At 48.0% G+C, this 115343-nt stretch carries 95 protein-coding genes, 4 pseudogenes and 1 riboswitch (2 of these 100 only partly in view); of the genes and pseudogenes, 59 read left to right on the plus strand and 40 right to left on the minus strand.

The genetic code is table 11. The features are described 5' to 3' along the window. From GCU45_RS26025 to GCU45_RS26070, 10 genes are all read right to left on the minus strand, one after another. Nucleotides 1-298, minus strand: partial view of a response regulator gene (locus GCU45_RS26025; protein WP_152401612.1) — the beginning only. The gene continues 1196 nt to the left of window position 1, outside the view; 298 of the gene's 1494 nt are visible here — the first part of the coding sequence; its start codon is at nt 296-298; its stop codon lies beyond the left edge, outside the window. Between the two features lie 30 nt (nt 299-328). Beyond that, on the minus strand, nt 329-2137 hold the full coding sequence (locus tag GCU45_RS26030; protein ID WP_152401614.1) for a cache domain-containing sensor histidine kinase: 1809 nt from the start codon (nt 2135-2137) through the stop codon (nt 329-331). Between the two features lie 31 nt (nt 2138-2168). Further along, nucleotides 2169-3002 (minus strand): carbohydrate ABC transporter permease, encoded by an 834-nt coding sequence (locus GCU45_RS26035; protein ID WP_152401615.1) that lies wholly within the window; start codon nt 3000-3002, stop codon nt 2169-2171. After that, nucleotides 3002-3895, minus strand: a complete 894-nt coding sequence (locus GCU45_RS26040; RefSeq protein ID WP_076169143.1) for a carbohydrate ABC transporter permease — start codon at nt 3893-3895, stop codon at nt 3002-3004. Before GCU45_RS26040 ends, GCU45_RS26035 begins: the two co-directional genes overlap by 1 nt. 115 nt (nt 3896-4010) lie before the next feature. Beyond that, nucleotides 4011-5333: an ABC transporter substrate-binding protein gene (locus tag GCU45_RS26045; RefSeq protein ID WP_076169141.1), complete on the minus strand. Its 1323-nt coding sequence runs from the start codon at nt 5331-5333 to the stop codon at nt 4011-4013. 603 nt (nt 5334-5936) lie between these two features. Beyond that, nucleotides 5937-8450: a glycoside hydrolase family 38 N-terminal domain-containing protein gene (locus GCU45_RS26050; RefSeq protein ID WP_152401617.1), complete on the minus strand. Its 2514-nt coding sequence runs from the start codon at nt 8448-8450 to the stop codon at nt 5937-5939. A gap of 72 nt (nt 8451-8522) precedes the next feature. Continuing rightward, nucleotides 8523-9488 carry an ROK family protein gene (locus tag GCU45_RS26055; protein WP_152401618.1) on the minus strand — a complete coding sequence of 322 codons (966 nt, stop codon included), beginning with the start codon at nt 9486-9488 and terminating at the stop codon, nt 8523-8525. Then, complete coding sequence (locus GCU45_RS26060) at nt 9485-11371, minus strand: class I mannose-6-phosphate isomerase (protein ID WP_152401620.1); 1887 nt, start codon at nt 11369-11371, stop codon at nt 9485-9487. Before GCU45_RS26060 ends, GCU45_RS26055 begins: the two co-directional genes overlap by 4 nt. Nucleotides 11372-11464: 93 nt before the next feature. Next, nucleotides 11465-12397: an AraC family transcriptional regulator gene (locus GCU45_RS26065; protein ID WP_152401622.1), complete on the minus strand. Its 933-nt coding sequence runs from the start codon at nt 12395-12397 to the stop codon at nt 11465-11467. 76 nt (nt 12398-12473) lie between these two features. Next, nucleotides 12474-13346 carry an AraC family transcriptional regulator gene (locus GCU45_RS26070; RefSeq protein ID WP_152401623.1) on the minus strand — a complete coding sequence of 291 codons (873 nt, stop codon included), beginning with the start codon at nt 13344-13346 and terminating at the stop codon, nt 12474-12476. Between the two features lie 292 nt (nt 13347-13638). Here GCU45_RS26070 and GCU45_RS26075 point away from each other — a divergent pair, with 292 nt between their 5' ends. Then, complete coding sequence (locus tag GCU45_RS26075; protein WP_152401625.1) at nt 13639-16359, plus strand: alpha-L-rhamnosidase; 2721 nt, start codon at nt 13639-13641, stop codon at nt 16357-16359. A 303-nt stretch (nt 16360-16662) separates the two neighbouring features. Here GCU45_RS26075 and GCU45_RS26080 read toward each other — a convergent pair whose 3' ends face one another. The 4 genes from GCU45_RS26080 to GCU45_RS26095 all read right to left on the minus strand — a co-directional run bounded on the left by GCU45_RS26080 (nt 16663) and on the right by GCU45_RS26095 (nt 20901). After that, nucleotides 16663-17832, minus strand: coding sequence for an MFS transporter (locus tag GCU45_RS26080; RefSeq protein ID WP_152401627.1), 1170 nt, complete (start codon nt 17830-17832; stop codon nt 16663-16665). Between the two features lie 254 nt (nt 17833-18086). Further along, nucleotides 18087-18572, minus strand: a complete 486-nt coding sequence (locus GCU45_RS26085) for a DUF1572 family protein (RefSeq protein ID WP_152401629.1) — start codon at nt 18570-18572, stop codon at nt 18087-18089. A 158-nt stretch (nt 18573-18730) separates the two neighbouring features. Further along, nucleotides 18731-19630 (minus strand): LysR family transcriptional regulator, encoded by a 900-nt coding sequence (locus GCU45_RS26090; RefSeq protein WP_145947264.1) that lies wholly within the window; start codon nt 19628-19630, stop codon nt 18731-18733. A 269-nt stretch (nt 19631-19899) separates the two neighbouring features. Beyond that, the gene (locus GCU45_RS26095) at nt 19900-20901 is read right to left on the minus strand and encodes a ketoacyl-ACP synthase III (protein ID WP_152401631.1); all 1002 of its coding nucleotides are present in this window, start codon (nt 20899-20901) and stop codon (nt 19900-19902) included. An 839-nt stretch (nt 20902-21740) separates the two neighbouring features. Between GCU45_RS26095 and GCU45_RS26100 the strand changes: the two genes are divergently transcribed. The 3 genes from GCU45_RS26100 to GCU45_RS26110 all read left to right on the plus strand — a co-directional run bounded on the left by GCU45_RS26100 (nt 21741) and on the right by GCU45_RS26110 (nt 24625). Beyond that, nucleotides 21741-22592, plus strand: a complete 852-nt coding sequence (locus GCU45_RS26100; RefSeq protein WP_152401632.1) for an aldo/keto reductase — start codon at nt 21741-21743, stop codon at nt 22590-22592. A 72-nt stretch (nt 22593-22664) separates the two neighbouring features. Continuing rightward, on the plus strand, nt 22665-23405 hold the full coding sequence (locus GCU45_RS26105) for an SDR family oxidoreductase (RefSeq protein WP_152401634.1): 741 nt from the start codon (nt 22665-22667) through the stop codon (nt 23403-23405). Between the two features lie 26 nt (nt 23406-23431). Next, the gene (locus GCU45_RS26110) at nt 23432-24625 is read left to right on the plus strand and encodes a sugar efflux transporter (protein ID WP_152401636.1); all 1194 of its coding nucleotides are present in this window, start codon (nt 23432-23434) and stop codon (nt 24623-24625) included. A 153-nt stretch (nt 24626-24778) separates the two neighbouring features. Here the strand turns inward: GCU45_RS26110 and GCU45_RS26115 are convergent, their stop codons facing one another. Beyond that, on the minus strand, nt 24779-25696 hold the full coding sequence (locus GCU45_RS26115) for an AraC family transcriptional regulator (protein WP_152401638.1): 918 nt from the start codon (nt 25694-25696) through the stop codon (nt 24779-24781). A 203-nt stretch (nt 25697-25899) separates the two neighbouring features. Between GCU45_RS26115 and GCU45_RS26120 the strand changes: the two genes are divergently transcribed. The 7 genes from GCU45_RS26120 (at nt 25900) to GCU45_RS26160 (ending at nt 32567) form a co-directional block, all read left to right on the plus strand. Then, entirely contained in the window at nt 25900-26196 is a 297-nt protein-coding gene (locus GCU45_RS26120) for an aldo/keto reductase (RefSeq protein WP_341874528.1), read from the plus strand. A gap of 217 nt (nt 26197-26413) precedes the next feature. After that, the gene (locus GCU45_RS26130) at nt 26414-26734 is read left to right on the plus strand and encodes a carboxymuconolactone decarboxylase family protein (RefSeq protein ID WP_152401640.1); all 321 of its coding nucleotides are present in this window, start codon (nt 26414-26416) and stop codon (nt 26732-26734) included. 177 nt (nt 26735-26911) lie between these two features. Then, the gene (locus tag GCU45_RS26140; protein ID WP_152401642.1) at nt 26912-27913 is read left to right on the plus strand and encodes an aldo/keto reductase; all 1002 of its coding nucleotides are present in this window, start codon (nt 26912-26914) and stop codon (nt 27911-27913) included. A 48-nt stretch (nt 27914-27961) separates the two neighbouring features. Further along, nucleotides 27962-28942, plus strand: coding sequence for an aldo/keto reductase (locus GCU45_RS26145; protein WP_152401644.1), 981 nt, complete (start codon nt 27962-27964; stop codon nt 28940-28942). A 1178-nt stretch (nt 28943-30120) separates the two neighbouring features. After that, entirely contained in the window at nt 30121-30696 is a 576-nt protein-coding gene (locus GCU45_RS26150) for a TetR/AcrR family transcriptional regulator (RefSeq protein ID WP_152401646.1), read from the plus strand. Between the two features lie 79 nt (nt 30697-30775). Next, entirely contained in the window at nt 30776-31456 is a 681-nt protein-coding gene (locus tag GCU45_RS26155) for a DUF998 domain-containing protein (protein ID WP_152401648.1), read from the plus strand. Between the two features lie 160 nt (nt 31457-31616). Beyond that, the gene (locus tag GCU45_RS26160) at nt 31617-32567 is read left to right on the plus strand and encodes an alpha/beta hydrolase (protein ID WP_152401650.1); all 951 of its coding nucleotides are present in this window, start codon (nt 31617-31619) and stop codon (nt 32565-32567) included. 767 nt (nt 32568-33334) lie between these two features. Here GCU45_RS26160 and GCU45_RS26165 read toward each other — a convergent pair. Continuing rightward, entirely contained in the window at nt 33335-33547 is a 213-nt protein-coding gene (locus GCU45_RS26165; protein ID WP_152401652.1) for a hypothetical protein, read from the minus strand. Nucleotides 33548-34112: 565 nt separating this feature from the next. Here GCU45_RS26165 and GCU45_RS26170 point away from each other — a divergent pair. From GCU45_RS26170 to GCU45_RS26180, 3 genes are all read left to right on the plus strand, one after another. Next, nucleotides 34113-36200, plus strand: a complete 2088-nt coding sequence (locus GCU45_RS26170; protein ID WP_167527228.1) for a DNRLRE domain-containing protein — start codon at nt 34113-34115, stop codon at nt 36198-36200. Further along, nucleotides 36194-36811, plus strand: a complete 618-nt coding sequence (locus GCU45_RS26175) for an RHS repeat protein (protein ID WP_152401657.1) — start codon at nt 36194-36196, stop codon at nt 36809-36811. The genes GCU45_RS26170 and GCU45_RS26175 overlap by 7 nt, the downstream gene beginning before the upstream one ends. A 241-nt stretch (nt 36812-37052) precedes the next feature. Then, nucleotides 37053-37790: a HEAT repeat domain-containing protein gene (locus GCU45_RS26180; protein ID WP_167527229.1), complete on the plus strand. Its 738-nt coding sequence runs from the start codon at nt 37053-37055 to the stop codon at nt 37788-37790. 1647 nt (nt 37791-39437) lie between these two features. Here GCU45_RS26180 and GCU45_RS26185 read toward each other — a convergent pair. Continuing rightward, on the minus strand, nt 39438-39725 hold the full coding sequence (locus GCU45_RS26185) for a hypothetical protein (protein ID WP_152401660.1): 288 nt from the start codon (nt 39723-39725) through the stop codon (nt 39438-39440). A gap of 200 nt (nt 39726-39925) precedes the next feature. On the opposite strand from GCU45_RS26185, the gene GCU45_RS26190 reads away from it, so the two are divergent. From GCU45_RS26190 to GCU45_RS26220, 7 genes are all read left to right on the plus strand, one after another. Then, a complete protein-coding gene (locus tag GCU45_RS26190; protein WP_152401662.1) occupies nt 39926-41734 on the plus strand; it encodes a cache domain-containing sensor histidine kinase in 1809 nt (602 codons plus the stop codon). Between the two features lie 3 nt (nt 41735-41737). Further along, nucleotides 41738-43369: a response regulator gene (locus GCU45_RS26195; protein WP_152401665.1), complete on the plus strand. Its 1632-nt coding sequence runs from the start codon at nt 41738-41740 to the stop codon at nt 43367-43369. Nucleotides 43370-43541: 172 nt separating this feature from the next. After that, on the plus strand, nt 43542-44930 hold the full coding sequence (locus tag GCU45_RS26200) for an ABC transporter substrate-binding protein (RefSeq protein WP_152401666.1): 1389 nt from the start codon (nt 43542-43544) through the stop codon (nt 44928-44930). A gap of 106 nt (nt 44931-45036) precedes the next feature. Further along, the gene (locus tag GCU45_RS26205) at nt 45037-45939 is read left to right on the plus strand and encodes a carbohydrate ABC transporter permease (protein ID WP_068783497.1); all 903 of its coding nucleotides are present in this window, start codon (nt 45037-45039) and stop codon (nt 45937-45939) included. A 14-nt stretch (nt 45940-45953) separates the two neighbouring features. Then, the gene (locus tag GCU45_RS26210; protein WP_152401668.1) at nt 45954-46790 is read left to right on the plus strand and encodes a carbohydrate ABC transporter permease; all 837 of its coding nucleotides are present in this window, start codon (nt 45954-45956) and stop codon (nt 46788-46790) included. 56 nt (nt 46791-46846) lie between these two features. Next, nucleotides 46847-47857: a glycoside hydrolase family 130 protein gene (locus GCU45_RS26215; RefSeq protein ID WP_144023517.1), complete on the plus strand. Its 1011-nt coding sequence runs from the start codon at nt 46847-46849 to the stop codon at nt 47855-47857. A gap of 383 nt (nt 47858-48240) precedes the next feature. After that, nucleotides 48241-50199, plus strand: a complete 1959-nt coding sequence (locus GCU45_RS26220) for a carbohydrate-binding protein (protein WP_152401670.1) — start codon at nt 48241-48243, stop codon at nt 50197-50199. 161 nt (nt 50200-50360) lie between these two features. Here the strand turns inward: GCU45_RS26220 and GCU45_RS26225 are convergent. Then, nucleotides 50361-50637: pseudogene (locus tag GCU45_RS26225) on the minus strand (DUF711 family protein); the annotation flags it as partial. A gap of 333 nt (nt 50638-50970) precedes the next feature. Here GCU45_RS26225 and GCU45_RS26230 point away from each other — a divergent pair. Together GCU45_RS26230 and GCU45_RS34600 are read left to right on the plus strand one after the other, a co-directional pair. Next, nucleotides 50971-51303, plus strand: a complete 333-nt coding sequence (locus GCU45_RS26230) for an HAD family hydrolase (RefSeq protein WP_152401672.1) — start codon at nt 50971-50973, stop codon at nt 51301-51303. Between the two features lie 75 nt (nt 51304-51378). After that, nucleotides 51379-51555: pseudogene (locus GCU45_RS34600) on the plus strand (IS3 family transposase); the annotation flags it as partial. Between the two features lie 49 nt (nt 51556-51604). Here GCU45_RS34600 and GCU45_RS26240 read toward each other — a convergent pair. Further along, complete coding sequence (locus GCU45_RS26240; RefSeq protein ID WP_152401674.1) at nt 51605-52534, minus strand: ketopantoate reductase family protein; 930 nt, start codon at nt 52532-52534, stop codon at nt 51605-51607. 150 nt (nt 52535-52684) lie between these two features. Here GCU45_RS26240 and GCU45_RS26245 point away from each other — a divergent pair, with 150 nt between their 5' ends. Together GCU45_RS26245 and GCU45_RS26250 are read left to right on the plus strand one after the other, a co-directional pair. Then, nucleotides 52685-53254: a TetR/AcrR family transcriptional regulator gene (locus tag GCU45_RS26245; protein ID WP_152401676.1), complete on the plus strand. Its 570-nt coding sequence runs from the start codon at nt 52685-52687 to the stop codon at nt 53252-53254. A 38-nt stretch (nt 53255-53292) separates the two neighbouring features. Then, the gene (locus tag GCU45_RS26250; RefSeq protein WP_152401678.1) at nt 53293-53481 is read left to right on the plus strand and encodes a hypothetical protein; all 189 of its coding nucleotides are present in this window, start codon (nt 53293-53295) and stop codon (nt 53479-53481) included. 111 nt (nt 53482-53592) lie between these two features. Here GCU45_RS26250 and GCU45_RS26255 read toward each other — a convergent pair whose 3' ends face one another. Then, on the minus strand, nt 53593-54132 hold the full coding sequence (locus GCU45_RS26255) for a methylated-DNA--[protein]-cysteine S-methyltransferase (protein WP_152401680.1): 540 nt from the start codon (nt 54130-54132) through the stop codon (nt 53593-53595). Between the two features lie 334 nt (nt 54133-54466). Here GCU45_RS26255 and GCU45_RS34605 point away from each other — a divergent pair, with 334 nt between their 5' ends. The 13 genes and pseudogenes from GCU45_RS34605 (at nt 54467) to GCU45_RS26315 (ending at nt 64518) form a co-directional block, all read left to right on the plus strand. Continuing rightward, on the plus strand, nt 54467-54760 hold the full coding sequence (locus tag GCU45_RS34605; protein WP_208837073.1) for a TetR/AcrR family transcriptional regulator: 294 nt from the start codon (nt 54467-54469) through the stop codon (nt 54758-54760). Next, complete coding sequence (locus GCU45_RS34610) at nt 54751-54975, plus strand: hypothetical protein (protein WP_425281231.1); 225 nt, start codon at nt 54751-54753, stop codon at nt 54973-54975. The genes GCU45_RS34605 and GCU45_RS34610 overlap by 10 nt, the downstream gene beginning before the upstream one ends. Before the next feature lie 103 nt (nt 54976-55078). After that, nucleotides 55079-55711, plus strand: coding sequence for an NAD(P)-dependent oxidoreductase (locus tag GCU45_RS26265; RefSeq protein WP_152401682.1), 633 nt, complete (start codon nt 55079-55081; stop codon nt 55709-55711). Between the two features lie 68 nt (nt 55712-55779). Then, complete coding sequence (locus GCU45_RS26270; protein WP_152401684.1) at nt 55780-56688, plus strand: oxidoreductase; 909 nt, start codon at nt 55780-55782, stop codon at nt 56686-56688. A gap of 375 nt (nt 56689-57063) precedes the next feature. Beyond that, the gene (locus tag GCU45_RS26275; protein WP_425281307.1) at nt 57064-57339 is read left to right on the plus strand and encodes an ArsR/SmtB family transcription factor; all 276 of its coding nucleotides are present in this window, start codon (nt 57064-57066) and stop codon (nt 57337-57339) included. Between the two features lie 74 nt (nt 57340-57413). Further along, a complete protein-coding gene (locus GCU45_RS26280; RefSeq protein ID WP_152401686.1) occupies nt 57414-58595 on the plus strand; it encodes an MFS transporter in 1182 nt (393 codons plus the stop codon). A 15-nt stretch (nt 58596-58610) separates the two neighbouring features. Next, nucleotides 58611-59942 (plus strand): ISL3 family transposase, encoded by a 1332-nt coding sequence (locus tag GCU45_RS26285; protein ID WP_152403342.1) that lies wholly within the window; start codon nt 58611-58613, stop codon nt 59940-59942. Nucleotides 59943-59966: 24 nt separating this feature from the next. Beyond that, nucleotides 59967-60377, plus strand: a pseudogene (locus GCU45_RS26290) (isocitrate lyase/phosphoenolpyruvate mutase family protein); the annotation flags it as partial. A gap of 171 nt (nt 60378-60548) precedes the next feature. Beyond that, nucleotides 60549-61031 carry a GNAT family N-acetyltransferase gene (locus GCU45_RS26295; RefSeq protein WP_152401687.1) on the plus strand — a complete coding sequence of 161 codons (483 nt, stop codon included), beginning with the start codon at nt 60549-60551 and terminating at the stop codon, nt 61029-61031. A gap of 181 nt (nt 61032-61212) precedes the next feature. Beyond that, complete coding sequence (locus GCU45_RS26300; RefSeq protein ID WP_152401689.1) at nt 61213-61980, plus strand: isocitrate lyase/PEP mutase family protein; 768 nt, start codon at nt 61213-61215, stop codon at nt 61978-61980. Between the two features lie 20 nt (nt 61981-62000). Beyond that, nucleotides 62001-62438: a PaaI family thioesterase gene (locus GCU45_RS26305; protein WP_152401691.1), complete on the plus strand. Its 438-nt coding sequence runs from the start codon at nt 62001-62003 to the stop codon at nt 62436-62438. Between the two features lie 427 nt (nt 62439-62865). Beyond that, nucleotides 62866-63432 (plus strand): YdhK family protein, encoded by a 567-nt coding sequence (locus tag GCU45_RS26310; protein ID WP_244364276.1) that lies wholly within the window; start codon nt 62866-62868, stop codon nt 63430-63432. 480 nt (nt 63433-63912) lie between these two features. Beyond that, a riboswitch (cyclic di-AMP (ydaO/yuaA leader) is annotated at nt 63913-64043 on the plus strand. Nucleotides 64044-64047: 4 nt separating this feature from the next. Further along, the gene (locus GCU45_RS26315) at nt 64048-64518 is read left to right on the plus strand and encodes a C40 family peptidase (RefSeq protein WP_152401693.1); all 471 of its coding nucleotides are present in this window, start codon (nt 64048-64050) and stop codon (nt 64516-64518) included. Between the two features lie 70 nt (nt 64519-64588). On the opposite strand, the gene GCU45_RS26320 is transcribed toward GCU45_RS26315, so the two are convergent. Beyond that, nucleotides 64589-66112, minus strand: coding sequence for a multicopper oxidase family protein (locus GCU45_RS26320; protein ID WP_152401694.1), 1524 nt, complete (start codon nt 66110-66112; stop codon nt 64589-64591). Nucleotides 66113-66271: 159 nt separating this feature from the next. Here GCU45_RS26320 and GCU45_RS26325 point away from each other — a divergent pair, with 159 nt between their 5' ends. The 8 genes from GCU45_RS26325 (at nt 66272) to GCU45_RS26360 (ending at nt 73895) form a co-directional block, all read left to right on the plus strand. Next, the gene (locus GCU45_RS26325) at nt 66272-66472 is read left to right on the plus strand and encodes a copper ion binding protein (RefSeq protein ID WP_076169045.1); all 201 of its coding nucleotides are present in this window, start codon (nt 66272-66274) and stop codon (nt 66470-66472) included. A gap of 214 nt (nt 66473-66686) precedes the next feature. Next, on the plus strand, nt 66687-67379 hold the full coding sequence (locus GCU45_RS26330) for a response regulator transcription factor (RefSeq protein ID WP_152401697.1): 693 nt from the start codon (nt 66687-66689) through the stop codon (nt 67377-67379). After that, entirely contained in the window at nt 67376-68455 is a 1080-nt protein-coding gene (locus tag GCU45_RS26335) for a sensor histidine kinase (RefSeq protein ID WP_152401699.1), read from the plus strand. The genes GCU45_RS26330 and GCU45_RS26335 overlap by 4 nt, the downstream gene beginning before the upstream one ends. A 231-nt stretch (nt 68456-68686) precedes the next feature. Then, nucleotides 68687-70132 carry an MFS transporter gene (locus GCU45_RS26340; protein WP_152401701.1) on the plus strand — a complete coding sequence of 482 codons (1446 nt, stop codon included), beginning with the start codon at nt 68687-68689 and terminating at the stop codon, nt 70130-70132. A gap of 209 nt (nt 70133-70341) precedes the next feature. Continuing rightward, complete coding sequence (locus tag GCU45_RS26345; protein WP_076169039.1) at nt 70342-70692, plus strand: metal-sensitive transcriptional regulator; 351 nt, start codon at nt 70342-70344, stop codon at nt 70690-70692. 245 nt (nt 70693-70937) lie between these two features. Beyond that, the gene (locus tag GCU45_RS26350; protein ID WP_152401703.1) at nt 70938-73373 is read left to right on the plus strand and encodes a heavy metal translocating P-type ATPase; all 2436 of its coding nucleotides are present in this window, start codon (nt 70938-70940) and stop codon (nt 73371-73373) included. 55 nt (nt 73374-73428) lie between these two features. Further along, nucleotides 73429-73632, plus strand: coding sequence for a heavy-metal-associated domain-containing protein (locus GCU45_RS26355; RefSeq protein WP_152401705.1), 204 nt, complete (start codon nt 73429-73431; stop codon nt 73630-73632). 23 nt (nt 73633-73655) lie between these two features. Next, nucleotides 73656-73895, plus strand: coding sequence for a glutaredoxin family protein (locus tag GCU45_RS26360; RefSeq protein WP_145949412.1), 240 nt, complete (start codon nt 73656-73658; stop codon nt 73893-73895). A gap of 285 nt (nt 73896-74180) precedes the next feature. Here the strand turns inward: GCU45_RS26360 and ilvB are convergent, their stop codons facing one another. The 8 genes from ilvB to GCU45_RS26400 all read right to left on the minus strand — a co-directional run bounded on the left by ilvB (nt 74181) and on the right by GCU45_RS26400 (nt 84840). Continuing rightward, the gene (ilvB, locus tag GCU45_RS26365; protein WP_152401706.1) at nt 74181-75887 is read right to left on the minus strand and encodes a biosynthetic-type acetolactate synthase large subunit; all 1707 of its coding nucleotides are present in this window, start codon (nt 75885-75887) and stop codon (nt 74181-74183) included. A gap of 1040 nt (nt 75888-76927) precedes the next feature. Beyond that, entirely contained in the window at nt 76928-77320 is a 393-nt protein-coding gene (locus tag GCU45_RS26370) for a carboxymuconolactone decarboxylase family protein (RefSeq protein ID WP_152401708.1), read from the minus strand. 19 nt (nt 77321-77339) lie between these two features. Beyond that, nucleotides 77340-78986 carry a thiamine pyrophosphate-binding protein gene (locus tag GCU45_RS26375; protein ID WP_152401710.1) on the minus strand — a complete coding sequence of 549 codons (1647 nt, stop codon included), beginning with the start codon at nt 78984-78986 and terminating at the stop codon, nt 77340-77342. A 4-nt stretch (nt 78987-78990) separates the two neighbouring features. Beyond that, nucleotides 78991-81237, minus strand: a complete 2247-nt coding sequence (locus GCU45_RS26380) for an EAL domain-containing protein (RefSeq protein WP_152401712.1) — start codon at nt 81235-81237, stop codon at nt 78991-78993. A gap of 182 nt (nt 81238-81419) precedes the next feature. Then, nucleotides 81420-82517, minus strand: a complete 1098-nt coding sequence (locus GCU45_RS26385; RefSeq protein ID WP_152401714.1) for an AI-2E family transporter — start codon at nt 82515-82517, stop codon at nt 81420-81422. A gap of 311 nt (nt 82518-82828) precedes the next feature. Further along, on the minus strand, nt 82829-83344 hold the full coding sequence (locus tag GCU45_RS26390) for an SRPBCC domain-containing protein (RefSeq protein WP_152401716.1): 516 nt from the start codon (nt 83342-83344) through the stop codon (nt 82829-82831). A gap of 28 nt (nt 83345-83372) precedes the next feature. Then, the gene (locus tag GCU45_RS26395; RefSeq protein ID WP_152401718.1) at nt 83373-83723 is read right to left on the minus strand and encodes an ArsR/SmtB family transcription factor; all 351 of its coding nucleotides are present in this window, start codon (nt 83721-83723) and stop codon (nt 83373-83375) included. Between the two features lie 244 nt (nt 83724-83967). Further along, on the minus strand, nt 83968-84840 hold the full coding sequence (locus tag GCU45_RS26400) for an AraC family transcriptional regulator (RefSeq protein ID WP_152401720.1): 873 nt from the start codon (nt 84838-84840) through the stop codon (nt 83968-83970). A 208-nt stretch (nt 84841-85048) separates the two neighbouring features. On the opposite strand from GCU45_RS26400, the gene GCU45_RS26405 reads away from it, so the two are divergent. Then, nucleotides 85049-86515 carry a glycoside hydrolase family 31 protein gene (locus GCU45_RS26405; protein ID WP_244364278.1) on the plus strand — a complete coding sequence of 489 codons (1467 nt, stop codon included), beginning with the start codon at nt 85049-85051 and terminating at the stop codon, nt 86513-86515. Nucleotides 86516-86596: 81 nt separating this feature from the next. On the opposite strand, the gene GCU45_RS26410 is transcribed toward GCU45_RS26405, so the two are convergent. Next, a complete protein-coding gene (locus GCU45_RS26410) occupies nt 86597-87451 on the minus strand; it encodes an AraC family transcriptional regulator (protein ID WP_089546283.1) in 855 nt (284 codons plus the stop codon). A gap of 122 nt (nt 87452-87573) precedes the next feature. On the opposite strand from GCU45_RS26410, the pseudogene GCU45_RS26415 reads away from it, so the two are divergent. Next, nucleotides 87574-87717, plus strand: a pseudogene (locus tag GCU45_RS26415) (beta-galactosidase); the annotation flags it as partial. 155 nt (nt 87718-87872) lie between these two features. Next, the gene (locus tag GCU45_RS26420) at nt 87873-88940 is read left to right on the plus strand and encodes a glycoside hydrolase family 88/105 protein (protein WP_152401724.1); all 1068 of its coding nucleotides are present in this window, start codon (nt 87873-87875) and stop codon (nt 88938-88940) included. A 438-nt stretch (nt 88941-89378) separates the two neighbouring features. On the opposite strand, the gene blaOXA is transcribed toward GCU45_RS26420, so the two are convergent. Then, complete coding sequence (gene blaOXA / locus GCU45_RS26425; protein WP_152401725.1) at nt 89379-90179, minus strand: class D beta-lactamase; 801 nt, start codon at nt 90177-90179, stop codon at nt 89379-89381. Between the two features lie 139 nt (nt 90180-90318). Here blaOXA and GCU45_RS26430 point away from each other — a divergent pair, with 139 nt between their 5' ends. From GCU45_RS26430 to GCU45_RS26450, 5 genes are all read left to right on the plus strand, one after another. After that, entirely contained in the window at nt 90319-91689 is a 1371-nt protein-coding gene (locus tag GCU45_RS26430; RefSeq protein ID WP_152401727.1) for an aminotransferase-like domain-containing protein, read from the plus strand. A 320-nt stretch (nt 91690-92009) separates the two neighbouring features. Continuing rightward, entirely contained in the window at nt 92010-95474 is a 3465-nt protein-coding gene (locus tag GCU45_RS26435; RefSeq protein WP_152401729.1) for a DUF5722 domain-containing protein, read from the plus strand. A gap of 398 nt (nt 95475-95872) precedes the next feature. Beyond that, nucleotides 95873-96937, plus strand: coding sequence for a hypothetical protein (locus GCU45_RS26440; protein WP_152401732.1), 1065 nt, complete (start codon nt 95873-95875; stop codon nt 96935-96937). Beyond that, nucleotides 96921-97580 (plus strand): hypothetical protein, encoded by a 660-nt coding sequence (locus GCU45_RS26445; protein ID WP_152401734.1) that lies wholly within the window; start codon nt 96921-96923, stop codon nt 97578-97580. The genes GCU45_RS26440 and GCU45_RS26445 overlap by 17 nt, the downstream gene beginning before the upstream one ends. A 56-nt stretch (nt 97581-97636) precedes the next feature. Beyond that, nucleotides 97637-100036, plus strand: coding sequence for an alpha-L-rhamnosidase-related protein (locus GCU45_RS26450; protein ID WP_152401736.1), 2400 nt, complete (start codon nt 97637-97639; stop codon nt 100034-100036). A gap of 134 nt (nt 100037-100170) precedes the next feature. Here the strand turns inward: GCU45_RS26450 and GCU45_RS26455 are convergent, their stop codons facing one another. Next, the gene (locus GCU45_RS26455) at nt 100171-100548 is read right to left on the minus strand and encodes a VOC family protein (protein ID WP_152401738.1); all 378 of its coding nucleotides are present in this window, start codon (nt 100546-100548) and stop codon (nt 100171-100173) included. An 87-nt stretch (nt 100549-100635) separates the two neighbouring features. Next, complete coding sequence (locus tag GCU45_RS26460) at nt 100636-101451, minus strand: helix-turn-helix transcriptional regulator (RefSeq protein WP_167527230.1); 816 nt, start codon at nt 101449-101451, stop codon at nt 100636-100638. Between the two features lie 355 nt (nt 101452-101806). On the opposite strand from GCU45_RS26460, the gene GCU45_RS26465 reads away from it, so the two are divergent. Continuing rightward, nucleotides 101807-102931 carry a GntR family transcriptional regulator gene (locus tag GCU45_RS26465; protein ID WP_152401742.1) on the plus strand — a complete coding sequence of 375 codons (1125 nt, stop codon included), beginning with the start codon at nt 101807-101809 and terminating at the stop codon, nt 102929-102931. A 225-nt stretch (nt 102932-103156) separates the two neighbouring features. Here GCU45_RS26465 and GCU45_RS26470 read toward each other — a convergent pair whose 3' ends face one another. The 3 genes from GCU45_RS26470 to GCU45_RS26480 all read right to left on the minus strand — a co-directional run bounded on the left by GCU45_RS26470 (nt 103157) and on the right by GCU45_RS26480 (nt 105930). Next, on the minus strand, nt 103157-103792 hold the full coding sequence (locus GCU45_RS26470; protein WP_152401744.1) for a DJ-1/PfpI family protein: 636 nt from the start codon (nt 103790-103792) through the stop codon (nt 103157-103159). 91 nt (nt 103793-103883) lie between these two features. Next, nucleotides 103884-105020 carry an epoxide hydrolase family protein gene (locus GCU45_RS26475; RefSeq protein ID WP_341874565.1) on the minus strand — a complete coding sequence of 379 codons (1137 nt, stop codon included), beginning with the start codon at nt 105018-105020 and terminating at the stop codon, nt 103884-103886. Between the two features lie 94 nt (nt 105021-105114). Further along, nucleotides 105115-105930, minus strand: coding sequence for a helix-turn-helix domain-containing protein (locus tag GCU45_RS26480; RefSeq protein ID WP_152401748.1), 816 nt, complete (start codon nt 105928-105930; stop codon nt 105115-105117). A 219-nt stretch (nt 105931-106149) separates the two neighbouring features. Here GCU45_RS26480 and GCU45_RS26485 point away from each other — a divergent pair, with 219 nt between their 5' ends. Beyond that, on the plus strand, nt 106150-106257 hold the full coding sequence (locus tag GCU45_RS26485) for an HTH domain-containing protein (RefSeq protein WP_152401750.1): 108 nt from the start codon (nt 106150-106152) through the stop codon (nt 106255-106257). A 158-nt stretch (nt 106258-106415) separates the two neighbouring features. Here the strand turns inward: GCU45_RS26485 and GCU45_RS26490 are convergent, their stop codons facing one another. Then, nucleotides 106416-106937 carry a DinB family protein gene (locus GCU45_RS26490; protein ID WP_152401752.1) on the minus strand — a complete coding sequence of 174 codons (522 nt, stop codon included), beginning with the start codon at nt 106935-106937 and terminating at the stop codon, nt 106416-106418. A gap of 422 nt (nt 106938-107359) precedes the next feature. Here GCU45_RS26490 and GCU45_RS26495 point away from each other — a divergent pair, with 422 nt between their 5' ends. From GCU45_RS26495 to GCU45_RS26505, 3 genes are all read left to right on the plus strand, one after another. Continuing rightward, nucleotides 107360-109030 (plus strand): ABC transporter substrate-binding protein, encoded by a 1671-nt coding sequence (locus tag GCU45_RS26495; RefSeq protein WP_244364280.1) that lies wholly within the window; start codon nt 107360-107362, stop codon nt 109028-109030. Nucleotides 109031-109138: 108 nt separating this feature from the next. Continuing rightward, entirely contained in the window at nt 109139-111052 is a 1914-nt protein-coding gene (locus GCU45_RS26500) for a DUF5711 family protein (protein WP_152401754.1), read from the plus strand. Between the two features lie 19 nt (nt 111053-111071). Continuing rightward, nucleotides 111072-111971 carry a carbohydrate ABC transporter permease gene (locus GCU45_RS26505; protein WP_145135403.1) on the plus strand — a complete coding sequence of 300 codons (900 nt, stop codon included), beginning with the start codon at nt 111072-111074 and terminating at the stop codon, nt 111969-111971. A 125-nt stretch (nt 111972-112096) separates the two neighbouring features. Here the strand turns inward: GCU45_RS26505 and GCU45_RS26510 are convergent, their stop codons facing one another. The 3 genes from GCU45_RS26510 to GCU45_RS26520 form a co-directional block, all read right to left on the minus strand. After that, complete coding sequence (locus tag GCU45_RS26510; RefSeq protein WP_152401756.1) at nt 112097-112573, minus strand: MarR family transcriptional regulator; 477 nt, start codon at nt 112571-112573, stop codon at nt 112097-112099. Between the two features lie 188 nt (nt 112574-112761). After that, nucleotides 112762-113811 (minus strand): flavin-containing monooxygenase, encoded by a 1050-nt coding sequence (locus GCU45_RS26515; RefSeq protein WP_152401758.1) that lies wholly within the window; start codon nt 113809-113811, stop codon nt 112762-112764. Nucleotides 113812-114040: 229 nt separating this feature from the next. Next, nucleotides 114041-115343, minus strand: partial view of a DUF4855 domain-containing protein gene (locus GCU45_RS26520; RefSeq protein ID WP_152401759.1) — the 3' portion only. 1352 nt of this gene lie beyond the right edge of the window; only the last 1303 of its 2655 coding nucleotides appear in the window; its start codon lies off the right edge, out of view; it ends in the stop codon at nt 114041-114043.

A 115343-nucleotide genomic window follows, 5' to 3' on the forward strand; every position in this document is an offset into this window, starting at 1 on the left:
CCGCGGAGGCGCGGATCGCTTCCCTGGCATAGTTAAATTCGGTGAAACCGCTCATCAGGATGGAACGGACGTGCGGGCGGGCAGCCTTCAGCTGCTTGATCAGGTCTAGACCGTCCACAATCGGCATCCGGATATCGGTAATGACCACGTCGACCTCCAGGCCGGGAAGACTGTCCAGTACATCCTTGCCGTCCGGAAACTGCCCGACCACACGGAAGAGGCCGCTTTCCTTTTCGATCATGCGCGACAGGCCTTCGCGAATCAGAACTTCATCGTCCACAATCAGAATTCGAAGCATATTTCTCTCCCGCCTTTGCTGTAATGATGTTTACTCTTGGTCTTCGTCGGGGAGTTCTTCCTTAATGCGCACAATGACCCGGGTTCCATGCCCGGGCTCACTCTCCACTTCAAGACCGCAGGAGCCGCCGTAATGCAGACGTACCCGCTCGGCCACATTATGCAGCCCGATGCCGAATGCACCGCCCGAGTCGCCGTGCTTCAGGCTGCGGTTCAGCTGCTGGACGGTATCCGCGTCCATGCCGACTCCATCATCGCCAATCACGAAGACAACGTGGTCCTGTTCGCGCGAAGCGGTGATGGTGATGGTGCCGAGTCCGGGCTTGCGCTCCAGCCCATGAAAGACCGAATTTTCCACAATTGGCTGGAACACCAGCTTGAGCACCGGCAGGCCAAGGTAGGGCTCAGGCACATCCATGATGAGCCGGAATTTGTCCGGGAAGCGGATGGCCAGCAGGTCGAAATAGTTGCGGACATGCTCCAGCTCCTGCCGAATGGTCACAGGGTCCCCGCTGCGGACGATGGAATACCTCATCTGGTTTCCCAGCAGGTAGGTCAGCTTGGCGACTCGCGGATCGTCGTTGCTCTCGGCCAGCATGCGGATGGACTCGAGCGTATTGTAAATAAAATGAGGGTTGATCTGGCTCTGCAGCGCCCTCATGTCGGCCGTCTGCTTGCGTTTTTCGGTCAGCTTGATTTCGGTGAGCAGGTCCTTGACCCGCAAAATCATCCGGTTGAAATGGCTGCCCAGCATGCCGATCTCATCATTGTATTTAGGCGAAATCCAGACGTCGAGGTTGCCGTGCTGAACTTTGCGCATCAGCCGAACCATGGATTTCAGCGGTTTGGTCAAGGCGTGGGAGAAGAATGTTGCGACGAACAGGGCGATCGCCAGCAGGATTAAGGTCGTAACCATCAGCGCCCGGCTGTTCTGCTGGACCTTGTACAAAATTTTGGACAGCGGAATCGTGACGGACGTCGTCCATCCGGTCTGATCCGACGTGTAGTAGACGGTCAGGTAACGGGTGCCGTGTATAGTCGATTCAAAATGGCCTTCCTTCTGACCCTTGGCCGCCGTCATCAGCGCGGTCAGCCGATCCTGAACCGAATTCGCATCATCGCTGGCGTACACCAGCTGTCCTTGCTCATCCATAATGAGCGAGCTGCCCTGGGTCACCCGGTCCATTGGCTCGACGATGCCTTGAAACAGGCGGATATCGATATCCAGGACGATGATGCCGAGATATTGGAGCGAGCTGGCCGAGTTAATGGTCCGCAGCACGCTGATGACATCCATCGTACTGCTGCCGTTGACCGTGATCGGATGGCGGCCTTCCAGAATCGGACGTGCTCCCCCAGCCTCGCTTAAGAGCTTCTTCCAGCCGGGAAGCTGATTTTCGGCCGACAGATCGTTAATGTTCCCGTTCTTGTCATAAAAAATATGATCATACCGGTCAACGAGGTAGACGGCCACGACGTCTTTTTTGGTATGGCTCAGATAGCTGAGAAACATGCCCATGCTCTCGTTCTTGTACCAGTCGGTGTGTTCCTGTCCGAGATAGTACTGCACATCCTTGTTATACAGGGGAAGCGCCGTGTAGCGCTTCAGGTCGTCCACGTACCGGTCGATCGTATCGGAGGCGTTGTCGGCCATCTGTCCCGCGTTGTTGGTGGCATTCTGCAGCACGGAATTGAACGTGGACCTTGCCGACAGGTAGCTGACATAAGTGATGGGCAGCGATAACAGAAAGACAAATACGAGAATCAGCTTTTTCTCCAATGACAGATTGGCCAGAAAGAGCCATCCCCTGCGTATGATGCGGCCGATTGCAGTACTCATAACCGATAGTCCACTCCCTGATGCTTGTCTCTTATTTAACCGCTCCGCTGGTTACTCCTTCAAAGATATAACGCTGCAGGAAAAAGTACAATATGACCGTAGGCAAAAGGATGACCAGAATCGCGGCGCAGATGAGGTTCCAATCGGCCGTGTTGACGCCCTGGAACCGCATCAAAACAGTGGTGACGACGCCGAGGCTCTGCTTTGGCATGTATAAATATGGAATGTACATATCGTTATAAATGCTGATCGTCTTCAGGATAATGAGCGTCGCCGTGGCTGGTGTCAGCAGCGGAAAAATGATCGAACGGTAAATTTTGAACAGAGATGCGCCTTCCACCATGGCGTTTTCATCCAGGTCATAAGGGATGTTGCGGATGAACTGCAGGTATAGAATGATCTGGATAACGTCGGCTCCGATGTACAGGACGATCGGGGCACCCATCGTGTTGTACAGCCCTAGGCTTTTGATAATGCCGAATGTGGCAACCTGTGTCGTGATGCTCGGGATGATGGTAGCGACAAGGTACGCCCCGAACACGATCGGTTTCAGTTTGAAATCGAACCGGCCCAGGACATAGGCGACCATCGTGCCGAACAAAATGTTGAGCGCGAGCGAGACGACGATAATGATCAGAATGTTGCCGAACCCGCTGAGCAGGCCGCCGCGCTCGAACACGACATTGAAATTATCAAAATTCAAAAAGTTATGGGGCAGCGACATCGAGCTGCTGCTGTTAAATTCATCCCTCGATTTGAATGCGTTGATGATGACGACATAGGGAGGGAACAGGACAACGAATACCCCGATGAGCAGGGTCAAGTATTTAATCAGGTCCTGGATCCGGAATTTGGACGAATGCATTATTTATTTCCTCCTCTGCTGAGCACAAGCTGCTGAACGGCCAGTACGATGACCACAAAGAACAATAAGATGACGCTCATCGCCGAGGCCAATCCATAGTTGTTGTAGGCGAAGGCCGTTTCCACGACGCGCTGCACATACGTCTGGCTCGCTCCCGCAGGTCCGCCTTTGGTCAGCACAAACGGAAGGTCGAACACTTCGAGCGCGCCCGTCACGGTCAGGAACAGGTTCAGCTGAATGACCGGCTTCATGTTCGGCAGCGTGATTTTCCACAGGGTCTGCAAAGAGCCGGCACCGTCGATTTTCGCCGCTTCATAAATATCCTTCGGAATGGCTTGAAGGGAAGCGATGTAAATGACCATGTTGTAGCCCATGAAGCGCCACAGACCGGTAGAGGCCAACGCATAGTTGACAAGCCCTTCCGTGCCAAGCCAGCTCGTTTCGCCAAGATGCTTCAGTCCAAGGCTGGAGAGGAACAGGTTCAGCGAGCCGTTGGTCGTGTCAAACACGTATCCGAACATAAAAGCGACCGCCACGCCGTTCATGATGTAAGGCAGAAACAGCAGAATCCGGAACACGTTCCGGCCGCGCAGCCGGCTGTTCAGGACGACAGCAAAGTAAATGGCGATGATATTCTGGACGATTCCCATCGCAAAATAAGCGAAGTTGTGCTCAAAAACTTTGAAAATATCCGAATTGGAGAACACTTCCCGGTAATTGTCCAGGCCGACCCAAGGCTTCTCCGGGCTGTAGCCGTCCCAGTTCGTAAAGCTGTAATAGATCAGCTTGATCGCCGGGTAGTAGGTAAAGGTGGCTAATAGAATTAAAGGAATCAGTAAAAAAGAGACGATAATGATCGTCTTCTGTTTGCGGTACGAGAGCGTTCCGAACATGCTATACCTTCTTTCTGCAAGCTTATAGGCGTTTCTTGGATGCAAGCCGACAGCAAAGCGGATTACCTCCTAAGGCGGATAATCCACTTTGCCGGGCTATTTCTGTAAGCAGGCGTTATTTGCCGAGGTCTTTCTTGGCTTTGGCCCATGCCTTGTTCCATTTATCCAGGACGCTTTGCGGATCCTTGGCAAGGACGAATTCCTGAACCATGGCTGGCAAATCGATCTGGGCTTTATTGAGGATGTCGGTAACTGTCGCGTCGTCCGGTGTGCCTTCCTGAAGCTCCACGCCGGTAGCCTGGAATTCTTTCAGCTGGGCCAGCTTGGACTCTTTGTCTTTCAGCGGAGGGATGAATCCGGCGAAATCTTCGTAACCGGAATCTTCGATCATCCATTTTACGAAAGCTTTGGCAGCATCAACGTTTTTGCTGTTTTTGGATACTGCATAGAAGAAGTCAGGGCTAAGGGCGGCGCGCAGCGTGCCGGAGTTGTCATACGGCAGCGGGAAGAAGCCGACGTTGTCCGAAGTCGTTCCTGCTCCGACGACTTGATTGATGACCCAGTTGCCAAGGAAATACATGGCGAACTTGCCGGATGCGACATCTTTCTTGGACTGCTCCCAGTTGGTGGAGTTGATGTCCTTCTCCAGGTAGCCTTTTTCGTTCAGTTCACGGATCAGGCTGAACGCCTTGCCGTAACCGTTGTCCATCGTGAACGGCGTGTCCGTATTCAGCTTCGCGTTCGGGAAGTCCGCATTGTTCTCGATCAGCCGCGGCAGGTCATACACCCAGTTGTTCAGCGGCCATTTATCTTTGAAGTTGGAAGCCAGCGGCACGATGCCCTTTTGCTTCAGCTTTTCACAAGCTGCCAGGAACTCGTCCCAAGTTTTAGGAATTTCCGTAATACCTGCATCGGCGAACGCCTTTTTGTTGTACACGATACCGGATGTGGAGTTGCCTGTTGTGATCCCGTATACTTTGCCTTCATAAGATCTGAAGTCTTTAAACGTAATCTTGTCATCCAGCCCGAGATCGTCAAGCGGAGCAAAATACTTCGGCAGGTCGGAGTTCGGAATCGTCGGGATAAACATCACGTCCGGAAGCTCATCGCCGGCCATTCTCACTTTGGCTTGCTGGTTATAATCGGTTTGCGAACCCTCGAATTCCACTTTGATATTCGGGTATTTCTCGTTAAAGCGCTTTACATAATCGTCATACTCTTTGCCGATCATGTCGGTGCGGTTGGTCAAAAAGGTGATTTTGCCCGACAGCTCGGTTCCGCTTCCGGTAGATCCGCCGGACGAAGTGCCGGTGGTATCCGTGCCTCCTCCGCTGCTGGCCGAATCATCACTGCCGCCGCTTGATCCGCAGGCGGACAGGGACATGGAAAGCATCAGGATCATAACAAATCCTAACAACGTAACAGATTTCTTTTTCATTTCTACTCTCCCCATTTCGAATATGTTAGCGTTTGCATTGCTATTATAGCCTTTTGAATGCGTTTTTTAAATGTACTCATTTGTTATTTATTGTCTTCTATTATACTAATCACAATAAAAATTAGTGTTATTAATATAACAAAACAATAACAAATTAAAGATTGAAGGAGAAAGAAGAAAATACTGCTAAAGAGAGTTGGCGGGGAATAGCATTATTTTGCTGTATAAGTGTGGGGGAGAAAGGGAATTGTTCGTGACGGGCTAAAGTGCATAGAGAAAGGGGATTGTTCGTGACGAGTTAAAGTGCATAGAGAAAGGGAAGAAGGGGATGGTGCAGAGTTATAGAGCGAAGAGGAAGGGCGAAGTTGCAGCGCTGGTTCGCCGCAGTTCCGACGGATCGATGTGTACATTTTGGCATGAGCAGAAGAACAAACAAGAAAGGAGCCGTCCCATGAGGGACAGCTCCTTTTGTAGATATAAGAGGGTATAAGCTCCAGAGAGTGATCTTTCTTATATGGAAGAAAAACCTCCGCTAAATGCGGTCTGTCTTCTTTGAATCTGGCGTCGATGAACGTCCTTCAAATATTGCACCTTGTTGGCCGTTTATACGCCTTCCGGACGCATCCGGCACACGACAAACGGTTCGTGCAGCGCCCGGAGGGCTGCCGCAAGCTCATCCTCCGGCAGCGCCGGCTCCGAGCTGACATGGTATTGAAATTCGTAAAAGCCTCCGAGCGTCGCTTTAAAATTGGTCTCCCAATAGTTGGTCATCAGCCAGGCGTACGACTCCGGCTTCTCGTCCTCCGCTTGCTGGGTGTGGAGGCGTCTTGTGCCGTACTCCAGCGGGCCCCATTGCATGAGCGGCGTATCCGGCGAAGCCAGGAGCAGCGAGCTTCGGTCATCCTGCCAGGCAATGCCTTCCTGGACGCAGGCATAATCGAGGCAGGTCCCCGGAATCTGGTCCTTCCACGGACGCACCAAGCCTCCCGGTTTATCCGCATACAGCGTATCCCGCAAGGTGTCGCCGCTTGTAAAAGGAAGCGAGAGGTAGACGTTCTCCGGGCTCCAGACGCTGTCTTTATGGAAGCGCGCCGACACGTCGACCCGGTTCCGGTTGGCATGGACCCGCAGGAACAAGGCGAAGTAGGACAAGCCGTTCAACTGGTACGTGATTTCTACCGTTGCATAAAGCGGTCCGTTCTCCACAGTGCGCACCGATGTGATGCGCCCGGCGGAGCGCTCGGCATGCAGCCCCTTGCGGTTGCGGCCCATCCGGGCCCGGGTGCTCCATACTTGGGAGGCGTCCGTCTCATCCGCCGGCCGGGTGACTTCGTAGATCGGGGTGAACGCCCCGTACGGATTGCCGCTGCGCAGCATTTCGGTGTCCAGTTCCTTGTTGAACCAGGAATGAATGCCGCTGTCGGACCAGGACAGACGGACGAACGGGGTTTCCAGGCCGTTCCGGGTAATGCGGATCGGCGGATGGCCGGCAGAACCGGAAGCCCCCTGGAACATGTCGTCCATGTCGTATACCTGGTCTGCTCCGATCAGGCGGGTGTTGGTCGTCGTCGTGCCCTGCTGCCGTCCCTGAGCCAGCGGGCGCAGAAGCAGGAAGCAGGTTTCCTGTGCCTGCAGCTTGAGCTCGGTGACGATGGTGTGCGGATGGACGGACTGCTGCGGCAGCACTTCGCCGGTATCCTCCCGCACGACTTCGACGCCTTCGCGCAGGGCGCCGGGCTCCCAGCCGTCCAGCTGGAGCGTGACGAGCTCCGTCACTTCGCGCCCGGCCAGATTGCTGACCCGGAACCGGTACGGCCGATCCGGGTACAGCGTGGCGCTGCCCTGCTGCAGCAGCACCTTGTCCAAGGCGCGGTAGGCCAGGCGGCTTGCTTCAGCGGCATGCGCCAGCTTGCGGACCTCCAGCAGCTGGACGTTTTTATGCCACGGTTCATAAATGGAGGAATGGTAGCCCCACGTATGCTCGGCATACAGCGCCAGCGCTTCCTCTGTCTCATCGATCTCGGCCCGGCGGAGTACGCTTGCTTCAGGGTCCAGCTTGACCGCCTTGCGGAGCGTCCGCTGGGCATCCCGGAAGACCTGGGTATGCATCGGTGTAGAGCTGACGCCGTCCGTCCACCAATCCGGCCAATCTCCCCGATGGACAGGCAGTTCGGCCAGATCTTCCTGCTTCAGGCGGGCAAAAAAGCCGCTCAGGCTGGTCATTTCGATCGTAATCCGATCGCCGTGCTGCTCGTTCCAGGCCCGGATCCATTCGATGATCCGGCTGTTCGGCGCGCCGTTGTCGGTGCCAAGTCCCGAGAGCATGACGGGGACGAACGCATACGGGTACTGCTCGGCTTCCAGCTGAGCCAAGTACCGGCGGATGCGGACCGTGGCGATGGCGTCATGGATCGCTTCCGGTTCCACCAGCTGGTGGCTGAACTCGTCGCGGATCATGTATTTACCGAGCGCTCCGGGGCACAGGCCCAGCTCGTTGCCGATCATATAATGCTCTCCGTTCCAGACGAGAAGGCGGCGGCCGTCACGCGTTTCCCACCAGAAAGGAGCCTGCTTGCGGCCAAGGGCGTACATGCCGTGATGCGTATGGATGCAGCTGAACAAATGCTCGATATCATGGTTCAACAGGCTGTCGGCATACCCCCAGCCGTATCCGTTGATATCTGCGGTCATGGCGCTGTCCACGCGGCTGCCAATGGAGGCGGCGTAGGCTTGGGCTTTGCTGTGAAGGCTGCTGAGCAGCTGTTCGTCCGGAAGCTCCGTCATGTTCAGATAAGTGCCGGACAGCTCGAGGTCGCCGCGGAGGACAGCTTCGGCAAACGACTTTTGCTCCTCGGGCGAGGCCGCCTTCAGAAACTGTTCCACCGCCCAGAACGTTTCGCAGGTCCAGCGGAAGCCTTTCCACTCGGGTTTGGCACCTGCATGAGCGGCATTGGCAATCCGCAGCGCCTGGCGGATGAAATCGACATGGTACTGCTCGATCTTCTCTTGACGATCGGTATAGCCGAGGTCGGTATGGGAATGGTGAATGGCGTAAATCGTCCACTTACGGGTGGGCAGCGGTGCGTCGGCCTGTTTTAACTGTTGTTCTAGTGTCATCGTGTATCCTCCTTAAGGGGAGAGTTTTATTGGCCTTCCAGCGAAAACCGATTAAGGGAAAAAGGATCTGTATTAGTCAAAAAGCATGTCGGCTCCGTAAAAGACCTGCCGCAGCAGATCGTCTTCATACAGCACGGGCAGCCGTACCGGCAGCAGCGCATCCGTAAGGGAAGCACCGAAGAGCGGCAGGCTTTTGGCAATCTGGCCGCCCAGGATCAGGCGGTCCGGCCTAAAGCTGGCGGCATACGGGCGCAGCATCCGTCCGAGCCGCTCGCCGTAGGCGCGCCAGACCCGGAGGGCGGCGGACTCTCCCCTGACGGCAGCGGCGGCAAGGTCGATGACATCATCACCTTGCCGCCGGGCCTGGAGCGCGTCCGCCAGCGCCAGCACGCCGCGCCTGCCGAACTGGCCGTCGACCGGCGCGCCCTCGAACGTCTCGGCATACAGCATGCCGCTCTCGGGCACGCCGTCCGAGCCGCTGACCGTCCGGCCCCGGTCCATGAAGACCGAGCCGAGACCGGTGCCCAAGGTCAGGCAGAGCAGCCGCTCGCCGGGGTAGCGCTTGGCGGCGCCCATGCCGAACAGGACGGCATCGTTGCCGAAGGCAATGTCCGCATCCGCGAGCGACCGCATCCATGGGTCGCTGCCCGGCTGCCCGGCGCGGCGGCGAAGCTCCTTCTTGAGCAGCTCACCTACAGGCACGCCGTACAGCTGCTCATATTTGCCAAGCCCCCGGATGCGGCTGATGCCACGTTCATAATCGAAGGGGCCCGGAAAGGCCGTCCCGATGCGAAACGTCACATCGTACTCCGGGGTGCCGCTTCCCTTCATGTATGCTCCGGCAAGCCGGATGATCAGGCTGGCGAAATGGGCGATGAAGCTTTCGGCATCCGCTTCCGAGCGTGAAGGCTGCTCCAGATACGGCTCGGCCAGAAGGGTCCCGTTCTCCAGCACGCCGCCTTTCATGAAGGTTCCGCCGGCGTCGATGGCCAATGTGACGACCGTCCCAGCCGGCGTTTGGCCGGGGTGGCCGCTCATGCCCGCCCACCGGGCTTCCAGTGGTGCGGAAGGAGCGGCGTATTCCAGCCCGGCGAAACCTGGGCGCGGATCAAGGTGCAGGGCCCGGGACCAACCGGCTCGAGCCGGTAGCCGCCGATCGAGGCGGGAACAATGTAGGCTTCTGCATACCCCCATTCCACGGCGGCTTCCTCGTCGCGTTCCGGAATCAGACGGACGCGCTGCCCCTCGACCAGGTTGTACATGACAAAACCGTCTTCAGTATGATCCTCCCACGGTCCGTCCAGACGCAGCCGCTTGACCTGGAACAGCAGATCGTCCCGCTCGCCGAGCAGCTCCTCGGTGCTGTTTCCCTGCACGCGGCTGATCTTCGGCTGTGCGATCAGATGCTCCCGGACATACGCGGTGTCGAAATCTTCGATCATGTTCAGCTCCGCATGGTCCCGGTTGATCGGACGGGGCAGGCCGTCCTGGTCAAGGCGGAGGTGATCGTAAATTTTAAAGGTAAACCACCAGGTGGTGGACGATATTTCGAGCACGAGATTGTCCCTGCCGGAAAAATGGACGGCGCCCGGCGGGATCAGAAAAAGATCCCCTTTGCGGGATTCCCATACGTTGACATACTGCCCGATGTCGAGCGGCTGCCGTGTCTCATGGGCCTGATCCACCGCTTGAAGCAGGTCGCTGCCGCCAATTCCCTCCTGGAAGCCCAAGGCAACGATGGGGGAGGACCCCGGTTTTTGCTCCATAATGTAATAGGATTCCTGCTGCGTCATCGTTTCGTTGAACATCCGCTCGATGTATGCCTGCTGCGGATGGACCTGCAGCGACAGGTTGTCGCCGTCGATCGTATCCAGGTAATCGAAGCGGATCGGAAAATAATCCCCAAACAGCTCCACATTCCGCCCTCCCATGATTTCCTCCGGGTGTGAGGTAAGCAGGAGCGGAAACGGCACTTCGATGACGCTGCCGTTTGCTTCGATCAACAGCGTATTCTCGGGGGCGATCGGCTCGAATGCCCAGGCGCAGTTGCGCCAATCTTCAGGCAGTCCGCACAGTTCCTTCAGATACTGCCCGCCCCATATGCCCGGCGCGAAGAACGGCTTGACCCGAAACGGGCGGCGGGCGGCGGCGGCCAGCAGCTCCCTGAGCGCCGGGAGGGTAGCCCAGGCCGGAGATTCCGGCTGATTCATATCGATGTACACATCGTAATCATACAAATGCAGATTCCGGTAATTTTCCCACACCGGCCATTCCAGGAACAGGGCTTGCTTGTACGTCTCGACGGGATCGGCGCTTTCGCCTAGGCCAAGACTGCCCATGCCCATCCGGTGGAGCTTCTGCTGATACTCCCTGGACAGGTCGCAGTAGACGGAAACATCCGGAGAGGGGCAGAGGAAGAGCGCCCCGGGACCGGCGGTCACAACCATCGGAATCGGAGTTTCGCCGGCTTTGACCGCTTCGCTGCAGATTCTCAGCTTCTGCTGAACGTCCTGGAGCCACCTTACCTTGGCTCCTTCCTGAAAATAGCCGTCTTCCGAAACGTCGGCGGCGATTCTGCCAAACGCGCGGTTATCGGTCAGATAGGGATGAAACTGACGCAGAAGATCTTCCGGTTTCTTCATATAACGGGAAGTGTCGATTCCGATCCAGGGAATGTCCTCTTCCTCGCAGTAAGTGCGGAGCCGGTTTACCCAGCGGCCGTACTGGGCTCCGTTCGTTGCGTCGATCGCGACGACGAAAGCCTCGCCGCCGTGATTTTTGTACATGGCGGTCAGCCGGGCCATTAAGGAATCGTAATCTTTGGAGAAGCCGTCCAGAATAAGAGAAGGTTCCTCGAGGCTGTGAACGGGAATGGAATTGATGGGTAACGGATTAAAGGATGGGGATGATGATGCAGTCATGGTGCTTCCTCCCTCTTGTCTGTCGTTATGTGTAACATTGTAAGACGAGGGAGAGGAAGCGTCTTTAAACGATCCAGAACAGCTTTTGTACAATCAGGACATGTTGGGAGGGAAATGTTCTTTGCCCGAACGCCCTTCGGTGAACTGGGAACGTCTGAATTTCGCGGGGGATACACCGAGCCGACGGGTAAATATTCGTGTGAAGTAATGGACCGACTGAAAGCCGCACTGCGATGCGATGTCCTTGACGGGCAGGTCGCTCTGAAGCAGCAGCTGGGAAGCCCGGCGGACCCGGCGTTCCTGAATATAGTGGACGAACGATTGGCTCAGGTTGGCCTGAAACAACCTCGTTAAATGGCGGGACGAAATATGCAGGTGCCCGGCAACCAAGGCGAGTGTCAGCTCTTCGCCCAGGTTGTCGTCAATGAACAGCTTGACCTGCCGGAACAGAGAGTTCTCTTCGGCCGCTGCCACATCCGAGCCAGCTTCCGGCGTGTCCTGCTGCTGTGTTCCGTGCAGGGAGAGAATGGACAGCATCAGCGACATGGAGACGTGGCTGAGTACCGGTTGGAGGGCCGGTTTTGGAGTCAGAAACATAGAGATGAGCGCATCCCACAAATGCCCGGCCGGCTGCACGTCCGCACCATCCACCACCGGCTGCCCGTGCTCGGCCAAGTGCCGGTAAGCCTCCAGGTATGGGTTCCCGGTATGCTTTTCATCCACCTCAAAAGCGGCATAGACGAGTGTAAGACCGGTCTCGCTCTGGATCTGATGCCAGACGCCGGGCAGGGACAGAAAAGCGGTGCCTTTCTTCAGCGGGTATTCTTTGCCTTGTTCGATGTATGCACCTTCGCCGTCCACAACGTAACAGGCTTCAAAGAAGGAGTGGCGGTGCATGGAATTGTCATAGTGCGTGGGCATAAACCCCCAGTACATAATGGCGATGGATAGGCCGGCTTCCTCCAGCCGGGTCAGTTCGCGGTTGCAGATTTGGTTGGCCCGGCGGAAAACGGATTGGATCGTCATGACAGGCGTGTCTCCTTTGGAATGATGGGTGCGGTGAGGCATTCACGAGCGTTAGAAAAGATAGCGGCTTGGCGGCTCAGCCCTTTCGCCGCTGCCGGTACTGCCTGGGCGTGAGGCCGGTCTTTTGCTTGAACAGCCGGTGAAAAAACTTCAAATCGCTGTACCCGGCCCGGGCGGCGATTTCGCTCACGCTGCCGTCGCTTTCGAGCAGCATACGGCAGGCGGCATCCATGCGGATACCCTGCAAATAGGTGGTGAAGCTCATTCCCGTCTGGCGGGCGAACAGCCGGCTGAAATGCCTCGGGCTGAGGCTGGCCTGCGCCGCCAGCTCGCCCAGCCGCAAATCGGAGGCGAAGTGACGCTCCATATAAGTGATCGATTCGTCGATCGTTAGCGAGCCTTGGCGCCTGACGGCTGGCGGATCCAGCTGCAGCCGGTGCCGGTACAGGCCGGTCAGCACGCGGACCAGCAGCGAGGTCAGCAGCAGCAGCCAGCCGGGGCTTCGGCCGGCATATTCCCGGTACAGCTCACGGAACAAGGCGTGATACTCGCCGCTCTGATCTTTGATTTCCAGCCACGGCATATCCGGTTCCAGAAAGGCGGCGAACACCTCCCGATCGCGCGGGAAAGCAGCTTCAAGCTCCCGGAGATAATCGGCCGGAAAGATGCAGTTGTACACGACCAGCTGCCGGTCCTTCCGCGGGGTCTTCGGCCGGAACACATGCGAGAGTCCGACCGGGATGAGAAACAGGCTGCCCTGCTCGGCCGGCCAGGCTTCTCCGCCGATATAATGGACGCCTGAGCCTTCGCTGACATAGGTCAGCTCCACAAACTCGTGCGAGTGTTCCAGCATATCGAACGATTCGGATACGCGGTTGACGTAGAAGGGCACCCCCGGCTCGAAAAAAGCGTCCATCCGCAGCAAGGCCTGGCTTCGTTTTATGCTCACTTGCCTTCTCCCCTCGATGGTGGATTTTCGGAAAATCAGCCTTTGCTCCTATCCTAGGTGATCGTTGGCGATATGTCCAGATCAGCCTATATTTTCGTCCAGATCACCGCCTGTATCGCCGAGCAGCCTTTTTTATAATAATAAACACCAGAGCCATGGCTTCCTGATATTGCAAGAAAAAATACCTTTAAACGCGGTCTGTCTTCTTTGAAGGTACAAATGGAAGCAGTAGTTGAAACACATGGCCAAAGACCCTGGCTAGCATCAATCCAAAAAAACGGGAGGGAAGTCTATGTCAACGCTAGGCATTACGAAATTGACCTGCGAATACCGCAGCGAGCCGCTTGGGCTCGGCACGGAGCGTCCCCGCTTCAGCTGGCAGCTCACGTCCGGCCGGATGCATGTACTGCAGTCGGCTTATCATCTTCAGGTGGCGGGAGAGGAAGGGGATTTTGACGGGGATCATTTGATTTGGGATACGGGCGTCGTGGACTCGGACCAATCGGTGCTTGTCGAATATGCGGGTGCCATGCTTCAGTCCGGACAACGCTGCAGTTGGCGCGTCAAGGTGTGGGATCAACAGGGGCAGGAGTCGGAATGGAGCGATACGTCCCATTTTGAAATGGGACTGCTGCGGACATCGGACTGGGTTGCGGACTGGATTACGCCCGAACCGGGACGGATCGATCCCCAGGTGGAGGAAGAATTCCTTCTCCGAAAAGCGTTCCGTGTGAGCAAGGACGTCCGGAAGGCACGAATATACGCGACGAGCCTTGGTTTCTATGAGCTGGAGTTGAACGGCGAGCGGGTGGGCGACTGGGCATTCACACCAGGCTGGACCAGCTACCGGCACCGGCTGCAGGTTCAGGCCTATGACGTCACCGACCTGATCCGATCCCGGGCTGATAATGCCATCGGCGCGGCGCTGGCCAACGGATGGTATAAGGGCAATCTGGCTTGGGAGAACCATCGCAACCTGTTCGGGGATCAGCGGGCGCTGCTGTTTCAGCTGCATCTTGAATATGCGGACGGCAGCACGGAAATCATCGGAAGCGATCCTTCCTGGAGAGCGTCGACCGGACCGGTGCGCATGTCGGAAATTTACCATGGGGAAACGTATGATGCGCGGCTGGAGGCGGCCGGCTGGAGTCAGCCCGGGTTTGATGATGCAGACTGGGCTGGGGTGGCGAAGCTGGATCACAACAAGGACATCCTCGTCATGCAGGAAAACGAACCGGTGCGGGTCATTCAAGAATTGAAACCGGTTACAGTCCTACGAACGCCTGAAGGAGATACCGTACTCGATATGGGGCAGAACATGGTGGGCCGCATACATATGCGCCTGAACCTGCCGGCCGGCACGGCGATTACGTTGAAGCATGCAGAGGTGCTGGACAGCCGCGGTAATTTTTACACGGGCAATCTTCGCAAGGCCAAGCAATCCGTAACGTATATCTGCAAAGGCGGCGGTGAAGAAATGTATGAGCCCCATTTCTCCTTCCAGGGCTTCCGTTATGTGAAGGTCGAGGGCTGGCCGGATGCCGAGCCGCTGAATCCGGACCGGTTTACAGGCCGTGTCATGCACACGGATATGCCGCAGACAGGGCGGTTCGAGTGCTCGCATGAGCTGTTGAATCAGCTGCAGCATAACATCGAGTGGGGCCAGCGCGGCAACTTCCTGGACATTCCCACCGATTGCCCGCAGCGCGACGAGCGGCTGGGGTGGACCGGGGACGCTCAGGTGTTTGTCCGGACCGCCGCGTTTAATTTCGGCGTGGCGCCGTTTTTCTCCAAGTGGCTGCACGACCTGAAGGTCGACCAGCGGGAGGACGGCGGCGTGCCGCACGTCATACCGCAGGTTCTCGACGATAATGCCTGCTCGTCCGCGGCTTGGGGAGATGCCGCCGTCATTTGCCCGTGGACGATCTATCTTTGTTATGGCGATAAGCGGATTCTGGAGGAGCAATATGACAGCATGGAGGCATGGGTCGATCATATCCGCGCCCAAGGGGAGAATGAATATTTGTGGAATACCGGGTTTCATTTCGGCGACTGGTTGGCGCTTGACGCGAAGGAAGGCAGCTACGTCGGGGCGACGCCAAGGGATTTGATCGCCACCTGCTTCTATGCATATTCGACCTCCCTATTCGTAAACACCGCCGAAGTTCTCGGGCGCACCGAGGATGCCGCCGCTTACCGCCAGCTGTACGAAAAGGTGGCCGAAGCGTTCCTGAACGAGTTCGTCACGCCGGGCGGAAGGCTGGCCGCGCATACGCAGACCGCCATGATTCTTCCGCTGATGTTCGGGCTGGTGGAAGGGGAGGTTCAGCGTCGGATGGCCGCTACGCTCGCGGAGTACGTCAGGGAACAGAACCACCATTTGACCACCGGATTCGTCGGTACACCGTACCTGTGCCATGTGCTGACAGAGAACGGCTACCACGACCTGGCCGTGAAGCTGGCGATGCAGGAGGATTATCCGTCTTGGCTGTATTCGGTCAAGCAGGGGGCGACCACGATCTGGGAGCATTGGGACGGTATCAAGCCGGACGGCTCGTTCTGGAGCGATGACATGAACTCGTATAACCACTACGCCTTCGGCGCCATCGGCGACTGGCTGTACCGGGCCGTGGCAGGGCTGGATTTGAATGAAGCTGAAGGACCGGGGTACAAGCGGATCCGGCTTCGTCCCCGGACGGACTCGGCGCTGTCTTATGCCAAAGCTGCGCTGGATTCGATGTACGGCACGATCCGGAGCGAATGGAGCTTGGCGGACGTGGACGGGGACAGCCCGCAGGCGTCCTACGAGTTCGAAATTCCGCCGAACACGACCGCTGAGGCCGAGCTGCCGGGCGCGTCGATCGCTACGACGCGGGTCAATGGGCAGCCGGCGGATGAAGCATCGGGCGTGCTGAGCGCCAGGGAAGACGGAGGCACACTGAAGCTGGAGCTGGGATCCGGCGTATACCGGGTGACCGTCCAGCAGCCGAGTCCAGCATTGTCCGGGGCATGAGGCTAGGGCGTGCTATGGGGTGATCTATAGCGTTGAGCTTGGGACGACCAGATTGGTTCATTTATGTCCTTGCTCCCTGTTCATATGCCATGGCTATTATGTTCGTTAAAAAGAAAGCAAGCCTCGCCGACAAGGGTCGGTGGGGCTTTTTTAGATAAAGGAGAGTACAGTTCGGAGACAATGACTTCCTTATGTCGCGTAAGAAAAACTTCCGCTGAAAGGGGCATGGCTGCTTAGAATGTGCATCGATAGACTTTTTAAGCCTGCGGCACCGGCTGTTTAGAATGTGCATCGATAGATTTTTTAAGCCTGCGGCACGGGCTCTCTCGCCAGCACGCGGCTCGTGCCAAAGATAAGCAGGGATGCGGCGAAGCAGCAGGCCGAGAACAGGCCGACGGCCGCATACCCGCCCGATCCGGCGTACAGCAGGCCTGCAAGGGAGGCGCCGACTGTCGTGGCAGCGTTCATGGTCGCCGTAGCCGTGCTTGAAATCGTCCCCCGCAGCGACGGATTCAGGCTGTTCAGCACGCCCATAATCATCGGGAAAAGAATGCCTAAGATGAAAAAGATGGCGAAATACATGATCGACGCGGCTATGAAAGACGGCAGGTGCGGGAGCGCGGCATAGCCGATCATCAGGAGCGGCACCGCAGCGGCTACGATCCTGGATGGCGTCCACAGGTTGTTGACATATCCGCTGACGAGACTGCCGGCCAAATTGCCCACACCGAGGAAAATCATAATCGTGCCGATTTGGTCAACGGGAAGGTGAAAGCGTTCCGCGGACCATTTGCCCAAAAAAGCGAACGCGGCATTGCTGCCCAGATGGATCAGGAAATAAGCCAGGAAGGCGCCTCTCGCTCTACCGCTTCCGAGAAGCGGTGCGTATCTGCGACAGAAGGCCTGCCGCGATGGAACGGCATTCGGTTGCGGCTTCATGGAAGGCAGGATGAAAAAGGCGGCTCCGGCAAGCAGCAGGGACAGGACTCCGATCGCGAAAAAGGGGAGGGACCAGCGTTCTGCCGCCAGCCAGCTGCCGATCGGAACCCCGAACGCTTGGGATACCGCGAGCCCCGCATAGGCAAGCCCCATTGCTTTGCCTTTTTTCTCTGCGGGCAGCAGCGTTTGGATGGACGCCCACACCTGCGGTGCGGCAAAAGCTGAGCTGATCCCGGCGAGCAGCCGGAACAGGCACATCATCCAGAAGTCTCCGGCCATTCCGCACAGCGCGGTGGACACCGCAAAGCCCAGCAGTCCGAGCAGCATGACCTTTTTCCGATCCAAACCGTCCGAGAGCGGGCCGGCAATCAAGGCGAAGACCGCGGCGCCAAGCGTGTAGGAGCCCATCATCCAGCCGGACATTCCCGTGGGGACGCCGTACAGGTCCTGAAGCGTCGGAATCATCGGGGAGATGAGGAAGGTATCTGTCCCGATCATAAACATGATCAGAAAAAACAACGCAGTAAGTTTCATATTTACTTCTCCTTTCCTTCTCCGTGGTTATGGAGAGGGTGTTCTTGCTGCCATTGTATCGCTTAATAGTGACAATTATTGTCATGAACTTGGAGAGTACAAAAAATATGCGGGTAGCACGAGAAGCGCCGCCGTAGCCGTAAGTTTACGGAGCTGCCCACTGAGTGAATGATATCCTCAATCTTGTTCTGTATGGAAAGGAACAGGGGGCATGCCGGCATGCCCCACCTGTTTTGAAAGACACCGCCCACGGATTACGTCAAACTGACCCATTGATCCTTGCGGTACTGCTTGGCGATATAAATGATTTGGCCGATGTGATATGCGTTATGGTACAGGCTTTTTTCAATGGCCTCGATGACGGTGACGGACCGGCCCTTGATCGTGATTTCCGTCAGCAGCTGCTCTTCCCGGAGTGCGGCGATTTGTCCCAGGAACAGGCTCCAGCCATAATCCCAGCGATCCAGCAGGGCTGCGCGGTCAAGCTCTTCATGAATGAACTCCGCATCGCGGTTTCGGTCCGGTTTCTCCCCGTCGGTGGTAAACGGATCGGTCCATCGGGAAATCATATTCCCGCTCATGTGCTTGACGATCACGGTGATACTGTTGGAACCGGGTTCCGGGGCCCAAGCAAGGGCAGAATCCTCGAGCTGCCCGATGGCAGCTTCGGCCGTGCGTTTCATTTCTTCCATTCGGGTTTTGACCGCGCTTTGATATGTTGTGAACAGTGTTGATGTCATAGGTTGTGCCTCCTTTGGGATATCGGTCTGAAAAACAAAAATCTCATCCATGCCTTCTCCACAGCGGTTTCATGACCGTGCTGTGTTTTCAGCATAATGAGATTTTGAGTATAAATCCAATATATATATCAAACAGTATCATCAAAATAATTGATGATTTACGATCCGACCTGGGATAGCGGCGGAGCAATCATGGCCATAAAGTTAGCCGCCGGCGCCAGAGGCTCTTCGCCAATCCGGGTGTACAGCCGGATCGGGTCCTTGACGCGCATCCCGGGAACGCGCACCTCCGCAAGCTCGCCGGATTTGAGCTCCCGGGCTACCGCAAGGGAGGGCACAAAAGAAACGCCGTATCCCGATTTGACGGCTTCAATCGTTTCATGCATCCCTTCAATGCAGATCCCGGTCCGAGGCTTCGGCACTTCGTAGGCGTCGCACAGGGAGAAGAGCTTCCTGCGGGTATAGCTGCCTTCTTCCCGGAGGATAAAGGCGGTTGCCATCAGCTCCTGGAGCGTAGTGGCGGCACCCGCTAAGGGGTGGTCCCGGTGGGCGATGAAGATCAGCTCGTCTTCCAGGAGCGTGATGTATTCCAAACCGGAATCCTTCGGACCCTCGCCGCAGATGAGCGCGATGTCCACCGAGTGGTCGAGCAGCCGCTCCATTGCGATACGGGAGCTGCCCCGGGTCAACTGGACATGCACCTTCGGATACTGCTGCTTGAAGCGGACGATCCAAGCGGGAAGCACCGTCCGGCCGGGCAGATCTGTGGAGCAGATCCGGAGGCTGCCTTCGAGCCCGATTTTGAGTGCGTTCATCTCCCGCTCCATCTCGTATTCCAGCGAAAACAGCTGCCGTGCCCGGGCAGCCAGCCGCTCGCCGGCTGGCGTCAATTGGATGGAGCGCCCCTTGGAGGCCACCAGCTTCATCCCGAGCTCCTGCTCCAGATTCCGCAGCTGGGCAGTGGCTGCGGGCTGGCTGAGCAGCAGGTTGCCTGCGGCCCGGGTCACGCTCCCCGTACTGGCCACCTCCGCGAATACGCGCAACGCGTGCAGATTCATCCTTCTCCCACCTTTGTCATTGAATTGTATTCAAATCGTTTTATATTTGTAGTTGCATACCTGATCGTGACCTAATCATCGATTTTTTCAATGAGTCGAAATGTTGCATTCATCAGATCGATGAGTTGTTCTTATTGTACTTTGCAGAATGCTGGCCGTAAAGGTCGCAGGAGAGAGGCTCATGCATATGAATTAATGAATTTATGAAAAAAGGCCTCCGACATGGTCGGAAGCCTTTTAAACATTTACGTCATACTCTTTGCCGCTGATCAGCCGCGGGCATCCACGTCCCATTTCAGGATCAGTCCGGCGTGGGTCAAGCCGCCGCCGAATCCGTACAGCAGCAGCGTATCTCCGTTCTGCAGCTTGCCTTCGTCCAGTCCCTGCTGGAGAGCCAACGGAATCGACACCGAAGACGTGTTGCCGTAATACTCCATGCTGGTCAGTGTCTTCTCCACGGGGATGCCGGCTTTTTCGCAGATGGATTCGACCATGCGGAAATTGGCGCTGTGCGGAACGAACCAATTCACGTCCCCGGCCGTCATTCCTGCCTGCTCCAGCAAAGTTTCTACGCCCTGAGGCACGGTGCGCGTCGCCCATTTGTAGACTTCCCGTCCGTTTTGAACCATTTTCTCGCTCGTTAGCAGCTCCTCACCATTCATCGTTGTGGAAAGGTTCGTGCGATAGACGTGGATGCCGCCTTCGCCGTTCGTGCCCAGATGGGCCGCGATAAAGCTTGGACGCTGCTCGTCCTTCTCGACCAGAACGGCCGCGGCTCCATCGCCGAACAGGATGCAGGTCGACCGGTCCGTATAATCTGTTACGCGGGACAGCGTCTCGGCCGCGACCACCAGAACCTTCCGGTGCAGACCGGATGTAATCAGGCCGTTGGCCATATGCAGCGCATAGGTGAAGCCAGCGCAGGTGGCGTTCAGGTCAAATGCCGCAGTGCTGGGGATGTGAAAGTACCCTTGAATTTGGCAGGCCACGCTCGGAAAAGCGTAATCCGGCGTCGTCGTCGACACGATGATGCAGTCCACGTCGGTCAAGTCCTGACCGTAGCGGTTGACCAAGTCTTCCACGGCCTTATAAGCCATTGTGGAGGAGTATTCGTTCTCACCGGCAATCCGCCGCTCCCGCATACCGGTCCGCTGGACGATCCACTCGTCGCTCGTATCCACCATTTGCTCCAAATCCGCGTTCGTCAATTTTTTTTCCGGAACATAGCTGCCAATAGCCGTAATGCGGGCTGTCGAAACCGTAAGGTTCATGATCAATCGCTCCTTTAATAGAAATTTGAGTTCTTTAGGGTGTAAGGGATGGGGTGTATATTGGGAAATATAAAAAATGAGGCCAATTTTTTGATATCAAGTATTAGTATCTGGTACTAATTATAGAGATAAATGGGGGAGAGGTCAATAGGGGCTGTGTGTTGTCATAATTGGTGATAATATTTTCAAAATTAATGAGAAATATTTTCGCAATTAATGAGAAAATGAATAAATATACATAAATTTGTATAAAAAAATCAAAAAAACCGCCATTAGGCGGTCCTCTTAATCAATTCAGCTTTATTAAGCGTTCAACAAATTAATGATTAGAACAACTCTCTATCACCGGGGAAGGAAAGTCGAAGGGCAGAATAACCAAGATGTGGCAAACTACAAACGTTTCTTTATTGCAAGAATAACCCTATTGTAAATTCAGGTATGACTAGTGAAAGACCTTCTATGAAGAATCTATCATGTAGTGTTTTTTATGCAACTGCTTTATCAAAAAACAAAGGTCCTGGCGATGGTGCCGAGGACTTTTGTTTTTTGTACATTGGAATATCCCTGTTTCGTATCAGCGGTGATATTAATAGGCAATGATTCAACATAATCGGGCTACCGGCTTTGAAATGAATTCATACATAATAAAGGGGCAATCATACTTATGGTACAGCAGTATAATGCAGTGTCGGCAAGCTGAATTTTCTTCTGCGATGGCGCTGAGAAGGACTTACCTGCTTGCTCTCTGAAGCGCGAGATGACAGAGTGCGGACTGTCATTGAACGTATGGATAGGCCAAATCTATTGATAAATAAAATTATAAAAATGGAGGAGTTTATATGCAAAAAGTAATTTTGAACAATGGTGTTGAGATGCCTATTCTCGGTTTTGGTGTCTTTCAGATTGCAGATCCCAGTGAGTGTGAACAAAGTGTTTATGACGCTATCATGGCAGGCTATCGGTTGATTGATACAGCTGCCTCGTATCTAAATGAAGAAGCTGTTGGCAGAGGAATCAAACGGAGTGGTATGGCAAGAGAAGAATTATTTATCACGACGAAACTTTGGGTTCAGGATACTGGTTATGAACGCACAAAAAGAGCATTTGAAAAATCGCTGGAAAGATTGCAATTGGATTATTTGGACTTGTATTTAATTCATCAGCCATTTGGAGATGTGTATGGCTCTTGGCGTGCTATGGAGGAATTATACCGTGAAGGAAAGGTCCGTGCCATTGGAGTCAGTAACTTCCAGATGGATCGTCTGATCGATTTGATTATTCATAATGAAGTAGTCCCTGCCGTAAATCAAGTTGAAACGCATCCTTTCAATCAGCAAATCGAAAGTGCAAAATTCATGAAAGAGAACCATGTTCAAATCGAATCCTGGGGGCCTTTTGCCGAAGGGAAAAATAACTTGTTCCAGAATGAGGTACTGGTATCCATAGCTGAAAAGTACAGTAAATCCGTTGCCCAGGTCGTTTTGCGTTGGCTAACACAAAGAGAAATTGTTGTAATTCCAAAGTCTGTTCGCAAAGAAAGAATTATCGAAAACTTTAATATCTTTGATTTTGAATTAAGACAAGAAGATATGGAGTTAATTACAACGTTAGACACGAAGCAAAGCTTGTTCTTTTCACATAACGATCCTGAGATGGTGAAATGGATCGGCACCCGTAAACTGGATATTTAACAATCGCTATTTCGAAAGACCAACGGAGAGTCATGTAACAAATAAATTGACCAAACAAAGGAAGATGTCAGGATGTCAAATATTCAAGACAAGGTAGTCATTATTACTGGCGCCTCAAGTGGAATTGGGGAAGCAACAGCGAAAGAACTCTCATCCAAAGGTGCGAAGTTAGTATTAGCTGCTCGCCGTGAAGAACGATTACAGAAATTGCAACACGATATTCAAAGTCATGGCGGGCAAGCGATTTACAAAGTAACCGATGTAACATCTGTCGAACAGATGGAAGAACTCGCAAGCTATACGCTTAAGAAATTTGGGAAAATTGACGTTTTGATCAATAATGCCGGATTAATGCCAAATTCGTTTCTTTATAAAAGACGAGTGGATGATTGGAACCAAATGGTTGACGTGAACATCAAAGGCGTTCTTTATGGCATCGCAGCTGTTCTTCCTTCCATGCGAGAGCGTAAATCAGGTCACATTATTAATCTTTCTTCCGTAGCCGGGCACGTTGTTGGCGCAGGGAGCGCAGTCTATGCTGGAACCAAGTTCGCTGTACGCGCGATTTCAGAAGGACTGCGTAAGGAAGAAGCCGATAACAATATCCGCTCGACCATCATTTCGCCAGGAATGGTTAAATCCGAATTACCGGAATCCATTACTGATATGGAATTTAAACCTGTAGTAGAAAAAATGTATGAACGTGCAATTGAAGCCGAAAGTATTGCTCGAGCCATCGCTTTTGCTATTGAACAACCATCTAATGTAGCGATCAATGAAATGCTCATCCGTCCCACTAGTCAAGAGCGGTAATCACCATTGCTGTAAGGAGGCCTAAGTTGTACACACGACTTCAAAATTTGTTTGCTATCAAAGGATACCGCTTATTTGTCATCTGTGTTCTATTGGTAGGCATCGGAATTTCGATTACGCTGCCGTACTTAGCCCTCTATTGTACAGAGAATTTGGGAATGAGCGCGGGAGCCTTCGGTGTTTTCACGGCCGTGAGCTCATTAAGCGGCGTAGTGGCAAACTCATTCATTGGTAAACATTCGGATCGCATGCGGGACCGAAAATTCATAATTATTATAGCCACGTCTTCATCTGCACTAGGCTATATCTCATATTTACTGTTTGATAACTTCTTGATTTTGCTTATTATCGTTAGTTTTTTTAGTGGATTAGGGGCTGCCGCCATGCCGCAAATTTATGCTTACGCGCAGGAATCGGCAAATGAAAGGAACTCGGAAGACAAGACATTTGCAATGTCTTTATTACGAACCCTAGTGTCTCTTGGGTTCCTAATAGGGCCTTTAGTTGGAACAATCATTTTAGGAGCTGTTGGATACAAAGGGCTCTTTTTGGGGACTTCGGTCATTTTTCTTACAATCGCATCACTCGTGTTTCTATTTCTGCCTAAGAAAATTACAGTTCAAAAGAAACGATCGGGTCCAGGCACAGCTTCACCCAACAGTAAGCAAATCTGGTATCCTGTTATTGCCTTTATCTGTCTATTTGCGGTCAATGCTGTAAACGGAATTGTCACGCCATTGTTCATTGTAGCCGAGCTTCAAGGTACGCATACCGATGTTGGATTGGTTGTTAGTATATGTGCCGGCCTGGAGATCCCTATTATGTTTGTGCTAGGCGCCTTGAGTCAAAAGATTTCGAACCATTTCTTGATGATCAGCGCCTGCTTTATTGCAGTACTATACAACCTCATATTAAGTGTTTCGACCGCTTCCTGGCAGCTGATCGCAGCACAACTTTTGCAGGCTGCGTTTGTTGCTATTGTAATGGGCAATGGATTAAGTTACTTCACAGAGCTGCTTCCGAATTCCCCTGGCATGTCCACAACGATCTATTATAACGGATCCATTATTGGACGGTTACTAGGAAATTTAGGCGGCGGTATCATTGCTCAATTTGCAGGGTTCCGAGACGTTTATTGGGTGTGTCTGGCGATTGTCATGATCTCGTTTTTTATCCTATGGAGTATAAAACCCCAAAAGAATACAAAAGCAGCTACTTAAAGAAATCTATACCCGTTGAAACCCACCATCAGAATCTGTGATAAGAATGCAGCAATTTAAAATAAGACAGACATGTAAAAACGGCAACCGCATCCAGGTTGCCGTTTTTACGTGGAACGATATTACAATGATAACAGCACAGCCCTAGGAGATTCACGCGTTTATCGTTTCGTCATAGTTCTCCCGCAACCGTTTTATATCTTCCTTGGGTGGAAAACCAAACATGCGGGAATATTCGCGACTGAATTGCGAAGGACTTTCATAACCAACCCGGAATGCGACATCAGCTGCATCGGTTGGCTCAGACAATAACATTTGCCGTGCTTTTTGTAATCTCAATTGTTTTTGGTATTGAATTGGAGTCATTGCGGTTACCTCTTTAAAGTGCCGATGAAGTGAAGAAATACTCATATTTGCTATTTCCGCAAGTTCCTCAATCCGAAGAGAGTGATCATAGTTATTCACGATCTGTTCGATAACGTCTCTGATAAGACGACTAGAACTTTTATCGATCGCGATTTGTTCCAATGAACCTCCATGTGGACCTTGCAAAACTCTATAGAGAATTTCCTTCGTATATAGAGGAGCAAGTGCCGGAATATCGCTCGGACTTTCCAGCAAACGAGCTAACCTGATTACCGCATCTAACATCGATGACTCGGTTGGGCTCACAAACATACCCCGTTTAGCATTTTCATTTTTTCCGACTTGGATATTAAAATCACGAATAACATCCAAAATTTGACTTGGTGTGAAATCAAGATGGAGGGCCAAGTACGGAACGTTGCGAGAAGCTCCCGTCACTTGCCCGGAAACGGGCAGATCAACCGAAACAACTAGGTAATCACTAGGACCGTACCTAAAGCGTTCCTGTGCAAGAAATACCTCTTTCGCCCCCTGAACGATAATGCATATGCGTGGCTTGTATATGCTGTGACTTAGTTCGGTAACTGTGGAGCGGCGAAGAAAAAATAAAGACGGGATCGCAGTAGCGTGAACACCATCCTGTCCCGAAAATTTCTCTATGATTTTGACGAGCTCCATCTGATTTTTTTGGATTGAATCAGTCATGGCATCCTCCTTGGATCGTTATCCTTACCAATTGTATTTTAAAGCATACTCGAAGTCGTGGGAATGGCGGTGATATGATTAGGCAATCATTTGAGAAGAATGTGATACCAGTCGCTTGTTAAATTGTCACATAATTATATCGAACACAACTGATCAACACTCGAAATTAAAGTGAAATAATAAAAAAGAAAGGAAGATAAGTAGTGCAGAAACGTAAATTGGGGAAAAATGGACCAGAAGTTTCCGCAATTGGGCTCGGTTGTATGGGGATGAAGGACGCAACGCCAGCTCAAATCGCACTCGCATGGGTACTTGCCCAGAAACGATGGATTGTTCCAATTCCAGGAACAACTAAATTAGAACGTCTGGAAGAAAATCTTGGTGCAGTGGACGTTGAACTGACTACTGAGGAACTACGAGATTTAAATGAATCGCTATCTAAGATCGAAATTAAGGGAGATCGCTATCCAGCAGAATACGCAAGTTTTATCGACAAATAGGGGGTAGCACAGTACGTGCAATTAGTGAATCTTTACGAGAAGAGATGGCACAGGATGAAACCAATGTACGCAAATTGACTTACCAGATGACGCTGCGTGGAATGAAGTAATTATTCGTCCTACGAAACAGCTTATGTAAAGATCAATTGTTTTTATAACCCCTGTTATTCCTAAGCTAATGTCATGTAAGAACATAAAAACGAGAGGTATGATAAAAGTGGCAGAAAAACAAACAGCTGGAAGAGACTTCTTAGGGGAATTTGCACCAAAATTTGCTGAAATTAATGATGATGTCTTATTCGGTGAAGTTTGGTCAAGGGAGAAAGAACTTTCTCCACACGATCGCAGTATGATTACTGTTTCTGCGTTAATTGCTGGTGGAAACTTTGAACAACTAACTGCACATCTAAAGAAAGCAAAAATAAACGGAGTAACAAAAGATGAAATTTCGGAAATCATCACTCATTTATCGTTCTATGCAGGGTGGCCGAAAGCTTGGTCAGCATTTAGAATTGCTAAAGAAATTTATAATGAATAAATGAAAGTAGAATTAAATATGGCACACGAAGAATTAAGTAGTATCGAAGCCATGATCCATCTTGCTTTCTATGCAGGCTGGCCGAAGGCCATGACAGCTATGATGATTGCATAAGAAGTATTTGCGAAAGACAAATCATAAAAAGATGTCATTCAGTATGTCAAGAGAGGTGATCCGATGGATATTCGCTCGCTCGGAAATACGGGATTGAAGGTAACCGGATTATGCCTGGGAACCATGACTTTTGGTAATCAGGCGGACAAAAAGGATTCGTTTCAAATTCTGGATAAAGCCTATGCAGCCGGCGTCTATTTCATTGACACAGCCGATGTGTATCCGATCGGAAGGGAATCGCATGCCGTCGCGGGTGCAACCGAGTCGATCATCGGTGAGTGGCTGCAGGGGAAACGAGATAAAGTGGTGCTTGCGACAAAGTGTTTCGGCTCGATGGGACCTGGCCCCAACGAACGGGGATTAAGCCGGAAGCACATCATGACCTCGGTCGAGGGCAGTCTACGCCGCTTAAAGACGGATTATCTCGACCTCTATCAGGCGCACCAATTCGACTCGGACACACCGATGGATGAAACACTTCGTGCATTCGATGATCTTGTTCAGCAAGGCAAAGTTCGTTACATCGGGATCTCGAATTGGCGTGCCTGGCAGGTGGCAAAGGCCAATGGCATTGCGGGCCTGAAAAATTACGCGAGGATTGTAAGCGTTCAGCCGCGCTATAATCTGCTGTTTCGGATGATTGAGGACGACATGGTTCCCATGGCGCTTGATGAGGGGATCGGCATAATCAGCTACAACCCGCTTGCAGGAGGCATGCTGACAGGCCGGTATGGAAAAGGCGCCCGTATCGAAGAAGGAACCCGGTTTGGACTCCAAAACAATGCGGGTGCTTTATACCAGGAGCGCTACTGGAAAGAAGCGACGTTCGACGCAGTTGAACGATATCGGAACTGGTGTGAAGAGTGCAGCCTGGATCCGGTAACAACGGCTGTGAAATGGGTCACGCAGCAGCCGGGCATCACCTCCGCCATTATTGGTGCCAGTCGTCCGGAGCAGTTGGACGCGAGCCTCCAAGCTGCCGAAATGAATGCGCTGACGGAACAGCAGCTGGCCTGGCTCGACGGACTATGGTTTTCGCTGCCCCGCCGCAGCGAATTTAGCTAGGATGGGAAAGTCGTGGGTTTGGAAAAAAAGGAGGAAAGGGGAATTTAAATGGATTATGTAAAACTTGGAAACACTGGTTTAGATGTATCTAGGCTTTGCCTTGGATGCATGGGTTTTGGTGATGCAAAGCAATGGGTTCATCCATGGGTACTTGATGAGGCTGAATCCCGATCTATAATCAAAAAAGCTGTGGAAGTTGGAATCAACTTTTTTGATACGGCAAATTGGTATTCGCTCGGAAAAAGTGAAGAATTCCTTGGACGGGCTCTCAAGGATTATGCAAACCGTGATGAGATAGTCCTTGCAACAAAGGTCTTTAATCGTATGCATGAAGGTCCAAATGGTGCCGGTCTTTCCCGCAAAGCCATCATGAGTGAAATAGATAAAAGCCTTAAAAGGCTGGGAACCGATTATGTAGATCTCTATATCATCCACCGTTGGGATTACAATACTCCAATTGAAGAAACGATGGAGGCATTACATGATAGTGTGAAAGCAGGGAAAGCAAGATATATTGGTGCTTCCGCTATGTTTGCATGGCAGTTCCAGAAGGCATTACATGTAGCAGAGAAAAATGGCTGGACCAAATTTGTGTCTATGCAAAATCATCTAAACCTCATCTACCGAGAAGAGGAGCGAGAAATGCTCCCGCTTTGTAGGGAGGAAAAGATTGGGGTGACCCCGTATAGCCCACTCGCATCGGGTAGATTGACGCGTGATTGGTCAGAAACCACTCTGCGTTCCGAAACCGACCAAATTCAAAAGTTTAAATACGATGGGACTTTGAATGCTGACCGGTTAGTAGCAGAGCGAGTTGCATCAGTCGCTGAAAATCATGGCGTCCCCCGTACTCACATCGCACTTGCTTGGTTGCTGCAGAAAGATCCTGTAACAGCTCCTATTATTGGTGCTACGAAAACATCTCACCTTGAAGTTGCCGTAGGAGCTCTATCGTTTAAATTAACTCCTGAAGAGGTTTCGTTTCTAGAAGAGCCGTATGTACCACACCCGATCGTAGGTCATAACTGATTCTAAGTTTATGTTTGAATTGATCTGCTATATGAGATCCATCCTAGATTGATAGGGTGGATCTTTTTGATAATCGTAGTCGGATGCATTTGAAATTGACGGCGGATATCCGGTTTTATATCCATTAGCGAAGTCCGATACGGATGAACTCCTTCGTATTCAAGAAAATTGGTATGATGATTATCTAGATCTGAATACAGAGTACTTTAAGGAAGGAGAAGATCGCTTTTGGCGAGCCGAAACTTGATTCCATAATCGACGTATATAGATGAATAAACATGCAGATCCGATTTTGTGGGAATTCTCATTAATACTGAAAATGAGCATTAATCCGGCGTTTACAAAGGAAATCTTCTCATTAAATATGAAAATGCTTCTGGATGTATCAACATTTTCGTCTTGGTTTTTCTCAACAAAAATGACAACACACAGGGGCGGAGATGTGTGGTGTCATATTTGCTGATGATTTTTTCATAATTGACGAGAAATATTTTCGCAATTAATGAGAAAATGAATAAACATACGAAAACTTGCGTAAAGGTTATCAAAAACCCGCCGTTAGGCGGCCTTCCTTAATCAATTCAGCTTTATTAAGCGTTCAACAAATTCAATTTCCTCATAGGGGATCCACAATGGACCATCATCAGTGCGCACTTTTGTCTGATTCGGATCCCCTGATAATTGGGCCTTATCTTCGATTACTTCTTCTGTCTGTAATTTAATTCTAACTTTTTGAGCATAGGCAGCGGCACTGCTTGAGTCCAATATCCAGTTAACCATCAAGACAATAAAAACATCAGACTACGTTGTATTAGGGGTCCCGCCAACATTTTAACGAAAATATACGCTAAGCCCTGAATTGCATCCGGTTTAGCGTTTTTTCTTACTCTAAAGATGAAAACGACAGTCACGGATGAAAGTCCAAGACTGCCGCTATTTATTACGCTATCGTCACCCGTATACAGCTCCCCAGCCTCTGCTTCCATCAGCCCTGCGGAAAATATTATCGCTAGCTTCAGGACATTCGTTTTTCCCTCATCGGGTAAAGGCTCAAATACAAGAGGTATGGTAACATTTCTTGATATGTACTTGACAATTCGAAATAGGTTATCTAAATTAAACGTATGAACAATATTGTATAAATGTTCATACGTTTATAAAATGGGAGGTGCAATAGTATGTCTAAGAGCTTTACAGAACATGAACGACAAATAATCAAACAAAATTTAATCAATGCTTGTAAGGAATGCTGGAAGCAGTATGGTTACTCAAAAACTGGTATTCGAGATATTGTACAGAGAGCAAACATTTCTACCGGAGCGTTCTATCAATTTTTCTCAAGCAAAGAATTACTGTTTGTGAAAACCGCTGATGAATATCAAAAAGAACTAGATCAAATTTTATACGATAAAATGAAAATAGATTCAAGTAAACATGGCCTTGCAGAGGGGCTTAAAGCTTTGGCAATAGAATTGTCTACTATGTCATGGTTAACATCAATGTGGGATGAGTGGGCATTGATTATCCAAAAGCTACCACCCGATTATATGGAGCAGGATTTCAATAACGATAAAATAAGAATGGAAAATTTAATCTCGGAATATGGACTTATCCCAAAGAAGAGTTTGGATATGGCAACACAAGTTGTAGATTGTTTATTATCTTCAATGTTCCAATTTGATTTTACTGTTAGTGGTACCAAAGAAGCCGTAGATTTTATTATTGATACTACGATAAATGAGTTGTTTGAATAAGTAGGAGATGTTTTCCCTTGATGGAGTGTTTTTTGCTCTAACAAGCAAGCTCGAACAAAGACGACAGGAGAAATAACTAATGAAAAATATTAATCAAAAAATATTGCAAGCAGGTTCTTTTCTTTTTATTTTAGCAGGGGTTGTTTATCTTTTGTGCGAAGCTATAACGGCATATGCCTGGAGCAATCCATCGTATCAATATGCCATAAACTATATTAGTGATTTGGGTATACCAGTGGTAACACAGTACATGGGGCGTACGATTAATTCCCCATTATATTTTGTGATGAATTTCGGATTTTTTGCTAATGGAATTTTATTCGCTATAGCGTATTTTATGATAATGAACACACTGCCATCAAAAAGAAAAATCATAGGTCTGGCACTTACTGCAATTTATGCAATTGGTATAACCATGGTTGGTATGTTTCCTGGGTATGATTGGTGGGGCGAACCGTTTCATGGTATTGGAGCTATGTTAGCTATAGTAGGAGGTAACTTATCTATATTATGCGGTGGCTTGATGTCTCATCGAATGTTTCCACAAAAATGGGTTTCAACGTTGAGTGTCATTTTTTGCATTATAGGAATCATAAGTTTCGCATTATTTATTGGGATAAATAATAATATGTATGCTGCGGTTTTTGAAAGAATGTCTGTATATACAATAATGGTTTGGTGTATCATTTTTGGACTTTTCGTACAAGTAAAAAGTCGCAATATGAATGTGTCGGACTACGAAACGAACATAAAAGTCTGAAGGTCATGGTTGTGCTATAACAATACAGGATTTGCTCATCGCGATCTTGTCCTCGGGCGACAGTGTCACTTGCCTCATCTGCACAGGAACGTCGATTTAGAATCGCCGGACCTTGGACATGCTAGGCAACCACAATACAATGTGAAAGGATAATGTTGATATGAAACAAGATATTTTCATCTGCGGCAAGGCGAAATCTGAAATGGTTAAGGAGATACTTGCAAATTTTCCTCCTGAATTTTTGGAAGATGTAAATGCTAATATATCAGATATTAAAACAAAATACCTTGACTTACCATATTGTGATTTCCCAGATTCAAAAACTCTGGATATTTATCTGCCAGACCAAGGTGAAAAGCCATTTCCTGTGTTGGTTTTCTTTTTCGGAGGCGGATTTCTGTTTGGAGACAAAAGGGGAACTCAATTAGAAATACCTCTTTTAGCCAGAGAATTAGGATTTGCTGTAGTAAGTGTTAATTACACTTTAAGCAGCGAAGGAGAGTACCCACGACTTGTATATGATACAAAAGCGTCAATTAGATATCTGCGTGCTAATGCAGAACAATATGGGCTTAATCCGGAGAAAATTGTTGCAATTGGTATTTCTGCTGGAGGTACTCTAGCATCTTTATTGGGAACTTCCTCAGGTGTAAAAGAGTTGGAGGGATTATCCTATGGAAACTCCGACTATTCAAGCGATGTTCAGGGAGTTATAGATTTCTGTGGTCCAACAAATATTCTTGCCATGAAGGATCAAATGAGTGAGCATATATTAAAAACTGGTGTCTCACCGTCGTTGTCGTATGGTAATCCTGATTCGGTAGAATCATTAGTTTTTGGTGCACTGGCAAGTGATGTTCCTGAAAAGGCTCAAGCCCTTTCACCAATAACACATGTTAATTCAGATATTCCACAATTTCTTATAGTTCATGGAGCACAAGACGATACTGTTCCTCCCCAGCAGTCAATTGAACTTGCTCAATTAATAGAAGAAAAAGCAGGAAAGGATAAAGTAGAACTTCACGTCCTGGATAAGGCTGGACACGGTGATGAAGACTTTTTTGTGGATGCTGTTCCACTAATGTTTAATTTTTTAAGGAGATATACATAAGCATTAGCGTTGCATAAACTTTGAGATTATTTTGTGTCTGAAAATTCAGATCCAGGAATTTCAGTCTTTCCCTTTATGAGCTGCTACCACGAATCAAGCTAACTGATCTGCTCATGGAAGTAGCCAACTGGACGAATTTTCATGAGCAGTTTATTCACGCTTCCAGTAACCGCGCTCCGAGCGAGGAAAAAACAAAAGTAAAGGGAGATTAATGGAATAAGTGGTAGTTGGCATTGAGGCTACAAATGGGATTATTTTGGGACAAGAAAGAGAGGGGAAGTTTGTTCTGTGGACACCGTAATTTTTTCTTTAGGATCCTCCTTAGCCTGGGATTCAACAGGGAGCGGACTACTGTCGACCTGAAACCAAACCACTAATTTCTTTCCGATGCCAAACAACGCGAGGGCTTCCATATTTGCGAAATAGCGCCCGAAGTGACTTGGTCCATAATCGATGCATGTATGTGAATAAATATGTAAGCCCGGGTTTGCGGTAATTCTCACTAATACTGAAAATGGTCTCTTATCCGGTGTTTACTAAAGGAACTCTTCTCATTAAATATGAAAATACCTTGATGCATCAACATTTTTTCGTTGATTTTTATCACCAAATATGACAACACACACCCAGTGTGTGTTGTCATATTTGGTGATAATTTTTTCATAATTGGTGAGAAATATTTTCAAAATTAATGAGAAACGAATAAATATGCATAATTTTGCATACAAATGTAAACAAAAAAACCGCCATTAGGCGGTCCTCCTTAATCAATTCAGCTTTATTAAGCGTTCAACCAATTCAATTTCCTCATAGGGAATCCATAATGAACCATCTTCAGTGCGCACTTTTGCCCGATTCCGATCCCCTGATAATTGGGCCGTACCTTCTATTATTTCTCCTGTCTTTAATTTAATTCTAACTTTTTGTGCATAGGCAGCGGCAATTCTTAATTCTTCTACTAAACTTGGTATTTCCCTCATTTTACTGGGATTCCAGTAATAATTTACAACTGGTTTTTTACGTAAACTAGTATATATTTATTCTGCTGTGCATTATTGTGGTAAGGAGGAAATATTTAGAGAATTAAGTTAAGCAATGCATCTAAGAAAAAACATGAGAGGAATGTCACATGAATTTATTTAAGGGAAAGAAAAAAAGTTTTATCAAGGATTATCACTTTTTCTAGCAATCACAGTTGCCGTTCCAACAATTCCAACGGGAGCGTTGAAGGCAAATGCAGCAGGTTCTGTTCCAGCCACTCTATCAAAAAAAATTACTACTACTAGAATTGAGCTAGAGGATCGTCGGACCCAGGATTCGGAGACATTTTTGAATCCAAACGGTACATTAACAACACAAATATATCAAGAACCTATTCATTATAAAAGTAACAACAATAAATGGGTCAGGTTTGATAATAATTTGACTGTCGATACTAATAATAACGTCATTTAAAATAAATCAAATGATTTTGAAGTCAAGTTTCAAAAGCGCAATTTAGACAAAAATCTTGTTTCTATTGATATGGATGGCTTATCCATTGTAATGGACCCCGCATCACAATCTGATAATCTCGATTCTGGATTTATGAAAAATCCCCATGATGGTGCTGCTTCTTATAAGAATAATAAGTTAAGTTTTAATAACTTGTATGACAACACCAACATAAATTACACAGTTGAGGATCGTAAAGTTAAGGAAGATATTGTTCTGGATAAGGAACCTTCCGCTTCCTCACCAGTAAAGTTCTCATATAAATTCAAAATAAAAGGCTTGGATATGGAACAAGATAGTACTGGAAAAATCTATTTTGTTGATAAGAAAAGCCACTTGAAAGTCTTTTATATTGAACAACCATTTATGTATGATTCCTATATTCCAGACGGGTATAAAAAGATAGAACAATCTGACGATATTCCTGAAGAAGCACGTTCCTATGACGTGAATATGAAATTGGTTAAACGAGGCTCTACATATTTTGTTGACATCATTCCTGACCGTGCCTGGCTTGAAAATCCGAAGAGGGTCTACCCCGTAACTATTGATCCTACAATTATTCGGCTTCAGCCTAATGCAGCCGATGGGAATGACACCAACATCCGTAGTTACTTTCCGACCCAAACCGGTGGAACCGAAACTTCGTTAGGTGTTGGATTATATAAAGACTCCACGCAAACCAATGTCATTCGATCTTTATTAAAGTTTAATGTTTCATCGATTCCAGTGGGTGCAAGTATCTTAAGTGCCGATGTGAATTTATGGCTTTCCAGTGTTGCTAATGACACTGATGTTGAAATTGGTGCATACGAATTGAGCAAGTCGTGGCTAGAGGAAAGCACGAATTGGAACACTACAAATGGAACAACAGCTTGGACTAGTAAGGGCGGCGACTACAAAAGCACTTTATTAGATTCAAACCATGTTAGTTATCTAACCGATCTCGGGGTTAACTATCAATGGGATGTCACAAACCAAATTGATAAATGGAGAAGTGCAAACTACGGAATTCTGTTAAAGAGTTTATCTGAATCTACAAACTCGTATAAAAAATTTATATCGAGCGATTCTACATTGGATGAGAAGAATCGCCCAATGCTCTCTGTTACGTATTTTAACGGGAGTCGTCTTGGGCTTGAAGAGTACTGGACATACGATAGCCATGACTTGGTCGGTGGTCGAAGCTATACGAATATGACTACAGGTAACAATGTCATCCAATACAATGACTTGAGCCTAAAAGGCCGGGGTGGAATGGGAGTTGACTTTTCAAGAACCTATAATTCGAAAGCATTAGAAGATTCCCCACTTGGATATGGTTGGTCCTATTCTGGCAGCGAGGCTATCATGGAGCGTTATGACCGGGGGAAATTGGTCTATAAAGATTCTGACGGTACCTATCATGAATTTACCTATGATCCATCCTCCGATAGCTACCAATCCCCGCCGGGAACCTATTTAAAAATCACACGAACCACCGAATCCTACGGAGCCGTTAACGGTTATGACTTAACTTATAAAGATGGTACGAAATTGCATTTCGATGCAAATGGTGATAGTTATACAGAAGTATATACCGGAAAGCTGATGTATGTACAAGATCTCCATGGAAATAAAATAACATATGGATATAACAGCTCAAACCAACTCACTTCAATAACAGATCCTAGCAATCGGGTCACTACGATTAATTACAATGCAACAGGAAAAATTTCTAGTATCACGGATTTCGCTGGTCGGAAAATTAACTATGGGTATGATACTGCTGGCAATCTGGCAAATGTTGATGCTTATTTAGATGCAACCAATTATCGAAGAACTCAATTTTCCTACGATTCGAGCCATCACTTAACGACAGTTACAGATCCAAGTGGGCGGAAAACGTCATTTACGTACAATGCTGAATTATTGCAGAAGGTTCAAGAACCTTTTGGTGACGGAGCAAATGCTGATTTAGCAACTCGCCCTGGAACCACCTATTCATATGACTTACCGAATTATGTGTCAACAGCTACGGATCGAAACGGAAGTACAACGACATATAATTCTAATTCGAATTATGTGGTGACAAAGATAACCGACCCGTTATCAAGGGTCACCAGCTTTACCTTGAATGAAAATATAACCAGTTGGTAATTACTGATCCGAAAGGTAAAGATACCATTAACACGTATGACTCCAATGGTAACAATACGAGTACAACGGATCCAGAACAACATAAGGTAATTTCGACTTATGATAACTATAGTAACCGTACGAGTTATACGGATGCATTAAATCATAAGACGACCTATGATTTCAATACATTTGCTGACCTTCTGAAGGTTACAAATCCATTGTCGCAAAGCACTAGTTATACCTATGACTCTTATGGAAATAGAACCTCTTCAACCGATGCTGACGATAATAAAACGGTCTATAAATATGATTCACAAGGGATCAATCAAGTTAGTAGTGAAGATGCAGCGAATCAAGTCACCACGATGGAGTATAACAATGCGGACCAATTGGTAAAAGTAACGGAACCAAATGGACATGTCTCGAATTATCAATATAATTGGCTTGATGAACTCGAGAATCTAGATGAAAGAGTTTCAGCCATTGCTTCCATAACCGAAATGGTTTATGATCCTACGTACGATTCGAATGGAAATATTGAATCGATAAAGGACACCGGATTAGGTGCTAGTCAAACGACAAGCTATGACCATACGGCAACAAATGATGTTAAGAATCAAGTTGTATAAAGTTCACAGCAAGTTGCATATCAATATGACAACAATCAAAATTTAATTGCTTGGAACCCTCAGACTGGATGGGGACAAGGATTGTCTTTCTCTTATGATAAAGCAAATCAACTTAAGCAAGTTAAAGATTCTGCCCAAAAAATTGCTTGAATTTCTTATTTAAAATTAATTTTAACTATAAAAAAATGAGCATGATTACAGATAGGTAATCATGCTCTTTCTTACAATGGAGGATGAACTTATGAATAAACAGGAGAAAATTGATCGAATAGATCAATGGAAGGTTACTGAAAATAAAGATAATTTGCTTGGAGAAATTTTACAACTTGTTGAGGATGAAGATTTGACTATCAAGCTTTCCGCAATAGAAATGTTATCCTCCTTTAATACATTCTCTAATGTAAAAAATATATTAATTCAGTTAACTACACATGCTGAAATTGAGGTTCGTATGTACGCAATAGAATCGCTAAGCTATTTTTCAGGAGAGGATGTAGGTGATGCAATAGTTGCAAGATTACATGATTCAGACAGTTTAGTACGTATCACCGCAGCCGAGGTATTGGGATATATCGGATACAAAAAAGCTGTTCCTTATCTTTGCAATGCTCTGTCTGACAAAAATGAACTGGTTCGTGCATATGCAGCAGAAGCTTTAGGTAAGTTAGGAGATACAAGTTTAATTTCAATCTTAAAAAATCAACTGCAAGTAGAAAATAGGAACGTGGCACGGCTAGGGTTTTATATAGGGTTATTTTTATTAGGCGAAAAACACTTGGACTCTATATTAGAAATGTTAAAATGTAAATCTTACAGAGTGCGCAGTGCAGTTGCTAATAGTTTGGTGACTTTAGTCAATGAAGAAAATTTCCATAAAATAAAAGACAGCTTGGAAAAAGCTTATAGAAAGGAAAAGGTAATTGCCGTTAGTTCCTCATTACAAGCGGCACTATCAGAACTAAATATGTGGGAACAATGACAATGATATTTATTTCGTGATAGATTAATGCAAATTACGATTTGGGATTAAAAAGCAATTCCAATGTGGGATTCCTTCTTATTTTTCATAAACAATATATAGCTTATGAAGTGTACGACTATATGTATATATAGATTGAAAGCCGTTTAGAGGAGTATTCTTTTCTCAATAAAAAAAATGAACTCTTTGAATATTAGTAATCCGAGGTTGAAGTCGGTCGAATGATTCTGAAACATACTGCTTCATGTAGAACGACAAGAACATACACGTTTTATAGTCGCGTAGCTGCGGCTTTTTTTTAACGATATATGTTCTTGTCAAAGTCCGACGACAAGATCATATATGGATAACCGAAATTGAGAAGAATTATCAACTACAATGTTAGCGCTGTATCTTGCATTGATAGTGTGACGTTGTTCAGTAGCCAGAAATATAAGACAAGTGGGTAATTTTGAGAAGATTGATAAGAGAAAAATAATGTGAATATGGAAAAGCACTAGTTATTTGAATGACTTTATAATTTTGTAAGAAAAATTCGTTAAGTGTTGCTCATTTGTTTAGAAGACCTTGGACTTTGATATTATTTTTTCTGTAATCAGGCGCTTGGGTATGTGAAATTGATACTCGTCAAATTCTTTTCGAAAGAAGCGAGGGACCGAGTCGAAAATGCGGAATTGCGGCGGATATCCGGTATACTCCATTAGCGAGGTCCGACACGGATGAACTCTTTCGTATTCAAGCAAAATGGCACCGGTATGTTTACATACGGAGCGCTTCAAGGAAGAGAGCGTAGCCAAATTAGTCTTTGCTGCTAGCGGGGAGAGGGGAGACTTGTTCTGCGACAACTGTATCCTCCCAGGCCTGGATTCAACAGGGAGCGAACTAGTGTCTACCTGAAACAAAACCTACTGATTTCTGCTGCTGCCGAAACAACGCGAGGACTTTCTGACGGAATGGTTCTAGTGAGCTGAGACATGTTCCATAATCGATGTATGTATGTGAATAAATATGCAAATTCAGGTTTGAGGGAATTCTCACTAATACTGAAAATAAGCATTATATCCGGTTTTACTAAAGGAACTCCCTCTTCTTATTAAATATGAAAACACGTCTTGATGTATCAACATTTTTCGGTTGGTTTTTCTCACCCAATATGACAACACACAGCCCCTGTGTGTTGTCATATTTAGTGAGAATTTTTTCGTAATTGATGAGAAATATCTCCACAATTAACGAGAAAATGAATAAATATGCATAATTTTGCATACAAAAGTAAACAAAAACCCGCCGTTAGGCGGCCTTCCTTAATCAATTCAGCTTTATTAAGCGTTCAACAAATTCAATTTCCTCATAGGGGATCCACAATGACCATCATCAATGCGCCACTTTTGTCCGATTCGGATCCCCTGATAATTGGGCCTTATCTTCGATTACTTCTCCTGTCTATAATTTAATTCTAACTTTTTGAGCATAGGCAGCGGCAATTCTTAATTCTTCTATCAACACTGGTCACCTCTTAATAGATAATTTCGACTAAGTATTTCGTGTTCCTGTCTACATCCGCAATCGTAATGCCAACAACTGGTCCCAGCCCTTGTTCATCCAGGTGTCGAAGCAGCAAATGGAAGCAGTTTATTGTTCCCAGACCTATACATGGAATACCACATGAAGCGGACCAGATTCCCCGCCGCCATAATAAGTGAACACTGCGTTGCTGCCAGTATTCAGTTGGGGCAGGCCTTCGCTCAACGTTCCCCCCATCTCTGTTTCATGCTTCATAGAATCGCCCTTGAAACCGTCAGTTTGGCTAATTGTATTATTTTTTACGTATGAGGCAACAAAATCAGTGAGCTCTGCTACTGTTGGATCGTTCAACATTTGCCGCAGAAAGGCATCAAACGGAATGGACTGACCGTCACAAGCATAATTACTCAATCGCGCAGCTTCCCGTCAACCTGAGCCATGATTAGTGAATTCGCACTAAGTTATGCGGAGGGCCCCCTGCCTATTGATAATAAGGGACGGAATCCGTTAAATAATCATGCCCTGTCTTGACGCCGGGCCGGAGCAGCCGTATGGTACAAGTGACAAGAACTGACAATCGTAGGGAGATACATGCTCAAGAAGGGGGAACTATGAATACATTCACAGCCTATGGCCGGCAGCTCCGGCGGCAGATCGCCGGCAGGTATTACCGGATATCCATCAAACAGAGGATTCTGTTCTCGTTCATCGTGCTGATTACGCTGTCCATCAGTTCAATGGGCACCTTCTCGTATTGGATTGCCGCGCAGGAGATCGAGGATAATGTTTACGCTGGCAGCCGGGAGACCGTAAGCAAGACGGCACAGCTTCTGGATTCCCGCCTGAATGATGTGGCGCTGTCCGTGCACTCCCTGATGCTGAGCGATGCGTACCGCAAGATGATGATGGATGTGCTGAGCCATGAGGTCTCTAATTACTACGTACATCTGTCCGATCTGCAGTATGTCCTCTCGCAGGCAATGTTCAATCAGCCGATCATTGAGAATGTGCTGATCGTTACCCCGATTGGCGATTTCTATCCCACTACGCAGATCCGGGCGCAGGACAATTCGTTCTACGGCTCGGAATTATATGATCTGAGCAAGGAGCAGCCGGGCGGCTACTGGGCCAAAGGACATTATGACCGGTTGTTCACAGGCAGCCAGCGGGTGGTCTCCTTCGTAGTCCGGGGAATTTATGAATACCCTTACACGCCGATCAGCAATGTATTTATTGTGGTCAATATCAGGGAGAGCCGGATAGATGAGCTGTTGAATACAGGCGGAGAACAAGCAGGGAGAAATTATTATCTGGTGAACGGGGAAGGAGAGGCGGTGGTGGAGTCCCGCTGGCCGTTCCGGGGCAGGTTCCCCTGGAAGCCGGTGCTTGCAGAAGCCGGAAAAGCAGCCGATCCGCAGGATCACTACTACAGCTATGGCGGCAAGGAATATCTGGTGAATTATACAAGCTCAGCCGTATCACCCGACTGGATCATCTCAGGTATGCAGTCGCGGGACCAGTTGCTGGGTAAGCTACAGCGGGTGCAGCGCATTACCCTCTATGTAATCGTTATCTTTTTGCTGGCGACCTGGCTGATTTCCAATAAGCTAACATCTGTACTGCTGAAGCCCCTGTTCAAGCTGCGGCGACTGATGCGCAGAGTCGAAGAGAACCAGCTCAGTGTGGTGTATGAGAGCCGTTATGAGGACGAGATTGCCCAGGTCGGCTTTCAGTTCAACCGGATGATGTCGGAGATTAAGACGCTGATCTCGGATGTGAAGGCGAAGGAGAAGGACAAGCGTCATGCAGAGATCCGTGCCCTTACGGCGCAGATGGAGCCGCACTTTCTGTACAATACGTTGAATACCATCTATTGCAAATCGGTCATGGGCGAGAATGACGATGTGAATGAGATGATCCTGTCGTTGTCGCAGATGTTCCAGATCGGGCTCAGCGGCGGCAAGGATCTGATTACCCTTGCGGATGAGCTGTCCCACATGCGACAGTATTTCGCCATTCAGCAGAAATGCTATGAAGGACTGTTTGAATACACGGTGACGGTAGAGGACGAGGCCCTGCTGTCCTGCCTGCTGCCGAAGATTATCCTGCAGCCGGTGGTGGAGAACAGCATTCAGCATGGATTCAGCGACATGACAATAGGAGGCAGGATAGACATCACGGTCAGCCGGGAGCAGGGGCTGCTGCATATTTGCATTACCGACAACGGACGGGGGCTTGATGCTGAACGGGTCAAGCAGGGGCTGGTCAGGGCACCGCAGTCGAGGAAAGGTTATGCCCTGTTCAACATCAGGCACCGGCTGGCCTTGTATTACGGGGACGAAGCCCGTATGGACGTTGGCGGCGAACCATGTAAGGGATCACGGACGGATCTGTGGATTCCCGCAGAGGAGGAGAGTTGAAGAATGGACCAAAAGCTGGAGCCGGAAAGGTTCAAATTATGTGTAATCGACGATATCAAAAGTGTGGTGGAGATGGTCTCGCGCAAGCCGCCGTGGCAGGAGCACGGTATTGAGGTAACAGGTACGGCGCTTAACGGCGAAGCGGGACTGCAGATCATCCGCGAGACCCGGCCGGACATTGTGCTGACGGATATCCGGATGCCAAGAATGGACGGCCTACAGATGACCCGGGCGATTCTGGAGGTGCTGCCGGACTGCAAGATTATTATCCTCAGCGCCTACTCGGAGTTCTCTTATGCCCAGGAAGCCATCCGGCTGGGGGCGCTTGATTTCGTGAAGAAGCCCTTTTCCCTGGAGGAGATTGTGAATGCAGTGCTGAAGGCCAGGGAACTGTGCCGGGAGGAGCGTCAGGAGACCGCCAGACTTGCTGTGATGGAGGCTAAAATCAAGGAAAGTCTGCCTATCCTCCGCCAGGAATATCTCACCTTCCTGCTGCACCACCAGACGACAGAAGCGGATGCCCGTTCCCGCTGGGCCTATCTTGATATCCCGCTGGACCAGCATGATTTCTTCGTGTTTGTCGCCGAAATCGATCATTTTGCGGAGAAGCTGAGCGGCCAGCCTGTGCAGGAGGTCGAGCTGCTAAGGTTCAGCCTGCACAATATTCTCGAAGAGACGATTTCCGCCCTGACCCGCGGCGTTATTATCCGGGAGGCGACAGACCGATACGTCTGCATCATGAACGGCTCGGACCCGGAGACCGCCGCGCTGATTACGGAGGCCTGCTGCACGAATGTAAGCCGCTTCTCCCGTCATACCATTTCAATTGGCGTGGGGCTCGGCACGGCGGCGATTCAGGAGCTGGGCACGGCGTACAGGCAGGCGCTTAGCGCGCTGGGGTATCATTTCTATACCGGGGGCAACGGGGTATATCATTATAGCAATATCGAGAATAAACCTCTCTCGCTCCACAGCTATTCCGCCGCCGCCGAGCAGGAGCTGCTGTTCGCCCTGCGTTCCGGCAATTCCGCCAAAAGCCTGCAGGTGCTGGACCAGTTGTTCGCGGAGCTGCTGGACAGCGGGCTTTTGCCTGAGCCGCGTTATGTTGAAAGTGTCGGCTATGAGCTGAGCTCCAGGATCTGCCGGGTCCTGCTGGAGCAGTTCCCTTACGGACAGGTGGAGCCGCTGGAACTCAGAATTGCCGCCATGAAGAACCAGGTGCATCCTTCCCTGCAGGATATCCGCGACCTGCTGTCCTGGCTGTGCCGGGAGGCCTGTGCGCTGGTGGAGCAAGCCCGTTCTCTGGAGTCCACGCGGATAATCCACCAAGCCGTCGAATATATCCATAGTCATCTGGATACTGGGCTGTCGCTGGAGCAGATGGCGAAGCAGATTAACCTTAGCCAGGGGTATTTCTCCAATCTGTTCAAGAAGGTGCAGGGGATTTCGTTTCAGCAGTATGTGATGCATGAGAAGATGGAGAAGGCGAAGGCGATGCTGATCAGCGGCCGGCAGGTTCAGGAGATCGCCCAGGATCTCGGGTATGAGCACAGGCGCTATTTCAGCGAGGTGTTCAAGAAATATACCGGCATGACCCCGTCCGAGTTCAAATTGTATTATATTGGAAAAGAATAGGAATCAGCAGGGGAGGGATTTCCGCAGGGCGGAGATTACCTCCCTTATCTGTATCCAACTCCTGCAGAAATCTGCCCTTAATGTGGGCTTACCCGCCTTATCTGGATGCGCCTATCGAACTATAATCAGGTTGTAAGCGAATACAGCAGGGATACATAAGGGGGCACTACCAATGATGAAGCGTATGCTAATGACATCTCTTAGCATGGTCCTGGCACTTGGCTTGGCAGCCTGCGGCAACGGTAACAGTGGCGGCGGCAATGCAGTGGAAGGCACGGGAGACGGGGCGAAAGCTGGTTCAGGGGAAAAAACTAAAATCAGCTACTGGACAGGCGACCGCCATGATGCGGATTTCGTGAAGGAGAAGGTAGCCGAGTTCAACTCAACCAATACTGACGGGATTGAAGTGGATCTGGTCGTTAAGGGCGATGACTTCGATACCGCGCTCGATCTGTCCTTCCAGACCTCCGATGCACCGGATGTGATCCGGGTGAAGGAGAATACCGTCCAGACCTTCTACAAAAAAGGCTTTCTCGCTCCGATTGACGAGTTCCTGAGCGATGAGCTGAAGGCGAAATTCCCGGCCATGCCGGATCTGAACGAATTCGATGGCAAGCGTTACAGTCTGCCGAACTATGGAACGACCATGCGTCTGGTGTACAACAAAGATCTGTTCGCCAAAGCAGGCGTTGAGCATCCGCCGGCTACCTTACAGGAGCTGGTGGATACAGCCAAGAAACTGACAGAAGCCGGCAAAGCGGACGGCGCTTACGGCTTCGCCCTTAACTTCAAGAACCCCGGCAGTGCGTTCGCACGTTCGGCACGGGTGGTTGCGGAGATGAGCGGCTATGGCGGCTTCGGGTATGATTTCAAGACAGCCCGCTACGACTTCAGCGGCTTCGAGCCGATCATCAATGCCTTTAAGCAGATCAGGGACGACGGCAGCATGCTGCCGGGTGTAGAGTCGCTGGATATTGATCCGCTGCGGGCGCAGTTTGCGGAAGGCAAGATCGGAATGTATATGTCCTACTCCTCAGAGCCTGGCGTCTACAAGAATCAGTTTCCCGCCAAGATTGACTGGGCGGCCGCTCCGGTTCCTACCATCGACGGCACCGTGAAGGGGGCTTCCGGCTTCCTCGGGGGCCAATGGCTGGCGCTGAGCTCGAAATCAGAGCATAAAGAAGCAGCCTGGAAGTTCATGGAGTTCATGTACGGCGATCAGGTGCTGACGGATTATCAGGAAAAAGGCTTCGGCATCTCCATGGTTCCGTCCATCAGCGCAGCAGCCAAGACACCGGATGTGAACGGCATCGAAGGCTTCCTGCCGAACAAGTACGATGGAGTGTGGCCGGTCTATCCGTCTGTAGCACCGCAAGGAATGAAATCGGATGACGCCTTCTTCAAATATATGCTGAACGGCGGCGACCTGAAGGCGGTTATCGCTGATCTGAACAAACGCTATAATGCTGCACTGGACAGTGTGATTGCGAATGACGGCGTGAAGGCCGAGCCGGATGCCGGCTTTGATCCCGCCGCTCTGGGCGGCAAGTTCGCCAAGTAGACAGAAGGTTAGGGATAGGGATATAGGCCGAGATAGCGGGGGATGAGGGAGCAACTCCCTCATCCCTCTGCTCTGGTCGTAAAGGAAAGGAGCCGGAAGAAACCAGATGAACAAAACGAAACATGCCTTATTTTCATACAGCTTTATCTTTCCAAGCGCCTTGCTCACGTTGGTTCTCGGGATTTACCCGATTGCCTGGGCGTTCCGCTATATGTTCTATGATTACAAAGGGTTCGGAACGGCGCGGTTTATCGGTCTGGCCAATTTCAGCCGCATTCTGAAGGACACCCAGTTCTGGGATTCGGTGGTGAATACATTTGTCTATGCTGGCGGCAAGCTGCTGATCACCATTCCGCTGGCCCTGCTGCTGGCAGTCATATTGAACCGGGGGCTGCGGGGCAGACAACTGCTGCGGGGGATTTTCTTCATGCCGACCGTCATCAGTACCGCCGTAATGGCCGTAGTCTTCTTCACGATTTTCAACTCGTATAACGGGATTCTCAACCAGTTTCTGATCCGCCTGGGCCTCTCCGATTCCGGTGTGGACTGGCTGGGGCCGAAATATGCCATGCTCACCGTCATTCTGGTTGCGGCCTGGGGGGCGGTCGGCAATTATATGCTGCTCTTCCTTGCCGGTCTGCAGAATATTCCCGAGGATGTGTATGAGGCCTCTTCCCTGGATGGGGCAGGGAAAATTCAGCAGTTCCGCTATGTCACCCTGCCGATGCTCGGGCCTGTCATGCAGATGGTTATTATGCTGGCGATCATTACAGCCCTGAAGGGCTACGAGAGCATCATGGTACTGACTGAAGGCGGTCCTGTAGGCAAGACGGAGGTCATGTTCCTGTATTTGTACAAATTATTTTTCCCTGTCGGCGGGGGCAGCGCGGCGGTTCAGGTCCAGGAGTTCGGATACGGCAGTGCGGTCGCCTTTGTGTCTGCGGTCATTGTAGGGATGATATCACTCATTTATTTCTACGCATCCAGACGCATGAATCAGACCGATTGAGGAGAGAGGCTATTATGAGACTAAGAACCATACTGGGCAAAATCATCCTGTGGATTTTTTTGCTGGCTGTTGCTTTTATCACCCTGATTCCGGTCGTTATCACCATCCTGGGCTCCTTCAAGACCAATGCTGAGCTTACTGCGGGTGCGACCTTCCTGCCGAAGATCTGGCACTTCTCGAACTATGCCGAAGCCTGGGCGCAGGCCAATTTCTCCAGGTATACCCTGAACAGCCTGATTGTCTCCCTGGCGACAGTTGTCGGCACGCTGCTGGTATCATCCATGGCGGCTTATGTGGTGGACCGGATGGATTTTGCCGGCAAAAAATTGTATATCGGACTGCAATCCTTCACCATGTTCGTGGCTGTAGGGGCGGTCGTGCTGCGTCCGCAGTTCGATCTGATGGTTAAGCTTCATCTGCACAACAGCCTGTGGGGCGTTATATTGATTCTGATCTCCGCCCATGCTTCGATCTTCTTCATTCTGTCCAGCTTCATGAAGGGGATTCCCCGCGAGCTGGACGAGGCGGCGCTAATAGACGGCTGCTCCCCGGGCCGGACCTTCTGGCGGATCATTCTGCCGCTGCTCGGACCCGGACTTGGCGTAGGTGCCTTATTCACCTTCCGCGGCGCGTGGAATGAATATCTGCTTCCGCTCGTGTTCACGATGACGAAGCCGGAGCTGCAGACGCTGACCGTCGGGCTGGCGAACCTGAAATACGGGATTTCGGCCGCTTCCCAAACCCACTACATGATGGCGGGCGCCTGCTTGTCCATTCTGCCGATTCTCGTCGCCTATCTGTTTGCCAACAAATCCTTCATGCAGATGACGGCCGGTTCCCTCAAAGGGTAGCGGTCCGGCCCTGCGCAACCCATATTCCATATTTAACATTCAAGGAGGTACACCCCATGACTCAACACGCTCCGGCAATTCTGCAATCTGCCCCGTTCATCCGGCGGTATCCGGGCAATCCGGTGCTGGATGCAACGAAGGTTCCTTACCCCACCGCACTGGTATTCAATGCCGGTGTAACGAAATTTAACGGCAAGTATGTGATGATCTTCCGTAATGATTACGGCTCACTGGTCGATCAGACGCTTGAGCCGCACCACACCACGGATCTCGGCATTGCTTACAGTGACGACGGGCTGAGCTGGACCGCCGGCCCGAAGCCAGTGTTCAAAATGCATGACGAGGAAATTATCCGCGCCTACGACCCGCGCCTGACCGTGATCGGCGGCCGTTGTTATATGTGTTTTGCCGTGGATACGCACCATGGCATCCGCGGCGGAATTGCCGTTACCGATGATCTGGAACACTTCGAGGTGCTCAGCCTGTCTACACCGGACCTGCGCAATATGGTACTGTTCCCCGAGTTGATCGGCGGCAAGTATGTCCGGCTGGAGCGTCCCTTCACGGTATACAGCCGCGGCGGCCGGGACCGCTTCGATGCCTGGATCTCCGAGTCGCCGGACCTGAAGCATTGGGGCAACTCCAGCCTACTGCTCGCCGTTGAGCAGGTGCCGTTTGCCAATGACAAGGTCGGCCCGGCCGCACCTCCGGTCCGGACGGATAAGGGCTGGCTGACCACCTTCCATGCGGTGGATGTGGACCCGGCCAGAGGCAAGCACGGTTGGGAGGACACCTGGAAGAAGCGTTATACCGCCGGAATTATGCTGCTGGATCTGGAGGACCCCCGCAAGGTGATTGGCATGAGCAGGCAGCCGCTGCTGGCACCGGAGACAGACTATGAGATTGGCGGGGGCTTCCGCAATCATGTAATTTTTCCGGGAGGGATGATTCTGGAGGATGACGGCGAGGTCAAAATCTATTACGGCTCTGCGGATACGGTGGAATGTCTGGCAACGGCCCATGTGGACGATCTGCTCCGGCTCTGTCTGGAGCCGGAGCATAGATAAGATTGGAAGCAGGCTGAGGGCGGAAATGCGGAGTAACAGTGGGGCCATGTGCCATGATTGGAGCGGCTTGCGCGGAGATTGTGCATGAAGTGCAACAATGCTAGATCAATAGCAGCGACCGTGGGGAGATTGTGCATAAAATGCAACAATACAGCTCAGTAGTAGCGACCAACGCAGAAATCCTGCACAAGGTGCAACAAAACCGGGGCTGTACTTTAAAAGGAAACTTTGATGATGCATAAAAGGTTAGTATTACTCTGCCACTTCCGAAGCTGAACAGGAATATGTCGACTTTATGAAAAGAGTAATAGAGCATCACTGGTGAAATCATTATTCACTGATGACAGAGTATTTTCTAAAAAATATGAAAGAGGTGTTTATTTATGTTAAAACGGTTAAAGTTTTTAAGTTTAATGGTTTGTATGCTCGCCAGTCTTGTAGCTGTCGTTCCTTCGACAGCAAGTGCGGCGGGTACAATTGTAAGCTATCCATTACCGTCGATCTATACCACGACCAGTCAATACACGGTAACAGCAGACTCTACCAATATACCGGTAATCGACACTTCGGAGGTATTTGTAAACTATAATTATTGTAATTTCTCTTTTTCAGGTACTACTACAATCACAATAACAGCAAGCGAGCCAATCAATACCTATAATATTTCTCCCAAAGCTCTGGGAATCACTGCAACAAAGAGTGGAAAGACACTTACATTTACACTTTCAGCACCAACATATCTTATCGTTAAAATCAATAACCTGAAAGATCTGGTTATTGCGGCAGATGCTCTTGAAACCAATGTTCCGGCTTCATCCGGTACAGGGATATACAATGTTAAAACTCAATACGGTGCCGACAGTACCGGTGCCACTTTGGCTACAACTGCAATACAAAACGCCATCAATGCGGCTAACGCAGCAGGTGGCGGTATAGTATACGTTCCAGCCGGAGTGTACAAGAGCGGAAACCTTGTTTTAAAAAGCAATGTTTCGGTTTATCTGGAGGGTGGTTCTGTTATAAGGGGTTCAGGAAATCCAAGCGATTACACCACCCATTTCCATAAGAATTCTCTGAATAAGGATGGAACATGGTTTATTTATACCGAAACCAATGCAAACAATATTAAGATATACGGCAGAGGGACTATTGACGGCAATGGTCATTACATGAGAAATACAAACAATTATTTGAACAATATTCTTGTACCCTTGCAGTGCAGCAACTTCACAGTTGACGGCATAACCATAAGAGACAGCGGTGGCTGGGCTACAATCGTTACAAGATCTAATAACGTAACCTTCCAGAATACCAAGCACTTCAACAACAATGAACTTGATTATGAAAATGATGCAATAGACATTCAAGAGAGCCAGAATGTACTCATAAAGCACACGGTAGCAGTATCGGAGGATGACACATACTCATTTAAGACATGGGATGTAGCAACTACGGATATAGCTGCAAACTGGCCGGGAAGTCCTGAAAACCAGTCAAATGTAGTTGTGGATGATGCTTTGGCTTGGAGCAGATGTGGAGCATTCAAGGTTGGAGATGGAGTGAAACAGCTTCAGGATGGCATAGTTGTTAAAAACTCTTATGTATACAGATGCTGGCGCGCTTTAGCGGTAGGTCATCTTTATGGGACTCCAGCAGCACAAAACATCATATTTGACAATATAGATGTAGAAGGCTTCTGGCCAAGATCCGGTGTTCACTCCAGGTGGTTTGATCTTTCTGCAAAAACCGGTCCGATAAAAAATGTGGTCTATAATAATATCAATTTACGCGCTTTAGGTGAAGTTTCAATCATGAAGGGTTGGAGTGACACATCTACCGTCTCCGGAGTTACAATAAATAATGTTCGCGTCGGTGGAGTGGCGGTAAATAATTTGACAGATTTAAAAATAACAGATACGAACAGCTATGCTGCATCTCCCAAATTCAACACATTGAAATTTGAAGCGGAAGGTTATAACCTTAGTTCAGGTGTTATATCCTATGAGGCGAGCACTGATGGTGGGCTGGATGTTGGTGGAGGGAGTAATGGCGACTATATAGCATTTAAAAATGTAGACTTTGGTAGTACAGCTAAAACAAGTATTGATTTGAAGGTTGCATCCGCTAATTCCGGCGGAAGGATAGAATTCCACTTGGACAGTCCTACAGGCACTATGCTGGGTTATTGGACGGCAGAAAGCACAGGCGGATGGCAGACATGGTCAGTCAAGAATATCCCGCTTAATGCCGGGACAGCTGCAGGAACCCATACGGTATATGTTACTTTTGTTAAGTCAGATTCAACCACAGTTGCAAATTTAACTTGGTTCCAGTTCAAATAGAATGGAAACGGTTTGATTTAATTGCAATAAGATGCATAAAGGGGTATATCAAATGATATGCCTCTTCATTCAGCTAAAGTTTTTTTCTACGACTGACCAACTAACACAAAAAAACAGCAAGTCTCCTAAGTGAAATAGGGACTTGCTGTTTGAGGTTTCAATTAATTCTTAAAGCTATGAATTGGAGCTGAGATTCGTCCGCCACGATTAACGAAGTTCGCGCAGTTGAAGCCGTTTACTGCTATAACTGGTGCATATCCGAGCAGGCCGCCAAATTCGACCAAAGGTCATAGCTTCCAGCTTCTCTAGTGTAAGGGTACCCCGCTGAACTGCTTGAATCATGCCGTGATCTTCATTGACCGGAATAAAGGCTCTACTATTAAGCCCACCTACATAGGAGGAGGCCATTACGCCACTTTTTTTAACATTGTCATTTAGGGCGTGTCTGAAAACTATCATTGAGTCAATTTAAAAATGGAAGCTGTGTACCACAAACCTGGTGGATATCTTCGTTGGGTACAAGATGGTACTTTTATTGAAATTGACAGTGGAGCCTTGTCCAAGGAGATGATGGTCTAGCTGGCAAAGTCGATGAAGTGAGTAGTGATTAAACTAAAGCGACACGATAGTTCAATAAATAAATTAAAAACACGGCAGCCGTCATGGATCGGCAGCCGTGTTACGCTAACGGGCAGATTAATTCAATAATGTTCTACCATTTGCACAGTTATTTGTGTATAATTGGAAAAATTATACTGTGGGGGAATGTAAGTGGCAGAAATACAGGCAATTGTATTAGACTTGGACGGAACATTACTTGATAGTGATAAATCAATATCTCCTCGAAATTATAGTGCTGTTAAAAGGTGTTTTGATTCAGGAATTCATATTATTGTTGCCACGGCACGACCGCCTAGAGCGGCTGAACAATTTGTAAAGGCTATTCCTTTTGTAGACTACATGGTTTTCTACAATGGTGCCCTAGTAAAATGCAAATCCAAGCAGACTCAGCAGCACATTAGTATCCCTATAGAGGTTAGCCAACAGATTAACGAATTCATTAGGTTTGCGGAATTTTGGAATCGGAAGGAAACAAGAACATGAGCCGATTACCGATTAGATAAGTATCTAATCAACAAATAGAGTTATTTCATTAAGCTGACAGACAGGTTAATATTAGTTGATAATTTCTTTTCCCATCTGAAGACCGAAAAAATCTATCTATCCCATCTAAAATCGATTTCGGAGTTGGAACAGGCTGTTCAAGAGTACGTTTCGTTTTATAACCATGAACGTTTTCAGAAGAAACTAAACGACTGTTCCCCAGTGGAGTACCGAGAAACGGTCGCAGCATAATGGTGTCTTTTTATTCTTGTCTACTTGACAGGGTTATGACCAGGATTCTTTATATTTCTTTTGTATATTCAGTATTTTCAAATGCCATCGTAAGACGCGGCAAAGGTATGCCTGCTTTTTTTGCTTCTCTCACAACTTCAAGTACCGCAAAACCTGCTTTACTATTGTTGTATTCCACAAAAAGCCGCGGTAAGCTGCCTTTTGCAAAAATAACCTTGGTAAAAAGTATGCCGAGAAGGGCCGGTGGAATTTTAGTCAGCAGGAGAGAAGTGGCATCAAGCTTTGCACCTCTTGCTTTAAGTACAGGGACCATTTCCCTCATATGCTTACCAACATTTGCGAATGAGTCACTATGGTTCATGACTGCTGGGAAACTTCCCCGTTTTAACACCTCGGCTTCCATCGCTGCATTCATCGCAAAGTGATTCCATAGCCAGTTTTGCATATCCTTTATCCAACTAATTTTAAAATGGGCACTTTCAAATAGTTCTCTGACCTTGTTGTTAATATGCTCGGTGCCTGACCGTGGTTTTTCTAGAAATACCATTTTCAAAAAGCCGCCCCTAAGCTTATTGTCCGCTATGCCGCCTCCTGCTCCAGGGAAGCCAAAGACAACATTGTTCATAGACAATGGTGCGATCGATGATTTCAAATCTTGCCAAATGTTATTGAATAGGAGGATAGGGGTATTTCCTGCGGCAGTTGTTAGGAATTGTGCTGCTCCCGGAAGTTGTTCCGTGTTGACGCTCACAATAATGAGATCATAATTGGGAAGGATCTCCTCATGCAGTTTGACGTTCCAGCTTTCTTTTATGAGCTTTTTCCCTTTTCGTGCGTCCCACATTTCAAGCTCAATACTGCTTCCTAAGGTTTCTTTCCTCCCCTTTCTAACGTAAAACTCAACTGTATGACCTGCCTGTTCGAAAGCCCACGCATATTGGGTCGATATTACACCTCTACCGAAGAATAAAATTTTCATGTTAGACTCCCCCAAAGAGTTGATAATCCGTTATTGATGATCCAACAACGTGTTGTATAATAATATTGTATGGATTCACCATACAGTCATCAACCATCAGATTTTCAATATCTGTCGGATCATCTATTGAACCGGAAATGGAGGCAAATCATGAACAAGCAACCTGAGATTACAGACAAAACCAGGCAGACCTTTATAAATGTGTTCTGTGATTTATATAGCCAAAAGCCAATTGAAAAAATATCTATTCAAGAGATTGCCAATAAGTCAGGATATAACCGCAGTACATTTTATCAATACTTTACAGATATTTATGAGTTGCTGAACTACGTTGAAGAGAAGGTTTTGAAATCCATTAACGAGGAAATGGCAAGCAGGGAGCTTTCTACGCATACATTCCAAGATGCGCTTCAATGCTTGGAAAGTACAGAAGATATTTCTGTCCTAAAAGCCCTCCTCGGCGACTATGGTTCTGTTCATTTTGTTGAACGCCTGAAAAGAGAAATTCCCTTTGAGAGATTGATTGTGAATCTTCCAACAAATGATATTTTAGCGCCATATCTGATTGAGTTTTACATATCAACATTAATATCTTTGTTTCGCCTTTGGATACGCAACGACAAAGATTTATCGTCGGAAGAATTGGTCAAGCTGATCGATAGCCTATTTGCAAATGGGATAAAACCGTATTATATCTTTGGCACAGTCAATGAAGGGTAAGAGATATCGAGGTTACCGATGAGCATTACGAGCCCAGGATGGAAGCCCAAGCAATTAAAGAGGCAGAAAAACTTGAGGGGCAAGACCTTGTCGAGGTGACGCTACGAATTTCGGCCAAAGGCGCTTACCGGGTCTATGATGAATTTCCTGATTCGATGATTACGGCTAACAGCGATGGTCAAAATATTACTCATCAGTCCGAAATCCGCCTGCTGAACGTTTCTTAAAAAACTTGACGACCGTTACCTGTTCCAAAAACGGTCGCAGCATAATGGTTTGACGCGGTTATGGCCACACTGAAGGTGTTTTTCTGTTGCGTAGTTTATTTACTGAATACTTTAGAGTGCTGTTCCTCTTCTGGGTATAGAGAGTTTGGTCATATCCACACCTTCATGCTGAAGAAGTTTATACTTTCTATCCAGACCACCGGCATAACCGGTTAGACTCCCAGAAGCACTCACCACTCTATGGCACGGTATAATGATGGATATAGGGTTGTGACCTACAGCTCCACCTATTGCTTGGCTTGACATACTTGCTTTATTTATTTTTGAAGCTAGAATTTTTGCAATCTGCCCATAACTAATATATTCACCGTAAGGAATATCACAAAGAATATTCCAAACCAATTTTCTGAAATCCCCACCGTTTGGAGCAAGTGGGAGGTCAGAGACCGCTGGTTTCTTTCCATCGAAATATTTTTCTAACCAAATTATTGTTTTGTTGAAGATGGATAAGTTCATATTTTCAGTCATTTCAGCATGTATAGTGCCTCCAAAGTACTTTTGTCCTTCGAACCATAAACCCGAGAGCATGTGACCATCACTTGCAATAGTAATCAAACCTAAAGGTGATGAATATGTTGTCGAAAAATACATAATTCCTCCTAATGATTGACACTGTTTTGAAATTCATAATTTCACTGGACGTTTCCAAGAAGCAAATAGATTCCATCAATTTTTCATTTTAGTGACTAAGTATAGAAAATAAAAGTGGAAAAGTTGTTAATCGAAAAAATAATAGGCGACAAGTTAGTTCTAAATTTGTGGAAAAATGATTGGACAGAGCCATAACCAGGTGGCTATGGAATAGATAGTCCGGAATACTGGGCTCACTTGCATGTGAAGTAGCCAAGTTTGGGGGGCGGTTAAAGAGAAGGCCCTCCATCAAGCAATGCCTTAATGTTGACAATAAATAAATGATCATTTATTATTGATCGGTTTCTCTGATACGTCGATATCAAAAATTGCCAAAAGAGCGAGTGTATCGGCAGCGACGATTTATATTTACCATGAGAACAATGAGGATCTGCTCTACAAGACCTACTTAAAGATTAAAGGCAAGATGAGCGAGAAAATGTTTCAAGGAGTGGATCATACCCGAACAGTTTACGAACGATTTGAGGCTATCATCCGCAACTATGTTGATTTTATTCAATCCTTCAAAGACTATTTTTTGTTTCTGGAGCAAATAATGAATTCCCCTTTGCCTCAGAAATGGTGCTAGAGGATACGGCAAGTCAGTTTCAACCGATCTTCGAGCTTTTTGAGGCCGGCATCCGACAGGAGATCTTGAAGAAGGAGGATATTAACATGCTAGTTGTTTACTCCATCTTGCCAATAGCCGAATTGTTGAAAGCACATTTGAAGAACGGGACCATATTGAATAGTAAACAATTAGATTCTGCCATCAAGATGAGTTGGGACGCTATTAAGGCATAGTATAGTATTTTAAGCGATGCGTAGCATCGCTGTTCTTTCCACCAATAATAAATGAATATTCACTTATTATTGTGAAATATAGCTAAAAGAGAGGCAAAAAACAATGAAGTTTACCATCTTTGGAGCTAGCGGGGGTACGGGCTTACAGCTAATTAACCAAGCGATCAACAAGGGACATACCGTAAATGCCTTTGTGCGTACCGCAGATCGAATCCCTTTTACCCGGGAGGGGTTAACAGTTGTAGAAGGCAGTGTTTTTAGTGAAGGGGATGTAGGATCGGCTGTTAAGGGGCAAGACGCAGTGTTTGTAGCTTTAGGAGCCACAGCAGGAAGTCCTTCAGATCTATGCTTACGTGGGACTCGTTCAATTGTGAACGCGATGAGACGGTATAAAGTAAAGAGACTGGTCGTTCTTACGGGCTTTGGCACCAGCAGAGAAAGCAGGAATCAGCTCGGAATTGGGATGAGAATGATTGTAAAACTGGTTTCTTTAATAACGTTCCGAGAGTTTTACGATAAGGAGAGGCAGGATGGCATTGTGCGGAACAGTGGATTGGACTGGACTATCGTTCAGCCTTCAAGGCTCACCAATGAGTCGGGCAAAGGGCGATATAAGCACGGTACTTTTACCCCTTCCATGCTAGCTAAAATTTCTCGTGACGACGTGGCCAGATTTATGATCGATTCAGTTGAACGTGCTCGTTATATCAAACAATCCTCATTTATTCACGACTGACTGAAACAGTTTTGCATGTAGTAATGACCAATTACATATTTAATATATAACCTTTGGAGGAATAATTCATGAGACCAAATTGGACGCATGACGATCTCCCAAATTTAAGAGGAAAAACCGCTATCGTGACGGGGGGCAATGGCGGGGTAGGCTATTATACGGCATTAGAGCTAGCGAAGCACGGTGCCAAAGTGATCATTGGAAGCCGTGATCATAGGCGCGGCGAAGAGGCAATGATAAAGATGAAACAAACGGCACCATATATTGATGTAACAGTGGAGACATTAAACTTGGCTGATCTGAAGTCAGTTCGAAGCTTTGCCGACACGATCCACGGGAAAGTGAAAGGAATAGACGTCCTTATAAACAACGCTGGGGTAATGGCAGTTCCCACTCGTGAACTGACGGCCGATGGTTTTGAAATGCACTTCGGAACCAATCATCTAGGACATTTTGCGTTGACAGGTCTGTTATTGCCGTTAATTGAAAAGAACCCCGGTCGAATTGTTACAGTTAGCGCACAGTCAGCTCAAATGGGTGATATAGATTTTTCTGATGTAAAGATGGATAATAAATACAGACCCATGGCAGGATACAATCGCTCGAAACTTTCAAACCTACTGTTTGCCCGAGAATTAAATCGACGTGCGAAGAAGAAAGGTATCACTTCTATAGCAGTACATCCTGGTACAAGTCCTACAGGAATCGGGAGAAACGCACCGAAGGGAACCAAAGCATTTGGACTGCTATTAATGACAATATTCGGAACTTCTCCTGATCAATCATCTTGGCCATCACTTATTGCTGCGACGGATTCGACAATCACCGGAGATATTTACGTAGGGCTAGGAATGAATCCTCTAAAGGCTAAGAAACCGAAGATTGCAGATTTCCCCAAAAAGGCATTGGATGTGCAGCTTGCGGAAAAACTTTGGTTACTATCCGAGAAGTTAACCGGAGTATATTATGACTTGTAAAAAACGATCAAAGATGGTTGCTTTTTTCGCCTATAGACCGTTAAGATGAACCGTATCACATATGCCAGGTCATTACGCAAACGGGAGACGTTAATTCAAAATAGCATGGAGCAGTTCGCCGGTTGGCAGCTGCTCCTTTTTCGTTAAGCTAACGGGCAGGATAACGAAAATAACATCCCCGGGCAAGACGTAAGGGAGAGGTATCCCTTACATCTGTGTATTTTAGGAGGTAAGCATGATGGTCCAGAGAGAATGCGCTCGATCAGGATTCAGAAAACAACATTTCACTTAAAAATCGGAGAATATGGTGGTAATTATCTAAAGACTTGATTTGTAGCAGTATCTTAGTACAATGGTTTTATGACTACTCAAAAAATGATAAATGATGAGCTCAGAGTCAAAATATTTAAGGCGTTAGCTGATGAAACAAGATTGGACATTATTCGAAATCTATACATCAGCAAGAATGAAATGAATTGTGGAGAAGTCGGCCACATTCGCGATACTACGAAATCAAATACTTCGTATCACTTGCGTACTTTAAAGGAGGCGAAATTGATCAAGGTACGAAAAGAAGCTCAAGCGAAGTATATGAGCATCGATTTGGAGACATTTCAAACGTACTTACCCGGATTTCTGGATACGTTGTAGAAAGAAATTCTCTTTTTTTCTTCATTAGTTCAATGATCATTGAACAACAGAACTAACTATAGAGGGTGAATAGAATGATCAAATTAACTACTTTATTTTTCCTCATCATGTTTGTTATCGGTACAGATACGTTTTTGATTTCTCCGCTCATCCCCACGCTTCAGAACTTGTTTCATATCCCAACGGAATATTCCGGTTGGATGGTTGGGGCCTATGCTTTAGGTTATGCCATTTTCGCATTAATCGCTGGACCGCTTTCCGATGGATGGGATCGCAAAAAAGTAATGCTTTTTGGCATGGTCTGCTTCTCGGTTTCAACCATATTATGCGGCTTTGCCACAAGTTTTTGGTCGATGTTCGTATTCCGATTTTTAGCTGGAGTCAGCGCAGCATTTACGGCGCCTCAAGTCTGGGCATCGATCCCTGCTCTGTTTCCAACACCAAAAATAGCCAAAGTATCAGGAATCGTCATGGCAGGCTTAGCTGCTTCCCAAGCGTTCGGCATCCCTATTGGAAGTCTGCTTGCCTCAACCCAATGGTATTATCCTTTCTTTACAATCGGTGCATGTGCACTATTGGTGGCGGTATTCATCTTCTACGCTTTGCCCGAAATGAAACCAAATCATGGCCAACAAACCAAGACTCCGATCTTCAGTAGATACATCCCCTTATTGAACAGCCGAATGGCGAGAAGGGCTTTCCTCGCTCACTTCTTATTTCAGTGTGGATTCTTTGCTGCCTTTTCTTTCATTGGAAAATGGGTGACAGATCGCTTTCATCTTTCAATTGATCAAGCGGGGTACGTGATGTTTTTTCTTGGTCTCGGGAATATAGTCGGAAGCTTCGGCGGTGCCTATGTGATCAAAACGTTTAACCGTTTCAATACGCTAGTTGTGGGCTTTCTTGTCTCTATTGCATGTTTTATTATTTTGCCTCACTTGTCATCGGTGGCGGCTTTCGAAAGTGTTTACTTTTTCATATTCGTTAACATGGGGATCGCTTTTCCCCTCATATTGGGAATGTTGAATTCATTAAATCCAACCATCCGCGGCACGACTTCCAGCTTGGCCAATTCAATCATGTATGCTGCGACAACGCTCGGGTCTTGGATCGCTGGCATCATTTACGCGGCTTTTAACGGTTTTTCCGCCGTTGGCATGTTTGCGGCTATATGCTTTGCCGGTTCCTTGTTATCTTTCATATTCAGCGGTATTTTGACCAGCCAAGCGAAAACAAAGAAGGAGATTGCATCATAAATGCAAGAAACTCATATGGATATTCTAAATTTTCCGAAATTTAACATCCTGAGTATTTGTGAGAATGAGTTTGAATTTCTAATTCAAATGGTGACGAACTCTCCACCTTTGGCTTGCCCTCATTGTGGATGTATAGCCAACCTCTACAAACACGATAGCAGGGAACAGATTTATATGGACTTGCCTCTTCACGGCAAGCGTGTAAGCCTTCTCATAAAGCGTCAGAGATATTGTTGTAGAGACTGCAATCGAACCTTTTGGGAACACTTAGACCACACCATAGACAAAAAGCGAAACTGCACCAAACGATTATTGTCTTATATAGAGACGCAAAGCATTGAACGTACGTTTGTTAGCATATCCGAGGATGTTGGATTGCATGAAAAAACAATACGCAATATCTTTCGAGATTACATCAACCGTCTTAGAGAAACGCATCGATATGAAACTCCCAATTGGCTTGGGATTGATGAAATTCACATCATTAAACCAAGATGCGTTTTAACCAACATTGAGGAATGTACTTTGTTGGATGTTTTGCCAAATCGTAATAAGGAAACCGTTGCAGATTACCTCTTACGCCTTCCAAATAGAGGACAAATCCGATACGCCACTATGGATATGTGGCAACCGTATAAGGACGCCGTAAGGGCTGTATTGCCAAAAGCTCTTATCATCGTAGATAAATTTCACGTTGTCCGTATGGCAAACCAAGCGTTAGAAACCATTCGTAAGCAGATCCTTGAAGGATTATCGCCAAAAGAACGCCGCGGGCTGATGCCAGGCCGTTTTATCCTCTTAAAACGGGATATAGAGCTTACAGAGAAGGATCGGATTACGCTAGACCTTTGGAGAAAGAATCATCCATCTCTCGTCACTGCTTATGACATAAAGGAATCTTATTTGGATATTTGGGAATGTGATAACAGACAAACGGCATTTCTTAAATACAACGAATGGAAAGCTAACGTACCAACGGAACTGCAATCCGCTTTTGAACCACTGACAAAGGCTATGAAGAACTGGGAAGAAGAAATATTCGCTTATTTCGACCATCGCATTCCAGATGCTTATACGGAATCTCTAATTAGCCTTATTCGAGTCATTAATCGTTTAAGAAGGGGATACTCTTTTGAGGCCCTAAGAGCCAAGATACTCTTTACAGAGGGACTTAGAAAGCAATGCAAACCAAAGTACCAGAGGCGGTTTGATAGCTACCATCTACGAGAGGAAAACTTCCCGATGTTTAATAAGCCAGCTATTGAAGTTGTTCGTGAGCCAGAAGAAGTAATCTTCTTTGGAATTGATTTTCCCACCTTAATCGATAAATTGGAGAAGGACGAATGATAAGGTCTCGAACCATTAACCGAACATTACAATCTTATATCGAAAGTCAGAAGGGCTCTAGAGAGGAACGGTTATAAAGAGTTTTATATTAATGCAAAAACAGATACCTATTTGTTGAAAATAGATCCTTACAACGAAACGATGGTCCGGGCGCAAGCCTATGTGGAAAGCGACGCAAGCGGAATTTTTGTTTTTGGATTGAAGGGCGATAAGGAAATCAAGGCGACTGCAAAGCAAATTGCCGCACCTCTAAACCTTATGTCTGTGCCAGGGTTTTCAAGTTGTAAAAAGCTCCAAGAACTTGGAGTCAAGCGGCTAAGTCTCGGCGGCGCCTTATATCGTTTTCCTGTACGGGGAGAAATCGAGTGGGGGGAAGTGTTGCCGGCGAAGTCGACCGTCTGCGGTGGATGTGGAACAATAAAGGAATTGGTATAATGCATGATGCGACTTGCACTTCCGGTTTGAACGGTTTGCCCAAATCACTCCATTGAGCTGTGACCGTCAATCATAGGTGTTATCAATGATAATAATTGAATTATTGAAATTGATCAATCGTTTGGATATTTCTATACTAGAAATCAAACATTCAAGAGGAGGAAACATAGCATGCTTGAAACAGTGCTCACGATCACTTCGATGAAGACGCCCGATGAGGCTCGGGCCTTCAAAACGCTTAACGAGGAATGGATCACCCTCCTCTTTGCCATCGAAGAGGAAGACCAGGTTATCCTTAATGACCCAGTGGAGAACATCGTGAACAAAGGGGGAGACGTGCTTATCGCACGCGATGGCGATTCGATCATCGGATGCGTTGCACTCGTTCCGAATGGGGCCGGTGTGTTCGAACTCTCGAAGATGAGCGTTACACCTGAGTCGCGGGGGCGCGGATACGGACGGAGAATCATCCATGCCGCCATTAACCGCGCACGCGGGCTTGGCGCAACATCGCTCTTTTTGGGCAGTAGCACCAAGTTGCCGAACGCTGTTCATCTTTACGAATCGGTTGGGTTCAAGCACGTTCCTGTTAAACAGATTGGGCCTATGCCTTATGTAAGAGCAGATGTGTTTATGGAGTTGAAACTAAAATGAATACGAAGACAAAAATATCGACAAATCCGTAAATGCTAGCGCGAAATCTGAGGTTGCTAGAGCTACTTGGAACTGCAAGCAATTCTTGTCGGATCAGTTCGACAGGGTCGAATTGCCTGATACCGGACGGAAGCAGTTGGAGGATTAGCTTTACTACAAAGATGCAGGAGGGAATATAGGTATGAACAAAATTCAGGAGTTTAAAGTATTACATCAATCAAACGAGCTTTTATTGTTAGGAAATGCTTGGGACTTGTTTTCTGCGTTGTCTCTGGAGAAAGCCGGATTCAAAGCTATCGGTACAACCAGCTGGGGAATAGCGAAAAGCTTGGGTCATCCGGATGGTGAAAGAATTGAATTTGACACAATACTAAATCGCATAAAAACAATATTGGATCATGTGAACATTCCTGTTTCTGCCGACATAGAGTCGGGTTATGGAAAAGATGAGAGAACGATCGTCGAGAATGTATTGAAACTTGCCGATATAGGCGTTGCGGGGATCAATATAGAGGATTCTCTCAAGAATCAAGCAGGACTCAAACCATTGAACGATCAATGCAGGCTTTTATCGAAAATCAGAGGGGCACTAGAGAAGAGTGGCTATAAAGAGTTTTATATTAATGCAAGAACAGATACCTATTTGCTGAATATAGATCCGTGCAACGAAACGACAGTCCGGGCGCAAGCCTATGTGGAAAGCGGCGCAAGCGGAATATTTGTTCCTGGATTGAAGGACGATAACGAAATCAAAGCGGCTGCAGAGCAAATTGCCGCGCCTCTAAACCTTATGTCTGTGCCAGGGCTTACAAGTTGTAAAAAACTCCAGGAACTTGGAGTCAAGCGGCTAAGTCTCGGCGGCGCCTTATATCGGAAGCTTCAAGCATTACTGGATACGTGCGCGGCTCAAATTTATGAATCTCAGGATACGTCTTTGCTATTCGATTGAATGAAGAAAGGATACGTAAAATGAATGAGCTTCTAATTCGCTATCGAAAAACGATAACAGATGGAATACAGGCATCACCTGCGGAACAATTGCTGGGGATAAAACCTGTAGCCATTGACCCTGGTCAAGTCCTGTTTGAGATGGAGGCGACCAAGAGTCACTCCAATCCCCAAGGAACACTAAATGGAGGTATAACAAGTACGCTTGCAGACATTGCGATGGGTGTTGCTTTCGGGACGACCCTTCAACCAGGGGAAAGCTTTACGACAATTGAATTAAAAATAAACTTTTTGAAACCAGTTTGGAGCGGTAAGATCCGGGCGGAAGCGAAGGTGATGAAGAAGGGAAAAACCGTTGGATTCATTGATTGCAGAGTATTTGACGAAAATCAAAGTCTTGTGGCCTTTGCAACAAGTACTTGTATGATCCTTCGTGGAGATAAAGCAAAGGGAAGATAGAGGGTGCCCTGTTTATTTCGGTTGCTCGGAAATGTGGCAGTAAATACGATAGGTCATGGAACAACTTCTCCTGCAGAATCTGAAAACTCTCTCCTATTATTCTCCATTGTTCTAACGGAGACTGTTAGCTCATTGAAGACATTTAAAGGCATACGCCCCATAGCCGGCTTTTAATAGTCAAAAAGAGATGTCATTACACTAGATCCATGGTGAGATGATTTCTCTTTTTTGTTTGTCTAAGGTATATTCAGATTTTTGTACGAAAGCAAACATTGAATGAATAAGGTTGTCCTCTAAACTCTGCCCCCGGCAGAGTTTTTGAGAGTGCTCCGGGCAGCCTTCACAAGTTCTTCATATGTTTTGGGTAGAATGTTTGGGAGCTGAGGATTCAATCCAAATAAAAATATGCAAAGGTGTGTGACAAACTGTGAAAAAAGTATTCATTTTTATTAGCCTTGCAGCAATCCTGGTGCTAAGTGCGTGTGGAAACAAGGATAATGCAAACAATAATACGAACATGGACATGGGCAGCGACCATTCAAATATGGGGGATATGGGAAGCATGAATCATTCTGGTTCCGGTGAGGTTCCTGCAGGGTTAAAAGAAGCTCAAAATCCCGCATATAAAGTTGGAGATGAGGTTGTGATCCATGCCAAGCATATGGAAGGCATGGATAGTGCCAAAGCCAAAGTGGTTGGTGCCTACGACACAGTGGCTTATGCTGTAACGTATACTCCAACTACTGGAGGTGAACCCGTTCCGAATCACAAGTGGATTATCCAGCAGGAAATAAAGGATGCGGGTAGTGAGCCCTTGCAACCAGGAACTAAGGTGACCATAGAGGCTGATCACATGGAAGGTATGGAAGGCGCAGAGGGCACCATTGACTCTGCTGAAAAAACAACGGTGTATATGGTTGACTACACGCCAACTACAGGAGGAAACCCCGTTAAGAATCATCAATGGGTAGTCGAAAGTGAGCTTTCTAAATAGAGTATTTTTTAGCAAGTGAATGATGTTGAGTGACACATGACGGTGAATTCCTTTCTCCTTATGCACGTTATATGACTGATACTGTAAATATTGGACACGGGCAGCGTTATGACGTGTTATCGACAAGCTCAATGAAGATCATGGTTCGACTGTGTACTGACGGATAAATAGCTTTAACCGATCTGGCAATGCCAGAACGGTATTTTTTGTTCGGCGTCTATATGATGATTTGCCTTGGTTTTTTTGTTGCTCGGATCAATTCTTTACAAAATTGTTGTTTTTTCTTGCGTAACATGTTCCGTTACCAAGACATGTACCTCGATTTCGGGAATAGAAATCGACAAACTTTACTCAGCTTCGTTGAAACTTCCATTAAATCCAACAAATATCAGTGAAAAAGTTACGGTTAATTGGAATCTATCAATTAGGCATTGACAAAAAATCTGATTATATACTACATTATGTAGGGTTACATTTTTTTAATCATTATTGCCGAATTTCTTGATACGAAAACGGGGGAACCATTTTTGGGTGAAATATTCTCATTGAAGAATAGAGGGAACCTTCTACCGAACCCTTAGCTAACTCCGTAGGCATCGGAAGGAGAACTACATAGTGAAGAAAGTAATTTTGTCAATGTTAGGTGCGGCCATTGTTTTTTCAGCAAGTGCAACCAGTTCCTTTGCCAGCTCCGTTAAACTCGAAAGTGAGGTGGATAAGGTGGTAGGCACTCCTTATCAGTGGGGCGGCACATCAGTGGCTGGTTTTGACTGTTCCGGTTTTATTTTATACATATTTGATAAGTTCAATTTAGATTTACCCCGCACATCTAAGACACAGGCTCAAGCCGGAACACCAGTCGATCGTGAAGACCTTAGAGCAGGAGACCTGGTATTTTTTAATACGGACGGTACGGGAGTATCCCATGCGGGTATTTATATCGGCAATAATGAGTTTGCACACTCTTCAAGCAGTAAAGGCGTTACCATTAGCAAATTATCGGATTCTTATTATAAAAATCGGTATGTTACTGCACGCCGCGTCGTGAGTCAACAAAGTTACCTGAAAATGATCAGTGAACCTTGATCCAATCGGGACAAGCCACCTAAATCAAAAAGTTAAGCACCGGCTGATGTCAGCCGGTGCGTTTTGTTGTTTATTCAGGGACGTTGTTCACATTGGGATCAGGCGTATAATTATTTTGATAATCATCATACATCACATCAGTTACCATTCCAGCGGAGGCGTGGTGTAAATCGTGGCAATGGAACATCCATTCACCGGGGTTGTCAGCTTCAAAGGCAACTTCATACGTTTCGCCAGGTTTGACGTTCAGCGTGTCTTTCATGATCGGAGATCCTTGAACTGGCTTGCCATTCTTGCTCAAGACTTGGAAGAAATGGCCGTGCAGGTGCATCGGGTGATCGTCCATTTTGGATTGATTTTCAAAGGTCACCTTTACCTTATCTCCTCTTTTTACTTTGATTGTATCTGTGTCCGGATAAACCTTTCCATTGATCGTGTAAACCATTTCTCCATTTCTCATTTCGGTATTTAGATTCATCGTCACGTCTTCATCAAAGCTTTGATCCAAAGAAAATGCGGACGCAGACATGCTTCCGTACGCCTCCAGATTAAAATCGGGAAGTTCTTTGGAGGCATCGGAAGGGTCGGGCTCCGCATTGGAACCTTCGTATCGAATCATGGCTCTCATATTTTGTGCTCGACTATCCTTCGCGTGTTCTTCAAGTAACCAGGTTCCGGGATGATCTGCGGTAAATTCAATGTCATACCGTTCACCGGGAGCAATCGAGACGAATTGATCCTTGATCACTGCCGGGTCATTCACGGGCTGCCCGTCGGATGCAACAACCTTAAAAGAATGACCGTGTAAATGCATCCGGTGCGTGATGTAGCCGGCGTTAATCAACCGAAGTTTTACTTTTTCACCCTCTTTAACGGTAAGCTTATCGATCGCATCACCTGTTTTTCCGTTGATCGTATAAAGGTCATACATACTCATATCATGTCCTGCCATATTCATCCCACCGTTATCCATGTCCATATCCCCAGAACTCATCCATTCATCGAGCACAAGGGTGTAATCGCGGTCAGCTGTATCTTGGGGATCTTCGACAACAAGAGAACCATACAAGCCTTTGTCCACTTGATTCACACTGTCTTGATGTGAATGGTACCAATAAGTACCCGGTACGGTGGCTTTAAATTCATAGGTAAAGGTTTTTCCGGGTTCGACAGCATCTTGTGTGACTCCTGGAATTCCGTCCATGTTGTTGGGAACCGGATAGCCGTGCCAATGGATGGAGACAGGCTGCTTGAGGTTATTTTTCAAGTTTATTTTGACCGTTTCCCCAACCTTTACCCGGATTTGTGGACCTGGAACCGAGTTATTAAATGTCCATACGGGAATGGTTTTTCCCTTTTTTACTTCAAGATTACTTTCCTGTGCGGTTATGGTGAATTCTTTACCATTCACAACGGGTGTTGCTGTTGTCAGTTTAGCGGATGTAGTGGATTCACTGGAGTTGGAGGTGGAGTTTGAACCCATACTCATTTTTGAATGATCCATTCCGTTCATATTGCTTACTTTCGAGCAGCCAGCCGCAAAAACGGCCATCGAGCTGGCGATGATTATTGTTCTTAATATCGCTGCTTTCATTTGAAGAGCCCCTTTCTAAATTCCTTTGATGTAAGCCTCATTCATCATAAAATAAACATGTATAGAAATGATGAAGATGGCTGGGGTAGTATAACTTTAGACTTGAATATTATACTATAGGGGGGTATGCTAATAACAAATCGAAAGGAGGAGTCGAAATTGAAAACCATTACTTTAAACGTAAACGGAATGAGCTGTCAACACTGCGTGAATTCCATTGAAGGAGCTCTTAAGCAAATAGGGGCTGGGGGGAAGGTTAACTTGTCCAATGCTTCTGTTGAAGTTCAATTCGATGAGACCAAACTTACGGAAAGCAAAATTAAAGAGACCATCGAAGACCAGGGTTATGATGTTGTCTAAGTAATAAGTTAAGTAACCTTGAAGTGATATATAGAGGTGCCAAGAAAACCTTGGCGTCTCTAACTATGCTCTAATAAAAGACATTGATGTCGTCAAAATGAAGAAAATCGGGAAGAAGCATAACAGGTCATTTCGTTGTGAGAAATGACCTGTTTGATTATATAGTCTTGCAGAGAACGGAAGTTGAATCCGCCTATACGTTTGGAGGGAATTCATGCGTAGAATTTTAGTTGTTGAAGACGAGGAGAAAATCAGAGAAGTCATCATCGCTTATTTGAAAAAGGAAGGGTTTGAAGCGCACGAAGCGGCTACAGGGGAGAGTGCATGGAGTGAATTAGCCAATCAACCTTTTGATTTGGTTTTATTGGATCTTATGCTTCCCGATATGAACGGAGAGGAATTATGCCAGAAGATTCGAACAGCTTATCCCACACCAATTATTATGCTGACAGCTAAATCGTCCATTTCACATCGTATTCATGGTTTGTCTGTTGGGGCAGACGATTATATGGTGAAGCCTTTCGATCCTCAAGAACTCATAGCCAGAATTCGCACTGTACTGCGGCGAACCAATCAGCAAGAACTTCTGGCCGATCGATTAGAATATGGCGAAGGACGCCTGATGATTGATAGCCATGCAAGACAGGTCTTCGTTCAACATAAACCCATCAGTTTAACTCCATCCGAATATAAATTGCTTTTAGTTATGGCGAGAAACTCGGAGCGTATGTTTTCCCGGGAAGAATTGATTGAACTCGTTATGGGGTTTGAATTTGATGGAGACTCGCGTATTATTGATCAGCATGTCAAAAATTTGCGTCAAAAAATGGAGGAGGACCCGAAGAACCCCTTATTTATCAGGACTGTTTTTGGTGCAGGGTACCGCTTTAATGGGGGGAGTTTATGAAACGTACATTATCTTTTCGCTTAAGCACGGTTCTGATTTTATATACCGGCTTTATTTTAGTGATCGCTTCGATTGCTATGATCAATGCAACCCACTACCATTTTCAAATGTATGGACGCGAAATGTCCGAAGCGCAGCATTCAGCTGATTCACTGAATTCTCATTTGGAGCAAGCGATTATACAATCCATTGGCTTAACGATTGGGGGAGCTTTAATCGTCTCATTTGGGTTAAGTGTGTATATCGCCAAACGGATTTCGTCGCCGTTAATCAGCATGAAAAATATTACAATAATCATGGCCCGAGGAAAACGGGATGTCCGTCTCCCGTTGAAGAGTTTGCCCAAAGATGAGCTGGAGGAGCTGGCCGCTTCCATCAATCACTTAGCTGAACAACTGGAGCAGCAAGAAAAATTGAGAATCGCTATGACCGAAAATATTGCCCATGAGTTGCGGACACCTTTAACCACATTGAATAGTTACCTCGCGGCTATTCAAGACGGAATATGGGAGCCTACTCCGGAACGGATCCAGTCCAGCCGTGAAGAAATTCACCGTTTGATTCAGCTGGTACATGATTTGGAAGAGCTTCAAATCGTTAATTCCATCGATTTTCAATTCATGCTTGAGCAGGTCTCCTTAAAGAAGTCCATTGATCAAGTCATGGACCTCATGCGTCCTTCATTTCAACAAAAGGGAGTTAACCTGGAGAAAATAGATATACCCAATGTTTGCGTAATTGCCGATGAAAGCCGGCTTATTCAAATCTGGACAAACCTGTTATCTAATGCATTGAAATATACACCTGAAGGCGGTAGCGTTGAAGTCAAGGGTACCGTCCGGTTAGGTGTGGTCCAAATTACCGTCTCAGATAATGGCATAGGAATTCCATCAGCTGATCTTCCGCACATCTTTGAGCGTTTTTATCGGGTAGATAAATCACGCAGCCGTAAAATGGGTGGCGGTGGGCTTGGATTAGCCATTACCAAAACGTTGGTAGAGCGCCACGGTGGGCAGATATGGGCTGAAAGTGATCATGGTACACAATTTTACGTACAGTTACCGATACAAAGGTGAGGCTTATAATGACTGCAATTCATGACGCTCCTACGGGGGCGTTTTTTGTTATTCCAATATTCATTAGTTAAAGAAAAAAATAAACCGCTTGACAGTATAGGATAGGGGGCTATACTATATTCACATCGAAGCCGGGAATTTATGGTATTGATCACTCGTTCACTGACGGCCGTCACGAGCGTGAAAAGGATGAAGGACCGGTTTTATCTCTCAAAAGGAGGAATATAAAAAATGCCAACTCAATCTCAAGGTCTTTCCCAGGCTGATCCGAGGCGCTGGATGGCCCTCGCATTGTTATGCCTTGCGAATTTTATGGTGATTATGGATACATCAATTATCGGGGTAGCTTTGCCCGCCATTAAAGAAGCGCTGGGGTATTCCCAAGAAAGCTTACAGTGGGTGTTTAACGCATACGTTATTTTCTTTGGCGGCTTTCTATTGCTAGGGGGGCGGTTGTCTGATCTGTTTGGACAAAAACGCATGTTCATGTGGGGATTTCTTATTCTAACTGCAGCCTCGTTACTTGCAGGGCTAGCATGGAACGACACCTTACTCAACATCGGTCGAGCGCTCCAAGGCTTTGGGTCTGCACTCATTGCACCATCGGCATTAACGATCGTTATGATATTGTTTAGCGGAAATCCCAAGGAATTAGGAAAGGCTTTGGGATTCTGGGGCGCATCCGCTGCTGCAGGAGGTTCCGCGGGGGTGTTTCTTGGCGGTGTCATTACGGAATGGCTGAGCTGGGAATGGACATTCCTGATCAACGTCCCTGTCGGTATTCTTGCATTGATTTTGTCTCCTAGGCTCTTAGCAAAAGGAACTCGCGGAAAAGGTAGCATCGATATCATAGGATCCTTGCTTGTTACAGCAGCATTAGTTTTAATGGTTTACGGGATTGTCACTGCCGAACATAACGGATGGGGAGCACCGACGACGATATGGACGCTACTCTCAGGTATAGCTCTGTTTATCCTCTTCCTCATTGTTCAGGCGGTCAAAAAGGAGCCTCTTGTACCGCTCCGAATTTTTAAGGCGCCTAACCTCGCAGCGGGTAACATTGCACTGTTAATGTTATCAGGAGGATGGATTCCACTTTGGTACTTCCTCAATCTATACATGCAGCAGGTATTGAAATTTTCAGCTTTTACCGGCGGTGTCGCATTGCTGCCGATGACGATTGTCATCGCTATTTTCATGATTGCGATTACGGGCAAGCTCATCGCCAAGATTGGCGTAAAAGCGAATATCGTGATCGGTTTGACTGCCTTAGGAGGTTCGATGATCCTGTTCTCCACGAACACCCCTGTAGACGGAACCTTCTTAGCGAATGTGCTGCCAGCTTCACTTGTAGGTGCGCTCGGGATGTCTCTGGCTTATATTCCTTCCATGATGTCTGCCATGAACGGAGCTAAGCCTGAAGAAGCAGGGCTTGCATCAGGGCTTGCCAATACAAGCTACCAGATTGGTTCAGCGATCAGCTTGGCGATTATGGTTGCCATTGCTGCAACAACGACTTCGGCACAAGCAGGTGGCGATCCAATGGCAGCTCTGAACAGTGGATTTCAAGCTGCATTCTTGTGGTCGGGTATCGTTGCATTTATTGGCGCATTATTGGCATTGATCTTCATTCGTTCACCAAAAAAAGTTGGCTCCGACATCTCTAAATCGATGTAATCTATTTAACTTCAGTCACTTTGTGGCTGAAGTTTTTGGACTCCGGCTAATTTTAGGTAATTTGCCGGCAGAGACTTAATGGGTGTTACCAACTTGACTTTATAGGGGTGGGGGGTATATATTGAGTACAAGAGATTAATCATGCCGTGATATATGTAGTAAACCAATACGTTTGTAAGGATCTTTATACAGGAATGGAGGCAGGGACAATGAGTGTTGAACTGGAAACGGTAGAAAGTACTTTAGCAGAAAATGCAGGGTGCTGCTCAAGTGAGGAACCGGGTCGGAAGAGCCATCATTCCGAAAAAGAAAAAAACAATATGATATCCAGGTTGAACCGAATAGAGGGGCAGATCCGGGGGATCAAAGGATTGATCGAAAAAGACACTTACTGCGATGATGTTTTAAACCAGATTGCTTCGGTGCAATCGGCTTTAAATGGGGTAGGTAAGCTTTTACTTGAGCATCACATGAAGAGCTGTGTTATCGATCGGATCCAAGAAGGTGACACTGAGGTTTTAGATGAGCTATTGAAAACCATGAATAAGTTAATGAAATAAAGATCTTTAAAAGGCAGCGATCACGCTGCTTTTTATTTTGGATCATCATATAGGGTACTGGGGTACACAAAAAAAATATAGAAAAGTGTTGACTAATTATAGGGTAGGGGGGTATACTAATTTCAAGGAAGTTGTTGGAAAGCAAAATAAACACCTTAATATAACAACCCATGACAAAAAGTAATATCATGCAAGTTTTAAAACTGTGAGAATGCCTTTGCCATTATCTTCTAGGAGTGATGAACATGGAAGCCGTAGCCGGAAAAGAGAGCAAACAGACGACGCTGCAAATTACAGGAATGACTTGTGCTGCATGCGCCAATCGTATTGAAAAAGGACTGAATAAACTGGAAGGTGTTACTTTAGCCAATGTGAACTTTGCCTTGGAAAAAGCAAGTGTAACGTATGATCCAGGTAAGGTAGGCGTCGATAAGTTGGAGGAAACGATAAAAAAACTTGGGTATGATACGGCGAAAGAAGTCGTTGATTTTAACCTCGAAGGAATGACCTGTGCTGCGTGTGCTAACCGTATTGAAAAAGGCTTGAGCAAACTTCCCGGGGTTACCAACGCATCCGTCAACTTTGCGATGGAAACGGCAAGAGTTGAGTATTCGCCAGCTGATATTTCCGTTTCTGACATGCAGAATAAAGTCAAGCAGCTCGGGTATAAAGCGGTAACGAAGCAAGAGAACAAGAAGACGGTCGACCACCGGAAACAAGAAATTAAGCATCAGAAACGATTGCTGCTTTTATCGGCAATCTTGTCCCTTCCGTTGCTGTGGAGTATGGTGGCTCACTTTTCGTTCACCTCGTGGATCTATATGCCTGAAATTTTGATGAACCCATGGTTTCAGCTCATTTTAGCAACACCGGTTCAATTTTATGTCGGAAAACAGTTCTATGTGGGGGCCTATAAGGCACTCCGAAACGGAAGCGCCAATATGGACGTGTTGGTATCGCTAGGGACTTCAGCTGCTTATTTCTACAGTCTGTACCTGACGATTGACTGGTTCACTGCAGGAGCGAACGCCCACCACGGTCCATCATTGTACTATGAAACAAGTGCGATCCTGATCACTTTAGTCATCATGGGTAAGCTGTTCGAATCGCTGGCCAAGGGCCGGACTTCCGAAGCCATCAAGTCCCTGATGGGACTTCAGGCGAAGACGGCACTGGTTGTACGCGATGGTCAGGAAATTACGATCCCGGTCGATGAAGTGATTGTCGGGGATATGGTTCTTGTACGGCCCGGAGACAAAGTTCCGGTTGATGGTGTGGTGCTCGAAGGAACATCCTCCGTGGATGAATCCATGCTAACCGGAGAAAGCTTACCCGTTGAAAAGAATGCCGGTGATGCCGTCATTGGAGCGACCATCAACAAAAATGGCATGCTCCGTATTAAAGCAACCAAAGTCGGCAAGGAAACTGCGCTGGCACAGATTATTAAAGTGGTTGAAGAAGCCCAAGGTTCCAAAGCCCCGATTCAGCGGGTGGCAGACGTGATCTCCGGTATCTTCGTTCCCATTGTGGTAGGTATTGCGGTGGTCGCTTTCCTGGTCTGGTATTTCTTGGTCACACCTGGCGAGTTTGCAGAGGCCTTGGAAAAAGCAATCGCCATCCTGGTTATTGCCTGCCCATGTGCGCTGGGGTTGGCAACTCCAACATCGATTATGGCCGGGTCGGGTCGTGCTGCAGAACTCGGGATCTTGTTCAAAGGCGGAGAACACCTTGAACAGACTCATAAGATTGACGCCATAATCCTGGATAAAACAGGAACGGTAACGAAAGGTAAACCTGAACTTACGGATGTGCTTACAGAGGTGGACGAAGTAGACTTCCTTAGATTCGTCGGCGCTGCGGAGAAAAATTCGGAACACCCTTTGGCCGAAGCGATTGTGACCGGCATTCAGGAGCGCAATATTTCCCTTCCTGGAACAGAAGCTTTTGAAGCTATTCCAGGCTACGGAATCCAGGCTGTCGTCGAAGGAAAAGAACTGCTGATCGGCACTAGAAGATTGATGGAAAAGTACGATGTAGATGCTATGCATGCCTACGAAACGATGTCCAGACTCGAAGAAACGGGAAAAACAGCTATGCTCGTAGCGATCGATAAGCAATATGCCGGCATGGTTGCGGTGGCGGATACCATTAAAGAGATTTCTAAAGAAGCTGTCCAGCGCTTAAAAGGAATGGGCATTCAGGTGATCATGATCACGGGTGATAATGAGCGTACAGCCAAAGCGATCGCTGCCCAGGTTGGCATTGATCATGTACGTGCAGAAGTGTTGCCCGAAGGGAAAGCAGAAGAAGTTAAAGCCCTGCAGGCCCAAGGAAAAACCGTAGCCATGGTGGGTGATGGCATTAACGATGCTCCGGCATTAGCCACAGCCGATATAGGAATGGCTATTGGGACAGGAACGGATGTTGCCATGGAGGCGGCCGATGTGACCTTGATGCGTGGCGATCTGACGAGTATCCCGGACGCCATCTATATGAGCCGTAAAACGATGAGTAATATTCGCCAGAATTTATTCTGGGCGCTTGGTTATAACACTCTAGGCATTCCGATCGCAGCCATCGGTCTGCTGGCACCTTGGGTAGCAGGAGCAGCGATGGCTCTGAGCTCCGTATCCGTTGTACTGAACGCACTTCGGCTGCAGCGTGTAAAAGTACGCAGCTAACGATTGCAGCAGAAACGATAAGATAGCCAACAGCAGGCGAAAGGAGGTGAATAGGATGCAAGATGCAAACGTCAAAGTACATGGAATGAGCTGCCGTTCATGCATTCGTAAAATTGAAGGAACATTGAATTCCATCGGTGTGGAGGGAAAGGTTCACTTTGATCAAGGTACCGTTGAGGTCAAGTACGACGAATCAAAATTTACCCTAGGAGATATTAAGGATGTTATCCGGAGTAAAGGGTATGAGGTCGCTAATTAATATTGGGAAAAGGATGTGAGGGCATGTCGGCAAACGTAAAAATCTACACGATTCCCACCTGCAGTGATTGCAATCATGCGAAGCGATACTTCAAAGAGCAGAACGTTCCTTATATAGAATATAACTGCGAGGAAAACCCTGAATATGCAGTAGAAGTTAAAAATCTTACGGGTAAACAAATTGTTCCGACCATCCTTATTGATGATAAAGTGTTCATTGGGTTTGCAGAAAATTTCAAAGAAATAAGTGCATTACTGGCATGAATAGGATTTGGAGGGTTCAAAAGGGCTCTAACTTGTAGAATTTCAAGTTAGAGCCCTTTTACGTTGCAACTTGCTGGAGGTTGGTATTTCTCGAACAAGTTCGAGCCAGCCAAGAGGCGGGACGAACACCTGCTAAAATGTACAGCGGATATTAGACCAAATGGGTTACTAATTTTGGCTTGACTCGTAAAAAAATGATAATGGTATTGCTTCCGATATGGCCTTGTTCAACGAAAGTGGCGGCGATGCAATGTTGCCTCCCAACGGCCGGCTGCAGCATACAAATCATTCGATATCCCCCAGAATCATTTCATGTAACGCCGTTCCTGCAAGGACCATAGGATATACATTCTCATCTTTTGGTACGACAAATTCTACAAGTACGGGACCAGGTGTATTTAGAGCCTCTTGCCAAACGTGGATAGCCTCTGCTTTATTACTAGCTCTCAACCCTTTGATTCCGTAGGCTTCAGCCAGCTTTACGAAATCCGGACTGCCGGCAAGATCGATTTGGCTGTAACGCTTGGCGTAACTAAGTTCCTGCTGCTGCTTAACCATCCCCAACACTTGGTTGTTAATCACGACAATTTTGACAGGAATCCGATGAATGGAACAAATAGCCATCTCCTGCGCGCACATTTGCATGCCCCCGTCACCATTTACGGAAACCACAAGACGTTTCGGATTCCCGATCTGTGCGCCAATGGCGGCCGGTAACCCGAACCCCATCGTTCCAAGACCTCCTGAGGTGATCAGTGAGCGGGGGTGGTTAAACTTGTAAAATTGAGCTGCCCACATCTGGTGCTGGCCTACATCCGTGGTTATGATCGCCTCGCCTTGTGTGGTTTCATGGATCATTTCAATGACATATTGGGGCTTAAGCTCCGTATCCGAATCTTTGTACCGAAACGGAAAATTTCGTTTGTATTCCTGAATTTCATTGATCCAACGATCGGATGGGGAGGCGGTAGCTTTCGTATTTGCATAATCCAGTACAGCCTTGATATCACCGATGCATGCAATATCAGCCTTGATGTTTTTGCCAATTTCAGCCGGATCAATATCGATATGGGCAATCCGTTTGGCATGGGGGGCGAAACCATCCACCCTCATGGTCACCCGGTCATCAAACCGCGAACCCATGGAAATAATCAGATCGGCATGTTGGATGGCCATATTCGCTGCATATGCGCCATGATGGCCCGCCATGCCCAGCCACAGGTCGTGAGCACTTGGAAAACCTCCCAAACCAAGCAATGAGGTCGCCACCGGAATGTTGGTTTTATTCACGAACTCCAGCAGCTCATTGGATGCGCCTGAATAAACCACTCCTCCTCCGGCGATCATGACCGGTCTTTCGGATTCGGTAATCGCTTGAATCAAGGTATCGATCGGGTCTGTATCCAAATTCGGATTGGAATCGTACCCTCGAAGATGAATTGCTCCCGCGGGTTGGTAATACAGCTTGTGATTGGATACATCCTTAGGAATGTCGATTAATACAGGACCTTTTCTGCCCGTGTTTGCAATATGGAAGGCTTCGTGCACGATTCGCGGAAGGTCTTCCACATGACGAACGGAGTAATTGTGTTTCGTAATGGACAGGGTCATGCTGACGATATCCGCTTCCTGAAAAGCATCCGTGCCCATAACCGTAGTCGACACGTTGCCCGTAATGATGACGAGAGGTGTGGAATCCATATAAGCCGTCGCAATCCCGGTAATCAGATTTGTCGCTCCCGGTCCGGATGTGGCGATGCAGACGCCGACTTTCCCTGTCGATCGGGCATAACCGTCTGCTGCGTGTATCGCTCCCTGCTCGTGCCGGGCCAGAATGTGTTTGAACTCCGGATTGTCGACCATAGCGTCATAAATGTACAGCGCGTTGCCTCCGGGATAACCAAAAACATGTTCAACCCCCTCGAGCAATAAACAGCGCAAAAGGCATTCGGATCCTGTGATGAGTTCAGCGTTGTCTCTCTTCGTTTCCATGTGATATCCCTCCAATAAAAAAATCCCCTTTCATCCCAAAAGCCGACAGCATACTGCCGTACTAAAGGGGCGAAAAGGGGTTGATTTTCGCGGTACCACCCTGGTTTGCCTAAAATCTCACGATTTTGGGCCTCACGAAGTAAAGTGTTTCCTTACTTCCGGCACGGTAACGTGTGCCCATCCGGTTGAGACTACTCACTAGATCAAGCGCTTGATCCAGTTTTCGATCAACAGCTCGGAGATGACGTCATGCAAGGGGTTAAGGCAAAGGTTTCAGCATTTCCTTCGCTCTCTGGACATAAGAGCCCTTGACACTTTTTTCTCTTCATCGCTTCTTTGTTATATACATAAAAACCCCTCTCCTCCCAAGCTCGGCAGCGATCTGCCGAACGATAGGGACGAAAAGGGGTTATTTTCGCGGTACCACCCTGGTTTGCCTGAAATCTCACGATTCCGGCCTCATGAAGTAAGGAATCCCTTACTTCAGCACGATAACGTGTGCCCATCCGTTTGGAACTACTCGCCAAATCAACGCTCCAATTTGGTTTTCGATCAACAGCTCCGAGGTGACTGATAAACAAGGGGTTAAGGCAAAGGTTTCAGCATTCCCTTCGCTCTCTGGACATAAGAGCCCTTGGTACTTTTTCCTCTTCATCGCTTTTTCAAATGATATTATGAGGATATTATCACAGACTCCATGATTTTTTCAACTGGTTCTTATTCATACTGGTTTTAAGAATAGAAAAAACCGGAAAGCTGCAGGCTTTCCGGATTAATTTATACTTACATCATAGGTGGGTTCGAGTAGGCCTCAGCATTGAAGCTTTCCGGACCCGTACGTGTCGGAAATACAGAGACAACGGAAGGTACGCTAACGATGGCTTGATAGGCGATGAAACCTGGGTTCGGTGGATGATAATCAATGCCGACCCCAGACAATACAGTAGTTGTCAGCACGCTTTCCCCGTTGGTTTTTCTCACCAATTCTGATAACACACAAGGGGGTGAGAGACGCAGAAAAAAAGCATGACAGCTAAGTGTCATGCTTCTTCGTATGTAATTCCCTGTTCATCAAACACCTTCATGACGACAAACATGGCATCCAGCGTCTTAGGAAAGCCCGCATAAGATACACAGTGCATGACGGCCTCTACAATCTCATTGGGCGTAAGCCCGGCATTCAGAGCCCCTTGAATATGGAAATCGAGTTGAGCGGCCGCTCCTGAAGCAATCATAGCCCCTATCGTAAGCAGGCTCCGCTGCTTTAAATCCAGACCTGGACGGGAATACAGCGAGCCATAAGGGAACTCGACAATCAGCTTGGCCATGTCAGGACTGAATTTCTCCACTTTTTTAACCGTCGCGTTCAGCATTTCTTCACTGACCATCCGTTGTAATACTTCTATTCCTTTATCATACCGATTCGATTCCATATTACGTCCTCCGTAAGTTTTAATCTAAGCTAAGCAGTCTGGTGAGGATCGGCGGGATTTCTTGCGGGTCCACCATGACCTCGATGACCGTTGCCGTATTCGACTGCAAAGCTGTCTGAACCGCCTGCTTGATGTCGGTTTCATTCTCACAGCGAAATGCCGTTGCGCCCATGGATTGGGCAAACAAGCTAATATCCAGCGGCCGCTCATAGACAGCACCGACGGAGCGTCCCGTGTTATAGGACATTCCCTTTTCAACCATATCTAAGCGACCGTTATTCAGCACAAAGAAGATAACCGGAATCCCGTGGTTCACTGCTGTTGATATCTCGGTGCCGTGCATCATGATGCAGCCGTCGCCGGTCACACAGACGACAGGTCGATCTTGCATAGCTATTTTTGCTCCGATCGAATAGCCGATCGCCGCTCCCATCGCGATGAACACCTCATCGAAAAAGAACGTCCCGGGCTCGATGATTTCGAAATGCTGTACGGCATGAAAGGAGTGACTCCCTGCATCTCCGAAGAGTACCGCCTCTTCCGGAAGCACGGCCCGCAAGCTCCTGAACGCCGCTCCCGCTGACAACATGGTGGATTCCAACTGGGAGGACGCAGCTGCCGCTTGTGCCCGAGGTGTCAGCATCTCATGCTCTTTGGACGTTGCCCCGCTCCGCAAAATGAGTTGAGTCAAGTTGGAGTGGATATCGCCAAGGATCAATTGCGTCGGCGCCTGAATAGTTTTGCCAGCGAACGTAAGGTCATACTCAAATTGCAAGACCTTGTCCGGCTCCATCTCGGCCGTAAATCCAGACAAAGACATGTCGCACAATTTGCTGCCGATGACGATCATCAGGTCAACGCCGGATTTCAAATAATCGGTTGCATACTTGGAACCGCCGAGGCCATACCCGCCCAAGTATAAAGGATGATTGGTAGGAAAGGCCCCTTTCCCGCCAGGGGTGGTCATTACAGGAATTCCCCAATGTTCTGCAATCGTCTGCAATTGGTCATAGGTATCCGACATGACGGCCCCTTTGCCAACGAAGAGGACAGGTTTCTTGGCCTCATCTAGCAACGAGATGGCCTTATCAATGTCGGGAGATACGACGGGTGAAATATGGTCCGGCAATGGCAGGTAGAAGGTCTCCACTTCCTCCATCAGCACATCAAATGGGATGCACAGATGAACGGGTCCCTTTTCACCGGTGTAGGCTTTTTCCAAGGCATGTTTAAGGAAGAGATAGAGAGTGTCCCCCCGTTCGATGCGAGCACTGAACAAGGTGACAGGTTCGAACATTTTAACCAAATCTGCCCCAAACTGGCTTGAATCCTGGCTTAAAGCGCGCCCAGTCTCTTGCATTGAAGGCTGTCCGGTAATGAACAATACAGGCAGCTGGAATTCTTTGGCCTGCGCTGCGGCTGTAATCAGGTTTGTTCCTCCCGGCCCGGAAGTACCAATCGCGATCCCCATCGTTTTTGCTGCCAGGGCATAACCGGACGCTTCAAACCCACAGCCAGCTTCGTGACGACCCAGCACATATTGAATATCATAGTTTTCGAGTTCCAGCATCAGCGGAGAGATGGACTTTCCGGGAATGCCGAACACGTGGGTAATTCCCCATTTTTTAAAATGCTCGACTAATATTGTATACACTCTTTGTTTCATCTTATCACCCCTGCAAATTGGTTTTTATGGTCGTCGTTTGCATCAACAACTGTTCGATTTGTTCTGCTGGTATAGGTGGGTAATAATAAAAACCTTGTACTTCATGGCAGTTCTGACTGCGCAGGAAATTCAACTGATCCTTCGTTTCTACACCTTCTGCGATCACATCGATTCCAAGCTTATGGGCCATCGCGATTACCGTAGCTACAATATCCGCGTCATTCGAATCCGTCATGATATCCCTGACAAAGGATTGATCAATCTTCAGCCGGTCAATCGCAAACTGTTTCAGATAGGAGAGATTGCTGTAACCTGTCCCAAAGTCGTCGATGCAGATCAGTATACCTAGTTCCTTCAGCTTTCCGAGTATCTCGATTGCAACTTCAACATTCATCGTCATCGACTCTGTGATTTCGAGCTCCAGATAGGAGGGATCGATGTGGGTTTCGAGTAAAATCTCTTTGATGGTCTCTACCAAATCATGCTTTGAAAATTGGCGAGAAGAGAGATTCACCGACACACGCATCGGGGTAAACCCTTTTTCCTTCCACTTTTGATGCTGAAGGCAGGCGGTTTTGAGCACCCATTTTCCGAGGGGGACAATGAGTCCTGTTTCTTCGGCGATCGGGATGAACTTAGCCGGGGGGATCAAGCCAAGAGTCGGGTGATTCCAGCGAACAAGCGCCTCGGTACCGATGATTTCCCCTGTCTTTGAATCGATCTGGGGCTGGTAATATAACACGAATTCCTCTAGCTGCAGCGCTTTACGGATCGAATTCTCCAGCGTAAGCCGTTCAATACCGCCGCCGCTCGGGATAGATTTGAAAATGTTATAGTTGTTCTTCCCATCGTCTTTCATCTGGTAAAGGGCAATGTCGGCGTTCTTCATCAGCATCTCGACATCCCTGCCATCTTGAGGATAGAAGGCAATACCGATACTGGCTGTTATATATAACTCATAGCCGTCCACTGCAAATGGTTTCTCGAATGCTCTAATAATCTCTTCCGCAACCTGAATGGCTTCCGTCTGATCCGTAATCTCTTCCAAGAGGATCGTGAATTCATCCCCGCCCATTCTGGATACCAGTTGGTCCGAACCATGGCAGCAAGCTTTCAGACGCTCGGCAACCATCTGCAACAGCACGTCGCCGTTGTTATGACCCAGCGTATCGTTAATCTTCTTGAAACTGTCCAGATCGAGAAACATGACGGCAAAGATACGGTTTTCTTTCCCCCCTTGTCTCAGCAATTCACCAATATGCCCGGTGAAAAATCTTCGATTAGGCAAACCGGTTAAATCGTCATGGTAAGCTAAATAATTGATTTGCTTTTGCGTATGATAACGCTCCGTGATGTCCCGAAACTGTGCGAATGCGCCCATGATCTGCATATTCTCATCACGAATAGGGAAGGCGTCAAACAGGCAGACCCGCTCGTCTTGTCCCATCTTAGGACGCAGCATGAATTCCATATCTTCATACTCTTTCCCCGTTTGAAGGACCTCTTTAATGAAGTCGTTTGTTTTGGCATTCGGAATAGGTTTATTGATGACATCCTGCTTTTTGGCACCGGTTAAAATTTCAGCAAACTTGTTGAACTCCGTAATGTTTCCATCCCGATCCGTAATAATAATGCCGTTTCTTGTCGTTTCGATGACCACCTGATTCAGTATGTGCAATCGTCTGTTTTGCTTCTTCAATAGCAGTTCTCTTTCGATCGAATCGACAACCGTGCATAGCATCGCCAGTAAAAAGGGGTTGTGCTGGTCGATCGTCGTCATGATCGTAATGGTTCCAAGCAAATTGGAGATATCTGTATATTGAAAGGGTACGGTATAACAGGCCGAGGACCATAAAAATTCATAATAATGCTCGTCCCCGACAAGTTGAATGGGCTCACGATGATCCAAAACCAAATTAATGCTGTTGGTTCCCGCTTCGTGTTCATTGAACACGAGGCCAACTTTAATGCCCGATTGCTGAATCACAGTCTTGATCGCTTCATCCCCGGCCATTTCCAGTATGCAGCCGTTCTCATCGGTAATCAGGATGAGCAGCGGGAGCCCTTTCATGAGCTCCAACAACTTATGAACAAAGAAATCAATGACGGACAGTATTTCCTCGTATTCTGCCCGTTTTAGATTCAAATCGCTTTCTGATAAAAAGTTAGTAAAGGAGGGAATCCCCTGTGGATCAATACCTAGCTTTTCACATCTCTTTTTAGACTCCGAGATTAAGGATAACTTCGTCAAATCAATCCCCCTACTTTACCGAGAAAAATGCAATAAATTTACTTGAATGATATATAGCTGAAATTTACCGGTTCTTTTTTCATTATGACGGCGCTCAAAGTTTTTTTCAATTTATTTTCTGTTAGATTCTGGGTGATTAAAGCAAACAAAAAAGAAGCCCCACTGAGATCACTGGGTTGATGTTACAGTTTCATCCATTTCTCTTTGAAAAATAGAGAGAATAGGCGAACCGCAATGATTTTCAGCATCATATAAACAGGAATGATAACAATCATCGCGATGATTCCCCCGATATTGCCGGCAGCAAGGACAAGGATTACGGTTGTAAGGGGGTGAATATCCAGCTTTTTACCGAATACATAGGGAGCGATCAAGTTATCTTGAACTTGCTGAGCGACCAGTATGATGACAAGCGACCATATAGCCGTCGCCGGCGATTGCGTCAGCCCTACGATGACAATCGGAATCGCAGACAGGATGGCACCGACAAACGGAATAAAGTTTGCAATGACGGATATGACCGTAAGCAAGAAAGCATAGGGTAAGCCAATAATCAGGAAGCCGATATACATTAAGACGCCCAACGAAAGATTGACGATCACTCTTCCGACGATAAATCCGCTTAACATATGGTCGATTCCTGTGACGATCTCACGGGAATCGTTTTGATAACGGGTTGGCGTTGCGCGCACAAGTAAATTTCCGAACTTCTCTCCTTCTTTTAGCATGAAAAACAGGAGGATAGGGAAGGTGAACAGGATAATCGTAAAATTAGACACAAACGAAAACAAACCGCCTAAATAATTCGACATGAAAGAAAAGCCTTTGTTTAAGTAATTGGTGATGGATGAGAGTCCATTGCTTTCATTGGCCGGAAATAAGGAAGCGAGGAATCCGTTCTTCTCAAGCTCATTGATCTGTTCCCCTACGGAACTCAAGAGACTTGGGACATTATCTAAAAAGCTTATGAACTGTCCGTATAGCACTGGCCATTTGCTAGTAATGAACCAGACGATGGCAAGCGCGAAAATGACGTAAATAATCAAAATGGCCAAGGTCCGGTTAACTTTATATTTTTCCATTAACTTCACCAGCGGCCTGAGCAAATAGTAAAAAAATACGGATAGAAGCAGCGGGATGGCGACTACCTCGATTAATGCAATGATCGGACGAAATACGAAACTTACTTTGGAACCTAAGAAAATAATCAAAAACAGTAATACGATAAGCATGCCAAAGCGCAATGCTTTGTTTGTGGTGAACAAATGATTCCCCTCCATTTTGTATAAAACTCCCCGGCTTGATGCGCTCTAATCGGGCATCCGCGTTCGGTCTGTTTCCTACCTATTTGTAAAGATGCATACTCTGGGTTCTACGTCTTGTTTGGATTGGCGTTTCAGATTGAAGTCTAAAAAGCGCCAAGAAATTTGCACCCGATCGTGAAGGAAGATTATACCTTCCGGGACTCCTCGGAGAGACCAACCCTAAAATCTAGTAACCTTCACCTGAAATGCAGCGGATTTGGCTGGTGTATTCTGCGAAAGCAAAACAGCCGCCGGCTCTAAAGCCAGGCGGCTGTACCCATAATTCTTTACTTGAACTCGATCAGACGAGCTTCCAGGCGATCCCAAGTTTCGCTGATGCCTTGCAGCATGCCCATGTCCATAACCGTTTTGAGCGCCTCTGCGGAAGCATACACCGCACGGTTGATCAGCTTCGTCTTGCCTCCTAAATCGACGAATTCCAACGTGATTTCGGTCGATGGCAGTGTATCATTTACATTGCCTTCGGCATCTGAGAAGTAATCGGTGTAGATAATTTTCTCCGGCTCGGCGATTTCCTTGTAAACGCCTTTGCCCCAAGATTCCATACCGTAAAATTCGCCTTGGTTCCGGTCGACGCACTTCATGCAGTAGTGCCAAACGCCACCCGGCCGAAAATCGACGTTGCAAACAGGAATTTCCCATCCTTTGGGCCCCCACCAATGCTTGAGGTGTTCAGCCTCTTTAAACATTTGAAACACGAGATCGCGCGGTGCCTCGAATACACGTTCCAGCACCAGTACCCGGTCGTTTTCTACTTTCGAAACAATAGCATGGTTTGACATTTTATAATTCCTCCTTAACAGATTTAATTTACAGTTCTGATTTGTCCTTGTTTTGCAATTTACGCAAGTATTCATCCAGATTATCGAATCTGTCTTCCATGACATGCCGGAAGGATTCCACCCAAGATTCCAGTGCATGGAAGGGCTCGGGCCGCAGTTTGTAGATTCGGCGGTTGGCTTCGGCCTTTACTTCTACAATCCCGTTATCGCTAAGCATCTTTAAATGCTTCGAGGCTTGGGGCTGGCGAAGACTCAAACGGTCGGCGATTTCACCAACGGTCAGAGGACCATCGCGTAAAAGTTCAACGATTCTCATACGATTCGGTTCGGCCAAAGCGCTCAGCGTTGTCATATCCATTACCGGATTCTGCCTTGGCATGTGCTTCACCTCGTTATGGGATGGCTCTTGTTCAATCTCATCTCCTTTATCATGATGTCGTTTTGTTGTTTTAAATATACCTTATGGGGAATATTCTTGTCAAGGAATATTATTTGTATATTATTCATCAATCCGGACGACGAAATCACAAGAGTCAAGGGAACTGTACGCTTGAGCACAGAAAATCCCCGGAAATAAAATTTCCGGGGATTTTTGTTTGGTTATTCTTTGTGCTTCCCTTTTGCTATTCATGGTAATAGATTGCATCATAAGGAAACTCGAACTTCTTCATTCGATATTCTTTGGGTGTCATGGACATATATTCACGAAACACCTTGCCGAAGTAGCTGGGGCTCTCAAAGCCGCATTGTTTGCCAACATCCTGGATCGGCAGATCTGTGGTCCGAAGTAAGGTGACTGCGGCTTCAACCCTCCGGTCTCGCAAATAAGAAAGGGGGGAGGACTGCTCCGACTTCTGGAACAGCCTGCATAAGTAGTGCTTGTTCACTCCGCAGTGTTCGGAGAGCATGTCCAGCGTTATTGGGGAAGCATAATGCTCCTTCATGAAACGCTTGGCTTTCAGCAGGATGGAGATGGAGTTCTCGTTGATGTCTTTGTTTATTTCTCTGCTCGTCTGGACTAGAGTAAGCATCCACTCATAGACAGTACTGGACAGTTGATATTTATCAATAACGTTCTCCTCAGCGATCATGCTTAGAAGCTTCCACAGACCTATAATTAAGGGAGAGTCAGCATCTCTGTGAATGACGGGCCCTTCTTGCCCGATAACAAGATCCCAAATCCGGTTTGCTTCTTCCCCTCTCAAGTTAAGCCATAGAATCTCCCAGGGCGTTCCGTTGTCTGCATAATAGTATCGGTGTCTGCTTGGAACTTTGACCAGAAATCCTGTTCCCTGGTGCAGTGTGAAGCGCTGCTGCTCATAATCCAGGATGCCTTGGCCGTTAAGCGTATATTGAAAAATGACGTGCCCGCAATCCGGACGATCCTCGCCTGCAAAGCTGTACTCCGCGCTCTGGATGATCTGCCAACCGACCGAATCTAATGTCAATATTGAATGATCGTCGCTTCGAAAAGCATAGGATGAAGGGGATACCATGTCGTGACCTCCGCGATCATGAAGTCAATTTTGTTATAGTATAGCGCAATACTTTTAGATTGTCTTTGTCATTGATCACGCATAAGATCGAGGTATCAAGAACAAAGTGGGTGAACCTATGGAGGACAAGAAGTATAAAGCAACGGTGAGGATAGATCTAAGGGAAAATGAATACTGGTGGGGTGGAGCTGTCCAAGATGGAACCTTCATGCCGTTTGGTAGCGAGCCCTATTCACGCGATTTATATGGCGATGCAGCCTATAATCAAGCAGCGCCGCTGCTTCTCTCCAATAAGGGGAGACTGGTTTGGTCGGAGGAACCGTACCGGTTTTCCTTTGACGGCCGAGTACTTGTTATTGAAGGAAAGGAAGAAAACATAAAGGTCGAGGAAGGGGGTAGCACCCTCCGTGATGCGTACCGCCTTGCTTCACAGAAGTATTTTTCTCCTGCCGGCCGTGCTCCGGATTTGCAGTTTTTTACCGTGCCCCAATACAATACGTGGATGGAGATGAGCTATCATCCAACGCAGGACAAGGTGATCGCCTACGCTGAAAACATATTGTCCCATGGGCTGCCGCCAGGCATCCTCATGATTGACGACAATTGGCATGAAGACTACGGTACGCTCAAGTTTCATGCGGGACGGTTTCCCGATCCCCAGGGGATGGTGAACCGGCTTCATGAGCTTGGGTTTCACGTGCTCCTGTGGGTATGTCCGTTCTTCAGTCCGGACGGCGAGGTATACCGCGACTTGAAGAGGCGGGGATATTTGCTGAAAAATCCGGATGGGAGACCGGTTGTTCGCGAATGGTGGAACGGGTTCAGCGCCGTTCTCGACGGCTCAAATCCGGAGGCGGTAAGCTGGTTTGCGGGTGAGCTGGACCGGTTGGTTGAAACGTACGGGATCGATGGCTTTAAGCTGGACGCGGGAGATCCTCAGTATTACAAGCCGGAGGACATCAGCTATCGGCGGGTGACGCCGAATGAGCAGACAGAAGCTTGGGCGCGTCTCGGACTCCGCTATGCCTTTAACGAATACCGGGCATGCTGGAAGCTGGCCGGCCAGCCGCTTGTTCAGCGCTTGAGCGATAAGAACCACAGCTGGGGCAACGACGGATTAGCCAGTCTGATTCCGAATGGACTTGCTCAAGGACTGATCGGATATGCCTTCAACTGCCCCGATATGGTCGGGGGCGGCCAATACGAGGACTTAATTCGCCCGGATTTCAAGGTGGATGCTGAGCTTTTTGTCCGGTACGCGCAGTGCTCCGCTTTGTTTCCCATGATGCAATTTTCTACAGCACCATGGCGGGTGCTGGATGAAGCGCATTTGAACTTATGTATCGAAGCTGCAACGCTGCACTTCCGGATGGGAGACGAAATCGCTGCGTTAGCCCGTCATGCCGCCGAAACGGGTGAGCCGATCATGCGTCATATGGCATACGTTTTCCCGGAAGGGGGCTTCGAGCAAATCACCGATCAATTTATGCTTGGTGATGATATTCTGGTCGCCCCGGTTCTCCAGAAAGGGGCGGCGATCAGGACAATCGCATTCCCTTCAGGGACTTGGTATGGGGATGACGGGTCGCGTGTAACTGGGCCGTGTGAAATAGAAGTTGATGCTTCTCTGTCCAGGCTTCCGTGGTACCGCCGGGAGGAGGGGGCTTCCAACTAGAATCTGCAGTGGAGGGAAGGGCTAAGAGCTCAGCGTTCAGCTGAGCTCTTTTGGTATTATCTACCTTTGATCCGCCTACGGCTAGTTGTCCAGTCGACGTTCCGGGTCAGACCCCGGGCCGTACAGCTTTCGGTAGGTCTCCGGCGTCATGCCTTCCTTCTGCCGAAACGTAGCCACGAAGTGACTCGCGTCGCGGAACCCCACCGCTTCTCCGATGCGGCGCACGGTCCAATCGGGCCGGTAAGGCAGCCATTCCTTCGCCTTGCGGAGCCTTAGCTGAATGAGATAGGCATAAGCCGTCATCCCGAACAGATCGCGAAATCTTTCATTCAGCTGCCGTTCACCGATGCCCAGCTGCGCAGCCATCTCCGCCAAGCCGATTTCCGGGTTGGCGAATTCGTGTTCCAGCCAGTTCAGCAGGCCTTGAACCCGGTCCAGCCGCTTCGAGATGGACGGCCGCTTGTCCGTGCGGGCGTCCGTACGAAGCAGCGTAAGAAATCGGTATAAATCCGCGGAATACCGCCATCCCGACGGATCGCCGCCTGATTCGGCGAACGCCAGCATGCCTTTTAGCTGGTCGGTTATCGGATCATGGCCGGCCTCCCATTGAAACCACTCGGCGGCACTCCAGCCGAGGGAACGGACGAAACTGGCGGCGATACTTCCATGAAAAGTGATATAACCGGTCTGCCAGCCGCCGCCTTTGGGCTCATATCGATGAGGCGTCCCCGGGGCGAGCAGAACGCCCGATCGTTCCGTCATTTTCCACGTGTACCCGTTAATCGATAGTTCTCCCTCTCCATGTAATGTCTGAAGCCAATGGAAATAGGGATAGCCCGAGGGTCTTGCTATGGTCTCCTGGTCGGGTTTGATCCCAATCGTCTCCAGCTGCAGGGGCAGCAGCTCCGATGGGAAGGCGGGAACGACTCGGCGCATCTTATAAAAACCTCCATATTCTTATATAAAATATCCCGAATTTTATATTTTTACAGATATCATAAGCCATTAAGATAGGGTTATCCATTGCAGTTTTATCATATACATTGAGGTGTGACAAGTTGATCAATACGAAAAAGGCGAAAATTTGGTATGGCGGAGATTACAACCCGGATCAATGGGAGAAACCGGTCTGGGACGAAGATTTACGTATGTTCAAGTTGGCTGGTATAGACGTCGTGACGCTCAATGTGATTGCCTGGGCGAAAAGCGGAACTGATGGGACATGATGTATGGATTGTCACGCTCAATCGGTAACATAACGTCTCATGGTAGCTAGCTTTTCAGGCTTGGCAGAGTTACACCTTAAGGGTTCCTGGTTACCGCACGGCTCTATTACGAGAATAGGGGATGAACCGAGATGAAAATAAACGCAAACCTAAGCGATTTGGAGCAATTCGTCGGACGAGTGGCATCGTACACGTTCGACATGGACCTGACGTGGGATTGGCCGGGAGGCGTCGCTTACTATGGCGTCAGCAGAGCATTTGAAGTAACCGGCGAGCAGGCCTACCTTGAAAGGATGAAGGGATGGGTGGATGAATATATCGAAGCCGGTCTCCCGGACTGGACGGTGAATACTTGCGCCATGGGTCACATGCTGCTCACGCTATACGAGCAGACAAAAGATGAGAAGTATGCGGAGATCATTCACAGCAAACTCGATTACCTGGAGAATGATGCACTGCGTTTCGGCGATCGGGTGCTGCAGCATACGGTATCGTCGGGGAACGATTTTCCGGAGCAGTGTTGGGCGGATACGCTGTTCATGGCGGCATACTTCATGCTGCGTGCAGGTATAATGTTTGATAAAAAACACCTCATTAACGACGCCCTGCATCAATTTTTCTGGCATATCAACTACTTGCAGGACGACAATGACGCCCTTTGGTATCACGGCTACAACCATATTAAACAGGACCACATGTCAGGCATTTACTGGGCGAGGGCGAACGCTTGGGCTGCCTATACGATGGCCCGCGCGGCACGTATTCTGCCGGAAGGGTACCTATATCCCCCAATGATGCATATTTGGAGCTCGTTGCGCGATCAGCTAGCCGCGATTAAGAAGCTCCAGAAGGAAGACGGCCTGTGGGGAACGGTTCTGGATTATCCGGAAGCTTACGGCGAGGTATCGGCCACGGCGGGCATCGGGGCGGCCATGGTAACCCAAGGCAATCCTTTGCACGCAAAATATGTGCAGAAGGCGCTTGACGGCCTGCTGGCGAACATTGCCGGCAACGGCCGCGTGCTGAACGTATCGGGCGGCACCGCTGTCATGAATGACATCTCCGGATACCTCGGCATCGACAGGAAATGGGCCCAGGGCTGGGGGCAAGGACTGGCGCTCGCGTTTCTGACATCGGTGATTGAGGAGCTCAAGAAAAATGAAGCGAGAGTGGATCACAAGTCGGTGGATGCTTTGTGAAGGTATGCGAGCTAAACCCTTCGTCTATCAAGGACGAAGGGTTTTTTATGAACAGTGCGTCACTTTTAAGTTAATCTAGAGGTTAATAATATAATGGAAGTTACATCACTCGTCTCAAATAAACATGTAATAGAATCAAGCCAGCCAGCATTACTCCGAGCAGGAGAAGCCGAAAGTCAATCTTTCTTTGAAAAACCGATCGTCCAACCTCGATCATCCCTACCAGTATCGCTGTACGGAGTGAGGTTTCAAGCAGCTGCACCAGCACCAGAAACACCGGTATCCTAGCAAAAGACAACTGGAATGCGCTCAAGCTTATGAGGAACAACAAAAGTGGGGTACCAAGCTTTATTCGAAGCGACTGCTGTGTTCGGTAAGCCCAGATGACAAACAAAGCCCAGAACAGAAGCAGTATCCCATAAATCACAGAAAAGAAACTCATAGCACTTTGAGCCGTTTCAGACACTCCAGCGTGATGGACTTGGCCGTCGCCCCGCTGCTGTCCACATTGGTTGCGAACACCCAATCACCCTGTCTGGTTTCCACATATCCGATATACCAACCGAGGCCCATATCGGATAACCTCGAACCCGTTTTGCCATGGATGGTGTATGCGTCCTGTTCGTTATCGATCATGATCCGTTTGACGGTTTTCATAGTCTGCTCCTGAAAGGGCAGTGTTTCCTCCACAAGTTCCTCTATAAACTGTGCCTGCTCCCTTGCGGATATTTTCAGGCTGCTGTTCAGCCAGAACTGGTCGATTCCGCCGCTGATATCCTGATTCCCATAATGGATGCGGTCCAAATTCTGCTGCATGGCTGTTGTGCCGATATCCCGTGCCATCTCCTGATAGTACCAGATGGCGGAATGCCTCATCGCCGAAGCCAAGGTATGGTCACGATTCCACTCATCAAACGAACGGATCACACCATCCCATCGCTTGACTTCGTATTCATCGGCTACAGCATGTTCGTCCAGACCAATCAGCGCGTTGGGCACCTTGAAGGACGATTCCGGCGTGAATCGCTTCCGGCTCCGGTCCATGTTGTAAATGTGTACTTGATTTGTCCTCAGGTTCTTGATCACGGTGGTGCCCGGAACGCCGTGGAACTGCTGCTCGGCTTGAAACTTCTTGATGACTGCTTTCCCTTTTTGTGCATTCACGGTACCGCCGAGTGGAAGAGTGACGGTCAGTAGAAGAATGACGAGCAGTGCAGCCGTATATCGGATTCGTTTCATCTTGCATTTCTCCTCTCGATTCAGCATAATGGCAACACGGTTATGTCGTGTTGTGTCGAGTATAAGAGAATTGAGGATAGATAGGCACATAGCTTTTCATTAACTGTACCCGTACAGTTGCGCAGGAGGGGGTGATCACGTGCTATACGAGGAAATTGTCCAACAATTTGTCCAGCGGATTCAGAAGGGGCTGCAGCCCCCAGGGAGCAAGCTGCCATCGATCCGGTCCTTGTCTCAAGACCTCGGCTGCAGCAAAAATACCATCCTGAAGGCATACGGAGAACTTGAAAAAAAGCATTGGATTTATTCGGTGCCCCAGAGCGGTTATTACGTGGTTGAAGGCGGAAAGAGTCAAGGCAGACCGGTTGATGAGCATGCGCACCGCATCATTGACTTTCAAGCTGCAGGCCCCGACCGGCATGCAATGCCCTACAGAGATTTTCAGCACTGCATCAACCAGGCAGTTGAGCGTTACAAGGAAGAGATGTTTTCGTATTCGGACGTTCAGGGGTTGTACTCGTTGCGGGTTCAGTTAGCCAGGCATTTGCAGGGGCTGCAGGTATTCACGGTGCCTGAGCGGATTTTTGTCGTCACTGGTTCCCAACAGGCGCTGCACTTGCTCTTAGCCCTTCCTTTTCCCAATGCGAAACATCGTGTCTGTGTGGAACAACCCACACATCCCGGCATGATGGAGTCTCTCCGTCAGCTTGGGATATCCGCGGTGGGGATTGAGGTCGGGGAAGGCGGCATCAATTTGAAGCGCTTAGAGGAACTGTTCAAGCATAACGATATCAAGATTTTCTATACGGTCACCCGGTTTCATAATCCGACAGGCTGCAGTCATACCAATGCTGCCCGGAGGAAGATCGTCGAGCTGGCGCAGCGATACGACGTCTATATCGTCGAAGACGATTATATGGGCGATCTGGATACCGACGCCAAATCCGATCCGATGTTTGCTTTTGACCCGTCCGGCAGGGTGATTTATGTAAAGAGTTTTTCGAAGGTGATGCTGCCCGGATTGCGATTAGGCTTGGCGGTTTTGCCGGATGAGCTGCACGAGTCTTTTACGAGGGCCAAATCCGCGGCCGATGTGCACTCTCCCGTGCTGATGCAGGGCGCGCTTGAGATCTATCTTCAAAGCGGGATGTTTGACATGCATATCGAACGGATGAGGCAGCTGTACAGCCGAAAAGCAGCTCTTCTGCAGGAAGCGTACCGGACCTGGCTGACCGAGCTGGCTAGCTTCTCCCAAGCCGCGTCTGGCTTCTACTCTACGATTACGCTGCCTGCCCCACTCAAGGCTGTGCAGGTTGCGGAGCATCTAAAGCACAAGCATGTACTGGTGGATCCTGCTGATCGCATGTATATGGCGGAGGCGGCCAGTAACAACGTGATCCGTATCAGCGTGTCCCAGGTGAAAGAGGAATGGATTGATGAAGGGGTGCGCATGATTGCCGAAGCGACTGAGGAGCTGATGGGCATGCGGAATCAGGTGAGGTTTGTCTAAGAGCCATTCTGAACATCCCTTGATAAGATCCGCGACTGTCGCTGAAATTTTAATCTACAGGGGTAAGTTCTTGTGCTTTGCCCGTGTAACGAGAGTGTATTCTGGGGTCTTCGGACCTTTTAGGATACACTCCTTTTTTATGAGACAAACTTTCGCAAAAAACGCAGAGAATTGCTTGAATAAAGCGAATCCTGTCAAAAGGATCGAAACGAATAGGCCTGGAGAATTATTTAAGTATACATTGAAAAATAATGATTGTATTAAGAATACTTAAAATATAAAATACATACCGAATATAAATGATAAAGGAGGTTCACAAAGTGCGTCTGCGACTGTTATCAGGTATTTTGTCCGTGGTCATGCTCATTCAGCTTGTTCCGGTATTCAAGGTGCTCGCAGGTCCGTATATACCGGATCTTCCACAGTCCGATCATGTCCTCACAGGCCAGGATTTGATTCCAGCCCTCGTCCTCCACGATTTCAACACGCCCGAAGATGTAGCGTCATGGAAAGCGGGTACGAACACCAAAGAGGTCAAGTATGTGACAAGTATACTTAACGGCCCGAACTCGCCTTATGAGGGAACCGGTGCTCTGGAACAGATCCCGGACCCGGTCAAAGTGTATGAATGGCGCACGATCTATACGGAATACGAGCAGCCGAAGGACCTGTCCGCCTACCGTTTCCTGGCTTTTGCGGCAGATAGCTGGGGTTGGCAGGCCTCTGCAGACTATGTGTTGAAGGTGAAATTGTTCAGTGGAGATGACGAATTTGAGAGCATCGCCCATATCCGCCCGGACCAATGGAAACGGGTCTTTATCCGTCTGGGGGATTGGGGAGGCAAACATGCCGTCACCAAGATGGAAATATCCTTTATGCAAAATTTCGATTTGGAAAATGTGCAGCCGGGGCAGCCGGGATATGACTCCTGGGATGGGCGCTTTCAGATCGATTACATCTGTGCGACGAACGTGATTGATCTTGGGTTTAATCAGGAAGGGGAAACTGAAGGCTTCACCGCCCTGAACGGCTCGGTTCAGGCACAGGACGGGGCATTGGCATACCGCATGGAGGCTGAAGGCGGATACATCGAATCACCGGAAATCAAGATCGATACTACGCAGAGGAACGGCATGACGATCGACATGACGAACGAGACGGGCGCTCAGGAATTGAAAATCCAGTGGCGGACCGAAGGGGGAGCGTGGTCTGACGATCAGGTGAAATCGTTCACCGTTCCGGCCAGCGGCACCTTCTCGCAAGATTTTAACTTCTCGGATCATCCCGGGTGGCAGGGCATCGTCACCGCATTCCGCATCATTCCGGAAGCAGCAGCCGGCACGATCAAGCTGGACCAGATTCGCTTCAGGCAGCTGCCGGAAATGGAGCAGCCGTATGCAGGGAAAGCGGAAGCCAGAATAGATCAGGACGGCAGGATCATCGTGGAAGGAACGGTTAACCCAGATTTTGTGACTGCTCATCCCGAAGGGCAGCTGGAGCTGTTTGAATTGGCGACCTACGAGGATGCGAAGGATGTGCATTCAGCCAAGACGCCTCTTGCACAGACGGCTCTGAGCGAGTCGTTCCGGTTCGAGACGGCTGCGAACGACGGGCAGCGGAGCCGTCTCTACTCCAAATTCGCCGTTGCGTTCCGTGCGGAAGACGGCACATACACCCCAATGGACGCTCCGCAGTATATCACCAATCCGGAAGCCACCGCTCGCAACACCGAGCCCTATCCGGAGGCGCAAAGCATCAAGGGGCTTCAGGTACAAATGACGGGTGACGCCCAGGAGCTTGGGATCAGCCATGCCGCTCTGAATGTAAGCTACAACGAACTGATGTACAAATCTAATAACCATCCGGATAATACGATATCTTACGACCTTGAAGGGGAAACCTTCTATTTCCGCAAAGACCGGATCGAACGCATGGATAACGCCATCAAAAGCTTGTCCGACAACGGCATTATCGTCTCCCTGATCTTAATTATGTATGATATCAAGGATCCCGATTCACCCAATGAGTTCCTGATCCATCCGGACTCCGAGCCTGGAGGGACCGTATATGCGCTCAATACGAGTAATGACATGGGCGTAAAATACGTGAAGGCGGCTACCAAGTTCATGGCGCAGCGTTATTCGATGCCAAGCGAACAATACGGGAGAGCCGTCAATTATATCGTCGGCAATGAAGTCGGCCAGAATAAAGTTTGGAACAATATGGGGCCTAAAAAGGTGGATGCCTACGTCCGGGAGTATGTCCAGACCTTCCGGCTGATCGACACCATCGTCAAAAGCGAGTACGCCAACGCCAGAACGTATGTATCTTTGGATCATTTCTGGAATGAAAAGCTGGACGATGCTTCTCTTTGGAAATACGATAACAAGGTCATTGTCGATAAAATGGCGGAATTGTCGCGTAAAGAAGGCGATTTCGCCTGGAACATTGCCGCGCATCCTTACCCGGAAGATTTGTTCAACCCGCGCTTCTGGAATGATGCCACGGCAACGGATTCGTTTGACACCCAGCGCATTACGTTTAAAAACCTGGGCGTTCTTGTGGATTATATGAAGCAGCCGGAGCTTCTCCGTAACGGGCAGATGCGGCGAATCATCCTGTCGGAGCAAGGCTTCCACAGCTTGACCAATTCGGAAGAACATCAGAAGCTTCAGGCCGCCGCTTATGCCTATGCTTATTATAAAGTGAAGTTTTTGGATGGCATTGACGCTTTCATCCTTCACCGGCATGTTGACCATGGACAGGAGGGCGGGCTTAATCTCGGCTTGTGGACCCATACCCCAGACAGCGTCGTGACGCCGGATCAACCGAAATATATTTATGATGTCTTTAAATATATCGATACGTCCCGCTCGCTGGAAGTAACCGAGTTTGCCAAGCCGATCATCGGGATTTCGGATTGGCGGGAAGCGATTCCGAATTTTGATCCCGGCCAGCTTCAGGACCGGACGATTCCCTCGATCGGTGGCCTCGATTATATTCGTGACGTGCAGAAGCCAAGGGAAGGAAGCGGGTTTGAATCCGGCACCGACGGCTATGCCGCATCGGATGAGGTGCAGGAAGTGAGCAAAGCTTCCGGCGATGCCTTCAACGGAACGGGCTACCTGGCAGCCAGATTCAACAGCCCGTACGCGAAAAATTGGGCCGGCGTGCAGAAACAGTTCACGGAGCCGGTCGATGCCAGAAAAACACCATATTTCACAGCCGCGCTTCGGCTGGCCGATGTGAATCCGGAAAAGGCATATGAGGCGAAGATTATTGTGTACAGCGGATTCGACCGGATCGAAGGAACTGCTAAGCTGGATCTGTCCCAGGGATGGCAGCTGGTTTCTCTTCCGATTGGGGATTGGAAGGGAGCGCAGTCCGTTGACCGGGTGAAGATCTGGGTGCGCTCCGAGGGAGGAGCCCCGTTGACGGGAGAGCTCCGAGTGGATGAAGCCCGTTTTGCCGAAAAAGTGAAATATGATCCTCATTCACCTAACTTGGCAATCTCGGTACAACAGCTGTCGCCCAAGCTTGAGGTTGGGGCGAAGCTTACCGTCACGGTCACCAACCTCGGATCCCAAAAGCTGAACAAGAAGCTGAGGGTGGAGTTCCCCCAAGGAATTCAGGCATCCCCGGGAAGTATTGATCTTGGCGACGTTGGAACAGCGATGAGTAAGAACATCACCTTGGAGATCACCCGATATGCTCCAATAAATGAAAAAGATCTGACATTGTCGTTGGACTATGATTCCCGTGAATTCACTTTTCCTTTGGAGTGATATAAGCAAGGGAGTAGCGTGATTCCTTCAATAAAATCAAGAAATCCGACACAAGAGCGATTATAGGAACATATTACGTACTTGCTCCCATCATCCATTTCAAAGTTCTCAACTTATATAGAAATGACTGTGGTGCTCGGTAGAGTGCCGCAGTCTTTTTTTGATATCGAGCAGTTATCCTTCATCTGAACCAGCTACATCAAAAAGAACAGTATTAAGTTTTAGTATCGCTTCGTCTAATGTATATTTAGTTGTAAACGACTCGTATAAAGTATATTATATAATTAATAAGAATACTTAATTTTAGAAATAATTGCTTACGATATTCGTTAATGGAGGTCGAGCCGCCTATGTGTGACACGGATCCGTTGGGAAGAGCAGAAAGGATGCGGAATCATGTGAGTCGAACGCACGCCGATCAATGGGGAGGCATTGACGGGTTGGGAAGGGAGCTTCCAACGCGGGCAGAAACGGGGCCGAGGCGCGAAGGCAGATACGTAGGTTTATTTTACTTTCTGTGGCTGGGGCAGCACGGAACGTCAGGCCCTTTTGATAACAGCGAAATTCTCGCTAAATATCCTGAAGCGGTATGGGATCCAGCCCACCCCGCCTGGGGGCCGGAAAATGCATTTCACTTCTGGGGCGAGCCTTTGTATGGCTATTATCTGAATGACGATGCCTGGGTGCTTCGCAGACACGTGCAGCTTCTGACGAGTGCGGGCGTGGATTTTATCGTGTTTGACACGACTAATGCCGTTACGTACAAGAAGGTATACGACGTATTGTTTCGCGTGCTGGACGAGGTATGGGGACAAGGCTTTACCGTACCGCAGTTTGCCTTTTACACGAACACGGATTCAGGAACAACGATTGCGGAATTGTACGAAGATATATACAAACCGGGGCGCTATAAGCATCTATGGTTTCACTGGAAAGGCAACCCTTTGATCATTGGTGATCCGGCGGAATGCACGGAGGAACAGCAGGCGTTTTTCACCTTTCGCCTAAATCAATGGCCGAATGAAGAAGCGAAGGTAAACGGTTTTCCATGGATCGAATTTCAGCGGCCGCAGCGGGTGTTTTTTAATGATGAAGGGGAGAAGGAAGTGATCAACGTTTCCGTCGCGCAGCATCCCAGTGTAGCCATGAGCGATACGCCCTTTTACGGGTACGGGGACAATTGGGGGAGAGGTTATCACGAAGGGATGGAGGAACCGGAGGCTGATCTGTACGAATCCATTCATCGGGGCATGAATATCGCCGAACAATGGGAGTTTGCTATTGACGAGGACCCGCAGATCATTTTCGTTACCGGCTGGAACGAGTGGATCGCCATGCGCCTGCAGGGAACAACGGATCGGCCGGTTTTGTTCGTTGATCAAGCTACGCTTGCATTCAGCCGGGATATCGAGCCGATGAAGGGGCGGGTATCAAGACCATTATTATATGCAGTTGATCGGTGATATCCGCCGCTACAAGGGCATGTCCGAACCGGTGGACAGCGGAACCTTCCTGGCTGCAGAGCCGGACTTTACGGCATGGCCGTCTGTACCGGAGCTGTACAGGGACTTTGAAGGGGATACGATGCGCCGGGATCATGCCGGATATGGGAGTTATCATTATTTTCAAGACACGGGCAGAAATGATTTGGTTACCCTGAAAGCCGCACATACGGATCACTGTCTTTATTTTTACGCAAAAACGAAAGATCCCATCACCCATTATACGGACCGTCACTGGATGATGCTGCTCATCCGTAACCGGAGACAACATAGCCCGGGATGGGAGGGGTACCATTACATTGTGAACAGGACAGTCATAGACCGTTCCAAGGCGCTGTTGGAACACAGCACTGGGGGTTGGAATTGGAAAGCGTCGGCAGAGATCCGTTATTTCGTTTCGGGGAATGAAATGTATGTTGAAATCCCGCTCGCACAGCTTCGGGGCGATGAAGCTCCGAAGGACCGGGCGAAAGGAATATGGATCGAGTTCAAGTGGGTGGACAATATGCAGAACGAAGGGGACATCGCAGACTTTTATTTGCACGGCGACACGGCGCCGGAAGGACGATTGAACTTTGTGTACAAATCGGTCGACGAATCATAATTCATAAGCACTCATTTTCTGGATACTTGAGATCAGCACAAGCTGGAGGTAAAGCGATGAATAGAGATAGCTGGAAAGCGGAATGGATTTGGGCAGAGGGAACGGGGAATGAGAATAACGTATATGTGGAAGCGCGCCAATCCTTTGAACTGACGGTACCCTTTACAAAAGCGCTCGTACGGATTTCCGCCAACCAATCCTACAAGCTGTACATTAACGGCATCGAAGCGGGCAGAGGCCCCGCGCCATCCGATTTGTTATGGATGTCTTTCGATACGCACGACGTTGCCGCACTGCTCCGGAACGGCCGGAACTGCATTGCGGTGGCCGCACACAATTTTGGTAAAGACAAAATCGTTACCGAGCAGCGGCAGGGGCCCGGCGGATTGATATGCCAGCTCGACGTTTACGGCGCTGACGACCAAGGGGCAAGCCTGCTGACGGTTGCCAGCAGCTCCGAATGGAAATGCAGGCGGTCCCCCCGGTGGAAAACAGGAGTAAGCCGCCTACACATGTGGGGCGGATACCGTGAATTGATGGATGTGTCCCGGGAAGACGGCTGGGAATGCGAAGATTATGACGATTCCTCCTGGCCGCCCGCGGAAGTGATCGCAGCAGCAGAGCAGGAGGATTCCCCCTGGCCCCGCTTGGTCTCGCGCGATATTCCTTACCTGCAGGAGAACTTGGTATCCCCGGTATCGGTGGTATCGGCTGAATCGTTACTCGGATCCATCCAAACCCCGGAAGCGCAATTAGCTGCTGACACGGCGGAAGGAAGGGGACCGGTGGTCATGGACGCTTCGATTCCCGGCTCTTTCCCCCAGATTACCTATGACTTCGGAGCTGAGATCGTCGGCTATCCGGAGCTTGAAGTTATCGCCGGTGAAGGCGGGGTTCTGCAGCTGTTTTATGGGGAGTCACTGGAATTGGATTTGAGGGATACGTACCTCCTCCGCAAAGGCGTAAACAAGATCACTCCGTTCGGAAGGCGTGCATTTCGTTATCTTAAGGTGGGTGTCATGGCGACGCCCATTCCCGTGCGTATTTGTGACCTTCGAGTCCGTTTTGTTCATTATCCGTACAAGGACGGGGGACATTTCCGCAGCAGCGATGATAAGCTGAACCGGATTTGGGAAGTCGGCCGGTATACGACCATGGTCAACAGCCAGAACCATTTTGAGGATTGCCCTTATCGTGAAGGTGCGTTATGGGTGGCTGACTCGGTTGTCATGGCCAAAGTGGTTTATCAAACGTTCAACGATCCCCGGCTCGTCCGGAAGTCATTGCTTCAGGCGGCGAAAATACAAAACGACGACGGTTCCATACCCGGTACCGGACCGCAACGGAACGCCTATTTGCTGCCCGATTTTTGCGCGCATTGGCTGTTTGGTGCAGCCGAATATTACGATTATACGAAGGATCAGACTTTTTTAGAGGAATTATGGCCGCATATCGTGAAGCTTGCCGCGTGGTTTACGGAGCAGGAAGATGACGCCGGATTGTTTGCCAACGCAGATCGGGACGGCATGTGGTGCTTTATTGACTGGTCGGACGAAATCCACCGGGAGGATCGCGTAACCGCCGTCTCTTGCTTTTATTATAAATTTTTGCATTCGGCCGCCGCGCTGGCGTTTGAGCTGGGGGATGAGGAGCGCGGGAATTCCTATACGCATCAAGCGGCGGAGCTTCGCAAGTCCGTCCGGAACCTGCTCCGGATACCGAATACGGCGATTTATGCAGACTGTTTGAATGGAGATGGTCTTTCCTCCAGTATCACGGCACAGACCAATTTTGCGGCAGCCTGGTCGGGAATCATGGATGAGGAGGAAATATCCGTGTTCTTGCAGGAGTATTACTTGAAAGGACGGCTTCCGCAAATTCGTGGAGCGTTCTTTTATCATATCGTGCTTGAGACTCTTTTCCGTTATGGTTATGCTGCGGATGCCGTACGCATCATCCGAAATTATTGGGGCGATATGCTGGATCGGGGTGCGACAACCTGGTGGGAAACCTTTGATCCGACGCTCCCCTTTTCGACTACGCCAAGCCCCTACCTTGGGCATACGCCAACCTATTTGGAGGACGCTGTTCCGGTAAGTCTATGCCATGGCTGGGGAGCATCACCGACGTATTTATTGAACAGGGAGCTGCTTGGGATTGATATTTCAAAGGCCGGAGATGATCAGGTTACGCTCAATCCCAACGTAGTGACGGAAGTCGAGTGGGTAGAAGGGTCGGTGGTCACCCGTTACGGGAAAATCAGTGCGCAGTGGAAAAGGGATGAGGACGGCATTTGCCGCTTTGAGGCTCGCATACCCGCGCCAATGGCATGGGAGGCGCCAAGGTTGGGCGACATATCCGTGTCTATGGATCGGGATCATGTCCACGTTCGAGGAACGGTTCCGGTTACTGAGGCAGCACCAAAGCGAACACCATTGGTCGATTGCAGCGGATAACGACAAGCACATTCAATTTAATAAGCTGCGCAGCTGCAGCATGATGAAAAGGGCTGAAAAATTTCAGCCCTTTACTTAATTCCGTCAAGCTCAAATAAGTACTATTCGGCCAGTCCTTTCCACTCCATCAGGAATCAAGCGACGAGACTAACCAAGTTGCCGTCAGGATCCTTTATAATAGCATAGAGCTCGCCCCAAGGCGTATCGGTCGGCTCAAGCTGCCGAATATATCCTTGCGCTGTCAATCGGCGATACGATTCATCCAGCGTTTCACGGCTGTCTAAATGGAAAGCAATCTCCATTCGATTACCAATCGGCTCATCTACGCTGCCCAGAATCGTCTGCACCGTTTCCCTCGTATCGAAAGCCAAGATCAATCCGTTGCATTCTACCTCAACATGCTGTTCGTCGTTCGCACTCGCCGGTATTTCAAATCCCAAGAGCCGATAGAAATCCAAAGCCCGTTTCATCTCTTCCACGAAAATTCCAATTCTCTTCAGCTTAATTGCCATGCTTTCCAGCTCCCATCGTATGAATTCATGTTACGTCATCATTGTATCCGTACGATCGGCCGTCAAATAGGAAAAAACGGACTTCTTTCACGATCTTGTTAAGTGTCTAACAGGCAATCCGAAATAGCGCGGAAAGGAATTCGTAAAATGGGATTGGTCGTAATAGCCATAATGAAGCGCAAGATCCGTCAAGTTAGAGTAGTTTTTCTTATAGAACTCTTTTAGTGTGCTTTGAAATCGGATGATTCCCAGCATCTCCTTAGGGCTTAAACCCAATTCTTGTTTGAAAGCCCTTCTGAGATGCCGTTCACTGAAGTGGGCCTGCTCAGCTAAATCCGTAACGGATAGATTTCCTTTATTATGATAAATAATCTGCATACTTTGAGACACCAAAGGGAGAGTAACCGCATTACTCTCTGCTAACACTTTGCTTAATTGACGATCGGCAATCGCAAGGATGTCCGGGGTTGTCTCCGCAGTGAGGATTTGTTCGACCCAATACAACCCTTCAAAACCCCAAACATCTTCCAGAAAAACACGTTGTCCCTGAAGCATCGAAAGGGGGAACTTTAAAATGGCCCGGGCCGCTTCCGAATAGATCCTAATACCGAATAACGAACGAGCTTCCGAAAAGTGCAGCACTTCTGAACGAGTTGTCAACCCAGTAACATGGGCGGCCTTCCGGCTGGACGAGGAATAAAGATTAATGACGATATCTATGCAGCCGTCCGGTATGATCCAGTGGATTTGCTTATCGGGGACGGGTTGAAAATGCATTGTCCAATAAGAAGCGACATGAGATTCCAGGTGCCTGCTCGGAGAATATTCCTGACAACTGTACCATGGGCGATGTAACTCAGGCTGTAAATTAGGTGAATGAACGGGGTGATAAGGATGTGTCATCTTCATCTCTCCTTGCTACACTTCTGTTATTGTCGTGAATCGTCGTGTCAGACGATCAAGTAACATATATCATTAGGAAGTGTGCGTAATCTGCTAGAAAGTGTGCAAAGCTACCTGCTCATTCTATTATACTGCCGGTATAGCCTATAAAAAAACTTAGGGGGTTTGGATGGCCGGATCTGGAACATGGGTTGCCGGGAGGAATCCGGTCTCCGGACGCTCCCTAAATGATATTACTGTTCTGCCGCCTACAGGCAGTCTCTCTTTCCGCCAGGATCAGAGGCTGCCCTTTTGCTTGCAGGAGTGACCGTGTTTAAAGTATACTTAACTCAATTTGGTAAGGAGTGATGGCTTCATGGATATGGAAAAGTCGGACAAGACTCCGATGTATCAATATATAATGAACGATATTAAACGAAAGATTGCCTCCGGAGAACTCAAGCCGCATGATCCGCTCCCCACGCAGATTGAGCTGGCGAAAGAGTATAACACCAGTGAAATTACGTCCAGGCGGGCACTGTCGGATCTGGTTCAGGAAGGATTCGTGTACAGGATCCGGGGGAAGGGGAGCTTCGTCCATGAGAATCCGGCTCAAGCCGATTCTAAAGGGGTGCGCACCCTGTATTTTGCCCATCAGAATCATGAAGTGAGCATCCTAAACCACCCGTTTTTTACGGATATGTTTGAAGGCATTAAAGAGGTATGTGATGAAAACGGCGTCGCGTTCCACATTTGGGATATTGGGGAAAACTATGAGCTGCCCGATGATCCTGGCGCCGGGATCATCCTCCTGACGGTAAAAGGGCATTTTGACTTTTCGCGTTTAACGGCTTGGCAGGAAGAGAATCGGCGCATTGTTACGGTGCATTTCTATTATCCGCATTTGGGCATTCCCTATGTTATCGCGGATAATCTGACAGGAGGATATCTGGCCACCCAGCATCTGATTTCTCAGGGGCATCAGCGAATAGGGGTCATACTGACAGGCAGTTCGCTCTTGGAATTAAACCAGGATTTCTCACTTCGCCTCCAGGGATACAAGCTGGCGCTTACCCAGCATAATATTCCTTTCCATCCGGATCTGATCACTGTCGTCGACGGAGAAGACGAACGGGCGGAGATGGGGGAGGAAGGGTTCAAAAGGCTGATGAAGCTGCCGGAGCCGCCAACGGCGATATTCGCCACAAGCGACTATAAGGCTTTCGGTGCGATGAACGCGGCGAGAGAATCCGGGATGAACATCCCCGAAGATATAAGCATTATCGGTTACGATGATGTGAAACTCGGCGAGTATTCCTATCCGAGGCTCACCACGGTGAATCAGAATACGCGCAAGATGGGACAGAGGGCTGCGGAGATTTTGCTGTTTGAACTGGAGGAGGATCATTCCTCCCTGGTGAAAGACGAGATCGTTCCGACGCTGATCTTGCGCGACAGCACCGCTCCCTTATCGACGAAGCAGCACATCAGGCATAGCTAATTTGCAGGGTGCCGAATTAATCTAACCCGGCAAGTATGCTTGCCTCTTCCATCGAAGGGATGATTCAGGTTAACTGCCTAGGGTTAGAGCGCTGTGACAGGTTAGCCACAAGCAGCCTGTCGCAGCGCTTTTAGTTTTTTATCGCTTCGCGATGCGTCGCGGTAAGCTCATTACGAGAATAGAAACAGGGTGACCCAAGACCAACGTCTTAGTCACCCCCGAAAGTTATGAATTACTCTCTTGGAGCGTCTCCATCATCGCATAAAAATATTTAGGGTCGCTTGAAGTGAAGTAGTTATACCAAGCTTCTAACGTCTCTTCCGCAAACAGGTTCAGCAGCGCAATAACCTCGCGCGCTAATTCTAGTGCGCCGGCTGAACCGGTTGTAATCAGATTGCCATCGACCACGATTTTCTCGTCTTCATATCGAGCAGCGCCTTTGTATGAGGGGCTAAATAAATTTAAATACTCCAGACTATTGCTCGTATGCTGGCGCTCATCCAGCAACCCGGCATCCGCAAGCGCAAGTGTCGCCCCGCATATGGCTGCAACATAGCCACCGACGTTCAGCAGTTGTTTTGCTTTTTCGATGATTGGCCCATTCGTTGGATCTTTCCAGTTGTCAGCACCCGGCAAAAGCAATATAGCCGATGTTTCATACGTGATCTCATCTACTGTCAGTTCCGGCACGATTGTTAATCCGCCCTTCGTCGTGATAGGACGGTTGGAAGCTCCGACGGTTCGAACGGGAAGGCGACTCCCGCGATTTTTGAAATATTGACCGGAGTTGAGCTCTGCAGTAACAAAGCCAAGCTCCCAGTCCGCCATCGTATCCAGTACATAAACATAAGCGTATTTCATCAGTTCCTCCTTGTTTATCCATGATTCTATCAGTTGAAAGGTTGTTGTCGCCGATCTGTGCCAAAATGACTTCGTTCCCTCATGGATTCCATTATGAACTTCCTCCCGAGTCGAAATAATGTAAAGGGATAAATCGTATCAGTTCATTGGCCAGAAGTTCGGGTTCTTCCAGCGCTGCAAAATGACCGCCACAGGGCATTTTGTTATAGCTGCACACATGTACCGAACGTTCAGCCCAACTTGAGGGGAACTGGATTTCGCGCGGGAAGAGCACGATACTTGCCGGTACTCTACGTGTCGCTGTGACCGGCGAAGCACTATCTTCATTCGCTTGGTGGGCCATTACAATTAGCCGATACATGCGTGTGGCAGATCCGGCCGTCTCGGTCAGCCAATAGATCATGATATTTGTGAGTAGTTCGTCCCTTCCGCCGAATGCATTATCTACAGTCTCGTCGCCAGCTCCCGAACGGATCATGCTGACGATCCATGATGCCAAGCCAACCGGCGAATCGTTAAGTGAATAGGCAAGCGTCTGCGGTTTGGTAGCTTGCAGCTTCAGATAGGCGCCTTCTGACTGAACCCAGGTCTGCGTATCTAACATAAACTGACGATCGGCAGGGGACATCTCCGTAATATCCTCTCTTCCGGTTGGATAACCAGCGTCCGTCAACAAGATCGCTTTCACAACGTCGGAGTGATGTGTGGATAGCATGGTCACGATTTCAGTGCCGATATCCCCGCCGCAAGTCGCGAAGCCCTCGTATCCAAGTGTTTCTGTCATCAGTTTGGCAAACAGGTGGGCGACTCGGTTCGGTGCTGTGGTTTTTCGATCCGAAAATCCAAAACCGGGAATCGAAGGCACGACAAGATCGAAGGAGTCGGATAACAGAGGGATCATCTTGTGAAATCGGTAGAAGCTGTCGGGCCAACCATGAACGAGCAAAAGCGGCACCGCATTTGGATTTTTGCTTTTAACCTGCACGAAATGAAGGGTCGTATCCTCTATAACAGTCTTGTATTGCGGTAAGGCATTTAATCTGGCTTCATGAATACGCCAGTCATACTGCGTTCGCCAATAATCGATTAATTCTTTCATATAACCGAGATCTGCACCCATATCCCAGCCTTCGCCAGCCGCTTCGTCGGGCCACCGCGTATGATCCAGCCGCATTTTCAAGTCTTCAAGATCCGATTGCGGAACATTGATTTTGAATGGAGTAATGATCGCTGATCTCCCCCTTCAATACAGAATGTAATAGCTGCTTTCTGCATTGTAAGGGAACCAACAAGACACTGTATTGTATATTTTTTCCCGAGATCTAGTTCGTGAGAGGGATGTGATTGGGGTGCAGGCTTTCTATAGCGCGATACTCGGTCGGAGTGAGGCCAGAAAAGGACTGAAATTCTTTAATGAAATGGGACTGATCATAATATTCGCAAGACATGGCAAGATCGGCCCAATCGATATCATTGCTCTTTCTGATTAGCCGTACCGCCTTTTGAAAACGCATTAAACGACTAAACCTCTTGGGTGTTAATCCTACTTCATCCTTGAAAACTTGAATGAATCGTTTGGCGCTCATGTTAACCTGTTCAACCATGTTCGCAATGGATTCGGGGTGATGCGACTGCTGAAACGAGGCAATCGCAAACTGAACGGCTGAAAGCGATGGCCTTGACCAATCACTTCGTAACAGAAAGTATTTTTCAAGGATACGAAATCGATCTTCTACCGTGTTGGAATAAAGCAGTTCATCGCGCAGATTAGTAGCCGCTATCCCCCATAAATCATCCAACGAGACATGCGTATCTTTTAACGCAATAGAAGGCAGCTTTAGAAGGGGACCAGCGCAGCCGGGCTTGATATGTACGCCAATCATGGACCGCTCGCTTGAAGAATCCGTTATATAATAATCAGTGTGAGGCCCACTAATCACGGAAGACGCTAGTGTCATCTCGCTGTCATATCGATTGTGTATACGAGTTTTACGATCATACAGATCAATGACGAGATCGATCGAGCCGTCCGGTAGGGTGAGTCTTCTCGAGTGCGGCGGATTCTTTCCGGTATAGGACCAGAAGTAAGCGATGAAGGAAGACAAAGGAGGCTGGGGGGAATAGGTCTGAAACGGCATTGCTGTTCAGTCCTTTCTGTCTCATTGTTCAAATAACTTCATTGTACTTGATAACTTTCATGAGTTGAAACAAAACATTCAGAAGGAGTTCGCTACTGCACTAAGAGAATTTTTATTTCATAATATCCGAGTAATAATAGCAGGAGTATGGAAAGAGTCTACAAAAATAAATGCACGTGTTCCGGATTTAGGAAATCGAGTAGAAACTGTTCGATATAGGTGATTGAAACCAGCGTAAGGTCCATCTATCGCGAAATTCAGGTGCTCAGCGAAGCAGGCTTGCCTATTATAGGCACAACAGGCACAGGGTATTCCTATATGGAGTGATAATTTCTACCTTGGTCCGAGCGGTTGCATTCCCTTCCTCCAGACTCCGTCTCGCGGCGGACGCTCTTGCTCTTGGCTAACGGTAGGCGTTTGCCAGCTCCCGTTCGCGCGCACTAAAAAACAGCCTGGAGCATTCACTGATCCAGGCTGTTTTTTGCCTACAAATGGCTTGAATTGTACAAATAAAAGGCATAGTCTGTTGGTATTCCGGGATGCCCTAGTTGCCTGAGCATCGCAGTCACGTTACCACGATGATAAGTTCCGTGGTTCACCATATGTTGGATATAGTCTACGCATCTGGCATTAAATGTTCCTGACGGATAAACTGCTTCGATATCCTCATGTTGCTCGATGAATGACCGGAAGCTAGCCGCCAGTTCATCTTGCATCTGACCCAGTTCTTCAATACGCTTGCCGTTGGTTTCTGCCACTATAATCTCTATAGTGTTCTTCAAGTTCTCAAAGTATTCCTCCGACAACTCGGAGACGCCGCCTTCAGTTAAGAAAGTTAACCAGCCTCGATCGATAACATAAATATGGACGATAGTGTCGTAGATGGTTGGAAAAACGCTAACGATTTTCTTTCGATATACCTCATCAGAAAGTATCTGAAGATGCTCGCAAACCTGCCGGTTTGCCCATACATGATAATCAAATTGCTGCAAAGCATATTTTTTCAACTTTGTTCCCCGTTTCAAATAGGGGAGCCCGCAGTTTAAGGGCAATTATGCGTCCTGCCCCTCAATAGTTTGCCCGGGAGTAAAAGCCGTTCTCATTACAAACGCCTCCTTGCGGTAATATGATCTACAATATCATATAGGGGGGAGATAAAAGTCAATTTCCCCCTAAGTCAACAATATCAAAATATATAAAGAAAAACATGAGAATGTTCTTCTTTAATCGAATTATCCCATCGATCCGCGGCAGCCTGAGCATGTTTCGCAATAAAAACTATTGCAATAGGCAAACTCCTACAGTATACTTTGTTTATCAAAGTATACAAAATTTAAAACGTATACTTACAGCTGAAGCGTATTCGTTCAAGTTTATTGTAATTGAAAGCGCTTTAGATCATGACCATTCGAAAATAGGGGAGATCAATGTGAACAAAAGGAAGGGATTCATCGTTCTCTTGAGTATTGTGATGCTTTTGGCTTTATTGTCAGCATGCACCAAAGCAGCTCCCACACCACCAGACAATCCAGGCACCGCAGAATCCAATCCAACGGGTGAGGATCAGGGTAAGGAAGACGCAGGGAAGGATCCGGCCGCGTCGCAGCTGACAGGAAATATTAACATTTCCTTGCCGAATGCATCGGCGTCAGTATGGAATGCGGTTGCCGAAGCGTATATGAAGAAAAATCCGGGAGTGAAGGTCAAAGTCGACAACAAGCCGGCGGAAGGCTACAAGGAATGGCTGACGGCTCAATTTGCAGCAGGTGTGCCGGATGTTGACCTGGTTACGAATAACGAAGTCGGTGGCCTAGTTAACAGTAAAAAATTTATGGACTTTTACCCTTATTTCGATAAGGTCAATCCTTATACGAACCAGCCTTGGCAGGACACCCTGGATCTGAAGGCGATGGGCATTAACCTCGAAGGCATTGGAGCCGAAGATCATTTGTACAACCTGAACTTTGAATCCGTGCAGATCGTATGGGTGTACAACAAGGAGATTTTCCAGGAAGTTGGGATTACTGAAGCTCCCAAAACGTTTAACGAGATGATCGACGCTTTCAATAAAATAAAAAAGGCCGGATATACACCGCTGGCGCTCGGCGGAGACTCCAAATCGATGTGGAGCGGCCAGGCGGGATGGCTGGTGCGGATCTATGCTGATCAGTACATGCGCGATTATATTAACATCATCCGGTCCCAAGAACAGGATTATACTTACGTTCCAGAGCTCGACGAGCAGTGGAAATATGATCTGACGGATCCGTATAACGATTCCAACAGTAAAGTGACCAAAAACGAAATGCGGCTGTGGAAAGCTGTTAAAGACAAAGAAGGTCCCTTCAAAATTGCCGGCAATCCCCAGTGGAAGGCTTACTCGGAAAATCTGAAAACACTGTTCGATTATGTGCCTGACGGATTTTTCGGAGTGAAAGAGGACCAGGCTTACAATCTGTTCCTGACGGGAAAGGCGGCGACAATGTTAGGCACGCCCGCCTCCTACTGGCAGCTCCCTAAAGATTTCGCGGATGAGGAAAAAACGGGTGCCACAGGCGGCGTGAAACCTTTCGAATACGGATTCTTCAACATGCCTTCCATGGAAGGACCTGAGGTGATGGCACCGGCCCGAACGATCCAGATTCCGATCGGATTCTATGGTTTCGTCAATAAAGATGCGAAGCAAAATGAGCTGAATGTGGATTTCATGATGTACCTGACGAGTCCGGAAGGTTACGCCGTATATTTGGATGCGATCCAGAAGAGTGACGACGCCTCCCTCTCAGGCGCACCGGCCATTAAAGGCATTACGCTCCCGGATGAAATGGCGGCGGCATTCGCCGATTTCAAGCCGATTGGAAATACCGAAGGCTACACCAGCGCCGCGAACAATCTGGCCCGGGGAATGTGGGATTACCAGCCGTCGGTGCAGGATTGGGTAGGGCTCGTACAGCGGTACTTCAGCGGTAAGCTGACAACGGATCAATATTTGGAGCAGCTGCAGGCGAATATCGATAAATATATGGAACCTGCCATGAAAGAAGCCAAGAAAGAACTCTCCGACTTGGATCACCCCGAGCGGCGTCCGCCGCAGCGTTAATCACTTTTTCACACGGGTCTGCACATGCATTTGCATGTGCGGACCTGTATGATTACCCGAGGGAAGCAGGCAATTCGTAAGGATGACGGATAAAAAGGGAGGTTCATCATGAGGAAAGCCCCATGGATATTTCTTGCACTGATCCTGCTTCTAGGGCTTGTCCCGGGCGCAGCACTTGCCAAAGACCATTGGTCCATTGAAGGAGCGGGGAATATCACCTCCCTCTCCGTATCAGAGGATGGGAGCCGTGTGGCCGTTGGGGGTCATAATGCGAAGGCATTTCTCTACGATTCCGAAGGCAGTCCCATCTATGAGGTTGAGGCCGGAAATGTCGTTACAGGGGTAGCGCTTCTGAGTAACGGCACACTTCTGGTTTCATCGGATGACAGGCATCTGTATGCATATGACGAGACAGGAGGAAAGCTGTGGGATTCGGATCTGAAGCGGCAGGTCAAGAGCTTGGCCGCATCGCAGGACGGGTCCACCATCGTACTCGTTACCCAGCGCAGCAAAGATCTCATCGTTGTGGATCAAAATAGCGGGGAACAGACAGGCAGTATCCCCATCGGTTCCCTGTTGAAGGAAGTGAGCGTATCGGGCAGCGGACAGTGGATCGTTGCCGCGACAAGCGACCAATTCGCCTATCTCCTGGACAAGGATGGCAGCCTGATGTATAAATTCAGCGCGGATAATCAAATCCAGGCGGTGGCCGTTTCAGAGAATGGCCTGGCTGCTGTGGGTACGGCTTCCAATAAGGTGGAATTGTTTGATAAGAACGGGAGCGTTAACAGTTCAATTAACACGAGGGACATCGTGACCGATGTCGCCTTTTCAAGCGATGGGGAACGGATCGGCGTTTCGGATTTATCCGGTAACTACTATATTTTCGACGGGCGCGGAAAGCAGCTGTGGGAGTCAAAGATCACGGGGGAAGGCCGGGGCGTTCAATTTGACCGGGAGGGCAAGACGCTGTATTCGGGCACCAATGACGGAAGGATTTTTAGGTACGATGTAGGCAGTGTCATCGATAAAGCGGCAAGCAAAGCACGCTTAAATGCTATGTTATGGGCTGCAGCCGGTGTCTTGGCGGTCGTCCTTATTCTGCTGTACTTGCATTACCTGAAGAAGCGCAACCGGCTGGTTATTTTCCGCCAGATATGGAAAAGCAAATATATTTACCTGGGCTTGGCACCGACCTTTATTCTGGTGTTCGTCTTTCTCTATTACCCGGCTTTATCGGGCTTGTTCCATTCCTTATATGACTGGCAGCCAGGGGGTAGGACCACCTTTGTCGGCTTGGCCAATTTTGAACGGATGATTCATGATCCTTATGTCATTAAGGGGATGGGCAACCTGGTCATTCTGATCATCACCGGTTTGATCAAAGCGATTATCCCTGCACTCATTACGGCTGAACTCATCTTCCATCTACGCAGTAAACGTCTGCAATACGGCTTTCGGACGGCATTTACCGCATCGATGGTTATTCCGGGTGTGGCCCTGCTGTTGATTTGGCAAAACCTGTATGATCCCAACGTGGGTCTGATCAATAACGTATTAGAACTGATCGGGCTTGGTTCCTGGGCGCATGGTTGGCTTGGTGACCCCAATACTGCCTTGTGGGCTATTATTTTTATCGGGTTTCCGTTTATTGGCATCCTGCAGCTGCTGGTGTTTTATGCAGGGCTGCTGTCCATTCCGAACGAGCTGATCGAGTCCGCAAAAATCGATGGGGCCAATCTTTGGCGGATTATCCGTTCCATTCATTTGCCGCTGCTGGGCGGTCAATTCAAGTTTCTGATCATTTTAACCCTCATAGGTATTATTCAGGACTTTAACGGCATCATGATCGTTACGGGCGGCGGTCCCATGGACTCGACTTATGTACCCGCACTGCAGATGTATTATGCCGCCACCAAGTTCAACGATCTCGGATATGCCTCGGCGCTCGGTGTAAGCATGTTCCTGGTGATCCTTGCCATTACGGTTGTGAACATGAAGCTTATTAAAACAGAAGATTAAGGAAGGAGGAGAGGGATCGATGTATACCGAAACGGATACAGCCGCTGAAAGCGTCAGCCCCGTGAGAAAGCTCAGAAAAAACGAAGGCGGTCTCATCAAATATCTCAGTTTCCCCCAAATCACCATCATCGTGCTGCTGTGCGTGCTGGTCATTCTGATGCTGGTGCCCATTCTGTTCATGATCGTCAGCTCCTTAAAAAGCAATGCGCAAATTCTCGGCAATTTCTGGGGGCTGCCTTCTCCGGCCAAATGGAATAATTACGGCGCTGCGTTCACCAGTATTTGGCGATATATGGTGAATTCCATCTTGTATGCGGTCGGAGCCAGCGCTTGTGTCATTCTGCTCTCTTCCATTTCAGGATATATATTCGCCAAAAAAAGCTTTCCCGGTAAAGAACTGCTGTTTATGATGATGCTGGCCATGATGATGATTCCGGGTGTGTTAACGCTGATTCCTTCGTACGTCCTGTATAATAATCTGGGACTAACGAATACACCTTGGGTGATCATTATTGCCGGTGCAGCCGGCGGGCAAATCTTCGGAACCTTCTTGTGCAGAAGTTTTATGTCCGGCATCCCCAGCGAGCTGTTTGAAGCGGCCCGGATCGATGGGGCGTCGGAGATTCGCGTATTTTTTCAAATCGTCATCCCGCTGTCGCTGCCGATCCTGGCCACCTTGTTCATTATGCAGGCTGTTGGCGTGTACAATGATTACATTTGGCCGCTGCTTACGATCAGGGACAGCAGTCTTCAGGTGGTTGCCGTTGGCCTTACCGTCTTTACAAAGCAGTTCGGCATCACCGATATGGGAACGCAGTTTTCGGCATACGCCATTTCCTCGATTCCGTTAATTTTAATTTTCTCTTTCGGCATGAAATATTACATTCAGGGCATGACGCAGGGGGCTTTGAAAATGTAGCGTGTGAGATGAATCGTTTGATCAATGTAGCGCTCTCGGCGCTGTGCTCACTTCAACAAACAAAAAGCAGCCGGGCGGCTACCGGCTGCTTTTGATATTTGGGGTTCGTTTGCGGGTGATACGTGTCAGCGATAGAAGTCAACCAAGTCTGCAAACAGGCGCTTGATCAATTCAAGCTCGGCATCGCTGTACCTTCCCAAAAACTCGTACATTCTCTGCTTTTCCAACGCATGGAGCTCGTCATGCGCAGCAAACAGCTTTTTGCCGGCAGGAGTTAACCGAAAGTACACTTCCTTTTTGTTATCGTTGAGCTGGGCTTTCCGCACCCAACCGGCTTTAAGTAATTTGCTCGCGATCTTGGAGGTGTTCCCTTTGCTCAAATTCATCTTTTCCGCGATGGAAGTGACATTGATCGGCTCCTGCTCCCCGATGCACGCAATGGTGTGCAGTTCTGTCATGTTCAAACTGAATTCGGCACCGATATGCTTCCGGATATCTTCGAGATAGGTTGCGGAGATTCGGGATTCGTATTCTTCTTTTTGCTGAAGAAACTGAATAAAAAATTCATGAATGGCGGCTTTGCTTTTATCTGCAGTATCCATGGTTCATGCTAGCTCCTCGACTCATTTTTTTCAGTATATCATAAATAGTTTCCTGAGAAATAATTACGTATACTTCTCTGCAAGGTTGACACGTCGAGGGTGGACGGTTCACGGGAAGCTGGTTTCAGACTTTTGTTTGCGAGCGAAAAAAAGAAGTGCTAAACCTAGATAAGTCCCGGTGAGAACAGCTACATTGACTTTAAATCGTTATTTATGTATTCGGCGATACGTCTGGCATCATGCTGTACCCACCCCAAAAGAGCAGACCCTCTGCAGGACAGCCACGGAAGACCGATGAAATATAGGCCAGGAATATTAGAAATACCATTGAACTGGGTAATTTCTTGATGTTCATTAAAGAGATGATTGATTTGGATCCAGGAGAAATCCGGACGGAACCCGGTTGCCCAAATGATATTGTCAGCCTCAATATATTGATCGTCTGCAAAAAACACAGTACGTGACTCCGCGCTGACTGCCCTCGGGAATAGCTTGATTTCCCCTTCTTTTAATCGTTGTTTTAATTGGAATCCATAGATTTGCTCAGGTTGTTGGCGTAACCATTTCCCGCGTTTGGTGTGATTTCCGGCCTGTAAGAAACCCAATTTGTCGTAATACCAAAAAATGCTCTTTCCCAATATGGACAGAGGTTTAAAATGGAGCTGGTTTGATGCGGATAAATAGACATCAAAGCCATTTGACAGTTCTACTGCAATTTGTGCACCTGAATTTCCTGCTCCCACGACCAACACGCTTCCAGATGTAAGCTGGCCGGGATTCCGGTATGCGGAAGAATGAAGCTGAGTCGTATCATTGGAAATGGACTGGCTTATGGCTGGAACATACGGTTTATGAAAAGGCCCTGTAGCCACGATTACATTTTTGGATTGAATCGTTCCTCTGCTAGTCTCCACCTCAAATCCCCTTGGTATGGAGGTTAACGACTTGACCTCCATATCTAACTGAATCGGAAAATCAAAGGTTAAAGCGTATTCCGATAAGTATGCGGCAACCTCATCTTTTGTAGGGAGACCATTCGGATCCCCAGGCAGATCAAGACCAGGTAAACGGCTGTAATTCCTGGGTGTGAATAATTGTAAGGAATCGTATCTGTTACGCCAGGAATCGCCTAAGGCTTTGGCTTTATCGATTAGCATAAATGGTATTCCTTTTTGCTTTAAGAAGTAGGCAGCAGCAAGACCTGCCTGTCCGGTACCGATGATCAAAACATCCAGCATTGAAACTCCTCCCAGTAAAATGAATTTAATCATATAATACATGATCATTTGTTCATATGTAAATGAAATGATTAGAATCTTCGCTTAAAGCCAAGTCCAGATAAATGGAGAAGGGTGGGATTATCCCGATGCGAAGCAAGCAAGAAAAAAGACTGCCGGTTCAACGGCAGTCTTCTTCTCACAAGGACTATATGGATAAAAAGAGGAGATTTATCTTATACCAAAGTTCTTACTCCCTTGACCGCGAGAGGTTATAGATCCCAAACTCATAAAAGGAATATCCATAATCGGTGGCTCTTTCAATCCCCTGAAATTTAACGTACCTGGCTGTAACGGGGGAAAATTGGACCGTTTCTTTGCCATCATGGGCCGTAATGATGCCATCATTGTCCTGGATCACGCTGCTCCAGTTCTGCTGGTCGTCGGAGACAAGGATTTTGTAAGTTTTGGCGCGGGCGAATTCCCACTCGATCCGGACGGTATCGAATGCTTTAGCTTCGCCTAGATCGACCTGGAACCAGCTGTCATTCACGTAGTTGCTCGCCCATCTTGTCGAAGAAAACCCATCTACGGCATATTTCGGCGCCAAGGTCGAAACGGAGCCTTCGACGGAAGAGGCGGTTACGGTTTTATTTTCCGCCAGGTTACCGGCAAGATCATACACCTCTTCTTTCAGCGAAGCATAAGCCGTATCCGAAACAATACGATCCGCGTACAGTTGATCCAGCTTTGCATTGAAACCTTTGAGGAATTGATCAAACTGCGCAGCATTTTTTCCTTCAAAACGCTTCATCTGGTCCAGCTGCGCGTGCAACGAGCGGGGAGCTCCGGGCGTCGTGAACTGCTTTTGCTCGGCGAAGAGGTTCACATGAGCTTTCATGGTGTCAGCGGTAGATGCCGCCCGGATGGTATAAGCCGTCGTCTTGGATTTGGCAGCCGCCACGGTAATGGCCAGTTGATGCTTACCCGGCATTCCCTTCAGATCAATCGGCGTTCCCGGGGCGTAGGGTTTGCCGTCGAAAGTGGCCGTAACCCGGGTCAAACCGCTGTCATCATCTTGGACTTCCCATGTGAATGCAACTGTTTCAGTATTGGGAACAACCACATCGCCATTTAACTTTTGACCGTTGATAAATACGTCTGCTTCAGGTGGCGTAGTGTTATGAATGTCGTATGTTCCGTTCAAGTATTGATACAGCCAGTCATACATGAGACGCAGACCGGGATCTTTGCTCACCGCCAAATTATAAACCGCATTATTTCCCTGGTAATAAGCTCTGAATCCCTTTTGCATCAAGCCGGTTGCGACGCCGCTGTTCAAGTAATCGATATAACGCTCACGGAATACGCCGTCCTGCAGCATCCGGTCATCAAATTCGACTTCATTCGACATTCCGTACCGCTTTGCAGTATCTGCGGCATCTTCCAGCCGGTCTTGATCCATGCCGCCAAAGAAGTAATTCGGTTGAAGCGCCGCGGCATCAAATCCTACGTCTTTCCACATATAGCTTTTATAAGCCAAAGAGTGGGGG

Origin of the sequence: Paenibacillus cellulositrophicus, assembly GCF_009363095.1 — a bacterium.
GTDB lineage: Bacteria > Bacillota > Bacilli > Paenibacillales > Paenibacillaceae > Paenibacillus_AQ > Paenibacillus_AQ favisporus.

Bases quoted from the DNA above. Each gene is read 5' to 3' on its own strand.
- GCU45_RS26160 (WP_152401650.1), top strand. From the start codon at position 31,617: ATGAAACAAGATATTTTCATCTGCGGCAAGGCGAAATCTGAAATGGTT.
- GCU45_RS26360 (WP_145949412.1), top strand. From the start codon at position 73,656: ATGTCGGCAAACGTAAAAATCTACACGATTCCCACCTGCAGTGATTGC.
- GCU45_RS26245 (WP_152401676.1), top strand. From the start codon at position 52,685: ATGAACAAGCAACCTGAGATTACAGACAAAACCAGGCAGACCTTTATA.
- blaOXA (WP_152401725.1), bottom strand. From the start codon at position 90,179: ATGAAACGAATCCGATATACGGCTGCACTGCTCGTCATTCTTCTACTG.
- GCU45_RS26055 (WP_152401618.1), bottom strand. From the start codon at position 9,488: ATGAGCGGCCACCCCGGCCAAACGCCGGCTGGGACGGTCGTCACATTG.
- GCU45_RS26345 (WP_076169039.1), top strand. From the start codon at position 70,342: ATGAGTGTTGAACTGGAAACGGTAGAAAGTACTTTAGCAGAAAATGCA.
- GCU45_RS26085 (WP_152401629.1), bottom strand. From the start codon at position 18,572: ATGACATCAACACTGTTCACAACATATCAAAGCGCGGTCAAAACCCGA.
- GCU45_RS26335 (WP_152401699.1), top strand. From the start codon at position 67,376: ATGAAACGTACATTATCTTTTCGCTTAAGCACGGTTCTGATTTTATAT.
- GCU45_RS26405 (WP_244364278.1), top strand. From the start codon at position 85,049: ATGCCGTTTGGTAGCGAGCCCTATTCACGCGATTTATATGGCGATGCA.
- GCU45_RS26065 (WP_152401622.1), bottom strand. From the start codon at position 12,397: ATGACGATCCAATCCGTTTTCCGCCGGGCCAACCAAATCTGCAACCGC.
- GCU45_RS26470 (WP_152401744.1), bottom strand. From the start codon at position 103,792: ATGAAATACGCTTATGTTTATGTACTGGATACGATGGCGGACTGGGAG.
- GCU45_RS26205 (WP_068783497.1), top strand. From the start codon at position 45,037: ATGAACAAAACGAAACATGCCTTATTTTCATACAGCTTTATCTTTCCA.
- GCU45_RS26465 (WP_152401742.1), top strand. From the start codon at position 101,807: ATGGATATGGAAAAGTCGGACAAGACTCCGATGTATCAATATATAATG.
- GCU45_RS26190 (WP_152401662.1), top strand. From the start codon at position 39,926: ATGAATACATTCACAGCCTATGGCCGGCAGCTCCGGCGGCAGATCGCC.
- GCU45_RS26455 (WP_152401738.1), bottom strand. From the start codon at position 100,548: ATGGCAATTAAGCTGAAGAGAATTGGAATTTTCGTGGAAGAGATGAAA.
- GCU45_RS26180 (WP_167527229.1), top strand. From the start codon at position 37,053: ATGAATAAACAGGAGAAAATTGATCGAATAGATCAATGGAAGGTTACT.
- GCU45_RS26080 (WP_152401627.1), bottom strand. From the start codon at position 17,832: ATGAAACTTACTGCGTTGTTTTTTCTGATCATGTTTATGATCGGGACA.
- GCU45_RS26165 (WP_152401652.1), bottom strand. From the start codon at position 33,547: ATGAGGGAAATACCAAGTTTAGTAGAAGAATTAAGAATTGCCGCTGCC.
- GCU45_RS26030 (WP_152401614.1), bottom strand. From the start codon at position 2,137: ATGAGTACTGCAATCGGCCGCATCATACGCAGGGGATGGCTCTTTCTG.
- GCU45_RS26445 (WP_152401734.1), top strand. From the start codon at position 96,921: ATGCAGTTGATCGGTGATATCCGCCGCTACAAGGGCATGTCCGAACCG.
- GCU45_RS26275 (WP_425281307.1), top strand. From the start codon at position 57,064: ATGATAAATGATGAGCTCAGAGTCAAAATATTTAAGGCGTTAGCTGAT.
- GCU45_RS26385 (WP_152401714.1), bottom strand. From the start codon at position 82,517: ATGGAGGGGAATCATTTGTTCACCACAAACAAAGCATTGCGCTTTGGC.
- GCU45_RS26395 (WP_152401718.1), bottom strand. From the start codon at position 83,723: ATGCCAAGGCAGAATCCGGTAATGGATATGACAACGCTGAGCGCTTTG.
- GCU45_RS26480 (WP_152401748.1), bottom strand. From the start codon at position 105,930: ATGCCGTTTCAGACCTATTCCCCCCAGCCTCCTTTGTCTTCCTTCATC.
- GCU45_RS34610 (WP_425281231.1), top strand. From the start codon at position 54,751: ATGGTGCTAGAGGATACGGCAAGTCAGTTTCAACCGATCTTCGAGCTT.
- GCU45_RS26515 (WP_152401758.1), bottom strand. From the start codon at position 113,811: ATGCTGGATGTTTTGATCATCGGTACCGGACAGGCAGGTCTTGCTGCT.
- GCU45_RS26105 (WP_152401634.1), top strand. From the start codon at position 22,665: ATGTCAAATATTCAAGACAAGGTAGTCATTATTACTGGCGCCTCAAGT.
- GCU45_RS26295 (WP_152401687.1), top strand. From the start codon at position 60,549: ATGCTTGAAACAGTGCTCACGATCACTTCGATGAAGACGCCCGATGAG.
- GCU45_RS26250 (WP_152401678.1), top strand. From the start codon at position 53,293: ATGGAAGCCCAAGCAATTAAAGAGGCAGAAAAACTTGAGGGGCAAGAC.
- GCU45_RS26150 (WP_152401646.1), top strand. From the start codon at position 30,121: ATGTCTAAGAGCTTTACAGAACATGAACGACAAATAATCAAACAAAAT.
- GCU45_RS26095 (WP_152401631.1), bottom strand. From the start codon at position 20,901: ATGAACCTTACGGTTTCGACAGCCCGCATTACGGCTATTGGCAGCTAT.
- GCU45_RS26500 (WP_152401754.1), top strand. From the start codon at position 109,139: ATGAGGAAAGCCCCATGGATATTTCTTGCACTGATCCTGCTTCTAGGG.
- GCU45_RS26090 (WP_145947264.1), bottom strand. From the start codon at position 19,630: ATGAATCTGCACGCGTTGCGCGTATTCGCGGAGGTGGCCAGTACGGGG.
- GCU45_RS26410 (WP_089546283.1), bottom strand. From the start codon at position 87,451: ATGCGCCGAGTCGTTCCCGCCTTCCCATCGGAGCTGCTGCCCCTGCAG.
- GCU45_RS26050 (WP_152401617.1), bottom strand. From the start codon at position 8,450: ATGACACTAGAACAACAGTTAAAACAGGCCGACGCACCGCTGCCCACC.
- GCU45_RS26200 (WP_152401666.1), top strand. From the start codon at position 43,542: ATGATGAAGCGTATGCTAATGACATCTCTTAGCATGGTCCTGGCACTT.
- GCU45_RS26100 (WP_152401632.1), top strand. From the start codon at position 21,741: ATGCAAAAAGTAATTTTGAACAATGGTGTTGAGATGCCTATTCTCGGT.
- GCU45_RS26450 (WP_152401736.1), top strand. From the start codon at position 97,637: ATGAATAGAGATAGCTGGAAAGCGGAATGGATTTGGGCAGAGGGAACG.
- GCU45_RS26400 (WP_152401720.1), bottom strand. From the start codon at position 84,840: ATGGTATCCCCTTCATCCTATGCTTTTCGAAGCGACGATCATTCAATA.
- GCU45_RS26220 (WP_152401670.1), top strand. From the start codon at position 48,241: ATGTTAAAACGGTTAAAGTTTTTAAGTTTAATGGTTTGTATGCTCGCC.
- GCU45_RS26330 (WP_152401697.1), top strand. From the start codon at position 66,687: ATGCGTAGAATTTTAGTTGTTGAAGACGAGGAGAAAATCAGAGAAGTC.
- GCU45_RS26040 (WP_076169143.1), bottom strand. From the start codon at position 3,895: ATGTTCGGAACGCTCTCGTACCGCAAACAGAAGACGATCATTATCGTC.
- GCU45_RS26320 (WP_152401694.1), bottom strand. From the start codon at position 66,112: ATGAAAGCAGCGATATTAAGAACAATAATCATCGCCAGCTCGATGGCC.
- GCU45_RS26060 (WP_152401620.1), bottom strand. From the start codon at position 11,371: ATGACTGCATCATCATCCCCATCCTTTAATCCGTTACCCATCAATTCC.
- GCU45_RS26460 (WP_167527230.1), bottom strand. From the start codon at position 101,451: ATGACACATCCTTATCACCCCGTTCATTCACCTAATTTACAGCCTGAG.
- GCU45_RS26035 (WP_152401615.1), bottom strand. From the start codon at position 3,002: ATGCATTCGTCCAAATTCCGGATCCAGGACCTGATTAAATACTTGACC.
- GCU45_RS26390 (WP_152401716.1), bottom strand. From the start codon at position 83,344: ATGTCAAACCATGCTATTGTTTCGAAAGTAGAAAACGACCGGGTACTG.
- GCU45_RS26370 (WP_152401708.1), bottom strand. From the start codon at position 77,320: ATGGAATCGAATCGGTATGATAAAGGAATAGAAGTATTACAACGGATG.
- GCU45_RS26215 (WP_144023517.1), top strand. From the start codon at position 46,847: ATGACTCAACACGCTCCGGCAATTCTGCAATCTGCCCCGTTCATCCGG.
- GCU45_RS26255 (WP_152401680.1), bottom strand. From the start codon at position 54,132: ATGTATTTTTCGACAACATATTCATCACCTTTAGGTTTGATTACTATT.
- GCU45_RS26340 (WP_152401701.1), top strand. From the start codon at position 68,687: ATGCCAACTCAATCTCAAGGTCTTTCCCAGGCTGATCCGAGGCGCTGG.
- GCU45_RS26115 (WP_152401638.1), bottom strand. From the start codon at position 25,696: ATGACTGATTCAATCCAAAAAAATCAGATGGAGCTCGTCAAAATCATA.
- GCU45_RS26280 (WP_152401686.1), top strand. From the start codon at position 57,414: ATGATCAAATTAACTACTTTATTTTTCCTCATCATGTTTGTTATCGGT.
- GCU45_RS26375 (WP_152401710.1), bottom strand. From the start codon at position 78,986: ATGAAACAAAGAGTGTATACAATATTAGTCGAGCATTTTAAAAAATGG.
- GCU45_RS26510 (WP_152401756.1), bottom strand. From the start codon at position 112,573: ATGGATACTGCAGATAAAAGCAAAGCCGCCATTCATGAATTTTTTATT.
- ilvB (WP_152401706.1), bottom strand. From the start codon at position 75,887: ATGGAAACGAAGAGAGACAACGCTGAACTCATCACAGGATCCGAATGC.
- GCU45_RS26350 (WP_152401703.1), top strand. From the start codon at position 70,938: ATGGAAGCCGTAGCCGGAAAAGAGAGCAAACAGACGACGCTGCAAATT.
- GCU45_RS26270 (WP_152401684.1), top strand. From the start codon at position 55,780: ATGAGACCAAATTGGACGCATGACGATCTCCCAAATTTAAGAGGAAAA.
- GCU45_RS26265 (WP_152401682.1), top strand. From the start codon at position 55,079: ATGAAGTTTACCATCTTTGGAGCTAGCGGGGGTACGGGCTTACAGCTA.
- GCU45_RS26505 (WP_145135403.1), top strand. From the start codon at position 111,072: ATGTATACCGAAACGGATACAGCCGCTGAAAGCGTCAGCCCCGTGAGA.
- GCU45_RS26305 (WP_152401691.1), top strand. From the start codon at position 62,001: ATGAATGAGCTTCTAATTCGCTATCGAAAAACGATAACAGATGGAATA.
- GCU45_RS26355 (WP_152401705.1), top strand. From the start codon at position 73,429: ATGCAAGATGCAAACGTCAAAGTACATGGAATGAGCTGCCGTTCATGC.
- GCU45_RS26145 (WP_152401644.1), top strand. From the start codon at position 27,962: ATGGATTATGTAAAACTTGGAAACACTGGTTTAGATGTATCTAGGCTT.
- GCU45_RS26045 (WP_076169141.1), bottom strand. From the start codon at position 5,333: ATGAAAAAGAAATCTGTTACGTTGTTAGGATTTGTTATGATCCTGATG.
- GCU45_RS26155 (WP_152401648.1), top strand. From the start codon at position 30,776: ATGAAAAATATTAATCAAAAAATATTGCAAGCAGGTTCTTTTCTTTTT.
- GCU45_RS26300 (WP_152401689.1), top strand. From the start codon at position 61,213: ATGAACAAAATTCAGGAGTTTAAAGTATTACATCAATCAAACGAGCTT.
- GCU45_RS26210 (WP_152401668.1), top strand. From the start codon at position 45,954: ATGAGACTAAGAACCATACTGGGCAAAATCATCCTGTGGATTTTTTTG.
- GCU45_RS26140 (WP_152401642.1), top strand. From the start codon at position 26,912: ATGGATATTCGCTCGCTCGGAAATACGGGATTGAAGGTAACCGGATTA.
- GCU45_RS26075 (WP_152401625.1), top strand. From the start codon at position 13,639: ATGTCAACGCTAGGCATTACGAAATTGACCTGCGAATACCGCAGCGAG.
- GCU45_RS26195 (WP_152401665.1), top strand. From the start codon at position 41,738: ATGGACCAAAAGCTGGAGCCGGAAAGGTTCAAATTATGTGTAATCGAC.
- GCU45_RS26240 (WP_152401674.1), bottom strand. From the start codon at position 52,534: ATGAAAATTTTATTCTTCGGTAGAGGTGTAATATCGACCCAATATGCG.
- GCU45_RS26170 (WP_167527228.1), top strand. From the start codon at position 34,113: ATGGACCCCGCATCACAATCTGATAATCTCGATTCTGGATTTATGAAA.
- GCU45_RS26285 (WP_152403342.1), top strand. From the start codon at position 58,611: ATGGATATTCTAAATTTTCCGAAATTTAACATCCTGAGTATTTGTGAG.
- GCU45_RS26420 (WP_152401724.1), top strand. From the start codon at position 87,873: ATGAAAATAAACGCAAACCTAAGCGATTTGGAGCAATTCGTCGGACGA.